The sequence below is a fragment of the Achromobacter xylosoxidans genome (assembly GCF_001457475.1).
GTDB lineage: Bacteria > Pseudomonadota > Gammaproteobacteria > Burkholderiales > Burkholderiaceae_B > Achromobacter > Achromobacter xylosoxidans.
This window is the reverse complement of the sequence record NZ_LN831029.1, coordinates 1535049-1647756: the sequence shown is the minus strand read 5'-3', so window position 1 is coordinate 1647756 and position 112708 is coordinate 1535049. Positions and strand designations below refer to the sequence as shown.

Annotated in this window: 109 protein-coding genes (2 of these 109 only partly in view); 44 read left to right on the top strand and 65 right to left on the bottom strand. The window is 67.3% G+C overall.

Annotation, left to right across the window (positions count from 1 at the left end):
• Nucleotides 1-683, bottom strand: partial view of a CTP synthase gene (locus AT699_RS07475; protein WP_006389343.1) — the 5' portion only. Its footprint begins 970 nt before the window's first position; only the first 683 of its 1653 coding nucleotides appear in the window; its start codon is at nt 681-683; the stop codon falls past the left edge of the window.
• 193 nt (nt 684-876) lie between these two features.
• Between AT699_RS07475 and AT699_RS07470 the strand changes: the two genes are divergently transcribed.
• On the top strand, nt 877-1881 hold the full coding sequence (locus AT699_RS07470) for a hypothetical protein (protein WP_024068132.1): 1005 nt from the start codon (nt 877-879) through the stop codon (nt 1879-1881).
• A gap of 77 nt (nt 1882-1958) precedes the next feature.
• On the opposite strand, the gene AT699_RS07465 is transcribed toward AT699_RS07470, so the two are convergent.
• The 9 genes from AT699_RS07465 to AT699_RS07425 all read right to left on the bottom strand — a co-directional run bounded on the left by AT699_RS07465 (nt 1959) and on the right by AT699_RS07425 (nt 13188).
• Nucleotides 1959-3749 carry an aminopeptidase P family protein gene (locus tag AT699_RS07465; RefSeq protein ID WP_024068131.1) on the bottom strand — a complete coding sequence of 597 codons (1791 nt, stop codon included), beginning with the start codon at nt 3747-3749 and terminating at the stop codon, nt 1959-1961.
• An 8-nt stretch (nt 3750-3757) separates the two neighbouring features.
• A complete protein-coding gene (locus AT699_RS07460; RefSeq protein WP_020924656.1) occupies nt 3758-4576 on the bottom strand; it encodes a M55 family metallopeptidase in 819 nt (272 codons plus the stop codon).
• Nucleotides 4577-4596: 20 nt separating this feature from the next.
• Nucleotides 4597-5691 carry a DmpA family aminopeptidase gene (locus AT699_RS07455; RefSeq protein WP_006389339.1) on the bottom strand — a complete coding sequence of 365 codons (1095 nt, stop codon included), beginning with the start codon at nt 5689-5691 and terminating at the stop codon, nt 4597-4599.
• Between the two features lie 169 nt (nt 5692-5860).
• Nucleotides 5861-6763 carry a glutathione ABC transporter permease GsiD gene (gene gsiD, locus AT699_RS07450; RefSeq protein WP_020924658.1) on the bottom strand — a complete coding sequence of 301 codons (903 nt, stop codon included), beginning with the start codon at nt 6761-6763 and terminating at the stop codon, nt 5861-5863.
• 7 nt (nt 6764-6770) lie between these two features.
• A complete protein-coding gene (gsiC, locus tag AT699_RS07445; RefSeq protein WP_006389337.1) occupies nt 6771-7691 on the bottom strand; it encodes a glutathione ABC transporter permease GsiC in 921 nt (306 codons plus the stop codon).
• A 92-nt stretch (nt 7692-7783) separates the two neighbouring features.
• Complete coding sequence (gsiB, locus tag AT699_RS07440; RefSeq protein WP_006389336.1) at nt 7784-9337, bottom strand: glutathione ABC transporter substrate-binding protein GsiB; 1554 nt, start codon at nt 9335-9337, stop codon at nt 7784-7786.
• A 65-nt stretch (nt 9338-9402) separates the two neighbouring features.
• Nucleotides 9403-11289 (bottom strand): dipeptide ABC transporter ATP-binding protein, encoded by a 1887-nt coding sequence (locus AT699_RS07435; protein WP_024068130.1) that lies wholly within the window; start codon nt 11287-11289, stop codon nt 9403-9405.
• A gap of 46 nt (nt 11290-11335) precedes the next feature.
• A complete protein-coding gene (locus tag AT699_RS07430) occupies nt 11336-12316 on the bottom strand; it encodes an isoaspartyl peptidase/L-asparaginase family protein (protein WP_024068129.1) in 981 nt (326 codons plus the stop codon).
• Complete coding sequence (locus AT699_RS07425; protein WP_006389333.1) at nt 12313-13188, bottom strand: MurR/RpiR family transcriptional regulator; 876 nt, start codon at nt 13186-13188, stop codon at nt 12313-12315. Before AT699_RS07425 ends, AT699_RS07430 begins: the two co-directional genes overlap by 4 nt.
• A gap of 188 nt (nt 13189-13376) precedes the next feature.
• On the opposite strand from AT699_RS07425, the gene AT699_RS07420 reads away from it, so the two are divergent.
• Nucleotides 13377-13835, top strand: a complete 459-nt coding sequence (locus AT699_RS07420) for a GNAT family N-acetyltransferase (RefSeq protein WP_024068128.1) — start codon at nt 13377-13379, stop codon at nt 13833-13835.
• 77 nt (nt 13836-13912) lie between these two features.
• On the opposite strand, the gene AT699_RS07415 is transcribed toward AT699_RS07420, so the two are convergent.
• From AT699_RS07415 to AT699_RS07405, 3 genes are all read right to left on the bottom strand, one after another.
• Nucleotides 13913-14566, bottom strand: a complete 654-nt coding sequence (locus tag AT699_RS07415) for a CoA transferase subunit B (RefSeq protein ID WP_006389331.1) — start codon at nt 14564-14566, stop codon at nt 13913-13915.
• Between the two features lie 12 nt (nt 14567-14578).
• Nucleotides 14579-15277 (bottom strand): CoA transferase subunit A, encoded by a 699-nt coding sequence (locus tag AT699_RS07410; protein WP_006389330.1) that lies wholly within the window; start codon nt 15275-15277, stop codon nt 14579-14581.
• Nucleotides 15278-15574: 297 nt separating this feature from the next.
• Nucleotides 15575-16024, bottom strand: coding sequence for an acyl-CoA thioesterase (locus tag AT699_RS07405; RefSeq protein WP_024068127.1), 450 nt, complete (start codon nt 16022-16024; stop codon nt 15575-15577).
• A 112-nt stretch (nt 16025-16136) separates the two neighbouring features.
• On the opposite strand from AT699_RS07405, the gene AT699_RS07400 reads away from it, so the two are divergent.
• The 6 genes from AT699_RS07400 (at nt 16137) to aptA (ending at nt 22633) form a co-directional block, all read left to right on the top strand.
• The gene (locus AT699_RS07400) at nt 16137-17783 is read left to right on the top strand and encodes an electron transfer flavoprotein-ubiquinone oxidoreductase (RefSeq protein ID WP_006389328.1); all 1647 of its coding nucleotides are present in this window, start codon (nt 16137-16139) and stop codon (nt 17781-17783) included.
• 13 nt (nt 17784-17796) lie between these two features.
• A complete protein-coding gene (locus tag AT699_RS07395) occupies nt 17797-18642 on the top strand; it encodes an NAD-dependent epimerase/dehydratase family protein (RefSeq protein WP_024068126.1) in 846 nt (281 codons plus the stop codon).
• 71 nt (nt 18643-18713) lie between these two features.
• A complete protein-coding gene (locus tag AT699_RS07390; protein WP_024068125.1) occupies nt 18714-19832 on the top strand; it encodes a cytochrome P450 family protein in 1119 nt (372 codons plus the stop codon).
• Complete coding sequence (locus AT699_RS07385; RefSeq protein ID WP_024068124.1) at nt 19829-20173, top strand: antibiotic biosynthesis monooxygenase family protein; 345 nt, start codon at nt 19829-19831, stop codon at nt 20171-20173. The genes AT699_RS07390 and AT699_RS07385 overlap by 4 nt, the downstream gene beginning before the upstream one ends.
• A 50-nt stretch (nt 20174-20223) precedes the next feature.
• Complete coding sequence (locus AT699_RS07380; protein ID WP_024068123.1) at nt 20224-21105, top strand: GntR family transcriptional regulator; 882 nt, start codon at nt 20224-20226, stop codon at nt 21103-21105.
• Between the two features lie 193 nt (nt 21106-21298).
• Nucleotides 21299-22633 carry an omega-aminotransferase AptA gene (gene aptA / locus AT699_RS07375; protein ID WP_024068122.1) on the top strand — a complete coding sequence of 445 codons (1335 nt, stop codon included), beginning with the start codon at nt 21299-21301 and terminating at the stop codon, nt 22631-22633.
• A 38-nt stretch (nt 22634-22671) separates the two neighbouring features.
• On the opposite strand, the gene ltaE is transcribed toward aptA, so the two are convergent.
• The 6 genes from ltaE to AT699_RS07345 form a co-directional block, all read right to left on the bottom strand.
• Nucleotides 22672-23682 (bottom strand): low-specificity L-threonine aldolase, encoded by a 1011-nt coding sequence (gene ltaE / locus AT699_RS07370; protein ID WP_024068121.1) that lies wholly within the window; start codon nt 23680-23682, stop codon nt 22672-22674.
• Nucleotides 23683-23724: 42 nt separating this feature from the next.
• Entirely contained in the window at nt 23725-24612 is an 888-nt protein-coding gene (locus tag AT699_RS07365; RefSeq protein WP_085941828.1) for a DMT family transporter, read from the bottom strand.
• 152 nt (nt 24613-24764) lie between these two features.
• Nucleotides 24765-26744 carry an acetate--CoA ligase gene (gene acs, locus AT699_RS07360; protein WP_006389321.1) on the bottom strand — a complete coding sequence of 660 codons (1980 nt, stop codon included), beginning with the start codon at nt 26742-26744 and terminating at the stop codon, nt 24765-24767.
• Between the two features lie 267 nt (nt 26745-27011).
• The gene (locus AT699_RS07355) at nt 27012-28352 is read right to left on the bottom strand and encodes an MFS transporter (protein ID WP_006389320.1); all 1341 of its coding nucleotides are present in this window, start codon (nt 28350-28352) and stop codon (nt 27012-27014) included.
• Entirely contained in the window at nt 28349-28756 is a 408-nt protein-coding gene (locus tag AT699_RS07350; RefSeq protein WP_024068118.1) for a heme-binding protein, read from the bottom strand. Before AT699_RS07350 ends, AT699_RS07355 begins: the two co-directional genes overlap by 4 nt.
• Entirely contained in the window at nt 28753-30642 is a 1890-nt protein-coding gene (locus AT699_RS07345) for a propionate--CoA ligase (RefSeq protein WP_006389318.1), read from the bottom strand. The genes AT699_RS07350 and AT699_RS07345 overlap by 4 nt, the downstream gene beginning before the upstream one ends.
• Nucleotides 30643-30956: 314 nt before the next feature.
• Here AT699_RS07345 and AT699_RS07340 point away from each other — a divergent pair, with 314 nt between their 5' ends.
• A complete protein-coding gene (locus tag AT699_RS07340; protein ID WP_026382559.1) occupies nt 30957-31616 on the top strand; it encodes a C40 family peptidase in 660 nt (219 codons plus the stop codon).
• 190 nt (nt 31617-31806) lie between these two features.
• Here the strand turns inward: AT699_RS07340 and AT699_RS07335 are convergent, their stop codons facing one another.
• The 4 genes from AT699_RS07335 to AT699_RS07320 form a co-directional block, all read right to left on the bottom strand.
• Nucleotides 31807-32136, bottom strand: coding sequence for a DUF2325 domain-containing protein (locus tag AT699_RS07335; RefSeq protein WP_058207571.1), 330 nt, complete (start codon nt 32134-32136; stop codon nt 31807-31809).
• 238 nt (nt 32137-32374) lie between these two features.
• Nucleotides 32375-33319 carry a CysB family HTH-type transcriptional regulator gene (locus tag AT699_RS07330; RefSeq protein WP_006389315.1) on the bottom strand — a complete coding sequence of 315 codons (945 nt, stop codon included), beginning with the start codon at nt 33317-33319 and terminating at the stop codon, nt 32375-32377.
• A gap of 93 nt (nt 33320-33412) precedes the next feature.
• On the bottom strand, nt 33413-34906 hold the full coding sequence (locus tag AT699_RS07325) for a CoA-acylating methylmalonate-semialdehyde dehydrogenase (protein ID WP_024068116.1): 1494 nt from the start codon (nt 34904-34906) through the stop codon (nt 33413-33415).
• Between the two features lie 96 nt (nt 34907-35002).
• Nucleotides 35003-36220 (bottom strand): ABC transporter substrate-binding protein, encoded by a 1218-nt coding sequence (locus AT699_RS07320; protein ID WP_006389313.1) that lies wholly within the window; start codon nt 36218-36220, stop codon nt 35003-35005.
• Between the two features lie 171 nt (nt 36221-36391).
• Here AT699_RS07320 and AT699_RS07315 point away from each other — a divergent pair, with 171 nt between their 5' ends.
• Nucleotides 36392-37312 (top strand): LysR family transcriptional regulator, encoded by a 921-nt coding sequence (locus tag AT699_RS07315; protein ID WP_006389312.1) that lies wholly within the window; start codon nt 36392-36394, stop codon nt 37310-37312.
• Nucleotides 37313-37412: 100 nt separating this feature from the next.
• On the opposite strand, the gene lptF is transcribed toward AT699_RS07315, so the two are convergent.
• Nucleotides 37413-38513, bottom strand: coding sequence for an LPS export ABC transporter permease LptF (gene lptF / locus AT699_RS07310; RefSeq protein ID WP_026382561.1), 1101 nt, complete (start codon nt 38511-38513; stop codon nt 37413-37415).
• Between the two features lie 55 nt (nt 38514-38568).
• Here lptF and AT699_RS07305 point away from each other — a divergent pair, with 55 nt between their 5' ends.
• From AT699_RS07305 to AT699_RS07265, 9 genes are all read left to right on the top strand, one after another.
• The gene (locus tag AT699_RS07305; RefSeq protein ID WP_020924680.1) at nt 38569-40074 is read left to right on the top strand and encodes a leucyl aminopeptidase; all 1506 of its coding nucleotides are present in this window, start codon (nt 38569-38571) and stop codon (nt 40072-40074) included.
• Between the two features lie 22 nt (nt 40075-40096).
• Nucleotides 40097-40558: a DNA polymerase III subunit chi gene (locus tag AT699_RS07300; protein WP_006389309.1), complete on the top strand. Its 462-nt coding sequence runs from the start codon at nt 40097-40099 to the stop codon at nt 40556-40558.
• A 60-nt stretch (nt 40559-40618) separates the two neighbouring features.
• Nucleotides 40619-41065, top strand: a complete 447-nt coding sequence (locus AT699_RS07295; protein ID WP_024068113.1) for a hypothetical protein — start codon at nt 40619-40621, stop codon at nt 41063-41065.
• A 163-nt stretch (nt 41066-41228) separates the two neighbouring features.
• A complete protein-coding gene (locus tag AT699_RS07290) occupies nt 41229-41939 on the top strand; it encodes a Bax inhibitor-1/YccA family protein (RefSeq protein ID WP_006389307.1) in 711 nt (236 codons plus the stop codon).
• 66 nt (nt 41940-42005) lie between these two features.
• Nucleotides 42006-42923, top strand: coding sequence for an aldo/keto reductase (locus AT699_RS07285; RefSeq protein ID WP_024068112.1), 918 nt, complete (start codon nt 42006-42008; stop codon nt 42921-42923).
• A gap of 4 nt (nt 42924-42927) precedes the next feature.
• A complete protein-coding gene (locus tag AT699_RS07280) occupies nt 42928-44214 on the top strand; it encodes an NTP/NDP exchange transporter (RefSeq protein ID WP_024068111.1) in 1287 nt (428 codons plus the stop codon).
• A 91-nt stretch (nt 44215-44305) separates the two neighbouring features.
• The gene (locus tag AT699_RS07275; RefSeq protein WP_024068110.1) at nt 44306-45268 is read left to right on the top strand and encodes a Bug family tripartite tricarboxylate transporter substrate binding protein; all 963 of its coding nucleotides are present in this window, start codon (nt 44306-44308) and stop codon (nt 45266-45268) included.
• A 31-nt stretch (nt 45269-45299) separates the two neighbouring features.
• Nucleotides 45300-46277 (top strand): M14 family metallopeptidase, encoded by a 978-nt coding sequence (locus AT699_RS07270; protein WP_024068109.1) that lies wholly within the window; start codon nt 45300-45302, stop codon nt 46275-46277.
• Nucleotides 46278-46280: 3 nt separating this feature from the next.
• The gene (locus AT699_RS07265) at nt 46281-47378 is read left to right on the top strand and encodes a pyridoxal-phosphate dependent enzyme (protein WP_024068108.1); all 1098 of its coding nucleotides are present in this window, start codon (nt 46281-46283) and stop codon (nt 47376-47378) included.
• Nucleotides 47379-47448: 70 nt separating this feature from the next.
• On the opposite strand, the gene AT699_RS07260 is transcribed toward AT699_RS07265, so the two are convergent.
• The 19 genes from AT699_RS07260 to AT699_RS07170 all read right to left on the bottom strand — a co-directional run bounded on the left by AT699_RS07260 (nt 47449) and on the right by AT699_RS07170 (nt 64424).
• Nucleotides 47449-48366: a LysR substrate-binding domain-containing protein gene (locus AT699_RS07260; RefSeq protein WP_024068107.1), complete on the bottom strand. Its 918-nt coding sequence runs from the start codon at nt 48364-48366 to the stop codon at nt 47449-47451.
• A gap of 19 nt (nt 48367-48385) precedes the next feature.
• A complete protein-coding gene (recO, locus tag AT699_RS07255) occupies nt 48386-48973 on the bottom strand; it encodes a DNA repair protein RecO (protein ID WP_026382568.1) in 588 nt (195 codons plus the stop codon).
• Nucleotides 48966-49856, bottom strand: coding sequence for a GTPase Era (gene era / locus AT699_RS07250; RefSeq protein WP_006389299.1), 891 nt, complete (start codon nt 49854-49856; stop codon nt 48966-48968). Before era ends, recO begins: the two co-directional genes overlap by 8 nt.
• Entirely contained in the window at nt 49853-50614 is a 762-nt protein-coding gene (rnc, locus tag AT699_RS07245; protein ID WP_006389298.1) for a ribonuclease III, read from the bottom strand. Before rnc ends, era begins: the two co-directional genes overlap by 4 nt.
• Nucleotides 50615-50616: 2 nt before the next feature.
• Entirely contained in the window at nt 50617-51501 is an 885-nt protein-coding gene (gene lepB / locus AT699_RS07240) for a signal peptidase I (protein ID WP_024068105.1), read from the bottom strand.
• 22 nt (nt 51502-51523) lie between these two features.
• The gene (lepA, locus tag AT699_RS07235; protein WP_006389296.1) at nt 51524-53317 is read right to left on the bottom strand and encodes a translation elongation factor 4; all 1794 of its coding nucleotides are present in this window, start codon (nt 53315-53317) and stop codon (nt 51524-51526) included.
• A gap of 224 nt (nt 53318-53541) precedes the next feature.
• A complete protein-coding gene (locus AT699_RS07230; RefSeq protein ID WP_370445592.1) occupies nt 53542-54963 on the bottom strand; it encodes a DegQ family serine endoprotease in 1422 nt (473 codons plus the stop codon).
• Nucleotides 54964-55072: 109 nt separating this feature from the next.
• Nucleotides 55073-56149 carry a MucB/RseB C-terminal domain-containing protein gene (locus tag AT699_RS07225; RefSeq protein ID WP_006389294.1) on the bottom strand — a complete coding sequence of 359 codons (1077 nt, stop codon included), beginning with the start codon at nt 56147-56149 and terminating at the stop codon, nt 55073-55075.
• Nucleotides 56149-56658 (bottom strand): sigma-E factor negative regulatory protein, encoded by a 510-nt coding sequence (locus AT699_RS07220; protein WP_006389293.1) that lies wholly within the window; start codon nt 56656-56658, stop codon nt 56149-56151. Before AT699_RS07220 ends, AT699_RS07225 begins: the two co-directional genes overlap by 1 nt.
• A 12-nt stretch (nt 56659-56670) precedes the next feature.
• On the bottom strand, nt 56671-57270 hold the full coding sequence (gene rpoE, locus AT699_RS07215) for an RNA polymerase sigma factor RpoE (RefSeq protein ID WP_006389292.1): 600 nt from the start codon (nt 57268-57270) through the stop codon (nt 56671-56673).
• A complete protein-coding gene (locus AT699_RS07210; RefSeq protein ID WP_006389291.1) occupies nt 57267-57761 on the bottom strand; it encodes a hypothetical protein in 495 nt (164 codons plus the stop codon). Before AT699_RS07210 ends, rpoE begins: the two co-directional genes overlap by 4 nt.
• 1 nt (nt 57762) lies before the next feature.
• The gene (gene fabF, locus AT699_RS07205; protein ID WP_020924694.1) at nt 57763-58992 is read right to left on the bottom strand and encodes a beta-ketoacyl-ACP synthase II; all 1230 of its coding nucleotides are present in this window, start codon (nt 58990-58992) and stop codon (nt 57763-57765) included.
• 189 nt (nt 58993-59181) lie between these two features.
• Nucleotides 59182-59421 carry an acyl carrier protein gene (gene acpP, locus AT699_RS07200; RefSeq protein ID WP_005012191.1) on the bottom strand — a complete coding sequence of 80 codons (240 nt, stop codon included), beginning with the start codon at nt 59419-59421 and terminating at the stop codon, nt 59182-59184.
• Between the two features lie 216 nt (nt 59422-59637).
• Complete coding sequence (gene fabG, locus AT699_RS07195) at nt 59638-60390, bottom strand: 3-oxoacyl-ACP reductase FabG (protein ID WP_024068104.1); 753 nt, start codon at nt 60388-60390, stop codon at nt 59638-59640.
• Nucleotides 60391-60394: 4 nt separating this feature from the next.
• The gene (gene fabD / locus AT699_RS07190; protein ID WP_026382572.1) at nt 60395-61330 is read right to left on the bottom strand and encodes an ACP S-malonyltransferase; all 936 of its coding nucleotides are present in this window, start codon (nt 61328-61330) and stop codon (nt 60395-60397) included.
• An 89-nt stretch (nt 61331-61419) separates the two neighbouring features.
• A complete protein-coding gene (locus tag AT699_RS07185) occupies nt 61420-62406 on the bottom strand; it encodes a beta-ketoacyl-ACP synthase III (RefSeq protein WP_020924696.1) in 987 nt (328 codons plus the stop codon).
• The gene (gene plsX, locus AT699_RS07180; protein WP_026382573.1) at nt 62406-63473 is read right to left on the bottom strand and encodes a phosphate acyltransferase PlsX; all 1068 of its coding nucleotides are present in this window, start codon (nt 63471-63473) and stop codon (nt 62406-62408) included. Before plsX ends, AT699_RS07185 begins: the two co-directional genes overlap by 1 nt.
• A gap of 59 nt (nt 63474-63532) precedes the next feature.
• Nucleotides 63533-63715 (bottom strand): 50S ribosomal protein L32, encoded by a 183-nt coding sequence (gene rpmF, locus AT699_RS07175; RefSeq protein ID WP_006389284.1) that lies wholly within the window; start codon nt 63713-63715, stop codon nt 63533-63535.
• 52 nt (nt 63716-63767) lie between these two features.
• Nucleotides 63768-64424, bottom strand: a complete 657-nt coding sequence (locus AT699_RS07170) for a YceD family protein (protein ID WP_024068103.1) — start codon at nt 64422-64424, stop codon at nt 63768-63770.
• Between the two features lie 140 nt (nt 64425-64564).
• On the opposite strand from AT699_RS07170, the gene AT699_RS07165 reads away from it, so the two are divergent.
• Genes AT699_RS07165 through AT699_RS07155 form a run of 3 tightly spaced genes read left to right on the top strand, consistent with a single transcriptional unit; the run spans nt 64565 to nt 66662 of the window.
• A complete protein-coding gene (locus AT699_RS07165; RefSeq protein WP_024068102.1) occupies nt 64565-65167 on the top strand; it encodes a Maf-like protein in 603 nt (200 codons plus the stop codon).
• A complete protein-coding gene (locus AT699_RS07160) occupies nt 65164-65874 on the top strand; it encodes an SAM-dependent methyltransferase (protein ID WP_020924700.1) in 711 nt (236 codons plus the stop codon). The genes AT699_RS07165 and AT699_RS07160 overlap by 4 nt, the downstream gene beginning before the upstream one ends.
• Nucleotides 65871-66662 carry an N-acetylmuramoyl-L-alanine amidase gene (locus tag AT699_RS07155; protein WP_370445591.1) on the top strand — a complete coding sequence of 264 codons (792 nt, stop codon included), beginning with the start codon at nt 65871-65873 and terminating at the stop codon, nt 66660-66662. Before AT699_RS07160 ends, AT699_RS07155 begins: the two co-directional genes overlap by 4 nt.
• 54 nt (nt 66663-66716) lie before the next feature.
• On the opposite strand, the gene msrQ is transcribed toward AT699_RS07155, so the two are convergent.
• From msrQ to AT699_RS07135, 4 genes are all read right to left on the bottom strand, one after another.
• Nucleotides 66717-67370, bottom strand: a complete 654-nt coding sequence (msrQ, locus tag AT699_RS07150; RefSeq protein WP_058207261.1) for a protein-methionine-sulfoxide reductase heme-binding subunit MsrQ — start codon at nt 67368-67370, stop codon at nt 66717-66719.
• The gene (gene msrP, locus AT699_RS07145; protein WP_024068100.1) at nt 67367-68335 is read right to left on the bottom strand and encodes a protein-methionine-sulfoxide reductase catalytic subunit MsrP; all 969 of its coding nucleotides are present in this window, start codon (nt 68333-68335) and stop codon (nt 67367-67369) included. Before msrP ends, msrQ begins: the two co-directional genes overlap by 4 nt.
• 164 nt (nt 68336-68499) lie before the next feature.
• Nucleotides 68500-69165 (bottom strand): HAD family hydrolase, encoded by a 666-nt coding sequence (locus AT699_RS07140; RefSeq protein WP_020924704.1) that lies wholly within the window; start codon nt 69163-69165, stop codon nt 68500-68502.
• A gap of 1 nt (nt 69166) precedes the next feature.
• Nucleotides 69167-70132, bottom strand: a complete 966-nt coding sequence (locus AT699_RS07135) for an RluA family pseudouridine synthase (RefSeq protein WP_006389276.1) — start codon at nt 70130-70132, stop codon at nt 69167-69169.
• 508 nt (nt 70133-70640) lie between these two features.
• Here AT699_RS07135 and AT699_RS07130 point away from each other — a divergent pair.
• Nucleotides 70641-73715 carry an Rne/Rng family ribonuclease gene (locus tag AT699_RS07130; protein ID WP_024068099.1) on the top strand — a complete coding sequence of 1025 codons (3075 nt, stop codon included), beginning with the start codon at nt 70641-70643 and terminating at the stop codon, nt 73713-73715.
• A gap of 148 nt (nt 73716-73863) precedes the next feature.
• On the opposite strand, the gene AT699_RS07125 is transcribed toward AT699_RS07130, so the two are convergent.
• From AT699_RS07125 to argE, 5 genes are all read right to left on the bottom strand, one after another.
• Nucleotides 73864-74412, bottom strand: a complete 549-nt coding sequence (locus tag AT699_RS07125; RefSeq protein WP_006389273.1) for an acyloxyacyl hydrolase — start codon at nt 74410-74412, stop codon at nt 73864-73866.
• Between the two features lie 247 nt (nt 74413-74659).
• Nucleotides 74660-75538, bottom strand: a complete 879-nt coding sequence (accD, locus tag AT699_RS07120; protein ID WP_006389272.1) for an acetyl-CoA carboxylase, carboxyltransferase subunit beta — start codon at nt 75536-75538, stop codon at nt 74660-74662.
• Nucleotides 75539-75575: 37 nt separating this feature from the next.
• Nucleotides 75576-76442 carry a tryptophan synthase subunit alpha gene (gene trpA / locus AT699_RS07115; RefSeq protein ID WP_006389271.1) on the bottom strand — a complete coding sequence of 289 codons (867 nt, stop codon included), beginning with the start codon at nt 76440-76442 and terminating at the stop codon, nt 75576-75578.
• A 1-nt stretch (nt 76443) separates the two neighbouring features.
• Nucleotides 76444-77643, bottom strand: a complete 1200-nt coding sequence (trpB, locus tag AT699_RS07110; protein WP_024068098.1) for a tryptophan synthase subunit beta — start codon at nt 77641-77643, stop codon at nt 76444-76446.
• A 151-nt stretch (nt 77644-77794) separates the two neighbouring features.
• On the bottom strand, nt 77795-78946 hold the full coding sequence (gene argE, locus AT699_RS07105) for an acetylornithine deacetylase (protein WP_006389269.1): 1152 nt from the start codon (nt 78944-78946) through the stop codon (nt 77795-77797).
• A 134-nt stretch (nt 78947-79080) separates the two neighbouring features.
• On the opposite strand from argE, the gene AT699_RS07100 reads away from it, so the two are divergent.
• Nucleotides 79081-80394 (top strand): MFS transporter, encoded by a 1314-nt coding sequence (locus tag AT699_RS07100; RefSeq protein WP_006389268.1) that lies wholly within the window; start codon nt 79081-79083, stop codon nt 80392-80394.
• Nucleotides 80395-80514: 120 nt separating this feature from the next.
• On the opposite strand, the gene AT699_RS07095 is transcribed toward AT699_RS07100, so the two are convergent.
• A complete protein-coding gene (locus AT699_RS07095) occupies nt 80515-82806 on the bottom strand; it encodes a RelA/SpoT family protein (RefSeq protein WP_024068097.1) in 2292 nt (763 codons plus the stop codon).
• Between the two features lie 108 nt (nt 82807-82914).
• Between AT699_RS07095 and AT699_RS07090 the strand changes: the two genes are divergently transcribed.
• The gene (locus AT699_RS07090) at nt 82915-83748 is read left to right on the top strand and encodes a M90 family metallopeptidase (RefSeq protein ID WP_020924710.1); all 834 of its coding nucleotides are present in this window, start codon (nt 82915-82917) and stop codon (nt 83746-83748) included.
• Nucleotides 83745-84254: a flavodoxin family protein gene (locus tag AT699_RS07085; RefSeq protein WP_024068096.1), complete on the top strand. Its 510-nt coding sequence runs from the start codon at nt 83745-83747 to the stop codon at nt 84252-84254. The genes AT699_RS07090 and AT699_RS07085 overlap by 4 nt, the downstream gene beginning before the upstream one ends.
• A gap of 166 nt (nt 84255-84420) precedes the next feature.
• On the opposite strand, the gene AT699_RS07080 is transcribed toward AT699_RS07085, so the two are convergent.
• Together AT699_RS07080 and pncB are read right to left on the bottom strand one after the other, a co-directional pair.
• A complete protein-coding gene (locus AT699_RS07080; RefSeq protein WP_006389266.1) occupies nt 84421-84774 on the bottom strand; it encodes a RidA family protein in 354 nt (117 codons plus the stop codon).
• Nucleotides 84775-84844: 70 nt separating this feature from the next.
• The gene (gene pncB / locus AT699_RS07075) at nt 84845-86020 is read right to left on the bottom strand and encodes a nicotinate phosphoribosyltransferase (protein WP_006389265.1); all 1176 of its coding nucleotides are present in this window, start codon (nt 86018-86020) and stop codon (nt 84845-84847) included.
• 156 nt (nt 86021-86176) lie between these two features.
• Here pncB and fdxA point away from each other — a divergent pair, with 156 nt between their 5' ends.
• From fdxA to AT699_RS07005, 14 genes are all read left to right on the top strand, one after another.
• Nucleotides 86177-86500 carry a ferredoxin FdxA gene (fdxA, locus tag AT699_RS07070; RefSeq protein ID WP_006389264.1) on the top strand — a complete coding sequence of 108 codons (324 nt, stop codon included), beginning with the start codon at nt 86177-86179 and terminating at the stop codon, nt 86498-86500.
• Nucleotides 86501-86546: 46 nt separating this feature from the next.
• Nucleotides 86547-87347 carry a ferredoxin--NADP reductase gene (locus AT699_RS07065; protein ID WP_020924712.1) on the top strand — a complete coding sequence of 267 codons (801 nt, stop codon included), beginning with the start codon at nt 86547-86549 and terminating at the stop codon, nt 87345-87347.
• A 236-nt stretch (nt 87348-87583) separates the two neighbouring features.
• Nucleotides 87584-88810 (top strand): polyhydroxyalkanoate depolymerase, encoded by a 1227-nt coding sequence (locus AT699_RS07060; RefSeq protein WP_020924714.1) that lies wholly within the window; start codon nt 87584-87586, stop codon nt 88808-88810.
• Nucleotides 88811-88872: 62 nt separating this feature from the next.
• A complete protein-coding gene (gene rsxB, locus AT699_RS07055; protein WP_024068095.1) occupies nt 88873-89514 on the top strand; it encodes an electron transport complex subunit RsxB in 642 nt (213 codons plus the stop codon).
• A complete protein-coding gene (gene nth, locus AT699_RS07050) occupies nt 89511-90146 on the top strand; it encodes an endonuclease III (protein WP_020924716.1) in 636 nt (211 codons plus the stop codon). Before rsxB ends, nth begins: the two co-directional genes overlap by 4 nt.
• Nucleotides 90147-90514: 368 nt before the next feature.
• Nucleotides 90515-91288: an ABC transporter ATP-binding protein gene (locus tag AT699_RS07045; protein WP_024068094.1), complete on the top strand. Its 774-nt coding sequence runs from the start codon at nt 90515-90517 to the stop codon at nt 91286-91288.
• Nucleotides 91285-91995: an ABC transporter ATP-binding protein gene (locus tag AT699_RS07040; protein ID WP_006389258.1), complete on the top strand. Its 711-nt coding sequence runs from the start codon at nt 91285-91287 to the stop codon at nt 91993-91995. The genes AT699_RS07045 and AT699_RS07040 overlap by 4 nt, the downstream gene beginning before the upstream one ends.
• A gap of 61 nt (nt 91996-92056) precedes the next feature.
• On the top strand, nt 92057-93271 hold the full coding sequence (locus tag AT699_RS07035) for an ABC transporter substrate-binding protein (RefSeq protein ID WP_006389257.1): 1215 nt from the start codon (nt 92057-92059) through the stop codon (nt 93269-93271).
• A 98-nt stretch (nt 93272-93369) separates the two neighbouring features.
• A complete protein-coding gene (locus tag AT699_RS07030) occupies nt 93370-94257 on the top strand; it encodes a branched-chain amino acid ABC transporter permease (protein ID WP_006389256.1) in 888 nt (295 codons plus the stop codon).
• On the top strand, nt 94254-95237 hold the full coding sequence (locus AT699_RS07025) for a branched-chain amino acid ABC transporter permease (RefSeq protein WP_006389255.1): 984 nt from the start codon (nt 94254-94256) through the stop codon (nt 95235-95237). The genes AT699_RS07030 and AT699_RS07025 overlap by 4 nt, the downstream gene beginning before the upstream one ends.
• Nucleotides 95238-95349: 112 nt before the next feature.
• A complete protein-coding gene (locus tag AT699_RS07020) occupies nt 95350-96360 on the top strand; it encodes an ABC transporter substrate-binding protein (RefSeq protein ID WP_024068093.1) in 1011 nt (336 codons plus the stop codon).
• A gap of 72 nt (nt 96361-96432) precedes the next feature.
• Nucleotides 96433-97278, top strand: coding sequence for a branched-chain amino acid aminotransferase (locus AT699_RS07015; RefSeq protein ID WP_006389253.1), 846 nt, complete (start codon nt 96433-96435; stop codon nt 97276-97278).
• Between the two features lie 82 nt (nt 97279-97360).
• Nucleotides 97361-99511, top strand: coding sequence for a phosphocholine-specific phospholipase C (locus AT699_RS07010; protein WP_024068092.1), 2151 nt, complete (start codon nt 97361-97363; stop codon nt 99509-99511).
• On the top strand, nt 99508-99915 hold the full coding sequence (locus AT699_RS07005; RefSeq protein WP_049052445.1) for an ASCH domain-containing protein: 408 nt from the start codon (nt 99508-99510) through the stop codon (nt 99913-99915). The genes AT699_RS07010 and AT699_RS07005 overlap by 4 nt, the downstream gene beginning before the upstream one ends.
• A gap of 22 nt (nt 99916-99937) precedes the next feature.
• Here AT699_RS07005 and AT699_RS07000 read toward each other — a convergent pair whose 3' ends face one another.
• From AT699_RS07000 to AT699_RS06970, 7 genes are all read right to left on the bottom strand, one after another.
• Nucleotides 99938-100702 (bottom strand): ABC transporter ATP-binding protein, encoded by a 765-nt coding sequence (locus tag AT699_RS07000; RefSeq protein ID WP_006389249.1) that lies wholly within the window; start codon nt 100700-100702, stop codon nt 99938-99940.
• Complete coding sequence (locus tag AT699_RS06995; protein WP_020924721.1) at nt 100699-102537, bottom strand: branched-chain amino acid ABC transporter ATP-binding protein/permease; 1839 nt, start codon at nt 102535-102537, stop codon at nt 100699-100701. The genes AT699_RS07000 and AT699_RS06995 overlap by 4 nt, the downstream gene beginning before the upstream one ends.
• A 5-nt stretch (nt 102538-102542) precedes the next feature.
• Complete coding sequence (locus AT699_RS06990) at nt 102543-103580, bottom strand: branched-chain amino acid ABC transporter permease (RefSeq protein ID WP_006389247.1); 1038 nt, start codon at nt 103578-103580, stop codon at nt 102543-102545.
• A gap of 133 nt (nt 103581-103713) precedes the next feature.
• On the bottom strand, nt 103714-104877 hold the full coding sequence (locus AT699_RS06985; protein ID WP_006389246.1) for an ABC transporter substrate-binding protein: 1164 nt from the start codon (nt 104875-104877) through the stop codon (nt 103714-103716).
• Between the two features lie 267 nt (nt 104878-105144).
• Complete coding sequence (locus AT699_RS06980; protein ID WP_020924723.1) at nt 105145-105702, bottom strand: biotin transporter BioY; 558 nt, start codon at nt 105700-105702, stop codon at nt 105145-105147.
• Nucleotides 105703-105755: 53 nt separating this feature from the next.
• A complete protein-coding gene (locus AT699_RS06975) occupies nt 105756-106352 on the bottom strand; it encodes an energy-coupling factor transporter transmembrane component T family protein (protein WP_024068090.1) in 597 nt (198 codons plus the stop codon).
• Nucleotides 106349-107026 (bottom strand): energy-coupling factor ABC transporter ATP-binding protein, encoded by a 678-nt coding sequence (locus AT699_RS06970; protein WP_024068089.1) that lies wholly within the window; start codon nt 107024-107026, stop codon nt 106349-106351. The genes AT699_RS06975 and AT699_RS06970 overlap by 4 nt, the downstream gene beginning before the upstream one ends.
• Before the next feature lie 52 nt (nt 107027-107078).
• Between AT699_RS06970 and msrB the strand changes: the two genes are divergently transcribed.
• From msrB to AT699_RS06950, 4 genes are all read left to right on the top strand, one after another.
• A complete protein-coding gene (gene msrB / locus AT699_RS06965; RefSeq protein WP_006389242.1) occupies nt 107079-107477 on the top strand; it encodes a peptide-methionine (R)-S-oxide reductase MsrB in 399 nt (132 codons plus the stop codon).
• Nucleotides 107474-108040 (top strand): septation protein A, encoded by a 567-nt coding sequence (locus AT699_RS06960; RefSeq protein WP_020924726.1) that lies wholly within the window; start codon nt 107474-107476, stop codon nt 108038-108040. The genes msrB and AT699_RS06960 overlap by 4 nt, the downstream gene beginning before the upstream one ends.
• Before the next feature lie 76 nt (nt 108041-108116).
• Nucleotides 108117-108386, top strand: a complete 270-nt coding sequence (locus AT699_RS06955) for a BolA family protein (protein ID WP_006389240.1) — start codon at nt 108117-108119, stop codon at nt 108384-108386.
• Between the two features lie 17 nt (nt 108387-108403).
• Entirely contained in the window at nt 108404-109180 is a 777-nt protein-coding gene (locus AT699_RS06950; RefSeq protein WP_006389239.1) for a peptidylprolyl isomerase, read from the top strand.
• 197 nt (nt 109181-109377) lie between these two features.
• Here AT699_RS06950 and ligA read toward each other — a convergent pair whose 3' ends face one another.
• The 3 genes in view from ligA to smc are tightly spaced (at most 46 nt apart) and all read right to left on the bottom strand, a layout consistent with a single transcriptional unit that may run on beyond the window.
• Nucleotides 109378-111477, bottom strand: coding sequence for an NAD-dependent DNA ligase LigA (gene ligA, locus AT699_RS06945; protein WP_006389238.1), 2100 nt, complete (start codon nt 111475-111477; stop codon nt 109378-109380).
• On the bottom strand, nt 111477-112541 hold the full coding sequence (locus AT699_RS06940) for a cell division protein ZipA C-terminal FtsZ-binding domain-containing protein (RefSeq protein WP_006389237.1): 1065 nt from the start codon (nt 112539-112541) through the stop codon (nt 111477-111479). The genes ligA and AT699_RS06940 overlap by 1 nt, the downstream gene beginning before the upstream one ends.
• A 46-nt stretch (nt 112542-112587) precedes the next feature.
• A protein-coding gene (smc, locus tag AT699_RS06935) for a chromosome segregation protein SMC (RefSeq protein ID WP_024068087.1) crosses the window boundary here: on the bottom strand, nt 112588-112708 show its final stretch. Its footprint extends 3413 nt past the window's final position; the window shows 121 of its 3534 coding nt (coding positions 3414-3534); its start codon lies beyond the right edge, outside the window; its stop codon occupies nt 112588-112590.

Sequence of the window (112708 nt, the reverse complement as noted above, 5' to 3'; positions counted from 1 at the left end):
ATCTTGGCGCGTTCGTCGTCCGGGATGGGACGGTCGGCGCGGCACAGCAGCGCGTTCGGGTAGATGCCGATTTCGCGCAGCTTCTGCACCGAGTGCTGGGTCGGCTTGGTCTTGAGTTCGCCGGCGGATGCGATGAACGGCACCAGCGTCAGGTGCACGAAGGCGGCGTTGTTGCGGCCCATGCGCAGGCTCATCTGGCGCGCGGCTTCCAGGAAGGGCAGCGATTCGATGTCGCCCACGGTGCCGCCGATCTCGACGATGGCGACGTCGGTGTTGCCATTCCAGGCGGCGTCGGCGCCACGGGCGATGAAGTCCTGGATCTCGTTGGTGATGTGCGGGATGACCTGGACGGTCTTGCCCAGGTAGTCGCCACGGCGCTCTTTGCGCAGCACCGATTCGTAGATCTGCCCGGTGGTGAAGTTGTTCACCTTGTGCATGCGGGCGGACACGAAACGCTCGTAGTGGCCCAGGTCCAGGTCGGTTTCGGCGCCGTCTTCCGTGACGAACACCTCACCATGCTGGAACGGGCTCATGGTGCCCGGATCGACGTTGATGTAGGGATCGAGCTTGAGCATGGTGACCTGCAGACCACGCGACTCGAGGATGGCGGCAAGCGACGCAGCGGCGATGCCCTTGCCCAGGGAAGACACCACTCCGCCGGTGACAAATACGTATTTGGTCATCGTAATAAGCGCCCGGGACGAGCGGGCGCGTGCGGGAAATTTGGATTATAGCCGGGAGGCGGAACTTGTCTGGGTTTTCCCCTAGCGGGCCAGGCGTAACATTTGGCTGCACTCGCGCCGAAGACCGAAATGCCGTGGCGGCGACCTTCATGCTATGGTCGTCCCCGATTTTCTCGTCCCTAGGCCCCCGCCGATGAACCTTCCGACCGCACACCCGAACACGCTGGCCAGGCGCCTGACCACGGCCGCCGTCGGCCTACAGCTGCTGGGCGCCATCCTGGTCCAGCTCTACCTGATAAGCGCCGGACCGCTGGCCGCGCTGACGCGCGAGGCGTTTGCCCGGCCCGACATGGTGGCGAGCACGGTCGTGAACATCGTCGCCGGCTGCATCCTGGTCGGCCTGACCACCTGGGGCGCCACGCAGCGCTGGCTGCGCCGGCACAACGCGGGCGGCGTCGACCGCCCGGGCCGGATGGTGGCCGTGCTGCTGGTGGTCTCGCTGGTGCTGTTCGTGCTGATCTCGACCGGCCTGGCGTTGCTGAATCACGGCTTCTACGCGCTCATCGTCAGGCACAAGGAATGGGTGGACCAGGCCTTCGGCTATTACGGCACCCGCCGCATGCTGCTGATGGCCCTGCCGCCCAAGCTGTGCGCCATCCTGCTCACCATCCTGGGCAGCTGGCTGGCGGTGCGCATCGCGGCCTGGAGCGTCACGCCCGTCGCCGCCACGCAGGCGCCGTTCCTGCAGCGGCGCCACGCCGCGTGGATCGCCGCGCTGACGCTGCTGCTGTGGCAGTTGCACGTCGCGCTGGTGATCGGCCTGTACTTCATGAGCGATGCGGGATCGGCCGGCATGCTGGAACACGCGATCGGCTACTGGATAGTGCCCGCGTTGCTGCTGGCGCTGGCCGCATGGGTCTGCCTGCGCAGCCTGCCGCAAGCGCTCGGCACGGCCGGCATGGGCCGCGCCATCGCCCACGGCACCTTCGCCTTCTGGCTGACCCAGGCGCTGGGAATCGGCCTGGCGCTTTTGATCATCAGGACCATGACCTGGAGCCAGCTGATGCGCGCGGCCGCGTCGTACACGACCTCGGTGGTGTCGGTGCTGATCTACAGCGTGCTGCTGGCGCTGAGCTGCTATCTCGGCGCCCGGCTGTTCTACCGCCGCCGGACGCCGCCGGAGAGCGCCTCGGCCTGAGCGTGAGCGCCGCGCGATGGCGCGCATGCCATGGAAAAAGGCCCCGAGGGGCCTTTTTCCATGGTCGGAAACAGCGATCAGATGGCCGCGGTGCGCCGCTCCAGCCAAGCCAGGGCCTCGCCTTCCACCAGCGGCGACAGGCGCTCGAGCACGGTCTTGTGATAGTCGTTCAGCCACGCGATTTCATCCGCGCGCAGCAGCGACGGTTCGATGCAGCGCGTGTCGATCGGGCACAGCGTCAGCGTCTCGAAACACAGGAACTCGCCCAGTTCGGACGTCAGCCAGGCGCGGTTGGCCACCAGGTTCTCGATGCGCACGCCCCAGCGGCCCGGGCGGTAGATGCCCGGTTCGTTGGACGTGATCATGCCCGGTTCCATCGCCGTGTGCGGGCCGGGGGCCGCGCGGTAGGAGATGACCTGCGGACCTTCGTGCACGTTCAGGAAATAGCCCACGCCGTGGCCGGTGCCGTGGCCATATTCGGCGCCACCTTCCCAGATCGGGGCGCGCGCGATGGCGTCCAGCATCGGCGACGGCGTGCCGCGCGGGAACGAGGCGCGCGACAGCGCGATCATGCCCTTGAGCACCAGCGTGAAGTCGACTTTCTGGTCGGCGCTGGGCGCGCCCACCGCGACCACGCGGGTGATGTCGGTGGTGCCGCCCAGGTACTGGCCGCCCGAGTCGATCAGCAACAGGCCGTCGCCCTCGATGGTGGCGTGCGACTCGGCCGTGGCGCGGTAGTGCGGCATGGCGCCGTTGGCGTTGAAGCCGGCGATGGTGGCGAAGCTGGGGCAGACGTAATCCGGGCGGCGCGCGCGGGCGGCGGTGATCTGCTCGTCGATGGTCAGCTCGGTGATGCGCTGGTTGCCCAGCGCGCCTTCGAACCAGGCGAAGAACTCGCACAGGGCGGCGCCATCCTGCGCCATGGCGTGGCGCACGTTGGCCAACTCGGCGTCGGTCTTGCGCGACTTGAGCAGCGTGGACGGGTTGATCGCCTCGACGCGCGGCACGGCCGGATCCATCGCGTGGAACACGCCGCAGGTGACGCGGGCCGGGTCAATCAGCAGCTTCTGGTCCAGTTCGAGCGAGGCCAGCGCGTCGGCGGCCTGGGCGTAATCGGCCACCTCGACGCCATCGGCGGCCAGCGTGGCGCGCAGCGCGGCGTCGATCTTGCCGTCGGCCACGAACAGCGTGGCGTGGTCCAGGCCGATCAGGGCGTGGCCGACGAACACCGGGTTGTAGTCGACGTCGGCGCCGCGCAGGTTCAGGAGCCAGGCGATGTCATCGAGCGTGCTGATGAAATGCACGTCGGCGCCGTGGGCGCGCATGGCGGCGCGCACCTGGGCCAGCTTGTCGGCGCGCGCGACACAGGCCTGCGGCGCCACGTGTTCGTAGATCGCGGCCGACGGCAGGCCGGCGCGGTCCGTCCAGATGTCGTCCAGCAGGTCGGCGCGGATTTCCAGCGTCGCGCCCGATGCGGCGGCGGCCGCCGACAGCGCGCGGAACGCGGCCAGGCCCAGCACCTGCCCATCGACGCCGATGACGTCGCCGACGCGGGTGTTGGCGGCCAGCCAGTCCACATGGCCCGGCGTGGTGGCGACGGCGATCTTCATCAGCTGCACGCCGGTGCCGGCCAGTTGCGCCTCGGCCTGCACCCAATAGCGGCTGTCGACCCACAACCCGGCGAAATCGGCCGTCACGACCAGCGTGCCCACCGAGCCCGTGAAGCCCGACAGCCAGCGCCGGCCCTGCCAGCGCGCCGGCAGGTACTCGGACAGGTGCGGATCCGAGGACGGCACGATATAGGCGGACAGGCTGCGGCGGCGCATGGCCTGCCGCAGTTGGGCGATACGGGTGTCGGTGCTGGACATGGGTTTCCTTAGCGCAACATGAAGGACATGGCGGCCAGGCTGTTCAGGGTGCGGATGGCGGCCTGCATGCTGTCCGTGGTGAACCGCAGCGTCACGCCGTCCACGCGCTCCAGCGTGGGCCACATGCAGAACAGGTCGGCCAGGGCCGACGACTGCGTCTGCAACCGGCATTCTATAGGGGCGGGGATGCGGAACGGAACCGCCTTCTTCACATTACGCACGGCGGTCTCCGCAGCGGCGGCGATCGCGCGGCGCGAGGCCGCCGGCGACAGCGTCACGCCGCTGCCCTGGCCATGCGCCACCTTGGTCTGCACCCACTGGGCGCCGGGGAACAGGTCGGTGGTCTCGGCGATGAACACGTCGTCGCCGGTGGCCAGGATGACGGGCACGCCCATTTCACCGGCCAGCGCGCCGTACAGGCCGGCCTCGCCCAGTTCCATGCCGTTGATGAAGACGCGCGCGAAGGCGAAGCTGTTGATGGTGTGCGCCAGGATGCCGCGGCCCTGCGAGCGCGAGTGGTAGCCGATCATGAAGACGGCGTCGCAGCCCTCTTCCAGGCCGCCCATCATGCCCAGGTAGCGCGGCTTGCCCAGCACCAGGCGGGCGCGTTCGTCGATGCCGTCCGGCAACAGGTTGCGGAAACCGCCGTGCGAATCGTTGACCAGGATCTCTTCGGCGCCGCCGGCGATGGCGCCCTGCACGGCGGCGTTGGCCTCGGCCGTCATCCAGGCGCGGGCGCGCTCGTATTCGCCGTTGCCGGCGCGCACTTGTTCGGCGTGGAAGACGCCGGCGACGCCTTCGATATCGGTGGAAATCAGGATCTTCATGGAGTGTGCCTTCGTAGGATTCAGAATTCGGTGTCGGCCAGCCATTGGCGCCAGTCGGGCGCGGCCTCGCGGATGGCGGCGCGGTGATGGCCGTCGCGGCCGCGCACGCCCTCGGCCTGCCACAGCGCGGCGATGATGGCCTGCTCGCAGGCCTCGGCCGCCGCCTCGAACAGCGGATCGATGCGGGTCTCGTGCAGCATGGCGATGGCCGGCATCGGCCGCTCGGCCTGTTGCGGCACGGTGTATGCGGTGGAGAACGCCAGCGCGATGTCGCCGCTGCCATGGCCGAACACCGAGCCGGTGCGGGCCAGGCCGGCGCCGGCGCGCAGCGACAGGCGGCGCAGCTGGCGCGCGTCGAGCGGCGCGTCGGTGGCCACCAGCAGGATGATAGATCCCTTCTCCGGCACGATGGCGGCGTTCTCGCCGGCCTGCGCCAGGCCGCGGTCCAACTGGTCCGCCAGCCGCCGGCCAAAGGGCCGGCCCGCCACCGTCAGGTTGGGCAGGCGGCCAAAATTGGCCAGCACCAGCGCGCCCACGGTATGGCGCAGGCCCGGCTGGATCGAGGCCACGCGCGAGGCTGAGCCGATGCCGCCCTTGAAGGAAAAGCACGACATGCCGCGGCCTGCGCCGACCGCGCCCTGCGCCATGCGCTTGTCCGCGGCGGCCAGCGCCTGGGCGTAGTGCGACTCCTGCACCGCCATGGCCTGGATGTCATTCAGGTAGCCGTCGTTGCATTCGAAGACCAGCGGATTGACCGTCGACATGCCGCGGCCGATCTCGGGCGTGGCCGCCACCGCCGCGCGGATCTGGGCGTTGGCCACGGTGCCCACGCCGAAAGTGTTGGTCAGCGCGATCGGCGTTTCCAGCACGCCCAGTTCCTGCACCTGGACCAGGCCGGTGCTCTTGCCGAAGCCGTTCAGCACCGTGGCGGCCGCCGGCACCTTGTCCAGGAACGGGTTGCCGCCGTGCGGACGCAGCACGGTCACGCCGGTCTGCAGCGCGCCATCGTCCAGCGTGCAGTGGCCGACGCTGATGTCGCCCACGTCGCAGATCGAATCGAGCGGGCCGGCGTCCAGCTTGCCGATGCGGGGTTGGTCGAACGCTTGTTTTTCCATGCTTGTCGCTGCGTGTCGCCACGCTCCAGAATGCAAAATGCCGCCGTCCCGCGCGACCGTGGCGCGCGCCGCGAGGCGGGCGCCCGGACGCGGGCGGCGGCAAGGGGATCAATGGGGCGCGCCGCGCCCCGAAGGGCGGCCGGCGCGGCGGCCATCATCCGCTTGGCGGTTACTTGCGGTCGATCTTGGGATCGAGCGCGTCGCGCAGGCCGTCGCCCAGCAGGTTGAACGCCAGCACGGTCAGGAAGATCGCCAGCGCCGGGAAGATCGCCACATGCGGGGCGATCACCATGTCGGCACGCGCCTCGTTCAGCATCGCGCCCCACTCCGGCGTGGGGGGCGAAGCGCCCATGCCCAGGAACGACAGGCTGGCCGCGGTGATGATCGAGGTGCCGATACGCATCGTGCCGTACACCACGATCGGCGAGATCGTGCCGGGCAGGATGTGGCGCATGATGATGGTCCAGTCGGACGCGCCCACGCTCTTGACCGCTTCGACGTAGGTCATCTGCTTGATCGACAGCGTGTTGCCGCGCACCAGGCGGGCGAACGCCGGCACGCTGAACACGGCCACGGCCACGATCACGTTGACCATGCTCGAACCCAGGATCGCGACCACGCCGATGGCCAGCAGCATGCCGGGGAACGCCAGCAGCACGTCGGAGATACGCATCGTGATGCGTTCCCACCAGCCTTCGTAGTAGCCGGCCATCAGGCCCATGAAGGTACCGACGATGGCGCCCATGGCGACCGACAGGAAGCCGGCGGCCAGCGAGATGCGCGCGCCCATGATGATGCGGCTGAAGATGTCGCGGCCGAGCGAGTCCACGCCCAGCCAGTGCGTCCAGGACGGACCGGCGTTGAGCGCGTCGTAGTCGAAGAAGTTCTCCGGGTCGAACGGCACGATCCAGGGGGCGAGGATCGCCACCACGACCAGCAGCAGGACGAAGACGCCGGCGCCCACGGCCAGCTTCTGCTTCTTGAATTTGCGCCAGAACTCGGTGGCGGGCGTGCGCACGTCGTTCTTGGGCACGGCGGCGGCAACGGTTGCGGCGGGTGTCGTATTGCTCATGGCCGCCTCACTTGTAACGGATGCTGGGATTGATGACGCCGTAGAGCACGTCGACAATCAGGTTGATCAGGATGAATTCCAGCGAGAACAGCAGCACCAGGCCCTGGATCACCGGATAGTCGCGCTGGGTCACGGCGTCGACCAGCAGGCGGCCGAGGCCGGGCCAGTTGAACACCGTCTCGACCACGATCGAGCCGCCCAGCAGGAAGCCGAACTGCAGGCCCATCATGGTGACGACAGGAATCAGCGCGTTGCGCAGCGCGTGCTTGATGACCACGCGGCGCTCGCTCAGGCCCTTGGCCCGGGCGGTGCGCACGAAGTCTTCCTGCACCACTTCGACGAAGGACGCGCGGGTGAAGCGCGCCATCACCGCGGCCACGGCCGCGCCCAGCGTGATGGACGGCAGGATGTAGTGTTTCCAGCTGGAGGCGCCCACGGTCGGCAGCCAGCCCAGGTTCACGGAGAAGATCTGCATCAGCATCATGCCCAGCGCGAAGGCGGGGAACGAGATGCCGGACACCGCCAGCGTCATGCCGAGGCGGTCGGGCCAGCGGTTGCGCCACACGGCCGACACGATGCCGATGATCATGCCGAAGGTGACGGACCAGACCATGCTCGCGATGGTCAGCCACAGCGTGGGCATGAAGCGATCGGCGATTTCGGTCGAGACGGGACGCTTGGTACGCAGCGAGGTACCCAGGTCGCCTTGCAGCATGTGACTGAAGTAGCGCACGAATTGCTGCGGCAGGGGCAGATCCAGCCCCAGTTCCTTGCGCACCAGTTCGACGGTCTGCTGGTCGGCCTCCTGGCCCGCGGCCAGTCGCGCCGGGTCGCCCGGAAGCATGTGCACAAACAGGAACACGACCACGGCCACCAGCAGCAGCGTGGGGATCATGCCCAAAAGACGTTTGACGATGTAGGTCAGCATTGAAATTCCTGCAACATCGGCGGGGACACCGCGTCCCCGCCGTATGTGGCCTTGCAAGGGGCCGAACGGCCCCGTGAGTTACCGCCGCGCGATTACTGCTTCAGGTCGATGTCGCCGAACCAGAACGAGGTGTCCGGTTCCACGTACACGCCCGACAGGTTCTTCGACTTGACGTACAGGTTGTTCTGGGTCACCAGGAAGGCCCACGGGGCGTCCTTCCAGATGGTTTCCTGAACGTTCTTGTAGATCTCGGTCTTCTTGGCGCGGTCGGTCGTGGCCAGGGCTTGCTGGATGCCGTCGTCAACCGACTTGTTCGAGTAGTACGACACGTTGTTGAGCACCGGCGGGAAAGCCGCGGTGGTCAGCAGCGGACGCAGGCCCCAGTCGGCTTCGCCGGTCGAGGACGACCAGCCGGCGTAGTACATGCGGACCTTGGCGTCTTCAGGCTTTTGCACCTGTTGCACGCGCTGCACGCGCTGGCCCGATTCCAGCACTTCCACCGACACCTTGATGCCGACTTGCGCCAGTTGCTGCTGCAGGAACTGCACCACCTTCACCGAGGTGCCGTCGTTGTAGGCGGACCAGAGCTGGCTTTCGAAGCCGTTGGGGTAGCCGGCTTCGGCCAGCAGGGCCTTGGCCTTCTTGATGTCGTACGGCCACGGGCCGGTCTTGTGGGCGAAGTCCACGCCTTGCGGCACGACGCCATCGACGATGGTGGCGTAGCCCGAGAAAGCGACCTTGGCCAGGGCTTCCTTGTTGATGGCGTAGTTGATGGCTTCACGCACCTTGACGTTGTCGAACGGCTTTTGCTGCGTGTTCATCGACAGGTAGCGGGCCATGATCGAGTTCTTGTGGTCGACCACATCCAGCTTGTCGTTCTTGGACAGCACGGCGGCCTGCTCGAACGGCACCGGGAAAGCGAATTGCGCTTCGCCCGTCTGCACCACGGCGGCGCGGGTGTTGTTGTCGGTCACGGTGCGGAAGGTCAGGGTGTCGACCTTCGGGTAGCCCTTCTTCCAGTAACCGTCGAACTTCTTGACCTTCAGGTATTCGGCCGGTTTCCATTCGACGAATTCGAACGGGCCGGTGCCGACCGGGTGGAAGCCGATTTCCTTGCCGTACTTGGCCAGGGCGGCCGGCGAGATCATCATGGCGGCCGGGTGGGCCAGCGCGTTGATGAAGGCCGAGAACGGCTTCTTCAGCGTGATCTTGACGGTCAGCGGGTCGACCACTTCGGTCTTCTCGATGACGCTGAACTGGATGTAGCGCGACAGGCGGTTGTCGGGGTTGGCCGGACGGTCGAAGTTGATCTTGACGGCTTCGGCGTTGAACGGCGTGCCGTCATGGAACTTGACGCCATCGCGCAGCTTGAAGGTGTACACCAGGCCGTCTTCGCTGACGGTGTAGTCGGTGGCCAGCACCTTCTGGACCTTCAGGTCCTTGTCGAACTCGAACAGGCCTTCGTAGTAGGCCTTGCCGGCCGCCTGGTTCAGCGTGCTGTTGGTGTTGTACGGATCGAGCGTTTCCAGCGCGATGGAGACGGCAAACGTCACGTCCTTGGCAGCATGCGCCAGCGGCGAGGTGAGCACGCCGAAGGCCACCGCGGCGGCGGCCATCAGCTTGGTGGGGCGCAGAACTTTCATCATTGCAACTCCTGGTTCCGTGAGGAATTAGGGGGTTTGGTGGAAGAAAAACAAGTACGACAACTGACTCAATACGCTCCGCCGACCGCATGGCGGGCGACGAAGTGATCGGTTCCTACCTGTACCAGCGGTTGCACCACCGGCTCGTCGCCGAGCTTGCGGATCGGGCTGGGGATTTCATCGGACAGCAAGGTGCGCTTCATGTGGCGGCGCGCCGGATCGGCGATCGGCACGGCCGCCATCAGCTTCTTGGTGTACGGGTGCTGCGGGTTCTCGAAAATGGCCCGGCGCGGGCCGATCTCGACGATCTGCCCCAGGTACATCACGGCCACGCGATGGCTGACGCGCTCGACCACGGCCATGTCGTGAGAAATGAACAGGAACGAAATGCCCATGTCGCGCTGCAGGTCGATCAGCAGGTTGACGATCTGCGCCTGGATCGACACGTCCAGCGCCGACACCGATTCGTCCGCGATCACGACCTTGGGGTTCAGGGCCAGGGCGCGCGCGATACAGATGCGCTGGCGCTGGCCGCCGGAGAATTCATGCGGATAGCGCTGCGCCATCTCGGGCGGCAGGCCGACGCGCTCGAGCAGTTCGGCCACGCGCCGCTCAGCCTCCTTGCCCTTGGCCACGCCGTGCACCAGCAGCGGTTCCATGATCGAGAAACCGACCGTGACGCGCGGGTCGAGCGAGGCGAACGGATCCTGGAACACGAACTGGATGTCGCGGCGCAGGGATTGCAGTTCGGATGTCTTCAGGCGCACGATGTCGCGCCCGCCGAAGCGGATCTCGCCGCCCTGGCTTTCGACCAGGCGCAGCAGCGAGCGGCCGGTGGTGGACTTGCCGCAACCGGACTCGCCCACCAGCGACAGCGTCTCGCCCGGGTACAGGTCGAAGCTGACCTTCTCGACGGCATGCACGCGGCGCTGCACGCGGCTCATGATGCCGCCGCGCAGATCGAAGCGCGTCACCAGATTGCGCACGCTCAGGATGGGCTCGCGACGCTCGGCCGGCACTTCCTGGGTGCTGGCGGCGCCGGGCTCGGCCACCGGCTGGGCACGGCCGTCCACCTGCAACAGCGGGAAACGCGCCGGCAGGTCGGTGCCCTGCATCGCGCCCAGCTTCGGCACGGCCGACAGCAACGCCTTGGTATAGGCGTGCTGGGGCGTGGCGAACACCGACGCCGACGGGCCTTCCTCGACCTTGTCGCCGCGGTACATGACCAGCACGCGATCGGCCACTTCGGCCACCACGCCCATGTCGTGGGTGATGAACACCACGCCCATGTGCATTTCTTCCTGCAGCTGACGGATCAGTTGCAGGATCTGCGCCTGGATGGTGACGTCCAGCGCGGTGGTGGGCTCGTCGGCGATCAGCAGCGCCGGCTTGCAGGCCAGTGCCATGGCGATCATGACGCGCTGGCGCATGCCGCCCGACAACTGGTGCGGGTAGCGGTCCAGCACCGACTTGGCTTCCGGAATGCGCACCTGTTCCAGCATGCGCAGGGCTTCGGCGCGCGAGGCCGCGGCGTCCATGCCCTGGTGCTCGCGAATCGATTCGGCGATCTGGTCGCCGGCCGTGAACACCGGGTTCAGGGAGGTCATCGGCTCCTGGAAGATCATCGCCATGTCGGCGCCGCGCACGTTGCGCATGGTGCGCTGGTTGGCGCCGACCAGGTCGATCACGGAACCGTTGCGCCGGCGCAGGGCCATGCTGCCCTGGGCGATGCGGCCGCCGCCATGTTCCACCAGGCGCATCAGCGCCAGCGACGTCACCGACTTGCCCGAACCCGATTCGCCCACGATGGCCAGGGTCTCGCCCCGGTCCACATGGAACGACAGGTTGCGCACGGCTTCGACCGTGCGCTCCGAACCCACGAAGCGCACCGTCAGGTCGTCGACCTGGACCACGCGGTTATCCGGCAGCGCCAGGCTGTTTGCGCGATCAACCATATCTCTAGTAATCCCCAAAACTGACAAAAACGAAGCCCGCCGCCGCTCAGCGGTAGATGGCGGTGACCGGCTTCTCGCCGACGCGGGCGTAACCGCGGTACATGCCTTCCGTGTTGAACGGCAAGGCCACATTGCCCTTGGCGTCGACGGCCACCAGGCCGCCCTTGCCGCCGATGGTGGGCAGTTTTTCCATGACGACACGGTTCGCCGCCGTTTCCAGCGACGCGCCGCAATATTCCATCTGGGCCGCCACGTCATAGGCGGCGACCATGCGGATGAACATCTCGCCGGTGCCCGTGGTGGACACGGCGCAGGTCTGGTTGCTGGCGTAGGTGCCGGCGCCGATCAGCGGCGCGTCGCCGACGCGGCCGACCTGCTTGTTGGTGATGCCGCCGGTGGAGGTGGCCGCGGCCAGGTTGCCCTGCGCGTCCACCGCCACGGCGCCCACGGTGCCGAACTTCTTGTCGGAATCCAGCGGATCCGCCGGCGCCGGCTGGCCGCGCGCGACCATGGCCTGGCCGTCGTGGTCCAGCACCGCCGCTTCCGGCGTTTCGCGCTGCACGCGCAGCAACTGCTCGCGGCGCGCCTCGGTGGAGAAGTACGACGGGTCGACGATTTCCAGGCCGGCGTCCTTGGCGAAGGTTTCGGCGCCCTCGCCCACGAACAGCACGTGCTTGCTGGTTTCCATGACCTTGCGCGCGGCGAACACCGGGTTGCGCACGCAGTTGACGTTGGCGATGGCGCCCGAACGCAGCGTGGCGCCGTCCATGATGGCGGCGTCCAGCTCATGGGTGCCGGCGCTGGTGAACACGGCGCCATGGCCGGCGTTGAACAGCGGGCAATCTTCCAGGAGGCGCACGGCTTCGGTGACCGCGTCCAGCGCGCTGCCGCCACGGGCCAGCACGGCCTGGCCGGCGGTCAGGATGGATTCGAGCGCGCTCAGGTATTCCTGCTCTTTCTCGGGCGACATGGCCGCGCGGGACATCGCGCCGGCGCCACCGTGAATCGCGATCACGGGTTGAATCATCGTTTACCTACTCCATGGATGAGCCACGGCATCACGGACTGGGTCACCCCAGCGGCGGCCGCGACGGAATTCTTGGCCCGATAGGCCACCGCCGCCGACAGGGCCTCGATCAGGCCCAGCGCGGCGGTTTCGGAATTGGGGATCAGCTGGCGCGTGGACACGGCGTACAGCACCACCGACGCGGTCGGCGCCAGCGGCGAGGTGGGCTTGTCGGTCAGCACCAGCACCGGCACGCCGGCCTGCTTGGCGGCGCCCGCCAGGGTCACGGTGTCGGCCAGGTAGCGCGGAAAGCCGATCGCGATGACCAGATCCTTGCTGGTCATGCGCGACATCTGGCGCGCCGCATGCGATACGCCGCCCGGACCGGCCAGCGACTCGACCGAATGCAGGTGCATGCACAGGCCGCGCTGCAGCATGCCGGCCAGGAAACCACTGGCGCCGAAGCCGATGATGAAGACGCGGTCGGCGGCCAGGATGGCCTGGACCGCCTGTTCACAGGCGGCGGCGTCCAGGCTCTGCAGGTTGCGCTGGGCGTTGCGGATGTCTTCTTCGAGCGTGGCGGCGAAGATCTGCACCGCGCTGGCCGAATGCGCCAGCTCGGTGCGCAGCTTCTCGACCGGCTCCAGCGCGGCTTCGAAGCCACGCGCCAGTTCGGCGCGGAATTGCGGATAGCCTGGCAGGTCCAGGGCGCGCGCGAACCGGTTGGCGGTCGCCACCGACACCCCCGCCGCCGCCGCGAATTCGTCGATGGTCATCGTGGCCACGCGGAACTGGTGCGCCAGGACGTACTCGGCCATCTTGTGCTGCTTGCGGCTCAGCGCGGGCTGGGCCCGGGCGATCCGATCAGCAATCGTGAGTGCGGCCTTGTTCATCGAAAGTGGGAGGGGGAGCGTAGCGGGGGTTTATGTAAATCTGTTTACACGCAAATTTTAGATAAGAAAATTCATTTTCATACTAAGGGTATACCCGTGAATTTATGTAACAGTGCATCAAAAGAAACGGGGTCGGTTTGAGGTACGCTAACCGCCCTGCCCCACCCACCCTTTTCGGACTATCTCGAATGCCCGCCTGGACCTGCAAACCCCACGCCGAACTGACCCTGGCCGAGCTGTACGCCGTGCTGCGCCTGCGCTCGGAAGTCTTCGTGGTGGAACAGAATTGCGTCTTCCTCGACCTGGACGGCAAGGACCTGCTGGGGCAGACGGAACACCTGATGGCATGGGAAAACGGCGAGCTGCTGGCCTATTGCCGCCTGCTGGAACCGGCGCTCAATGACGGCCAGGCGGTCATAGGCCGCGTCATCACGGCGCCTGCGACACGCGGCACGGGCCTGGGCCACGAGCTGATGCGCCGCGCCAAGGACGAAGTGGCGCGGCTGTGGCCCGGCGCGCCGGTCTACCTGGGCGCGCAGGCCCGGCTCAAGGGCTACTACGGCGGCCACGGCTTCGTGCCGGTGACCGACGAATACATCGAGGACGGCATCCCGCACGTCGGCATGCTGCTGCGGGAATCGGCCTGAACGACCATCCCGGCCGCCACCGTCCCAAATGAAAAACGCCCTTTGCGGGGCGTTATTCATGATGCCTTGGCGGCGGATTACTTGACCGCCGACACGTCCAGCTTGGCGAGCGTCTTGGACTGGATCTCGTCCACGGTGACGCCCGGCGCCGTTTCCAGCAACTTCAGGCCCTTGTCGGTGACTTCCATCACGCCCAGGTCGGTGATGATCAGGTCGACCACGCCCACGCCGGTCAGCGGCAGGTTGCATTCGGGCAGCAGCTTGATGTCCTCGGTGCCGTCCTTCTTCTTGGCCACGTGTTCCATCAGCACGACCACGCGGCCGACACCGGCCACCAGGTCCATCGCGCCGCCCATGCCCTTGACCATCTTGCCCGGGATCATCCAGTTGGCCAGGTCGCCCTTTTCGGACACCTGCATCGCGCCCAGGATGGCCAGGTTGATCTTGCCGCCGCGGATCATCGCGAACGAGTCGGCCGACGAGAAGATCGACGAGCCGGGCAGCGTCGTGACCGTCTGCTTGCCGGCGTTGATCAGGTCGGCGTCGACCTCGGCGTCGGTCGGGAACGGGCCGATGCCCAGCAGGCCGTTTTCGGACTGCAGCCAGACTTCGACGCCCTTGGGCACGTGGTTGGCCACCAGGGTCGGCAGGCCGATACCCAGGTTCACGTAAAAACCGTCTTGCAGCTCGCGCGCGGCGCGCGCCGCCATTTCATCGCGGGACCATGCCATGTCGTCTTCTCCTTAGGCCGGGCGAGTGGTGCGTTGTTCGATGCGCTTTTCCGGATTGGCGTTCAGCACGATCCGGTGCACATAGATGCCGGGCAGGTGGATCTGGTCGGGGTCCAGGCTGCCGGTGTCGACGATCTGCTCGACCTCGACCACGGTGAACTTGCCGGCCATCGCCACGTTCGGGTTGAAGTTGCGCGCCGTCTTGCGGAACACCAGGTTGCCGCTGCGGTCGGCGATGTGCGCCTTGACCAGCGACACGTCCGGCACCAGCGAGCGTTCCATCACGTATTGCTGGCCGTCGAATTCGCGGATTTCCTTGCCGTCGGCGACGATGGTGCCCACGCCGGTGCGGGTGAAGAAGGCCGGGATGCCGGCGCCGCCAGCGCGCAGCTTCTCGGCCAGCGTGCCCTGCGGCGTGAATTCGAGCTCGAGTTCGCCCGACAGGTACTGGCGTTCGAATTCCTTGTTCTCGCCCACGTACGACGCGATCATCTTGCGGACCTGGCGTGTATTGAGCAGCTGGCCCAGGCCGAAGCCGTCGACGCCCGCGTTGTTGCTGACGCACGTAAGATCCTTCACGCCCGAATCGCGCAGCGCGGCGATCAGGGCCTCGGGAATGCCGCAGAGGCCGAAACCGCCGACGGCGATCATCTGGCCGTCCTTGACGATGCCTGCCAGCGCCTCCTGGGCGCTTGCAAAAACCTTGTCCATCGCTCCAACTCCTAGTTAAGGTCGAACTGAAGAGAGTCCGCCCGCCTGCCGGAACGCATGCCTCGCGAAGGAGGCGGGCGATCCAGGGTGGACCCTGTTTTACTTGGGGCGCGGCTGCCGGTTTCGCGGCCCGGCGGCATCGCGGCGTGGCCCGATGCCTGCTGGTTCGCGGCGCCGAGGGTGGCGCGCCCTGTCATTCGTATTGTGGTTCTGTCGTGGATTTTAACGGCATGGCCGGCAAATGCGGGCGCCGTTTCAAACGCCGCATTGAAGTCGGACTGCCGCCGCTCCCTTGCACTAGGCGGCCGGCCGGAACTGCGTGGCCATTTTCGCCAGCACTTCGGGCGGCCACGGGGCGGACGTATTGGCCACGTAATCCATCCACACCAGTACGTTGCGGCCGCGGGCGTATGGGCCGCCATCATCGCCGACCTTCTCGAGCAGCAGCTCGAATTCGGCGCTGGAACGGCCGATACGCGTCACCTTGTGCGTCACGCGCACGGTCGCCGGATAGGTCAACGGGCGCAGGAAATCGCAGGATGCGTGGGCCAGAATGGCGCCGTCGTCGGCCGGCAATTCGAAGCCCGCGTCATACAGGATCTGCATGCGCGCCTCTTCCATGAGGCGGAAATACAGCGTGTTGTTGAGATGGTTCAAGGCGTCGGAATCGCCCCAACGCAAAGGCAAATCCACCTGGTGGGTATCGCCCACCGTCAGAATCCGCGCAGACAGTGTGTCCGGGTTCACCAAATACTCCTGATGGCTGAAAGAAATGCGAAGACGTGCAAGGTCTCCGCCTGCAATACAATCGCCGATAATACTTCCAGCCATATATGGAATACATACGGGGAGCTTTGCAATGTCTGAACGCGAGTCGATGGAATATGACGTGGTCGTGGTTGGCGGGGGTCCCGCCGGTCTGGCCACCGCTATCCGTCTGAAGCAGCTGGCCGCTGAAAAGAACCAGGAAATCGGCGTCTGCGTCCTGGAAAAAGGCGCCGAGCTGGGCGCCCACATCCTGTCCGGCGCCGTGATGGACCCGCTGGCGCTGACCGAACTGATCCCCGACTGGAAGGACAAGGGCGCGCCGCTGAACGTACCCGTGACGCAGGACAAGTTCCTGTTCCTGTCCGAGAACGGCGCGCGCGCCACGCCCAACTGGCTGCTGCCGCCCTGTTTCCACAATGAAGGCAACTACATCGTCCGCCTGGGCGACGTGGTCAAGTGGCTGGGCGAACAGGCCGAGGCGCTGGGCGTCGAGATCTTCCCGGGCTTTGCCGCGGTCGAGGTGCTGTACGACGAGAACGGCGCCGTGCGCGGCGTGGCTACCGGCGACATGGGCGTGGCCCGCGACGGCAGCCACACCGCCCACTACCAGCCCGGCATGGAACTGCACGCGCGCTACACGGTGTTCGCCGAAGGCGCGCGCGGCCAGCTCGGCCGCCAGTTGATCGAACGCTACAAGCTCGACGACGGCCGCGACCCGCAGGCCTACGGCATCGGCATCAAGGAAATGTGGGAGGTCGACCCGGCCCAGTCCAAGCCCGGCCTGGTGATCCACACCGCCGGCTGGCCGCTGGACGCCGACACCTACGGCGGCTCGTTCCTCTATCACCTGGACAACAATCTGGTCGCGGTCGGCATGATCGTCGGCCTGGACTACGCCAACCCCTGGCTGTCGCCGTTCGACGAATTCCAGCGCTACAAGACCCACCCCGCCATCCGCGGCACGTTCGAAGGCGGCAAGCGCATTGCCTACGGCGCGCGCGCCATCACCGCCGGCGGCCTGCTGTCGCTGCCCAAGCTGACGTTCCCCGGCGGCGTGCTGGTCGGCTGTGAGGCCGGCTTCCTGAACGCCTCGCGCATCAAGGGCAGCCACGCCGCCATCAAGTCCGGCAAGCTGGCAGCCGAAGCCGCGTTCGACGCGCTGGTGGCCGACCGCCGCCACGACGAACTGGCGGCCTATCCGGAAGCCTTCAAGAATTCCTGGCTGCACGCCGAACTGAACAAGGCGCGCAACTTCAAGCAGTGGTTCAAGAAGGGCCGCACCGTGGCCACGCTGATGACCGGCATCGAGCAACTGGTGTTCAAGGGCAAGATGCCCTGGACGCTGCGCCACAGCAAGCCGGATCACGCCTGCCTGCAGCCGGCCTCGCAGTGCGCCCGCATCGACTATCCCAAGCCCGACGGCAAGCTGACCTTCGACAAGCTCAGCTCGGTGTTCATCTCCAACACCAACCATGACGAGAACGAACCCGTCCACCTGACGCTGAAGGATCCCTCGGTGCCGGTGCAGGTCAACCTGGCCAAGTACGGCGGCCCGGAATCGCGCTACTGTCCGGCCGGCGTCTACGAGTTCGTCAAGGACGATCACGGCGACGATCGCCTGCAGATCAACGCGCAGAACTGCGTGCACTGCAAGACCTGCGACATCAAGGACCCGACCCAGAACATCGTCTGGGTGGCGCCGCAAGGCGGCGAAGGGCCGGTCTACAGCGGCATGTAGCAGGCGCCCGGCCATGGCGGAACGCGTGCTGTTCATCGGTTGCGGCGATCTCGGCCAACGCGCCGCGCGCCGCCTGCTGGCGCGCGGCGACGCGGTCTACGCGCTGCGCCGCCATCCACCGGCGCACGACAGCAGCGGCATCCACTGGCTGCAAGGCGACATCACCCGCCCCGACGGCCTGCCGGCCTTGCCGGCGGGCATCACCCGCGTGATCCATGTGGCCACCGCCGGCGCGCGCGATCCGGCCGCCTATCGCGGCGTGTTCGTCGACGGACTGAACCACGTGCTGGATGCGCTCGACACGAACCGGGTCGAGCGCATCGTGTTCGTGTCATCCAGCGCGGTGTACGGCGAACATCACGGCGACTGGGTCGACGAAGACACCCCGACGGCGCCCCAGGGCTTCAACGGCCGCATCCTGCTCGAGGCCGAAGCGACGCTTGCCGCGCGCGCGATCCCGCACACTACCTTGCGGTTTGCGGGCCTCTACGGTCCCGGCCGCTTCCAGTTGCTCGAGCGGTTGCGCGCGGGCAAGGCCAGCGCGCCGGTCGAGCCGCCGCACTGGGCCAATCGCATCCACATCGACGACGCCGCGGCCGCCATCGCGCACGTGGCGTTGCTGCCGGAGGCATCGCCGGTCTACATCGGCTGCGACGACACCCCCCTGCCGCTGCATGAACTCTATGCCGAACTGGCGCGGATGATCGGCGCGCCTTTGCCAGCCGACGGCCCGGCGCCCGCGGGCGTGGGCAGCAAGAAGCTCAGCAACGCCCGCCTGCGCGCCAGCGGGCTGGCGCTGCAATGGCCGGACTCGCGCGCCGGCTACGCCGCGCTGCTGGCCGACAGCATGCAGGCATAGTTCGGCCGCGGCCGAATTGTCGAGGGCGCGACGCGGCGATACTGGCCTGCCCTCCACCCGCCGCGCCGCCCATGTCCACGCCTTTCCCGACCGATCCGCTGCAGGCGGTCACGCACGCCGATCCCTATCCCTATTACGCCGCCCTGGCCCGCGACCGGCCGCTGTACCGGGACGCCCGGCTGGGCCTGTGGGTGGCCAGCGCCCCGGGGACGATCCGCGACATCATGCGTCATCCCGCCGCCCGCGTGCGGCCCATGGCCGAGCCGGTGCCCAGGGGCATCGCCGCGGGACCGGCGGGCCTGCTGTTCGGCCGCTTCCTGCGGATGAACGATGGTCCGCGCCAGGCCCGTCTCAAGGCGTTGTTCCGCGCGTTCCTGGCGCGGCAGGCGCCGCTGGCGCCCGCGCCCGACTGGCCGCGGCTGGAGATGGACACCGGATCGGCCGGCGCCATCGACCGCTACCTGCATGCCGCGCCCGTTTTTGCGCAAGCCTGTGCCCTCGGACTGCCCGGCGCCGTGGCCGCCGACTGCGCGCGCGAGGTCGGCGCGTTCCTCGCGGCCCTGCCGCCGGCCGCGCCTGAAGACCGGGTCGCCGCAGGGCACACGGCCGCCGAGCGCCTCCTGGCACGGTTGGGCGCCCACCTGGACGATCGCGCCGCCAGCCCGGCCTTGCGCGAGCTGCGCGGCCAGGGCGCCGATGCCGGCCTGGAGCCGGCGCTGCTGCCCGCCAATCTGGCGGGCCTGCTGTTCCAGTCCTGTGAAGCCGGCGCCGGCCTGCTGGGCAATGCGCTGCTACGGGCGGGCCGCCAGCGCGCCGGCGCCGCCCTGACGCTGGCGCAGGCATGGGAACTGGTCGACGCGACGCTGCGGCACGATCCTCCCATTCACAACACCCGCCGCTTCCTGGCCGGCCCCATCGAACTGGAAGGCCAGCTCATGCAGGCCGGCGAGACCGTGCTGCTGGTGCTGGCCGCGGCGGCCATGGCGCAGCCCGAGGCGCACTGGACCTTCGGCGCCCAGGGCCATGCATGCCCCGGGCGCGACGCGGCGCGCCGCGATGCGGCCGGCGCGCTGGTCCATCTGCTGCGGGCCGGCGTCGACGACGCCGCCCTGGTGGCGCGCTTTCGCTACCGCCCCCTGCCCAATGCCCGCATTCCCCAATTTGATTTCACCGAGGAGCCCACCCCATGATCGCCGTGATATTCGAAGTCGAACCCGCCGCCGGCGACCCCGCGCCCTATCTGAACATCGCCGCGGGCCTGATCGACGAACTGAAGACGATCGACGGTTTCATCTCGGTCGAACGCTTCCAGAGCCTGGCCACGCCGGGCAAGCTGCTGTCGCTGTCGTTCTGGCGCGACGAAGATGCGGTCAAGCGCTGGCGCACGCTGGAATCCCACCGCCGCGCCCAGGAGGCAGGACGGGGCGGCGTGTTCGCCAACTATCGCCTGCGCGTCGCCCAGGTGCTGCGCGACTACGGCATGCAGGAACGCGACCAGGCGCCGGGCGACAGCCGCACCCGCCATGGCTGACGGCGCGCCGGTCCGTTACCATTGCTGCTCCGTCGCTGCCACGCCCGTCCATGCCGCCTGCCGCTTCCGCCCGCCCCACTGCGCTTCAAGTCGATCTGGCGCGCCTGATCGCGCAGGACATCGTGGCGCGGCGCCACGCCCCCGGCGCCCACCTGTCCGAGGAAGCGTTGGCGGCAGGCTACGAGGTCTCGCGCACGCCGGTGCGCGGCGCGCTCAGGCTGCTGGCCGCGCAGGGATTGATCACGCACCGCCCCAACAGCGGCTACACCGTGGCCGAAAACGCCGCCTTGGCCTCGCCCGCGATCACCGGTGCGGGTCCGACCCAGGATGAACTCTACCGCCGCCTGATCGCCGACCGCGCCACGCGCGCATTGCCCGAGCAGTTCACGGAACGCGAGCTGCTGCAGCGCTATCCCGCGCCCCGCAGTGTGCTGGCCAAGGCCCTGCTGCAATTGTCGGCCGACGGCCTGCTTGAAAAACGCAAGGGCCACGGCTGGCAGTTCGCGCCATCGCTGGAAAACCGCGAAGCGCTCGACGAAAGCTACCGCTACCGCATGATCATCGAATGCGCCGGCCTGCTGGAGCCGACCTTCAAGCTCGACCGCGACGCCCTGGCGCGCATGCGCGCGGCCCACGAAGCGCTGGTCCAGCGCGGCGATGGCGAGATCTCGGCCACCGAATTCTTCGGCCTGAATGCCTCGTTCCACGAAATGCTGGCGCGCTGCTCCGGCAACCGCTACATCCTGCAGGCGGTGCAGCAGCAGAACCAGCTGCGCCGGCTGGAGGAACACGCCGCGTTCCACCGCGATGCGCGCTTTCTCGATTCCAGCAACGAGCACCTGCGCATCATCGCCGCGCTGGAGGCCGGCGACCAGGAAGGCGCCTCGCAACTCATGCGCGAACACCTGAAGACCTCGCTGCGGCAATCCTGATCCCCCTCGCGGGCCATCGCTCCGTCTTTTTCCGTTCCACCTTCTTCGTCTACGCATTTGCCAGCGGGCGCCCCTCCGCGGGGAATCCGGTGACGACGGTCGCGCCAGATTCGGCCTCGCACGCCACAAATTGTATTTTTATTTTTATTAATACAAAATAGGCACACCTGAACTCCCTTGAAGCAGGAAGCCCATGTCCTCGTCCGCGCCTCTTTCGTCGTCTCCCCTCAATACCGACGCCTATTGGATGCCCTTCACCGCCAACCGGCGCTACAAGCGCGATCCGGTGCTGTTCAGCGCGGCCGAGGGCATGCACTACATCCGCCCCGACGGCCGCCGCGTGCTGGACGGCATCGCCGGCCTGTGGTGCGTCAACGCTGGCCATCGGCGCCCGGAGATCATCGAGGCCATCGCGCGCACCGCCCACGACCTGGACTATGCGCCGTCGTTCCAGATGAGCCATCCACAGGCGTTCGAGCTGGCCGAAAGGCTGTGCCAGCAAGCGCCGGCCGGCTACTCGCAGGTGTTCTTTTCGAACTCCGGTTCCGAAGCGGTCGACACCGCCCTCAAGATCGCGCTGGGCTATCACCGCGCGCGCGGCGAAGGCCAGCGCGTGCGCCTGATCGGCCGCGAACGTTCGTATCACGGGGTGGGCTTCGGCGGCCTGTCGGTGTCGGGCATCGGCGGGCATCGCAAGCCCTTCGGCAACCTGCTGCCCTATGTCGACCACCTGCCGCATACCTATGACCGCGAACAGATGGCCTACAGCCGCGGCCAACCGGACTGGGGCGCGCACCTGGCCGATGCGCTCGAACGCATCGTCGCGCTGCATGACGCCTCGACCATCGCCGCCGTCATCGTCGAACCGGTGGCGGGTTCCACCGGCGTGCTGGTGCCGCCGCGCGGCTACCTGCAGAAGCTGCGCGAGATCTGCGACCGGCACGGCATCCTGCTGATCTTCGACGAAGTCATCAGCGCCTTCGGCCGCGTCGACGGCGCCTTCGCCTCGGCCCATTTCGGCGTCACGCCGGACCTCATCACCAGCGCCAAGGGCCTGACCAACGGCGCCATCCCGATGGGCGCCACGCTGGTGCGCCAGCACGTCCACGACGCCTTCATGCAAGGCCCAGACAACGCCATCGAACTGGCCCATGGCTACACCTACTCGGGCCATCCGGTGGCGTGCGCGGCCGCCCTGGCCACGCTCGACATCTGCCATCGCGAAGGCTTGTTCCAGCGCAGCCGCGAACTCGGACGCTATTGGGAAGACGCGGCCCACAGCCTCAAGGGCCTGCCCCACGTGGTGGATATCCGCAACATCGGCCTGCTGGCCGCGATCGAACTGGCGCCCGAGGCCGGCAAGCCCGGTCAGCGCGGCTATGCGGCGCACCAGGCCTGCCTGGAACGCGGCTGCCTGATCCGCGCCGCCGGCGACACCATGCTGCTGTCGCCCCCGCTCATCATCGAGCGCGCGCAGATCGACGAGTTGTTCTCGGTATTGGCCGACGTGCTGCGCGCGGGCGCCTGACGCCAGCCCTCGTGGCCGCGCGGCCGGCCACGGCGGCATCAAGCCAGGTGGCGCGCCACGGCCTCGATCACCCGGCGCACGTCGTCGCTGGACAGGTCCAGGTGCGTCACCATGCGCGTCGGGCCGCCATAGACGGCGCGCATCAGGATGCCGTCGGCCGCCAGCGCGGCGGTCAAGGCATCGCACCGCGCCGGCTCGAACTCCGCGAACACCATGTTGGTGTCCTGGCTCAGCACCCGCACGCCGGCGATGCCGCGCAGTCCTTCGGCCAGCAGGCGCGCGTTGGCGTGGTCTTCGGCCAGGCGCTCGACATTGTGTTCCAGCGCATACAGGCAGGCTGCCGCCAGCACCCCCGATTGGCGCAGGCCGCCGCCCAGCACCTTGCGCCAGCGGCGGGCGCGGGCGATCAGTTCGGCGCTGCCCGCCAGCACGGAGCCGACCGGCGCGCCCAGCCCCTTGGAAAAGCAGATCGACACCGAATCGAACGGCGCGCACATCTCGGCCAGCGGCTTGCCGCTGGCCACCGCCGCGTTGAACACGCGCGCGCCGTCCAGGTGCGTGGCCAGGCCATGGGCGCGGGCCCAGTCGGTGGCGGCACGCACGTAGTCGGCGGGAATCAGCTTGCCGTGGAACGTGTTTTCCAGCGCCAGCAGGCGGGTGCGGGCAAAGTGGGGATCGCCTTCGGGCTTGAGAGCGGCCGCCAGCTTTTCCAACGGTAGCGTACCGTCCTCGGCGTGTTCGATGGGTTGGGGCTGGATGCTGCCCAGCACCGCCGCGCCGCCGCCTTCGTACTTGTAGGTATGCGCCTGCTGGCCCACAAGATACTCATCGCCCCGCTCGCAATGCGCCATCAGCGCCGCCAGATTGCTCTGCGTGCCCGACGGGAAGAACAGCCCGGCGGCCTTGCCCGCGCGTTCGGCCACGGCTTGCTGCAGCTGGATGACGGTGGGGTCATCGCCCATCACGTCATCGCCCAGCGGCGCGCTGACCATGGCCTGCAACATGGCCGGGGACGGCCGGGTGACGGTATCACTGCGCAAATCGATCATGAAGCTTCCTTGAGGGAAAACGGAATCCGGTAAACGGGCCGGTCAGCCCGCGCGCGCGGCGGGCGCCGCGCGGCTCACGACAAAAATACCGGCAAGGATCAGGGCCATGCCGCCCAGCTCGACGGGCGACGGACGCTCGGAAAGCACCGCCCACGCCATCAGCATCGCCACCACCGGCACGCCCAGGCTGGACAGGCCGGCGATCGAAGCCGGCACGCGCCGCACCACCTGCAGCCACAGCAGCCAGCCGGCCGCCGTGGCGATCAGCACGATATAGACCATGCCGGCCCACAACTGCCAGCCCCACTGCGCCGGGATCTGCGGCACCAGCCACGCCACCGGCGTCATCACCAGCCCGCCGAACAGCATCTGCCAGGCGGTGAAGGTCATCACGTCGGGCGCATGGCGATCGAACATGCGCTTGGACAGCACCGTGCCCACGCCCCAGCACAGGCCGCTGCCCAGTCCCAGCAGCACCGGCCGCAACTCGCCCACGCCGTGCCACGGTTCGATGAACAGCACCAGGCCGATCGCGGCCAGGCCGATGCCGACGCCGTGGCGGGCCGTCGGCCGCTCGCCCAGCAGACCCCACGCGAACAGCACCACCCAGAACGGCATGGTATAGGCCATCAACGACACCTTGCCGACGCCGCCGGACACCAGCGCGGTCTGCACGAAGCCCTGGAAGCCGGCGGTCTGGGTCAGGCCGATCAGCAAGGTCAGCTTCCAGGAGGGCAAGCCGAGCGGCCGCCGAGTGGCGGCGGCCAGCGCGAACAGCACCAGCGCGCCGGTCACGTAGCGCAGCGCCACGAAATCGAAGGGGCCGATGTAGGGCACGATCAGCTTCATCGCGATCCAGCTACCCGCCCACACGAGGATGGTGCTGAACATCAGGGCAAGCCCTGCGCGATCGAAACTGCTGCGGCTCACGGCGGCGTCTCCGGTGGAAGATTGAACGGGAAAACTTGAATGGAAAAAACGACGATGCCCATGCCGGCAAACCGGCATGGGCACCTCACATTATGCTCCCGTCGAGGCGGGAACCGTCCACGCCGTCCGCATGACGGACGGCGCGCCCCGCATTACAGCGGCTTGGACAGCTGTTCCAGGATGGCGGGATTTTCCAGCGTCGACACGTCCTGCGTCACTTCCTCGCCCTTGGCCACCACGCGCAGCAGACGGCGCATGATCTTGCCGGAGCGGGTCTTGGGCAGGTTGTCGCCGAAGCGGATGTCCTTGGGCTTGGCGATCGGGCCGATTTCCTTGGCCACCCAGTCGCGCAGCGTCTTGGCGATGGCCTGGGCGTCGGCGCCTTCGGGACGAGCGCTCTTGAGCACCACGAAGGCCACCACGGCCTCGCCGGTGGTGTCGTCGGGACGGCCGACCACGGCGGCCTCGGCCACCAGTTCGTGCGCGACCAGCGCCGACTCCACCTCCATCGTGCCCAGGCGGTGGCCCGACACGTTCAGCACATCGTCGATGCGGCCCATGATCCAGAAGTAGCCGTCCGCGTCGCGCTGCGCGCCGTCGCCGGCCAGGTAATAACCGCGCAGTTCCGACGGGAAGTAGCTCTTCTTGAAGCGCTCCGGGTCGCCCCAGATGTTGCGGATCATCGCCGGCCACGGGCGCTTGATCACCAGGAAACCGCCATTGCCCTGGTCGACGTCGCCGCCGGTCTCATCGACGATGGCGGCGGCGATGCCCGGCAGCGGCAGCGTGCACGAGCCCGGCTTGGTCGGGGTGGCGCCCGGCAGCGGCGTGATCATGTGGCCGCCGGTCTCGGTCTGCCACCAGGTGTCGACGATGGGGCAGCGCTCGCGGCCGACGTTCTTGTGATACCAGATCCAGGCCTCGGGGTTGATGGGTTCGCCCACCGTGCCGATGATGCGCAGGCTGTCCAGGTCGTACTTGGACGGATGGGTGTCGGGCGCCGCTTCGGCGGCCTTGATCAGCGAGCGGATCGCGGTGGGCGCGGTGTAGAAGGTGGTGACCTTGTGGCGCGCGATCATGTCCCAGAAGCGGCCGGCGTTGGGGAACGTCGGCACGCCTTCGAACACCACCTGCGTCAGGCCCGCGGCCAGCGGGCCGTAGGTGATGTAGGTGTGGCCGGTGACCCAGCCCACGTCGGCCGTGCACCAGTAGACGTCGTCCTTGCGGGCGTCGAAGGTCCACTTGACGGTCAGCAGCGCCCACAGCAGGTAGCCGGCGGACGAATGCTGCACGCCCTTGGGCTTGCCGGTGGAGCCGGACGTGTACAGGATGAACAGCGGATGCTCGGCGTTGACCGGCACCGGTTCGCAGGTGTCGGACTGGCCGGCCTCGACGTCGTGCATCCACAGGTCGCGGCTTTCGTTCCAGGCGATCTTGCCGCCGGTGCGGCGGTAGACGATGACGCGCGTGACGGCGTCGCAGCCGCCCATGGCGATGGCTTCCTCCACCGCCGGCTTGAGCGGGATGGTCTTGCCGCCGCGCACCTGTTCGTCGGCGGTGATGACCAGCGAGGCGCCGACGTCGACGATACGCTCCTGCAGGCTCTTGGCCGAGAAGCCGCCGAACACCACCGAATGCGTCACGCCCAGGCGGGCGCAGGCCTGCATGGCCACCACGGCCTCGATCGACATGGGCATGTAGATGATGGCGCGGTCGCCCTTCTTGTAGCCCAGCTTGGCGATGCCGTTGGCGAAGCGGCACACGCGCGCCAGCAGTTCGCGGTAGCTGACCTTGGTGACCTTGCCGTCATCGGTCTCGAAGATGATGGCGGTCTTGTCGGCGTTGCCGTTGGTCAGGTGCACGTCCAGGCAGTTGGCCGAGACGTTCAGTTCGCCGTCGCCGAACCAGCGGTAGAACGGCGCGTTGGACTCGTCCAGCACCTCGGTGAACGGCTTGGTCCATTGCAGGTTGTCGCGGGCCTGGCCGGCCCAGAAACCGTCGAAATCCTTCTCGACCTGCGCGCACAGCGCGTTGTACGCGTCCATGCTGGGAATCGCGGCGCCCTGCGCCGCGCGCTCGGGCGGCGGGAACACCCGGGTTTCCACCAGTACGGACTCAATAGCATTCGACATGATCTTGTCTCCAATCTGTGATTCTGTTGTTGATGCCGCTTTTATCTGACTGCCACTCGCAACCGTATCGCCGCGCTCTTACGGGCACCTTACGCAAAATACGGGCCATAAGCCCGTATTCCGCAGGAACGCGCGCCAATCGTGACGGCAACGGCATCGACAACCGACAACGCAATACGCAACCCGCCGGATGCCGCCGCGCCGCGAGGCGCCGCGGCGGCATCCGGGACTTCATAAGAATATCAGTTGCGGCGACCGCACGCGCCCTTACGCGGCGCGGCGCGCCAGGCCGCGCGCCATGTCCACGCGCGACAGCAGGACCAGGCCGCCGACGAAGAACAGTCCGGTCACCAGGATCGCCAGGCGGTGGTTGCCATGCGTGCCCCAGGTCACCAGACCGTAGGTCAGCGGTCCGATGACCGCGGCCAGTTGCACCGCGAACGTCCACAGCGAGAAGAACTCCGCCAGGCGCCCCGCCGGCGCCAGCGCGCCGGTCATGGCGCGGCCCGCGCTCTGGGTCGTGCCCATGCACAAGCCAGCCAGCGTCGCGGCCACCCAGAACACAGGCGCCGTCACCGCGGCGTAGGCCACCAGCACCATCAGGATCCAGCCGCACAGCGTGATCGCCAGCGCCGGCTTGTGGCCGATGCGATCCTGCACATAGCCGAACGAGAACGCGCCGGCCGCCGCGCCGATGTTCACGGTGAACACCAGCAGCATGATCTGCGGCGTGGTGAACCCCATGACCTCGGAGGCATACACCGCCGCCAGCGTGATCACGACCGAGATGCCGGCCTGATAACAGGCGATGCACATCAGCAGCCGGCGGAACTCGGGAAAATGCTGGCCTGTCTCGCGCCAGGCGTAGGCCAGCCGCTTGAGCATGGCCAGCGCCGCCTGCGGCTCGCCGGATGGCCGCGCGCGTTCGCGCAGCAGGAAGAACGAGGGCAGCGCCGCCAGCGCGAACACCGCGCAGGTCACCAGGATGACGCGCGGCACGAAGTGCTCGGCGTCGAGCCCGTCGGCCTCGGCCAGTTTCACCACCACCAGCGACAGGCCCAGGGTCAGCATGCCGCCGCAGTAGCCGAAGCTCCAGCCCCAGCCCGACACCCGCCCCAGCGCCGACGGCTTGGCCAGTTCGGGCAGGAACGCCGCCACCACGGACTCGCCGACGCAGTAGCAATAGTTGGAGACAACGATGGCGGCCAGCGCCAGCCAGACGTCGCCCGGCCCGGCCTGGGTCAGCACCAGCGTGGCCGCCACGCAACCGATGGTGCTGCTGTAGAGCAGCCGCCGCTTGCCGGCGCGGGCGTCGGCGCGCGCGCCCAGCGTGGGCATCGTCAACATGATGAGCAGGTAGGACAGCGACAGCGCCGCGGTCCAGGCCAGCGTGGCCCACGGCGCGCGGCCGCCGACCACACCGACGAAATACGTGCTGAACACCGCCGTGAGGATCACGGTGGTGTAGCCGGAATTGGCGAAGTCGTACATGGCCCAGGCCCAGACCTCGCGCTTGGCCACGCCGGGGTTCAGCGGACTGCCGTCCGCCTCCCCGCCGGCGGACGCGGCGGCGCCGGCGGGCGCCTGCCGCGGCGTTTCCTGGCTCACAGGCCCAGCGCGGCGATGCCAGCCTGGGCGATCTGGGCGTCTTCGGTCGACTTCACGCCCGACACGCCGACCGCGCCCACCACCTGGCCATTGGCCACGATCGGCACACCGCCTTCCAGCATGCCTTCGATCAGCGGGGCCGACAGGAAGGAATAGCGGCCGTTGTTGATGATCTCTTCGTAGACGCGCGATTCACGGCGGCCCAGGGCCGCGGTCTTGGCCTTGGCCGGGGCGATGTGCGAGGAAATGGGCGCGGCGTCGTCCAGTCGCAGCATGCCCAGCAGGTGGCCGCCGTCGTCCGACACGGCGATGGTGACAGCCCACTTGTTCTGCAGGGCGTGTGCCTCGGCCGCGGCCAGGATCTTCTTGACGTCTTCGGCGGTCAGCACGGGTTTGGTGTTCATTGCAGCGACTCCTTGATCTGTTCTAGGGCGGTGGGATCTTCGATCGTGGTCAGGTCGCCGGGATCACGGCCTTCGCATACCGCGACGATCGCGCGGCGCAGCACCTTGCCCGAGCGGGTCTTGGGCAACGCGCCCACGAACCGGATGCGGGCGGGCCGCGCCACGGCTCCCAGCTGATCTTCCACCAGCCGCATGATATCCGCTTCCAGCTGCTTTGCGCCCTCCGGCGTTTCGGCCGCGGCGGGATTCTTCAGCACCGCGAACGCCATCGCCGCCTGCCCCTTGAGCGCGTCGGCCACGCCCACCACCGCGCATTCGGCAATACCGCTGTGGCTGTTGACGGATTCCTCGATCTCGCGCGTGCCGAGCCGATGGCCGGCCACATTGATCACGTCGTCGGTGCGGCCCAGGATGAACCAGTAGCCATCCGCGTCGACCAGGCCCCAGTCGAAGGTGGAATACACCTGGCGCCCCGGGATCGACGTGAAATAGGTCTGGACGAAACGCTCGTCGTCGCCCCAGATGGTCGACATGGCGCCCGGCGGCAACGGCGGCACAATGGCGACCACGCCCTTCTGGTCAGGTCCCAGGTCCTCGCCGCTGGATTCGCTGACGATGCGCGCATCGAAGCCATAGACCGGGAACGACGGGCTGCCGAAGCGCGTCGGCACCTTTTCCACGCCCGGCTGCGCCGACAGGATCGGCCAGCCGGACTCGGTCTGCCAATAGTTGTCGATGATGGGCTTGCCCAGGCCTTCGGAAATCCACTGCGCGGTGGGTTCATCGAGCGGTTCGCCGGCCAGGTACACCGCCCGCAGCGAAGACAGGTCGTGCTTGCGCAGCAAGGCCGGGTCCTGGCGCTTGAGCACCCGCACCGCCGTCGGCGCCGAGAACAGCGTGTTGACGCCGAACTGCTCCACCAGCTTCCACAGGATGGCGCCGTCCGGGCGCACCGGCGTGCCTTCGTACAGCACCGTCGCCTGTCCGCCGATCAGCGGGCCATACACAATATAGGAATGCCCCACCACCCAGCCGATGTCGCTGGTGCAGAAGAACGTGTCGCCCGCCTTGCCGTTGAACAGGTACTCCATCGACGACGCCAGCGCCACGGCGTAGCCGCCGGTGTCGCGCTGAACGCCCTTGGGCTTGCCGGTGGTGCCGGACGTGTACAGGATGTAGCTGGGTTCGGACGACTCCAGCCATGCCACCGGCACGCGGGCGCCGCGCTGGGCGGCGCGCAGGGTGGCATAGTCCAGATCGCGGCCGGCCACCGGTTCGAACGGCGCCAGGCCGCGGTCGAACACCACCACCGAAGCCGGCGGCGTCTTGCACAGGGCCAGCGCCCGGTCCAGCAGCGGCTTGTAGGGCACCACCTTGCCGCCGCGCGAGCCGCCGTCCGTGCACACCACCACCTTGGGCGCGGCATCGTCGATGCGCTGCGCCAGGTTGACCGAGGCAAATCCGCCGAACACCACCGAGTGCACCGCGCCGATGCGGGCGCAGGCCAGCATGGTAAAGACCGCCTCGGGCACCATCGGCATGTAGAGCAGCACCCGATCGCCGCGCCCCACGCCCAGGTCCTGCAGCATGGCGGCTGCCGCGTTCACCTCTTCATAGACGTCCTGGCGGGTGTAGACCCGTTCGCGCTCGACCTCGGTGGAGACCCAGATCAACGCCGGCTTGTCGGCCTGGGTCGGCAACCAGCGGTCGACGGCGTTGTAACAGAGGTTGGTCGTGCCGCCCACGAACCACTTGGCGAATGGGGGCCGCGAAAAATCCAGGACGGATTCGAACGGCGTTTCCCAGTGCACCCGATCGGCCTGCTCGCGCCAGAAGGCATCGCGGTCGTGCACCGAGCGGTAATGGAAATCCCTGGTTTTTTGCATTTTTGTCTCCTGTTATTGTGCATACGCCTTATGGCTGATTGCTTTCTTTTTGAATCCTTCGGTCATTTTGGTCGGCAAACCTTGCACCAGGCTTGCCGCAGGTCAAAAAATTCTGCCACGCGTCTACGCCGCACGGGCGCCGGGCTGGTTACAGTAACGAACCAGTCTTAAAAGTTTGGTAGAATCCCCGCGAAGTTGTACACAACATATCTGTTGGTTGGCTGCTTGATTTCAGCTATTCAGGTGTTTTTTAGCGTTTTTGACGCTTTATTACCCCGAAAAATGCGAAACAGGCGGCAACCTTCCCCAGGCGAATGCATCGACACTCCAAAAGCGCGCGACTGAATTCATCCTCTGGCCAGGCGAACCGCGGTCTGCGTTTGCTGGCGCTGGTGGCGTGCGTCGCGGGTCTGGCGGGTTGTGCAAGCACCAATCAAAAGTCCACCGCCTATACGTCCGAGATCGATCCCTACGAGACGGAATGGGTTGCCACCGCCGATGATCCCATCGGCATGCTGGTGGTGCAGAAATTCAAGCGCGAGCGCCAACGCAGCCACAGCGGTGTCAGCAGCGACAACGCCATGGTCAGCGAAGCCCTGAACTACCTGGGCATCCGCTACCGCTTCGGCGGCAGCTCCCCCGATACCGGCTTCGATTGCAGCGGCCTGGTGGCCTACACCGCCGAGCGCTCGCTGGGCCTGAAACTGCCCCGCAACGCCGCCGAGATCGCGCAGCAAGGCGTTTCCATTGCCAAGAACGAGCTCAAGGCCGGTGACCTGGTCTTCTTCAACACCATGGGCCGCCGCTATTCCCACGTCGGCATCTACCTGGGCGACGACCGCTTCGTGCATTCGCCCAGCTCCGGCGGCGTGGTGCGCGTCGAGAACATGACCATGGCGTATTGGTCCAAGCGTTACAACGGCGCCCGCCGCATCGACAACAGCCTGCTCGCCACGGCTCGCGCCGCCAACTGAACCCAAGCCCGCGCAAGCATTCTCGCGCCCTCGCGCGCTGCCCGCAATCCTCCATACGGCAAAACGCCGCCGGACCATTCCAGTCCGGCGGCGTTTTACATTCCTCTTCGCGACCTTTGGGGCCGCAGGCCGTTTCGGCCTCCCCAGTAATCGGTGTGTACGGCGGTCCGTACGACGGTCAGGCGCGGTATCAGTGAACCGCGGCTCCCGCAGCTCCTGCGCACAGGCCGCATTGCTGCAGGGCCTGCTGCATGCTGCACACCGAACGGCGACAAGCCACGACACGGATGCCACCGCGCTGCGCCGCGTTGCGGAAGGTCTTCATGACGTTGTGGCCCAGGAAGTCGGTCAGCAGGATGGCCAGCTGGGTGCCCGAGGGCAATTGCAACGTCTTCTTCTGATGCGAAGGATCACGGCCACTGATGTGGTGGGTGATCGAAATATTGTGTCCTTTGAGCAGATCCGGGATGTTGCCGAGCCTGTCGGCGCCCACTACCACTGCACTCAATCCTGCCGTCATGTTGAACCTCACTGGGTCGTTGAGACTGGATGTAATGATAATGATTCCTATTTTTTAGTCAACTCAAATGAGATCAGTTCTTATTTAATAATTTTTATGAGCTCGTGGAAAGGGATAGCGAGCCCCCCCCTCTCCGGCCACCCGCCACGCCCCTGCCACGGGCGCGCGGGCAAAAAAAACGGCTCCCCGGAAGGGGCGCCGCCTTTCGTCCGACTGCTCCGGCGCGCGGCGGGCAGCCCTATTTCGGCGTGCCCTGCACCGCTTCCGTGACGACGGCGCGGGTCAGCGACGGCGCCAGCATTTCCAGGAACGTATAGACATAGTCCCGCAGGAACACCCCGGCCTTCACGCCGACGCGGGTGGTGTGCGTGCCGAACAGGTGCCCCACCGGCAAGCCCACCAGGCTGGAATCCCGACGCGGGTCATAGGCCACGCCCGCGATGATGCCGATGCCCAGGCCCACGTCGACGTAAGTCTTGATCACGTCCGCGTCGATCGCTTCCAGGACGATGTCCGGGTGGATGCCCTGGTTGGCAAAGACCTCGTCGATCGTGCTGCGGCCGGTGAAGGCGCGGTCGTAGGTCACGATGGGGTATTCGGCCAATTGCGCCAGCGACAGGCGCTTGGCGGCGCTGGAGGTCAGCTCGGCCAGCGGATGGTCGGGCCGCACCACCACGGTGTGCTCCCAGGCGTAGACCGGCAGGGTGGCCAGGCCGGGCGTCAGCGCCAGCGATTCGGTCGCCAGCGCCAGGTCGGCCTGCTCGTGCAGCACCATTTCGGCCAGTTGCGCCGGGCTGCCTTCGGCCAGCGACAGATGCACCTTGGGAAATTGCTTGCGGAATGCCGGGATCACGCGCGGCAGCAGATAACGCGCCTGGGTGTGGGTGCAGGCGATCACCAGGCCACCCTCGTCGCGGCGCGCGAACTCGTCGCTGACCTTCTTGAGGTTGTCGACCTCGCGCATGATGCGGTCGATGACCTGCGAAACCGCCAGGCCGGGCTTGGTCAGCCCTTTGATGCGCTTGCCGTGGCGCTCGAAGATCTTGATACCGAGCTCGTCCTCGAACTCGATGATGGCCTTGGACACCCCCGGCTGGGAGGTATAGAGCATCCGGGCGGCTTCGGTCAGGTTGAAGTCGCGCCGGATGGTCTCGCGCACGAAACGAAATTGCTGCAGGTTCATGAATTGGCCCCTGATAGACGGGCCAATTATAAGTAATAAGGACGCCTTGTTATATGACTTATTTATATAAGCTTAGGACAAGGCGTCCCTGTTTCAGCGCATCGAGATCGTGGTGTTCACGGTCTTGGCATGGGCGGACCAGCGCGCCGTGACGGTCTTGGTCTGGGTCCAGAACTGCACCGCTTGCTTGCCGTTGGGACCCAGGTCGCCCAGCTTGGAACCGCGCGAACCGGTGAAGCTGAACCATGCCACCGGCACCGGGATCGGCACGTTGATGCCGACCTGGCCGACGTCGATGTTGTTCTGGAAGTAACGCGCCGCGCCGCCATCCTGCGTGAACAGGGCCACGCCGTTGCCGTTGGGGTTGCGGTTGATGAATTCCACCGCTTCTTCCAGCGTTTCCGCGCCGACAACGCACAGCACCGGGCCGAAGATTTCCTCGGTGTAGATGGTCATGTTCTCGGTGACGCCCTCGAACACGGTCGGGCCCACGAAGTTGCCCTGCTCGAAACCGGCGACTTTCAGGTTGCGGCCGTCCAGCAGCAGTTTGGCGCCTTCGTCCACGCCCTTCTGGATCAGGCTTTCGACGCGCTTCTTGGCGTTCGGCGACACCAGCGGGCCCAGGTCGGCGGCGCGGTCCATGCCGGAATTGACCTTGAGCTTCTTGGCGCGCTCGACGAAATCAGGCAGCCAGTTGCGGGCCTCGCCCACCAGCACGGCCACCGACGAGGCCATGCAGCGCTGGCCTGCGGCGCCGAACGCGGCGCCCAGCAATTGGTTCAGCGCGACTTCCGGATCGGCGTCCGGCAGGATCACGCAGTGGTTCTTGGCGCCCATCATCGACTGGCAGCGCTTGCCGGCGGCCGAGGCGCGGTTGTAGATCTCGGTGCCGACGCGGGTCGAACCGATGAACGACACCGCCTTGATGTCGGGATGCTCGCACAGGCCGTTGGCCGTTTCCGGACCGCCATGCACCACGTTCAGCACGCCCGGCGGCAGGCCGGCTTCCAGCGCCAGCTGGGCCAGGAACAGCGACGAGGTCGGATCCTGCTCGGACGGCTTGAGCACGAAGGTATTGCCGCAGGCCACCGCGATGGGAAACATGAAGCACGGCAGCATCACCGGGAAGTTGAACGCGGTGATGCCCGCGCACACGCCCAGCGGCTGGATCAGGGTGTAGACGTCGATGCCGGAGGCGGCGTTCTCGGCGTACTCGCCCAGCTGCAGGTTGGCGATCGAGCAGGCGTGCTCGACCACTTCCAGGCCGCGTCCGACTTCGCCCTCGGCGTCCGGCAGGGTCTTGCCGTGCTCGCGGGTGATCATCTCGGCCAGCTTGGCGGTATTGGCGCGCAGCAGTTCCTGGAACTTCAGCATGACGCGCATGCGCAGGCCCTGGCCGCTGTTGCGCCAGGTCTTGAAGGCTTCCTTGGAATTGGCGATGGCCTCGTCCAGTTCGGCGCGCGTGGCGAACGGCACCTTGGCCACGACTTCCTGGGTGGCGGGGTTGATCACGTCGCGCCATTCGGTGGTCTTGGACTGCACGAGCTTGCCGCCGATCAATAGCGGAACGCGGGGGACTTCACTCATTTGATGCTCCTCACAACTGCATAGTCGATGCGGATGGAATCCGCGTTCTTGGATCTCGCGCGGGCGCCGCCGGGTCTGCCGGCGGCGCGCCGCGCCTTACTTCTGCACCAGCGGGCAGGCCGAATCGGCCAGCGGCTGGAAGGCCTCGGCCGCCGGGATGGTGGCCACCAGCTTGGAATAATCCCAACCGCCCTTGGATTCGGACGGCTTTTTCACCTCATACAGGTACATGTCGTGGATCACGCGGCCGTCGGGCCGGATCGAAGCATTGCGCATGATCGGATCCTTGATCGGCAGCTCGCGCATCTTGTCGGCCACCACCTTGCCGTCGGTGCTGCCCGAGGCCGCCACCGAACGCAGGTAGTGCAGCACGCTGGAATACACGCCGGCCTGCGTCATGGTCGGCTTCAGGCCGCGGAAGGCCTTCTCGAAGCGCGTCGACCACTGGCGCGTGGCGTCGTCGTAATCCCAGTAGAAGCCGTCCACGTACGACAGCCCCTGGGCGCTTTCCAGCCCCAGCGCGCGCAGGTCGGACAGGAAGATCAGCAGCGACACCAGGCGCTGGCCCCCGGCCACGATGCCGAATTCGCGCGCCTGCTTGACCGCGTTGACGGTGTCCTGGCCGCCGTTGGCCAGCGCCACCACCTGCGCCTTGGAGCTTTGCGCCTGCAGCAGGTACGAAGCGAAGTCCGGCGCGTTCAACGGATGCCGCACGCTGCCGGCGACGGTACCGCCCAGCGCCTTGACGGCCTTGGCCGTATCGGCCTCCAGCGAATGGCCGAAGGCGTAGTCGACGGTGATGAAGTACCAGGACTTGCCGCCCGCCCTGACCGTGGCCTTGGCGCCGCCGGCGGACTGCGAATAGGTGTCGAACATCCAGTGGAACCCGACCGGCGAGCATTCCTTGTTGGTCAGCGCCGTGGTGGCCGGGCCGGAGAACATCACGACCTTGTTCTTTTCGCGCGCGATGCCCTGCACCGCCAGCGCCACGGCCGAGTTGGTCAGGTCGGCGATGGCGGTGACGCCGTCGCGGTCGAACCACTCGCGCGCCTTGGCCGCGCCCACGTCGGCCTTGTTCTGGTTGTCAGCCGACACCAGCTCGATCTTCATGCCCTTGCATTCCGCGGCCAGGCAATCGTCGATGGCCAACTGCGCCGCCGCCACCGAACCCGGCCCGCCCATGCCGGCGTAGGTGCCCGACATGTCGGTCAGGATGCCGATCTTCACGGGCGGTTTATCCGCCGCGTACGCCTGACTCAACAGGGCAGCGCCCAGACACAAGCCTGCGGCCAGCCCGCGTGCGTGCAATTCCATGGATTTGTCTCCTGAGTTTTATGCGTTATGGCGCCGTCTTTGCGGCCTGCGGCTCCTGGCGGTTGTCCCCCAGGGCTGCCGACCCAGTGTAGATGTGTGAAAATCAACAAGCAACACTAGAAATGCACATTCCTTGTGCATCAATGCACAAGCTTGTCAGGAGCGAAAAACGTGCTGGATTGGGACAGTCTGCGGTATTTCCTGGAGGTCGCCCGAACCCAGCGCGTCAGCGCCGCGGCGCGCAGGCTCGGGGTCGAGCACACCACGGTATCGCGCCGCATCCGCGCGCTGGAAACCGAGCTGGACACGCTGCTGTTCGAGAAGTCGCGCAGCGCCGGCTTCGTGCTGACCGAGGACGGCCAGCGCCTGTTCGTGCACGCCGAGCAGATGGAAAGCACGGTGCACAGCGCCCGCGAAACCCTGTCGGGGATCGGGCAGGCGCTGTCCGGCCACCTGCGCATCGGCGCCACCGAGGGCTTCGGCAGCTACGTGCTGACGCCGCTCGCCGCCGACTTCCAGCGGCGCTATCCGCACATCACGCTGGACATCCTGCCGGTGCCGCGCTTTGTCAGCCTGTCCAAGCGCGAGGCCGACCTGGCCATCACCATCGAGCGCCCCCAGCGCGGCCCGTACGTCTGCAGCAAGCTGTGCGATTACACCTTGCGCCTGTACGGCACGCCCGAGTACCTGGCCCGTCATCCACCGATCCGGGGCCGCGCCGACCTGGCCGGGCACAGCTTCATCGGCTACGTCGACGAACTGCTGTTCAGCGAACGCCTGCGCTACCTGGAAGATCTGCTACCCGCCAGCCGCGTGGTGTTGCGCAGCACCAGCGTGGTGGCGCAATACCACGCGGCGCTGCAGGGCCAGTCGCTGGCCATCCTGCCCTGCTTCATCGCGGCGCAGGATCCGCGGCTCAAGCCGGTGCTGGAAAAGGAAGTGGAGATCACGCGATCGTTCTGGATGTACTGCCACGAGGACCTGCGCAAGCTCAAGCGCGTGACGGTGCTGTGGGAATTCATCCGCAAGTCGGTGCTACGGAACGCCGACCTGCTGGCCGGCAAGCGCGGCACCATGAAATACCTGCCCTGAGCAGGCCTGGCAATCCGGGACCGGGGCAGCCGCGCCGCAAGCGCGGCGGCCACTCTCGGCCGGCCGCCATGATTGCGTGGCGGGGCCGCGCTTTCCGCCCCTAGCTGTTCTTGGGCGCCTTGACCCGCAGGCGGCGCATCAGCAGGAATGCCGTGAACATGGCCACGACGACGTGGATCGCCACCGTGCCCACGCCGAAGCTGAGCTTGCCATTGGAAATCCAGGCGCGCGACAGGTTGATCAGGTTCATGTAGAGCAGGCCCACCAGGCCGGCGATGAGCAGGTCGCCGGAACGGCCCAGGCGCGGATTCACCGCCCCCAGCGGGATCGCCAGCAGCGCCAGGTTGAGCGCGGCCAGCGGCAGCGAAATGCGCCACATCACCTGCGACCAGCTGCTGCTGGTGTTGTCGGCCATCAGCTGCGGCGTGGTGCGGGCCTTGGACGAACGTTCGGCGGCCGCGCGGGCCTCGGCGACCGGGTCATCGCCGCCCTTGCTCTCCAGGCGCAGGCCGTATTTCTCGAAGTGCACCAGGCGGATCTCGGGCGTGCCCGGCTTGAGGTCATAGCGGTGCCCTTCACCCAGCACCAGGAAGCGGTCGCCATTGGGCAGGGTTTCGCTATGGGCGCTGCTGGCGGTCAGGACGCTCAGCCATTCGGGGCCGGTTTCGCGCGCGAACACATTGCCCAGTTCGTCGGTAGGCTTGGCCGGGTCCTCGGCGAAGAACACGCGATTGCCGCCAGCCGACTCCGCGAACTGGCCCGCGGTCACCTTGGACAGGTCGGAGCGTTGCTCGAAGCGTTCATGGTATTCGCCGATCTGGCGATAAGCCCACGGCGCGGCCACCAGCGTCAGGCCCGCGACCGCGATGGCCACGGGAACGGCGACGCGCAGCACCGGCTTGAGCCAGTCAGCCAGCGACAGGCCGCTGGCGAACCACACCACCATCTCGGATTCCCGATAGTTGCGCGTGACCGTGGTGAGCACCGCGATGAAGACCGACACCGCCAGGATGGTCGGCAAGGCCGTGATGGTGGACAGCGCGGCCAGCACGAGCACGACGTCCGCCCCGATGTTGCCGCCCGCCGCCTCACCGAGCAGGCGCACCAGCAGCACGCTGAGCCATACGATGAGCAACGTGGAAAAGACAACGCCAGCGTGACTGGTGATCTCGCTGACGACAGAGCGTTTGAATAGAGACATGGGAGAATATGCGGGATAATCGACCGCATCATACAGACGCACACGGGAAACCCTCATGGAATTTAGCACACAGACCACCGCTTCCCTGCACCAGATCAAAACCGCCGCGCTGGCGGTCGGGATCTACGCCGACGGCGTGTTGAGCCCCGCCGCCGACCTGATCGACCGCGCCTCCAACGGCGCCGTGCGCGCCGTCGCCAAGAGCGAGTTCCGCGGCCGTGCCGGCTCGACCCTGGTGCTGCGTTCCCTGCCGGGCGTGTCGGCCCAGCGCGTGGTCCTGGTCGGCCTGGGCAAGCAGGACGAATACTCGGCCCGCGCCCACGCCTCCGCCGAACAGGCCTTCGCCGCCGCCTGCGTCGCCGCGCAACTGACCGAAGGCGTGTCGACCCTGGCCGCCAACCCCATCGCCGACGTGGCCCTCATCGCCCGCGCCCGCAGCGCGGCCATCGCCGCCGGCAGCGCTACCTATCACTACGACGCCAGCTTCGGCAAGCCCGACCGCGACGCCCGTCCCAAGCTCAAGAAGATCGTGCAGATCGTCGAGCGCGCCGACGCCAGCCAGGCGCAGAAGGGCCTGCGCGAAGGCGCCGCCATCGCCAACGGCATGGAACTGACCCGCACCCTGGGCAACCTGCCGGGCAATATCTGCACCCCCACCTACCTGGGCGACACCGCCAAGCGCCTGGCGCGCGAATTCAAGTCGCTCAAGGTCGAGGTCATGGACCGCAAGCAGGTCGAGGCCCTGGGCATGGGCTCGTTCCTGTCGGTGGCGCGCGGCTCCGAGGAAGCGCTGCGCTTCATCGTCCTGCGCCACGCCGGCAAACCCGCCAAGAAGGGCGCCAAGGCGTCCGACGGCCCCATCGTGCTGGTCGGCAAGGGCATCACCTTCGACGCCGGCGGCATCTCGCTCAAGCCCGCCGCCACCATGGACGAAATGAAGTACGACATGTGCGGCGCCGCCAGCGTGCTCGGCTCGTTCCGCGCGCTGGCCGAACTGGAACTGCCGCTGGACGTGATCGGCCTGATCCCGGCCTGCGAAAACCTGCCCAGCGGCAAGGCCAACAAGCCAGGCGACGTGGTCACCAGCATGGCCGGCCTGACCATCGAGATCCTCAATACCGACGCCGAGGGCCGCCTGGTGCTGTGCGACGCGCTGACCTACGCCGAGCGCTTCAAGCCGTCCACCGTCATCGACATCGCCACCCTGACCGGCGCCTGCGTCGTGGCCCTGGGTCATGTCAACACCGGCCTGTTCACCAAGGACGACGCGCTGGCCGAGGCCCTGTCCGCCGCCGGCCGCCAGTCCCTTGACACCGCCTGGCGCATGCCGATGGACGACGCCTACCAGGATCAGCTCAAGTCCAACTTCGCCGACCTGGCCAACATCGGCGGCCCCCCGGCCGGCGCGGTCACGGCCGCCTGCTTCCTGTCGCGCTTCACCAAGTCGTACCGCTGGGCCCACCTGGACATCGCCGGCACCGCCTGGAAGAGCGGCAAGGACAAGGGCGCCACGGGCCGTCCCGTGCCGCTGCTGATGCAGTTCCTGCTGGACCAGGCTTGAACCGCCGCGCACGGAAACCGGCATGACGCGCATCGATTTCGCCTTCGGCGCGCCCGACCGCCTGCGCATGGCCTGCCAGGTGGTGCGCAAGCGCTACCTGGCGGGTCAGCGGCTGGTGGTGTACTGTAAGGAAGGCTCGCGCCTGGCGGCCTTCGATCGCATGCTCTGGGCCTTCGACGACACCTCGTTCGTGCCGCACGTCCTGGCCAACGATCCGCTGGCGGCCGAAACGCCCGTCGTCCTGACCGCGGGAGATCCCTGGCAGGCGGCCCAGGCCGCCGTCGCGGACGGCCAGCCCCAGCCCTGGCTGCTCAATCTCGACGATGCCTGCCCCCCGGGCTTCGACGCCTTCGAGCGCCTGCTCGAAATCGTCTCCGACGATCCCGACGACAAGCAGGCCGCGCGCCAGCGCTGGCGCGCCTACCAGGGCGCCGGCCATACGCCGCAGAGCCACGACCTGAGCCAGCGCCAGTCGGGCGCCTGAGCGCCCTTTACGCCCCTCGCGCCGCCCCGGGCGGCGCCATCTCGATCCTCGGGAGCCCCCATGCCCCACCACCCTTCCGATCCCGGCATCCCCACCTTGACCCAGCGGGCCGAACCGACGCTGTCGCCATCCGCGCCGCCGGTCGGCGCGGCGCGCGGCGCCACCGATGCGTACCCCGATGACGCCTTTCCCCTGCTGACGGAAGTGGCCGACGCGGATGTCCCCGTGCTGACGGATCCGGCCGGCGGCGACGATTTCCCGCTGCTCACCGACCCCGTCGACGACCACGGCGTGCCGCTACTCACGGACGCCCCGGATGACGGCGCCGGCACGGCCATGCCGTCCGACACGCCCCCGCCCGCGATCCTGGCCGCCCGCCTGCAGGCGGAAGTCGAGCAGGCCATGCGCGCCGCCCTGGCCGACGCCATCACCCGGATCCAGGCGCACATGGACGAAGAACTGCCCCGCATCGTCGCCCGGGTGCTGCGGGACGTCAGGCCAGGTTGAAACCGGCGCAAGCGTCCCCATAATGGGGTCATACCGCAGGATCATGCGGGTCCGCCCGATGCGTTAATTCCTTCGAAAACTGGATTCTTCAGGGAACTGTAAGGTATCCTTGGCATCTAAGCCTTCTAGGCAAATCAATTTCTGCCGTACACAGGAGTCCTCCATGAACGAATATCGTCCGTCCCCCTTCAACCGTTCCGGCGCCCTCGCCGGCGCGCCGGGCGAGGTCGTGCGCAACAAAGTGCTGCGCAACACCTATTGGCTCCTGGCGCTCTCGCTGATCCCGACCGTGCTGGGCGCGGCCGTCGGCCTGTACACCGGCATCAACCGGGTCATGGGCGCCAGCCCGGGCCTGTCCGCCATCGTGTTCCTGGTGGGCGCCTTCGGCATGATGTTCGCCATCGAGAAGAACAAGAACAACTCGCTGGGCGTGGTGCTGCTGCTCGCCTTCACGTTCTTCATGGGCGTGATGCTGTCGCGCCTGCTCGGTTTCGTGATGGGCTTCAGCAACGGCTCGCAGCTGGTCATGACGGCCTTCGGCGGCACCGCGATCGTGTTCGGCACGATGGCCACGCTGGCCACCACCATCAAGCGCGACCTGTCCGGCCTGCAGAAATTCCTGTTCATCGGCGCCGTCGTGATCCTGGTGGCGGCCCTGGCCAACATCTTCCTGCAGCTGCCCGCGCTGATGCTGACCATCTCGGTGCTGGCCATCGTGATCTTCTCGGCGTTCATGCTGGTCGACCTGCAGCGCGTCGTGAACGGCGGTGAAACCAACTACGTGTCCGCCACGCTGGCCATCTACCTGGACGTCTACAACGTCTTCTCGAACCTGCTGATGCTGCTGGGCATCTTCGGCGGCAACCGCGAATAAGCGCGCCGCGCTACAGTCGCAAGGGCCTGCATGCAACATGCAGGCCCTTTTTCATTGGAGCGAGCCATGCCCGACCGCCGCCGATTCCTGCAAGCCGCCGCCTGCGCTTCCCTGCTGGCCCAGCCGTGGGCGGCACGGGCGCTGACCACGCGACAGCCGATGCTGGCCCGCCCCATCTGGTCGACCGGCGAGATGCTGCCTGTGGTCGGACTCGGCACGGCCGACACCTTCAACGTATCGCCGTCGGATGCGGCCGCGATGGCGCCGCTGGCCCAGGTGGTGGACGCGCTGCTGGACGGGCGCGGTTCGCTGATCGACACCGCCCCCAGCTATGGCCTGGCAGAGACCGTCACCGGCGCGCTGCTGGCGCGCGAGCCGGACCGGCGTCCGCAGGTATTCCTGGCCACCAAGATCAGCGTCCAGGGCCACGATGCGGCCAGGCGCCAGATCGAACAGTCGCGGCGCGCGCTGCGCACCGACAAGCTCGACCTGATCCAGGTGCACAACCTCATCGACACCCGCAACCAACTGGCGTTGTTGCGCGACCTGAAGCGGCAAGGCCTGACGCGCTACATCGGCATCACCCACTACACCGACCACGCCCACGACGAACTCACCGAACTGGTCGAACGCGAGAAGCCCGACTTCCTGCAGATCAACCTGTCGGTCGGCGCCCGCAACGCCGAAAAGCGCCTGCTGCCGGCCTGCCAGGCCAATGGCGTCGCGGTGCTCATCAACCGGCCCTTCCAGGACGGCGCGCTGTTCCGCCAGGTCAAGGGCCGGCCGCTGCCAGAGCTGGCCGCCGAAATCGGCTGCACCTCGTGGGCCCAGTTGTTCCTGAAATTCATCATCGGCCACCCGGCCGTCACCGCAGTCATCCCCGCCACCTCCAAGCCGGCCAACATGGCGGACAACGCGCGGGCCGGTTTCGGGCCGCAACCGGACGCGGCGCTGCGCGAACGCATCGCCGCCCTGCTGGGCTGAAGCCATGCGCGCCGCCGGATCCTGGCGCCAGCGGGCGGCGCAAGCGCTGGGGATTCAACCCGACGAACTGCCTGCGGGCGCCTGCGGCTTCGCGTTTTTCTTTTGCCTGTTCTGCGGCTATTTCATGCTGCGCCCCATCCGCGAGACGCTGGGCATCCAGACCGGCGTCGACCAGTTGCAGTGGCTCTTCACCGCCACCTTCCTTGCCATGCTGGCGGTGGTGCCGTTGTTCGGCTGGCTGTCGGCCCGGGTGGCGCGCGCCACGCTGGTGACGTGGGCCTACGCCGCCTTCGCCGTCACCATGGCCGGCTACGCTGCACTGTTCCACTGGCGGCCGGACAGCGTCTGGGCCGCGCGCAGCTTCTACGTCTGGCTGTCGGTCTTCAACCTGTTCGTGGTCTCGCTTGGCTGGAGCCTGATGGCCGACGTGTTCCGCATGGACTCGGCCAAGCGCCTGTTCGCCTTCATCGCCGCCGGCGCCAGCGCCGGCGGGCTGTGCGGCCCCTTGCTCGGCGGCCTGTTGGCCGGCGCGCTGGGTCCGGCGGGCCTGTTGCTGCTGTCGGCCCTGCTGCTGACGGCCACGCTGCCGCTCAAGCGTTGGCTGCTGCGCTGGCGCGCCGCCGTTCGCCCCGAGGCCGACACCGCCGAACTGGCGACGCCGATTGCGGGCGCGACGCTGGCCGGCCTGGCTCGGGTGTTCCAATCGCCCTTCCTGCTGGGCGTCGCCGTGCTGGTGCTGCTGCTGGCCACCCTCAACACCTTTCTCTACATGGAACAGGCGCGGCTGGTGGCCGGCGCCTTCACCGACACGGCGCAGCGCATCCGGGTCTTCGCCGCGCTGGACTTCACGGTCCAGGCGCTGTCGCTGTTGTCGCAACTGTTCCTCACCAGCCGCCTCGCCGCCCGGCTAGGGGTGCGCTTCCTGATGGCGGCGGTGCCACTGGCCATGGCGCTGGCCTTCCTGGTACTGGCGATCCATCCGGTGTTCGCCGTGCTGGCGGGCGCGATGATCCTGCGTCGCGTGGGGGAATACGCCCTGGTCAAGCCGGGGCGCGAGATGCTGTTCACCGCGGTGCCGCCCGAAGACAAGTACAAGACCAAGAACGTCATCGACACCGTCGTCTACCGCGCCGGCGACGCGGCCAGCGGCTGGGTCAAGGCCGGCATCGACGCGCTCGGCCATGGCGTGGCGCTGATCGCCTTGCTGGGTGCGCTGTGCGCGCTGGCGGCCGCGGCGCTCGGCTATGGATTGGGCCGCCAGGCGGACCGGCGGGCGCCAGACAGTCATTAGATTTCTCCAAACATCCATCTGAGCAAGGCGAACGGATTTCCCTCGCGGCCGCCGCACAATAGCGCAGCCCATCCACGTTACGGGAATCGCCATGACACGCATTGCCAGCCTTGCCGCCCTGTTGCTCAGCCTGACCGCCGCGCCCGCGCTGGCCGATTACCCCGAACGTCCGATCACCTTGATCGTGCCCGCCGCCGCCGGCGGCAATGCCGACATCACCGCGCGCCTCATCGGCCAGGAGATGGCGCGCGTGCTGGGCCAGGCCGTGGTGGTGGAAAACCGCGTCGGCACCGGGGGCCGCATCGGCACGCAGGCGCTGGTGCGCGCCCCGGCCGATGGATACACCATCGGCTACGCCCACGTCGGCACGCTGGTGCTGCATCGCTACCTCTTCAAGCAACAGCTGTACGACCTGGACCGCGATATCGCGCCGGTCGGATTGGTGGCAGAAACCCCCAACGTCATCGTCGTCAACGCAGCCTCGCCGTACCGCGATCTCAAGAGCTTCATCGACGCCAGCCGCGCCCAGCCCGACCGGCTGACCATGACCTCGGCCGACCCCGGCACCACCAGCGAGGTCGGCGTCAAGCTGTTCATCGCGCAGACGGGCGCCGCCGTGCGCCAGATTCCGTACAAGGCCACCGCCGCCCAGTTGGCCGACCTGCTGGGCGGCCACGTGGACTCGATGATGGAGAACCTGCCCCCCCTCATCGGCAACCTGAAGGATGGCCGCCTGCGCGCCCTGGCCGTAACCACCAAGCGCCGCGCCGCCTCCAATCCGGACGTGCCGACCGTGGCCGAGCAGGGCTACCCGGACTACGAGCAATCGGCCTGGAGCGCGCTGGTGGCGCCGGCCGGCACCCCGCCCGCCGTCATCGCGCGGTTGAACGCCGCCATGAACACGGCGCTGCATTCGGAAGCCGTCGCCCGCGAACTGCGCAGCCGCTCGCAGGAACCGCTGGGCGGCACGCCCGCCGACGTCAAGACCCAGATTCAAAAGGAACTGCCCAAATGGGAAAACATCATCAAGGCAGCCGGCACCACGCTGGACTGATGACGGCCCGCCCCCACGCCGGAGACGCGCCATGGCCAAGGTAAGCCGAGAGGATTTCACCTGCGCCGCGGCCACCAATGCCTCGGCCTACCGGCGCATCACGGTGCCGGTGCTGAAGATCGAGGCCGGGCCCGGCCCCGCCGTGGCGCTGATGGCCGGTGTGCATGGCGACGAATGGGAAGGCCAGGCAGCCATCCTGCAGCTGTGGCAACTGCTGCCCGGCGTCCTGCAACGCGGCACGGTCTATCTGCTGCCCGCCGCCAACGCCGAGGCGTCGCTGGCCGGCACCCGCCTGTCGCCGTCGGATGACGGCAACCTCAATCGCGCCTTCCTGGGCGCCCCGGCGCGCGGCTATACCGAAAGCGTGGCGGCCGCGCTGGAAGCACGGCTGCTGCCGCGCATCCAGGCGCTGGTGGACGTGCACAGCGGCGGCGCCTCGCTGCGTTACCTGCCGTCGTCGGTGATCACCCGCTACGGCGACGATGCGCTCGATGAGCGCGTGCCTGCGCTGGCACGCGCCTTCGGCCTGCCGCATTGCGTGTTCTTTCGCGGCACCGAGAGCGGCTCCCTGCCGGCCGCCGCCAGTCGCCTGGGCGTGCTGCGGCTGAGCGCGGAGATCGGCGGCGGCCGCGAAACCACCCGCGCACTGGTCGAACGCTGCCGCGACGGCCTGCTCGGCTGCCTGGCCGAACTCGGCCTGCTGGCCGGCGCTTCCTCGCGCCAGGCCAGCCCCACACTGCACAACCTGGAGCCCCCCGCCGCCACCCTGCGTGCGCGCGAGAGTGGCGTCTTCATCCCCGCGGTCGACCTGGGCCAGACCGTGACGGCGGGCCAGACCATCGGCCAGTTGATCGAACCGGCGCGGCCCGACCTGCCCGCGCGCAACCTGGCCAGCCCGCAGGCCGGCACCGTCGTCTGCCTGCGCGCCATCGCCCGCAGCGACGACGGCGACTGCCTGCTGCAGGTGGCCCCCGCCCTTTCCCTGGACTCCCTAGCCTCGTTGTACTGACCCATGCAGATGAATCCCCGCTTGTCCGGCCTGCGCTGCCTGCGCTGCGAAGCCCTGCTGCCTCCCGCCGACTACCCAGAAGGCTGCCCCCACTGCCTTGAAGCCGGCCATCCCGCGTCGCTGGAATGCCGCTACGATGCGGCGCCCGGCGATGCCATGGACCTGCCGGTCTGGTCTCCGGCCACCCTTGGCGAGGGCGCCACGCCCTGCCTGGATGCCGGGTCCCTGGCGCAGGCCGAAGGCGTCGGGCGGTTGTGGCTCAAGTGCGAAAGCGCCAATCCCACCGGCAGCCACAAGGACCGCATGGCGGCCCAGCTGGTGTCGCGCGCGCGCCTGGCCGGCGCCACACGCGTGGCGGCGGCCTCCAGCGGCAATGCCGGCGTGTCGCTGGCGGCCTACTGTGCCGCAGCCGGGCTGCAGGCCGACATTGCCATCACCCGCAATTGCCCGCCCCTGCAACGGGAGGCCATGCAGCGCTTCGGCGCCCGCCTCACGGCCTTCGACGACAGCCTGGCGCGCTGGCCGCACGTGGCGGACCTGTGCCGCAACCAAGGCGCCTTCGCCGGCACCAATTACCTGAATCCGCCGGTGGGCACGCATCCGTACGGGGTTGAGGGCTACAAACCCATTGCCCAGGAAATCCTCGATGCCTGCGGCCTGCCCACCGATATCGTGGTGCCGACCGCGCGCGGCGACCTGCTGTGGGGCATCCTGCTGGGTTGGCAGCACTTGCTGCGCGCCGGCCGCATCCCGCGGCTGCCGCGGCTGCACGCGGTCGAGCCCTATGCCCGCCTGTCGCGGGCGCGCAGCACCGGCGACGCGCGCGGCCTGTGGGAAGGCGCGACCGACCAGTACTCGATCGCCGGCGGCACCGTCACGCTGCAATCGCTGGAAGCGCTGAAGCGCTCGGGCGGCTCGCCGGTCGAAGTCTCCGACGCCGCCGCCGCCCAGGCGCAGCAGCGGTTGGAACGCATGGGGGTGGCCACCGAACTGTCGTCGGCGGCGGCGCTGGCGGCGGTCACGCGCTTGCGGCGCGCCGGCCAGTTGGACGCCGAATCGTCGGTGGTGCTGATCCTGACGTCCGACGGCCGCCGCGGCTGACCGCCAAGGCCGGCGCGAGGCCCGCCGCGCCGGATCGGCCGCCTACCGGGCCTGCGATCGACCTTCGGCCTCAGCCGCGCTTGAGGCCGTAGCGTTCCACCAAAGGCGCCAGGGCCGCGCGCAGGCAGGTCGCCCAGAACTTGCCGGCTTCCGACAATGGCCGGCTGCCATGCACGATCATGTGGCATTCGAAATGCACCGGCGCCGTCAGCGGCCGGTGGCACAGCCCCGCGGCCTCCAGGCCCACGGCCGTGGCGGGGTTGGCGATGCCGACGCCGTGTCCCGCCAGCGCCAGGTGGCACACGGTGCTCGAATACGGCGTCTCGATCGCGATCTTCAGCCCCAGGCCGGCCTGCAGCAACAGCGCGTCCAGGCGCTGGCGCGAGGCGTCCTCCGCATTGAGCGCAATCACATCGGCTTCGGCCAGTTGGGCCAGGCCGACCTGCTGCAGACGCGCCAGGGGATGCCCATCAGGAAATACCGCCACCGCCCGCAGGCTTGCCAGGCGATGGCCGCGCAGGCCTTCGAGTTCGGACTCATCGGCGACCGCGGCCAGGTCCAGCTCGCCCGATACCACCATGTCGCGCAAGGTATTCGAATCGCGGATCTGCAGGTACAGCGGCGTATCGGGATAGCGCTGGCGAAAACGCGTGATCGCGTCGCTGACGATCGCGCCGCTGTAGGCATGGATACAGCCGATGCGCAGGCGCGGCTGGGCCGCGCCGCGGATGGCGCGGATCTTGCGGCCCAGGGTTTCCAGGCCCACGTTCAGGCGGCGGATTTCCTCGTACAGCAGCGTGGCCTCGGGGGTGCGCTGCATGCGCTGGCGCACGCGTTCGAACAGGCGCAGTTCAATCGCGGCTTCGAGCGCGGCCAGGGTGGCGCTGACGGTGGCCGGCGACACATCCAGGCGCCGGGCCGCGGCGGTGACGCTCTCCGTTTCGTAGACGGTGCGGAAAGTCTCGACCTGTTTGAGCGTGAAGGTCATGGCCGGGCGCGCCGCGGGTTCAGATGCGTTGCAGATCCATCAGCACCCGGCGCGTGGCCAGGGGCCGGCCCGCCAGGTTCTCGGCCAGCCGCTCGCGCAGATCGCGGCGCAGCGCCGGCTCGATGACGGGGTCGTCGAAGTCGGGCTCGGCCTCGTCCACGCCATAGCCGGTTTCGCGCAGCAGCGTCCATTCGAAGCGGCGCAAGGCGCCGGCCGCGCGCGTGCCGCCCGACAACTGCTGCAAGGCCATGTCGTAGGCGTCGAACAGCAGGGGATGGGCGTCTTCGCGCGGCAACAGCCGCAGCAACAGTTCATTCATGTACCAAGCCGACATCAGGGCGGTGCCGTTCAGGGCGCGCACGCCCATGATCTCGGCGCGGGTCAGGGTCTTGACCTCGCCGTTGCCGGTCCAGGACAGCAGCAGCGGTTGGAACGCCGACAACACCGGGCGCAGCACGGAATACGGGCGCTTGGCGCCCTTGGCGACCATGGCCACACAGCCGTGGTCGCGCGAGAAAGTCTGAACGATGAGGGACGTCTCGCGCCACGCCGTGGCGTGGAGCATGTATCCCGGGCGGTCCTGGACGCGAGGCGCCCGTCTACTCATAGCCCAGGTCGCGCAGCGCACTCTCGCGGTCGGACCAGCCCTTGCGCACCTTGATGTAGATCTCCAGGTGCACCGGCTTGTCCAGCAGCTTGGCGATGTCCTGCCGCGCCTCGGAGGCGATGCGTTTCATGTGCATGCCGCCGGTGCCCAGCAGGATGGGCTTGTGGCTGTCGCGCTCCACCACGACGCAGGCGGCGATGCGCGCGCCCTTGTCGGTCTCTTCCCATTGCTCGATCACGACCGTACAGCCGTAGGGCAGTTCGTCGCCCACCAGGCGGAAGATCTTCTCGCGCACCAGTTCGGCCGCGATGAAGCGCATCGGCCGGTCGGTCAGGGTGTCTTCCTCGAACATCGGCTCGCCTTCCGGCAGGCGCGCGGCGATTTCCTGCAGCAGCTGGTCGAGCTGCTGGTTCTTGGTGGCGCTGACCGGCACCACGGCGCCGAACGGATGCAGCGCCATGATCTTCGAGACGAAGGCGAACAATTCATCGCGGTTCTTGAGCGCGTCGATCTTGCTGACGGCCAGGATGGTGCGCTCCGGCGCCGGCAGCAACGGCAGCAGCTTGGCGTCGCCCTCCGACCACTTGCCAGCCTCGACCACGTGCACCACCACGTCGACGTCGGCCAGCGCCTGCGTCACCACGCGGTTCATCATGCGGTTCATGGCGCCGCCATGACGCGTCTGGAAGCCCGGCGTATCGACGAACACGAACTGCTCGTGGTCGCGCGTCAGCACCCCGTGGATGCGGTGGCGCGTGGTCTGCGCCTTGCGCGACACGATGGAAATCTTGGAACCGATCAACGCGTTCGTCAGCGTGGACTTGCCCACGTTGGGGCGGCCCACGATGGCCACGAAACCGGTACGGAAAGGGGTATCGCTCATTTAGTCTCTTGGGACACTGCCACGGGCAGCGACAACTGCGCGGTCTTGCGCGCCTTGCCCGACTTGCGGGCGGCCTTGGACGCCGGGCTGATGGCCTGCGCCGCCTCCAGCGCCAGCTTGGCGGCCGACTGCTCGGCCGCGCGGCGGCTGGCGCCGGGCGCGTTCACCTTGATCTCGAGCGCCGGAATGGCGCATTCGACCTCGAACTGCTGGCTGTGGGCCGCGCCATGCGTGGCCACCACGGTATACACGGGCAAGGCCAGCTTGCGGCCTTGCAGGAATTCCTGCAGCAAGGTCTTGGCGTCCTTGCCCAGGGTCTTGGGATCGACCGAGGCCAGCACCGGCTGGTACTGGCGCACGATCACGCGGCGGGCGGCATCGAAACCGGCGTCCAGGAACACGGCGCCGAACAGGGCCTCGACCGTGTCGGCCAGGATCGACGGACGACGGAAACCGCCGCTCTTCAATTCACCTTCGCCCAGGCGCAGGTATTGGGACAGTTCCAGGCGCTGGGCGATATCCGCCAACGAGGCCTGCTTGACCAGATTGGCGCGCAGGCGCGACAGGTCTCCCTCGTCGATTTTCGAATAACGCTCGAACAGCATCGCCGCGACGACGAAGTTGAGCACGGAATCCCCGAGGAACTCCAGGCGCTCGTTGTGGCGCGCACCGTGGCTGCGGTGGGTCAGCGCCTGTTCAAGCAGTGCTGGGTCACCGAAGTGGTGATCCAGCCGGTTTTCTAGCGTGGCTAGCGACATAATCAGTTGAACCGGCCGATGCGGCTGAGATCGCTGAAATTCATCCAGATGAAGAACGCCTTTCCGACGATATTGGATTCCGGCACGAAACCCCAGTATCGGCTGTCGGCGCTGTTGTCCCGATTATCGCCCATGGCGAAGTATTGCCCCTCCGGTACTTTGCAGCGTACCCCATCGCGGGAATATTGGCAGTTCCCGAGGTTGGGAAATTGGAATTGCGGGCGATATTCCTGCGGCCTGCCTTCATCAAGCAGGATATTGTGGCTAACTTCGCCTAATTTTTCTTTATATTGTGCGATATAAGAGACACGGTCGGGTTCGAAATAATCGCCATCCCGCACATGCGTCACCAATTGGCCGTTCACGTACAGCTTTTTGTCGATGTACGCCACTTCGTCGCCCGGCAGGCCCACCACGCGCTTGATGTAGTCGACGTCCGGGTCCACCGGGTAGCGGAACACGAACACGTCGCCGCGCTGCGGCTTGCCGATATCGACCACCTTCTTGTCGATGACCGGAAGGCGCAGGCCGTAGCTGAACTTGTTCACCAGGATCAGATCGCCGGATTGCAGCGTCGGCAGCATCGAACCCGACGGAATGCGGAACGGTTCCACCACGAACGATCGCAGCACGAACACGAACAGGATCACGGGGAAGAAGCTGACCGCGTATTCGATCCACCACGGCACGCGACGGGCCTTGTCGCCGGCCTCGCGCCGCAGGCGCTCGGCTTCTTGCGAATCGCCGATCAGCGCCGCATCGTACTGCGCCATCGCCTCTTGCGCCCGGCGCTCGCGGCCACGCCGCAATACGGCCAGATCGAGCGCCCAGATAATGCCGGTCAGCACCAGCAGAACAAACAGGATCAGGGCAAAGTTCCAACTCATCAGCTAACCGCCTTCTCGGGTTCTATTTGTCTTCCACCTGCAGGATGGCCAGGAAGGCCTCTTGCGGAATTTCCACGGTACCGACCTGCTTCATGCGCTTCTTGCCCGCCTTCTGCTTTTCCAGCAGCTTCTTCTTGCGCGAGATGTCGCCGCCATAGCACTTGGCCAGCACGTTCTTGCGCAGCGCCTTGACGTTCTCGCGGGCGATGATTTCGGCGCCGATGGCGGCCTGGATCACCACGTCGAACATCTGCCGCGGAATCAGGCCGCGCATGCGCGTCACCACGTCGCGCGCGCGGTGGCGGGCGTTGCTGCGGTGGACGATCACGGCCAGCGCGTCGACGCGGTCGTTGTTGATCAGCAGGTCCACCCGCACCACGTCGGCCGAGCGGTATTCGAGGAACTCATAGTCCATCGAGGCATAGCCGCGCGACACCGACTTGAGCTTGTCGAAGAAGTCCAGCACGATCTCGGCCAGCGGGATCTCGTACACCAGGTGCACCTGGCGGCCGTGATAGCTCATGTTGATCTGCACGCCGCGCTTGTTGTTGCACAGCGTCATCACGGGGCCGACGTAGTCCTGCGGCATGAACAGCGTGACCTTCACGATCGGCTCGCGAATGTCGGCGATCTTGCCGATTTCCGGCATGCGCGACGGGCTTTCGACGGTGATCACCGAACCATCGCGCTGCTCGACCTCGTACACCACCGACGGCGCGGTGGTGATGATGTCCATGTCGAACTCGCGCTCCAGGCGCTCCTGCACGATCTCCATGTGCAGCAGGCCGAGGAAGCCGCAGCGAAAGCCAAAGCCCAACGCCTGCGACACTTCGGGCTCGAACATCAGCGCGGCGTCGTTCAGCTTGAGCTTCTCGAGCGAATCGCGCAGTTGGTCGTATTCGGAGCTTTCGACCGGGTAGAGGCCGGCGAACACCTGCGGCTTGACTTCCTTGAAGCCGGGCAGCGGCGCGGCCGCAGGCTTGCTCGCGAGCGTCACGGTGTCGCCCACCTTGGCGTCCTCGAGTTGCTTGATGCCGGCGATGATGAAGCCCACCTCGCCCGCCGACAGGTGCGGACGCTGCTGCGACTTGGGCGTGAACACCCCGGTCTGCTCGCACAGGTGGGTGGCGCCGGAAGCCATCAGCAGGATCTTGTCCTTGGGCTTGAGCATGCCGTTGACGATGCGCACCAGCATCACCACGCCCACGTAGTTGTCGAACCACGAATCGATGATCAGCGCCTGCAGCGGCGCCTCGGGATCGCCCTGGGGAGCCGGCACGCGCGCCACGATGGCCTCGAGGATCTCGTCGATGCCCATGCCGGTCTTGGCGCTGGCCAGCACCGCCTGCGAGGCGTCAATGCCGATGACGTCCTCGACCTCCTGGCGCGCGCCGTCCGGATCGGCCTGCGGCAGGTCCATCTTGTTCAGCACCGGCAGCACTTCCACGCCCAGCTCGATGGCGGTGTAGCAGTTGGCCACGGTCTGCGCTTCGACGCCCTGCGAGGCGTCAACCACCAGCAGCGCGCCCTCGCAGGCAGAGAGCGAGCGGCTGACTTCGTACGAGAAGTCGACGTGCCCCGGGGTGTCGATCAGGTTCAGGTTGTAGATCTTGCCGTCCTGCGCCTTGTAGTGCAGGGCGGCCGTCTGGGCCTTGATGGTAATGCCGCGCTCACGCTCGATCTCCATGGAGTCGAGCACCTGGGCCGACATTTCGCGATCCGCCAATCCGCCGCAGCGCTGGATCAGGCGATCGGCCAGGGTCGATTTGCCGTGATCGATGTGGGCAATGATGGAGAAGTTGCGAATATGCTGCATGCTTGAGTTTAAAAGGGACGGAACATTCGGCAAACTGCCGGAAGACGCCGCCACCAGGGTAGGCACGGCTGACAGGGTTGCGGCTGGCGCGTCAAGGGCGGATGCCCGCGGTCGCGCCGCCCGGCCGCCCTGCCCGCCCGCGATCGACGGCGGCACGGGCAAAAACGAGGGGGCGCCAGGCGCCCCCTCTTGCGGCAACCAGCCATTTTAGCCGGTCTTGGGCCTTATTTGCTTGCGGGCACCGCCACCCACTGGGTCTGCTCGCCGCGGCGTACCAGCAGACCGACCGCGCGGCCCTTGTCCAGCTTGCCGACCAGCTCCGCGAACTGTTTGGCGCCGGTGACGTCGGTGTCGTTCAGAGCCAACACAATATCGCCTTCCTGCAGCCCGGCCTTGGCGGCCGCGCCTTCGGCGACCTTGACCTGCACGCCGCCCTTGATACGCAGCTTCTTCTGCACGTCGGCGGGCACGTCCACCACGCCAAGACCCAGCGCATTGGTGACTTCCGGCGCGGGCGTCGCGCCCTTCTTGCCCGGCACCGCCTTGTCCACGGGAATCTCGCCCACCTTGACCGACAGGGTCATCTTCTTGCCCTTGCGCCACACTTCCATGTCGGCGCGCGTGCCCGGCTTGGTTTCACCGACGATGCGGGGCAGATCGGTCCAGCGCTTGATCGGTTCCTTGTTGAAGGTCAGGATCACGTCGCCCGGCTGCACGCCGGCCTGTTCGGCCGGACCATCGACCTCGACACTGCTCACCAGGGCGCCTTCGGCCTTGGGCAGCCCGATGGCCTCGGCCACGTCCTTGCCCACTTCGCCGATCTGGACGCCCACGCGGCCGCGCGTGACCTTGCCGGTGGCGCGCAGCTGGTCCACCACCCGCATCGCCTCGTCGATCGGGATGGCCAGCGAAATACCCATGAAGCCGCCGCTGCGCGAGATGATCTGGGAGTTGATGCCCACCACCTCGCCCGCCAGGTTGATCAGCGGACCGCCCGAATTGCCCGGGTTGACCGCCACGTCCGTCTGGATGAACGGCAGGTATTCGCCCGTATCGCGGCCGATGGCGCTGACGATACCCGACGTGACGGTGGAATCCAGGCCGAACGGCGAGCCGATCGCCAGCACCCACTGGCCCTTCTTGAGCTTCTTGGGATCGCCGATCACCAGCGGCGTCATGTCCTTGGCTTCGATCTTGATCAGCGCCACGTCGGTGCGCTCGTCGGTGCCGATGACCTTGGCCTTGAACTCGCGGCCGTCGGTGAGGGTGACGTAGATGTCGGTTGCGTCGCTGACCACGTGGTTGTTGGTCATGATGTAGCCGTCATCCGAGATGAAGAAACCCGAGCCCACGCCACGCGGCACGGTACGCTCCTCGGGTTGCTGCGGCTGCGGACGCTGGCGCGGACCGGGCGCCTGGCCCGGCGGCTGGAAATCGGGGCCGAAGAACCAGCGGAACAGCTCGGCGGGATCGTTGCCGCCCGGGCCCACTCCGCGGATCGGCACCGTCGCCGTGGTGCGGATGTTCACGACCGCCGGATCGGCCTTCTCGATGATGCTGGTGAAGTCAGGCAGCGCCACCGTCGGAGTCGGCGTGTCGGCCGCCGGGGCCTGCGCCAGGGAGACGGGCGCGAACGCGGCCGACATCAGGAGCCCCGCCGTCGCGGCCGCCAGGAAGCGGCGCAGACCGGGGTTCGACACCATCAATGCTTTCATATGTTGCTCCGAAATCACTTCTTGCCGCGGCGGCCGCGCTTCACTTGGAATCGGCCGCCGGAGCGTTCGTCACGGGTACGTATTCGGTCGCTTCCGCCAATTGTTCCAGCGTCGCCACGGGCACTTCGCCCACGGCCGTCAGCCAGTAGTCGGCGATGCGCGTGCCATACACGGTAATGGAACCGCGCTGCGCCGCGCCAGGCGGAGGATGATGGCCGCGCTGGCTGTCGTAAGGCTCGATGAACACCGAAATGGCCGCCAGTCCATCCGACAGCACCATCTGGTTGACCGTCGCGCCGCGCCCCATCGAGCGCGCCACCTGCATGACCACCACAAAGCCCTTGGGCGCCGGGATGCGCCAACCCTGGGCGCTCAGGTCCACGGACTTCATCGAAGGCTCGAGCACGCGCCAGTCGCGCGTGTTCCAGCGCGACGACAGCGATTGCGGGTCGACGTCGGCTCCCAGGCGCAGGGACGTGAACGACACCTGCTCGACCACGCCGCGGGCGGCATTGAGGGTCTGGGCCTTCAGCAGCAGATTGGTTTCGACATCGGCACAGAGGCGATAGCCATAGCGCAACTTGTCCAGCGGTTCGATAGTGATCAACCGGCATTCGCGCCCGGCGACGCGGTGCAGCGCCGACTCGGTGCGGATCTTGTAGTGTTCGGTCAGGTTGGCGGGATCGCCCAGCAGCAGCCCAGGGAAGCGATCGCCGCGGCGGCGTTCGAGCAACACCGTTTTGCGCTCGGGAATCAGGCACTGCACGTCTTCGTTGTGGCGCAGGTATTCGCGCGGCTGGCCATCGAGGATCTCGAGGCGCTCGCGCTCGCCGGTGCCGTCGACGACGTGCACCAGGCGCGACGACTGGATCGTCTCGCCCTGCTGATACATGAATACGCCGGCGTAGTCCTGCTTGCGCGCAGCCTGCTGGATGCGCGAGAGCAATTGGACCACGTCATCGCCCTGCTGGGCGGGAGCGGCGTCGGCGGCGCGCGCGGGGTCATGCGCGGCCAGAAAAGCGGTCAGAAGCGTAGCGGCGAACCAGCCGGCGCGGTGGGCCTGCCACGAGGCAGCCCTTCCCAGCACCGGCCAACGGGTCGGAAGCACAAGGGCCATCAGCGCCCCGCTCCGACATCGAACGACACCTGGCGCACCGCGCTGGGGCCGGCCATCTGGCGATGGGCCTCCAGGTAGTCGCTCAGGCCCGAAGTGTCGGTGGAGCTGCCCAGGCTGGCGTCGGCCAGCACGCGGGTTTCAGCGCCCGGATTGCCGCCCGCCAGGTAGGGCTGGGCCACCCAGGCCACCGTGGCGACCGCGGCCGCCACCGCCAGGCCGGACAGGCCCAGGCGCAGCGGCGAGCGGCGCCGCGGCGCGGCCACGATCGGCAGCTCGGCATCCAGCGCGCGCGACAGGCGGGCATGGAAACTGGCGCTGGGCGTCAGCGCCAGATCACTGTTGCGCAGGGCATCACCAATGAGGTGATAGGTATCCCAGGTCTGCCGCCCCTCGCGGGTCAACAGGCCGGGAAGAATATCGTCGGTTTCTTCTCCGTCCATCCAGGCGGAAACGGATTCCTCCCAGGAGGACTCCGAGGAAACGACGGACTTGGCTGCTGTAGTCTGCATGACTGCCACTCCTTACCAGCGACGCTCGGCATCGGTGCCTAGCAATGGGCGCAACTTGGTCGCGATGGCCTCTCGCGCACGGAAAATGCGGGAGCGCACCGTACCAATGGGGCAGTCCATGCTCTGGGCGATGTCTTCGTAACTCATACCTTCGATTTCACGCAGGACGATTGCGGTGCGCAGTTCCTCGGGCAATTCCTCGATGGCCGCGTTCACCGTCTCGGCGATCTCGCGGCTGGCAACCATCGACTCCGGCGTGCTTATATCGGTTAGGTTGTCGGTTTCGTTAAAAGTTTCACCGTCTTCCGTTTCTATCGCGTTGGGCGCGCTCGGCCGCCGCCCCTGCGAGGCGAGCCAATTTCGGGCCGTATTGATGGCGATACGATACAACCAGGTATAGAACGCGCTCTCGCCCCGGAACTGGGGCAGGGCCCGATAGGCCTTGATGAACGCTTCCTGGGCCACGTCCTCGATCTCGGCCGGATCGCGGATCATGCGAGCCAGCAGGCGCAGGATCTTGCGCTGGTATTTGAGCACCAGCAGATCGAACGCTTTCTTGTCGCCGCGCTGGACACGGGCGACAAGCTCGGCGTCGACTTCGCGCTCGCTCATGGAGCCTCCCGCAAGCGCACCGCCGCAGGCTCGCGCCGCGCCGCGCCAGCCAATAGGCACAGGCGCCGCCAGCCGTCGGCCGGCAAGGCCGTCTGCCAGACGGTAAAAGTTACTTGTTGGTCGTTAAAGGCCATACTCCCGGAGGGCAAGGGCTGCAGGGTGAGCGTGAGCCATGCCGGTCCGCGTCGCTGATCCACCAGCGACGCTTCCCGCCAGCCGCCCGGCAGGCGTACCTGCCAGCGGCCAGCCCCGGCTGCCGTGCGCAAAGCCGATACCGGGGACGGGCTGAAACGGATCGAGTGTAACAGCCCCGCCGCCAACAGCAATGCGGCCAGTGCGGCGCCGGCCAGCCAGGCCGTGCCGTGCCAGAAAGCCGCGGTCACGATGCTGGCCACCGCGGCGGCCAGCCCCAGGACTGGCAACGCCGCGACGCCGCGCGGCCGCAGGACAGGCACGCCAAACGTCCAGCGCCCCTTGCCCGGGCCTTCCAAATCAGATCCGGCGAACGGCCATGGAGCCGTTGGTGCCGCCGAAGCCGAAGGAGTTGGACAGGCCGACATCGATCTTCATCTGCCGCGCCTCGTTGGCGCAGTAGTCCAGGTCGCATTCCGGATCCTGGTTGAAGATGTTGATGGTCGGAGGCGAGACCTGGTTGTAGACGGCCAGCGTCGTGAACACGGCCTCGATGCCGCCGGCGGCGCCGAGCAGGTGGCCGGTCATGGACTTGGTCGAGTTCACCACCAGCTTCTTGGCGTGGTCGCCGAAAGCCAGCTTCAGCGCATCGGTTTCGTTCTTGTCGCCCAGGGGCGTCGAGGTGCCGTGCGCGTTGACGTACTGGACGTCTTCCAGGTTCAGGCCGCCGTTGCGCAGCGCGTTGAGCACGCCGCGGCGCGGGCCGTCCTTGTCGGGAGCCGTGATGTGATGCGCATCGGAGCTCATGCCGTAGCCCGCGAACTCGCCATAGATGCGCGCGCCACGCTTCTTGGCGTGTTCGTATTCTTCCAGCACCAGCACGCCCGCGCCCTCGCCCAGCACGAAGCCGTCGCGGTCGCGGTCCCAGGGACGCGAGGCCGTCTGAGGATCATCGTTGCGCGTCGACAGCGCGCGCATCGCGGCGAAACCGCCGATGCCCAGCGGCGACACGGTCGATTCGGCGCCACCAGCCACCATGACGTCGGCATCGCCGTACTCGATCAGGCGGGCCGCGTCGCCGATGCAGTGCAGGCCCGTGGTGCAGGCCGATACGACGGCGTAGCTGGGGCCCTTCATGCCGTAGGCGATGGACAGATGGCCGGAGATCAGGTTGATCAGCGAACCCGGCACGAAGAACGGCGAGATGCGGCGCGGACCCTTGGCCATGTATTCGACCTGGGTTTCCTCGATGCGCGGCAGGCCGCCGATGCCCGAGCCGACGATCACGCCGATGCGTTCGGCGTTGGCTTCGGTGACTTCCAGGCCGCTGTCGCGCCAGGCCTGCATCCCGGCAGCCAGGCCGTAATGGATGAAGGTATCCATCTGGCGGGCTTCCTTGGCCGAGATATAGGCGCTGATGTCGAAGTCCTTGACTTCGCCGGCGATGTGGGTGGTGATGGCCGAGGGATCGAAACGGGTGATGCGGCTGATGCCAGAACGTCCGTTGACGATATTGTCCCAAGCGGTGGTCAGGTCGTTGCCGACAGGCGACACGATACCAAGGCCAGTGATGACGACTCGTCGCTTCACGGATGACTCCTCAAACAGACAAAAGAAAGGCGGTTTTCGGGATGCACTGCGCGTGCGGCACACGCAACAGCGGGTCGGGCGTCAATGCCCTTCCCGCGCGTGGACCACACGGCAAATTCCTGAAACCGCCCCGGTTCCCGGTTGGCGCCGAAATCGAATTCGGGGCAACCGGAAGGATATAGGCTGAGCTTACTGCTTACCGTTCGAATTGATGTAATCAATCGCTTGTTGCACGGTCGTGATCTTTTCGGCCTCTTCGTCGGGGATCTCGGTCTCGAATTCGTCTTCGAGCGCCATGACCAGTTCGACCATGTCGAGCGAATCGGCACCGAGGTCGTCAAGGAAGGAGGATTCGTTCTTGATCTCGGCTTCGTTCACGCCAAGTTGTTCAGCGACGATCTTCTTGACGCGCTGTTCGATGCTTTCCATGCAGATCTCCAAATGGGAAAAATCCCGCGAATTATAGCCAAGCGCAGAGTACTGCAAACGCCAGGCCGTGACAAAAATAACACCGCACACTTTGATCTGTCGCCCACGGGGCGCAGGAGTGCCGATATGCGGCGTTTCCGGATGAAGCGCGCGTTGCCCCGCGCCGGAAAGCCCGGCTGCGGCGCGGCGGCCTGGGCCGCCCACGCGCTTCGTGACTTATTGCATGTACATCCCGCCGTTGACGTGCAGGGTGGTGCCGGTAATGTAACCCGCCTGCGGCCCGGACAAAAAGGCCACCGCATGGGCGATATCCGTCGGCGAACCCAGGCGGCCCAGCGGAATCTGCTGCAGTAGCGCCGCCGTCTGGCTCTCGCCCAGGGCGCGCGTCATGTCGGTATCGATGAAGCCGGGCGCCACGCAATTGACGGTGATGTTGCGGCTGCCCAGCTCACGCGCCAGCGCGCGCGACATGCCCGCCACGCCGGCCTTGGCCGCGGCGTAGTTGGCCTGGCCGGGATTGCCGCTCGAGCCTACCACGGAGGTGACGTTGATGATGCGTCCCCAGCGGGCCTTCATCATGTTGCGCAGCACCGCGCGCGAGAGGCGGAAAACCGACGCCAGGTTGGTGTCGATGACGGCGGACCAATCGTCGTCTTTCATGCGCATTGCCAGCGTATCGCGGGTGATGCCTGCATTATTGACGAGGATATGGGGGCCACCGCCTTCTTTGCCGAGCGCGTCGATCAAGGCGTCGCAGGCTTCGGCATTGGTCACGTCCAGCACCACGCCACGGCCGCCGAACGGGGCCAGCGCCTCGGTGATGGCGGCAGCGCCGGATTCCGACGTGGCGGTGCCGATGACAACCGCGCCGCGCGCGGCCAGTTCCTGCGCAATGGCGCGGCCAATGCCGCGCGTGGCGCCCGTGACCAGGGCGATCTTGCCCTGCAGTTCGATCGAGGTGTTTTCCATGGTCTTAGTTTCCGTTGACCGCGGCCAGCGCGGCTTCGAGCGAGGCCGGATCCGTGATGGCCAGGCCGGTGAGCTCGGGGTCGATACGCTTGGTCAGGCCGGTCAGGACCTTGCCCGGACCGCACTCGATGACGTGGGTCACTCCCTGGGCCTTCATGGCGCGCAGCGTTTCGACCCAACGCACAGGATGCCACGCCTGGCGCACCAGCGCATCCCGGATTGCCCCGGGTTCGGTCGGGGCGGCGACATCGACGTTGTTGATGACGGGCATCTGCGGCGCCGCCACCGTCACCGCGGCCAGCGCGCCGGCCAGCACGTCGGCGGCGGGCTTGAGCAGGCTGGAATGGAACGGCGCCGACACCGGCAGCAGCAGCGCGCGCTTGGCGCCGGCGGCCTTGGCCAGCTCGCAGGCGCGCTCGACGGCGGCCTTGTGGCCGGCGATCACGACTTGCGCCGGCGCATTGAAGTTGACCGCTTCGACCACTTCACCCTGGGCCGCCGAGGCGCAGGCAGCGCGCACGGCGTCATCGTCCAGGCCGAGGATGGCGGCCATGGCGCCAGTGCCGACCGGCACGGCGGCCTGCATGGCGTCGGCGCGCACGCGCACCAGGCGCACGGCATCTTCGAGCGCCAGCGAGCCGGCGGCCGTCAGCGCGGCGTACTCGCCCAGACTGTGGCCGGCGACGACATCGGGATTACGGCCGCCCGCCGCGCGCCAGGCCGCGAAGAACGCGGCGCCGGCCGTCAGCATGGCGGGCTGGGTGTTGGTGGTCAGGTTGAGCTGTTCGGTGGGGCCCTGCGCGATCAGCGCACCCAGGTCCTGGCCCAGCGCCTGCGAGGCGCGCGCCACGGTGTCGGTCACGGCAGCGACGTCGGCCCAGGCATCGAGCATGCCGACTGCTTGCGAACCCTGGCCGGGGAAGACAAAAGCGATTTTCATGATTGACCGTGTGGATTGATTCTGAGTCTGTGGAATGTCGAGCGTGCCATCCGGCAGGCGCGGCACTCCGCGCCATGCCGGACTCGCCCTTACATGCGGGCCAGTACCGAACCCCAGGTGAATCCGCCGCCCACGCCCTGCATCAGGACCAATTGGCCGGCCTTGACGCGGCCATCACGGCGCGCGGCGTCCAGCGCCAGCGGCACGCTGGCCGCGGAGGTGTTGGCGTGGCTGTCGACGGTGATGACAACCTTCTCGACCGGCACGGCAAGCTTGCGCGCCAGGAAATTCAGGATGCGGACGTTGGCCTGGTGCGGGATCAACCAATCGACATCGGCGATCTCGATCCCGGCTTCCGCGCAAGTATCACGGGCCGAGCGGTCCAGCACCGTGACGGCCTGCTTGAACACCGCCTGGCCGTCCATGCGCAGGAACGGATCGCCGGTGACGTCACCATAGGCCACGTTGCCCGCGGCGCTGAGGATCTTCATCTGGCTGCCATCGGCATGCAGCTGCGCGGCCATGATGCCGGGCTTGTCGGAAGCCTTGAGCACCACCGCGCCGGCGCCGTCGCCGAACAGCACGCAGGTGCTGCGGTCGTTCCAGTCGAGGATGCGCGAAAACACTTCGGCGCCGATCACCAGCGCGCAACGCGCGCGGCCGGCGCGGATGAAGCTGTCGGCGGTGGTCAGGGCGTAGACGAAACCGCTGCACACGGCCTGCACGTCGAAGGCCGCGGAGCCCTTGGCGCCCAGGTTGGCCTGCACCAGGCAGGCGGTGCTGGGGAACACGAAATCGGGCGTGGAGGTGGCCAGCACGATCAGATCGACCTCGGACGCGTCGACACCGGCATCGGCCAACGCGCGGCGCGCGGCCTCGGTGGCCAACTGGCTGGTGGTCACGCCGCGCTCGGCCAGGTGGCGCTGGCGGATGCCGGTGCGTTCGACGATCCACTCGTCGGACGTGGCGATATCGCGCGTCGCCAGTTCGGCCGCCAGGGCGTCATTCGAAACCACGCGTTCCGGCAGGAAGCTGCCGGTGCCCGCGATCGCGGAATATTTCATTGCGGTATCCATCAAGCGGTGTCCCCAGCCGCGCCCGGTTCGAGCGCCGAAACACCCGAAGCCGACTGGACGCGCTGGTTGATCTGCGCCACCGTCTGAGCGGTGCGCTCCAGCAGTTTACTCACCACGGCCTCGCGGGCCCGTTGCAAGGCGAAGCCGAAAGCGTAGGCATCGGCCGAACCGTGGCTCTTGATGACCACGCCACGCAAGCCCAGCAGCGCCGCGCCGTTGTAGCGACGGTTATCGACGCGATTGCGCAGGCGGTTGAGCACCGGCTTGGCCAGGGCGCCGACCAGCAGCGTGATCAGGTTGCGTTTGAACTCTTCGCGGATGACGCTGGACAACATCTTGGCCAGTCCTTCCACGGACTTGAGCACGACGTTGCCGACGAAACCGTCGCAGACGACGACGTCGACCGTGCCCTTGAAAATGTCATTGCCTTCCACGTTGCCGTAGAAGTTCAGCGGGCTGGCGCGCAGGAGCTCGGCGGCTTCCTTGACGACCTCGTTGCCCTTGATGACTTCTTCGCCGATGTTGAGCAGCCCCACAGTGGGGCTGTCGCGATGGTCCACCGCCTGCGACAGCGCGGCGCCCATGATGGCGAATTGCAGCAGGTGCTCGGCCGTGCAGTCCACGTTCGCGCCCAGGTCCAGCACCGTGGTGGCGCGGCCCGTCTGGTTCGGAATGGACGTGGCGATCGCGGGGCGGTCTATGCCGTCCAGCGTCTTGAGCACATAGCGGGAAATGGCCATCCATGCGCCGGTGTTGCCGGCGGAAACGCAGGCGTCGGCGCGCCCGTCCTTGACGGACTGGGCGGCCAGGCGCATGGAGGAGTCTTTTTTGCGGCGCAGGGCGACCTCGACCGGGTCGTCCATGGTGACGACTTCGGAAGCCGCCACGATCTCGAAGCGATCACGCTCGACGCCGCGATGCTCGGAGAGCGCCGCTTCGATAGCGTCCGGAAGCCCGACCAGCAACAGCCGGGTGTCCGGAAATTGCCGGGCGAACTCGATCGCAGCCGGAATCGTGACGGGCAGACCGAAGTCTCCGCCCATACAGTCTATGGCGATGCGTATCACGGGTGCCAGGTATCAGCGCTCAGCCGAAATGGTCCGAGTACGAGTTCGGCCCGGGGGCCTTATTCGTCGGCCTTGGTCTTCAGGACCTTGCGGCCACGGTAGAAGCCGTTGGGGCTGATGTGGTGACGCAGGTGCGTTTCGCCCGTGGTGGGTTCGATCGCGGTCGACGGATTCACCAGAAAATCGTGCGAGCGGTGCATACCGCGCTTGGACGGGGACTTCTTGTTTTGTTGAACGGCCATGATGACTCCTAGAAACGGGGCGCATTGTACGCGATGCGGCCCGATGTTGATCTCAATCTTTGTGCTTCAGTTGTTCCAGCACCGCAAACGGCGACGGACGCTTGACAACGGGCTCTTGGGAAGCCTCGCTGTCCTTGGCCTGCGCGCCCGGGCATACATCATGCTTGGGCACATACGGAACGCTCAGAATGAGCTCATCCTCGATCTGGGCCAACAGATCGAAGTGATGCGAACCCACCACCTTTTCAGGCTGGTTGGACACAAAACCATTTCCTGCGTTTCCTGCCTCGCCGTCCTCGTCCTCGTCGTCGAAACCCGCGGCGTGATCGCCGGAGGCAAAGCCGTCGTCGAGGTCGGCTTCGGACTTGACCAGTTGCAGCAGGACCTCGCTGTCCACCGGATAGGCGAACGGCTCATTGCACCGCTGACACACCACGACCGGATTCGCCCGCACATGTATGCGCAGGAGCGGCTGACCTTGCAGCAGCCCGGCCTTGCCCATCTCGCCGCGCACGGACCACGTCACAAGGCCGGCCTCACCCGCCGGTTGCTCGGGAAGTCCGTCAACCGCGCGCGTCAACCGCACAAGAGGTATGGTGCCTTGCGCTTCCTTGCCCGAATGGGCGAATGCGAATGCGTCGATGGGCTTGATGTTCTGTCCTTTCGCACGAGGCCGCCGGAAATGCGCATTCGCGCACAACCCGCACATCCCGTGCATTCGCGGCCATCCCAGGGCGCCAAACCGATGACTGACGCGGGGTGCGCCCCGCCCAAAAGTCATGCTGCCCTGCAAAAATGCCGCAAAACGTTAGATAATACTGTGACTTACGTCCCAGCGTCAAATATCGAATGCCCTCACAACCCAGCCTGATCCTCGCCTCCAGCTCGCGCTACCGCAAAGAACTGCTCACCCGCCTGCGCCTGCCCTTCACCGCCATTTCGCCCGATGTGGACGAAACGCCACAGCAAGGCGAATCACCCGAAGCGCTGGCGCTGCGCCTGTCGGTGGCCAAGGCCATGGCGGTGGCCGGCGGGCATCCCGGCAGCGTCGTCATCGGGTCGGATCAGGTTGCCACGGTGGACGGCCAACCCATTGGCAAGCCTGGCGATTTTACGCGCGCCCAGGCGCAATTGCGCGCACTTTCCGGGCAGATCGTGGAATTTCACAGCGCGTTGGCGGTGACTGACGGCCTCCGAGTGGAAAAAGCCGATATCGTGACGCGGTGCAGATTCCGGCGCCTGAGCGACCAGGCCATCGACGCCTACCTACGCGCCGAGGAACCCTACGATACCGCAGGCAGCGCCAAGGCGGAAAGCCTGGGCATCGCCCTGATGGAGAGCATCCAGAGCGATGACCCCACCGCCATCATCGGCCTGCCGCTGATCGCCCTGACCCGGATGCTGGCCGGCTTCGGCCTGGACCCCCTGACGGCGCCCGGAGCGGCCGCATGAGTGGCTCGCTGCACCTGATTCCCGTGGGGCTGGGCGACGCCGCCCCCGAAAGCTGGCTGCCCGCCGACGCGCGCGAGCGGGCCGGCAGCCTGGACACCTACATCGCCGAAAACGCCAAGACGGCGCGGGCCTTCCTCAAGCAGGTCGGCACCACCCGGCCGCTGCAGGAAATCACCATCCATACTCTGAGCGACAAGACCGACGCCGCCCAGATCGGCGCCTGGCTCGAGCCGGTGCGCCGCGGCGCCGACATCGGCCTGGTATCCGAGGCCGGCTGCCCGGCGGTCGCCGACCCTGGCGCCAAGGTGGTGGACGCCGCCCACCGGCTCGGCATCACCGTCAAACCCTGGGTCGGCCCCTCCTCCATCCTGCTGGGCCTGATGGCCAGCGGGCTGGACGGCCAGCGCTTCGCCTTCCACGGCTACGCGCCGGTGGACGCCGGCGAGCGCGCCAGGCAGCTCAAGGCGTGGGAACAGCACTCCGCGCGGCACAACCAGACGCAACTGCTGATCGAGACCCCCTACCGCAACGCCGCCATGTTCGCCACATTGCTGGCCAGCCTGAAGGGCGACACCAAGCTGTGCGTGGCGCGCGCGCTGACCACCGCCGACGAATGGATCGTCACCCGCACCATCGCCGACTGGAAGAAGCAGCCCGCCCCGCAGCTGGACAAGATGCCCACCCTGTTCCTGTACCTGGCGCGCTGACGATGATCCGATCTGCAGCGGTATTGCTGGCCCTGGCGGCCCTGGCCGGTTGCGCCCAGCGCGGCCCCGCGGGCCTGGACCTGGACACCTCCATCACCGCGGCCAGCCAGAGCAGCCGGGTGCGCTTCGTGGTCCTGCACTACACCTCGACCGACGACGCGCTGTCGATGAAGCTGCTGTCGCAGGGCAAGGTCAGCGCCCATTACCTGATCGATACGCCCGGCCGCGCCTACCGGCTGGTCGATGAGTCCCGCGCCGCCTGGCACGCCGGCGAAAGCGCCTGGTACGGCCTGAACGCCATGAACAGCACGTCGGTCGGCATCGAGATCGTCAACCCCGGCTGGACCGACGGCGATGACGGCAAACCGCAATGGCATGCCTACGGCGACCGCCAGATCCGGGCGCTGACCATCCTGCTGCGCGACATCATCCAGCGCCACGGCATCGCGCCCCGGAACGTGGTCGGCCACAGCGATATCGCGCCCCAGCGCAAGGTCGATCCCGGCCCGCTGTTCCCCTGGAAGCAACTGGCCGCGGCGGGCATCGGCCGCTGGTACGACGAAGCCGGCGCCGCCGCGCACCTGGCACGGCTGCAGGCCCAGGGCACGCCCGACGTGGCCTGGTTCCAGCAGCAACTGCAACGCCTGGGCTACACCAGCCCGCAAACCGGCACCCTGGACCGCGCCACCATCAATGTGCTGGCGGCCTTCCAGATGCACTATCGGCCCGCCCTGCACGACGGCCAGCCCGACGCGGAGACCGCGGCGATCATGCTTGCCATGCTGTAGCCCGACGCCCCGGGCGGTGACCGCGAAAGACACGGCACGCCCGACGAGATGGGTTCACCCCGGGCGGCGGCGCCACCAGGCGACCAGCCGCCACCCCAGCAGCAGCGCCAGCACCGAGGCATAGAGGATCGGCTGCGACAGGTCGTTCTTGCCGGCCTTGTGCCACCAGTAATGCAACACCGCCAGCAGGCCGATGAGATAGATGGCGCGATGCAATTGCTGCCAGCGCCTGCCCAGCTTGCGCATGGCCCACTGGGTGGAGGTGGCCGCCAGCGCCGCCATCAGCACGAAAGCGGCGAAGCCCACCGTGATGAAGGGCCGCTCGCCAATATCCTGCAGCATGGCGACGGGATCGAGACCACGGTCCCACCAGACCCAGGCCATGAAGTGCATGGCGCCATAGAAGAAGGCGAACAGGCCGCACATGCGGCGCACGCGCACCAGCGCCGGCTGCCCGGTCAAGCGCCGCAAGGGCGTGATCGCCAGCGTCACGAGCAGGCACACCAGCGTCCAGGTGCCCGACGAACGGGTCAGGAATTCAACCGGGTTGGCGGTCAGGCCGTTGGAAAAACCCAGCCAGATCCAGCGCGCGAACGGCGCCAGGCCCAACAGGAACAGCCAGGGCTTGGCGCGCCCCACGGCCCGCGCCGACCATTGCGGCTTGCACGCCGCGGCCGCGGCCGCGCCATCGGCCACCGGCGGCTTCAATAGTTGGCCTTCAGGTCCATGCCCTGGTAGAGCGACGCGACCTGCTCGGCATAACCGTTGAACATCAAGGTCTTGCGCTTGGGCGAGAACAGGCCGTCCTCGCCGATGCGGCGCTCGGTGGCCTGGCTCCAGCGCGGATGCGGCACGGTCGGGTTGACGTTGGCATAGAAGCCGTATTCCTGCGGCGCGGCCTTGATCCACGACGATACCGGCTGCTTTTCCACCAAACGGATCTTGACCAGCGACTTGCCCGACTTGAAGCCGTATTTCCAGGGCACGGCCAGCCGCAGCGGCGCGCCGTTCTGGTTGGGCAGCATCTTGCCGTAGACGCCGAACACCAGCATGGCCAGCGGATGCATGGCCTCGTCGATGCGCAGCCCTTCGACGTAGGGCCAGTCGAGGATGGCGGCGCGCACGCCCGGCATGTTCTCGCGCTGCACGGCGGTCACGAATTCCACGTACTTGGCATTGCCGGTGGGCTCGACCTGCTTGAGCAGCGCCGACAGCGAATAGCCGACCCAGGGAATCACCATGGACCACCCCTCGACGCAGCGCAGCCGGTAGACGCGCTCTTCCATCGGCGCGAGCTTGAGCAGTTCGTCGATATCGAAGGTGCGCGGCTTGCCGACCTCGCCCTCGACGCTGACCGTCCAGGGCCGGGTCTGCAGCTTGCCGGCGTTGGCCGCGGGCTCGCCCTTGTCGACCCCGAATTCATAGTAGTTGTTGTATGACGTGATATCAGCGAAGGACGTCTGTTTGTCCATGACGCTGAACGCCGCATTGGCCTGGCCCGCCAGGACGCCGGCACCGGCGCCCTGGGCGAAGGCGCTGCGCGTCGCCCACCCCGGCAACCCCAGCCCCGCCGCCGTCACGCCGGCGCGCAGGATCAGGTCGCGGCGCGACCGCCAGACCGCTTCGGTCGTGATCTCGGACGGAACGATGTCATCGGGCTTGCGTATCAACATGGGAATCTCCTGGGGGCCGGCGCGGCGAGTCGCGTCGCTGCCGCCCCGCTCAAACCGTGGACGTTTCGCGACCCCATGATATTCCGCCGGCGTAGCCGGCGGCGATCGGTAATAGACCGCCCCGCTCTCCCGGCGTTCCCGCCGGGACGGGACGCCCGCGGCCGTCAGGCAGCGGCCGTCAGGGTCCGGCTGAGCAGCCAGTCGCGCACCAGCGGCACGCTCTCCAGCACCGCTTGCGGGCCACAACCCTCGAGTTCCTTCAGGGTGTGTGCGCCGTAGGTCACGCCCAGGCCGTGCACGCCGGCATTGGTGGCCATCTGCATGTCGTGGGAGGTGTCGCCCACCATCACCACGCGGGCCGGATCGACGTCCAGCTCGCTCATCAACTCGTGCAGCATGGCCGGATGCGGCTTGCTGAAGGTTTCGTCAGCCGTGCGGGTGGCGTCGAACATGGGACCCAGGCCGGTCGCGGCCAGGGCGCGCGTCAGGCCCACGCGGCTCTTGCCGGTGGCCACGGCCAGGCGCACGTCGCGCTCGGCCAGCGCGTTCAACAGCTCGGGAATGCCGTCGAAAAGGCGCAATTCAGGATCGCGCAGCAGGTAGTGGGTGCGGTAGCGCTCGAGAAAGCGCGGCAGCATCGCCTGCGTCAGCTGCGGCACGGCACGGCGCAGCGCGCTTTCCAGCGACAGCCCGATCACCCAGCTGGCGTCGGAGGCCGACGGCACCGGCAGCTCCAGGTCGCGGCATGCGCCCTGGATGGCGGCCACGATGCTGTGCGTGGAATCCATCAGGGTTCCGTCCCAGTCAAAAACGACCAGCGAATACGACATATCAGACCGACTCCAGTTGTTTCAGTATTTTCCGGCAGGCGGGCGGCAGTTCGGCCGTCAGCGTCATCGGCTCGCCCGTCAGCGGATGGTTCAGGGTCAATTGGTGGGCATGCAGGAACATGCGGCCAAAGCCCATGCGCGAGAATTCGGCGCGAACCTCGTCGTGGCCGTACTTGTCGTCGCCCACGATGGGAAAGCCGCTGGCCGCCAGATGCACACGGATCTGGTGGGTACGCCCGGTGCGCAGTTCCGCGTCCACCAGGCTGTAGCGGCCGAAGCGCTGCTTGAGCGTGATGATGGTGTGGGCGGTCTGGCCGTCGGGATCGACCTTGACGCGGCGCTCGCCCGACTGGGTGGTCCACTTGGACAGCGACAGCTTGATGTGCTGGCGGTCGTTGACCCAGTCGCCCTCGACCAGCGCGTAATAGTGCTTGTCGCTGCGCCCCTCGCGCAGCATGGCGTGCAGGGCCAGCAGCGCGCTGCGCTTCTTGGCGACCATCAGCAGGCCGGAGGTTTCGCGGTCGAGCCGGTGCACCAGTTCCAGGAACTTGGCCTCGGGGCGGGCGGCGCGCAGCTGCTCGATGACGCCAAAGGACACGCCGCTGCCGCCATGGACCGCCACGCCGGCGGGCTTGTCCACCACCAGCATCGCGTCGTCCTCGAACACCACCGGGAATTCGGCCGCCGGCACCGGCCTGGGCTTGCCAGGGTCGGGCAGGCGCAGCGGCGGAATACGGACCATATCGCCTTCCGCGACCCGATAGTCCACCGAGATGCGTCCCTTGTTTACCCGGACCTCGCCGCCGCGGATGGCCTTGTAGATGTGGGTTTTGGGGACGCCCTTGCACAGGCGCATCAGGTAATTATCCAGGCGCTGGCCGGCATGCTCGGCGCCCACTTCCACCATGCGGACGGAGGGGGTGGCCATAGGGGAGGAAGTTTCTTTGCGCATTGCGGAAAGCGACATATAATCGGGACAGCCTTAAGGGGCTGAATCAGCCGCTGGCGTAGAGATGCAACTCAAGTACGCAACTCCGTCGAGCGCGTGGGCCGCCATTGTACTGCCTGCTCATTCAACCCCTGGGTCATTTGGTCGCCGGCGCAACCGCGCCCTGCCGGATAGTGGTGTGGCATTCATTTTGCCCGCTGTCCCAGCAGGTCCGTTGCCTGCCGCAAGCGGCTTGAAGCACTGCAAGAATCGTCGCATATTTAAAGCACCAGCTGCGCGTCGGCAACCAATCCGGCCGCAACTGCCGTTCACAGCACATTTCCGTCAAACCACATTCAGTGAAGCTGACCCTCCTGCTGAAAGAACCCCGTGCCCCACGGCACGACGTGCCCGCCTGACCCGCGGCGGATACGCCTGGGCGCCGCCCAGGTACGGTCCGCATCTTCTTGCCCGCTTCAGCCGCAGCCCGAGTGGCCCGAGGTCACGCGCCGATATCGGCGCGTCATGACAACGGAGAAACCCTCTCATGAAGCGCATGCTGTTCAATGCGACGCACCAGGAAGAATTACGCGTCGCTATCGTCGATGGGCAAAAACTCATCGACCTCGACATCGAGACTGCCGGCCGCGAACAACGCAAAGGCAACATCTACAAAGGTGTCATCACCCGGATCGAACCCGGCCTTGAAGCTTGCTTCGTCAACTACGGCGAAGACCGCCATGGCTTTCTTCCCTTCAAGGAAGTGGCCCGCAGCTTCTTCAAGGAAGGCGTCGACGTCCGCACCGCCCGCATCCAGGACGCCCTGCGTGAAGGTCAGGAACTGATCGTCCAGGTCGAAAAGGAAGAGCGCGGCAACAAGGGCGCCGCCCTGACCACGTTCATCTCGCTGGCCGGCCGCTACCTGGTCCTGATGCCCAACAACCCCCGTGGCGGTGGCGTTTCGCGCCGCGTCGAGGGCGAGGACCGCCAGGAACTGCGCGACACGATGGAGCAGCTCGAGCTGCCCCAGGGCATGAGCATCATCGCCCGCACCGCCGGCATCGGCCGCAACGTCGAAGAACTGCAATGGGACTTGTCGTACCTGTTGCAGCTCTGGACCGCCATCGACGGCGCCGCGCGCGACAACTCCGCGCCCATCCTGATCTACCTGGAATCCAGCCTGGTCATCCGCGCCATCCGCGATTACTTCTCGCCCGAGATCGGCGAGATCCTGATCGACACGGACGAGATCGCCGACCAGGCCACCGCGTTCATGAGCGTGGTGATGCCGGACAACGTCCAGCGCGTGAAGCGCTACCGCGACGACATCCCGCTGTTCTCGCGCTTCCAGATCGAACACCAGATCGAAACGGCCTACTCGCGCACGGTGCAGCTGCCCTCGGGCGGCGCCATCGTCATCGACCACACCGAAGCGCTGGTGTCCGTGGACGTCAACTCGGCCCGCTCGACCCGCGGCGCCGACATCGAGGAAACCGCCCTGCGGACCAACTCGGAAGCCGCCGACGAAGTGGCCCGCCAGCTGCGCTTGCGCGACCTGGGCGGCCTGATCGTCATCGACTTCATCGACATGGAAGACAGCAAGAACCAGCGCGCCGTCGAACAGCGCCTGCGTGACGCCCTCCATTTCGACCGCGCCCGCGTCCAGATGGGCAAGATCTCGCGCTTCGGCCTGATGGAACTGTCGCGCCAGCGCCTGCGTCCGGCCCTGAACGAAGGCTCGCACATCACCTGCCCGCGCTGCAACGGCACCGGCGTGATCCGCGACGCCGAATCCAGCGCCCTGCACGTCCTGCGCCTGCTGCAGGAAGAAGCCATGAAGGAAAACACCGCGGCGGTCCACGCCCAGGTGCCGGTCGACGTGGCGACCTACCTGCTGAACGAAAAGCGCGCCGACATCACCAAGATGGAAGCCCGCCTGAAGGTCAACCTGGTGCTGATCCCCAACAAGCACCTGGAAACGCCGCATCACCACATCGAGCGCCTGCGCCACGACGATCCGCGCCTGGAAGAAGTGAAGACCAGCTTCGAACTGGTCGAGGCGCCGGCCACGGACGCTCCGTGGCAGCCGCGCGAAAGCGAGATCAAGGCCCGCCCCGAAGCGCTGGTCAAGGGCATCACGCCCTCGCAGCCGGCGCCCGTGTCGACCCCCGCCCCGGCGCCCGCTCCCGCGGCCGCCCCGGCGCAATCGGGCGGCGGCCTGCTCAAGCGCCTGTTCGGCTGGCTGACCGGCAATTCCGAGCCCGCCAAGACCGCGCCCGCCGCTGCCCAGGAAGAGACCGGCGCCAAGCGCGCCGCCTCGCCGGCACGTGGCAAGGGCCGTGGCGCCCATGACGGCCAGGAACGCCGCGGCGAACGCCATGGTTCCGACCGCAATCGCAACCGTCGCGGTGAATCGCGCACGGAAGGCGCCGAGGGCGGCGAAGGCGGCCGTCATCACATCCGTGGCAACCGCCGGCCCGAAGGCGAGCGCGGCGAACGCCAGGAACGCGGCGAGCGCAACAATCGCAACGAGCGTGGCGAACGCGACCAGGCAGTGCAGGCCGCACAGGCCTCGAACCGTCCCGATGTCGCGCCGGAAGCCGCTGGCGACGACGCCGGCGCCGGCCGCAACCGCCGCCGTGGCCGTGGCCGCAATCGCCGCGAGGAAGGCCAGGCCGATACGCCGATGAGCGAACAGGAAAGCATGGTCGCCGCGCTGGCCCAGTCGGTCGCGACCGCCCTGCCTGAAGCCAAGCAGCCTGCCGATGCCCAGGCCGAACCGGCGGAAGCCGTCGAACTGGCCGCCGAGGGCGTGCCCGCCACCGAAGGCGCCGAAGCCGGCGCCGATCCGGAACGCAAGCGTCGCCGCCGCCGCAGCCGTCGTGGCCGCCGCAGCGCGGACGAGGCCGGCGTGGCTGGCAGCGACGAGCAGCTGGAAGACGGCGCCGAAGACGACGCCGGCGAACAGGCCGAGAACCTGACCGCCTCCGCGCCGGCAGCAGCCGCCCCGGTGGCAGCGGCAGCCCCTGCGGCCGACGTCCCCGCGACGCCGGTTCAGGCTCCCGCGCAACAAGCCGAAGCCGTCCAGGCTGAAGCCGCGCCGGCGCCGGTCCAGGCCGAACAGGCGCCCGCCGCCGCGATCGAGCCGCAGGCCGCGCAGCCCACCCAGACTGCCGCGCCCGAGGCGACCGCTCCGGTGGCCGTCGACCCCGCCAGCCAGGTTTCCGAGCCGGCCGCGCCCGTCGCGACGCCGGTGCAAGCCGCTGTGGTGGAACCGGTGGTCGAACCCGTCGTGACGACGGCGCCCGCCGCCCCGGCCGAACCCGAAGCCGCTGCGGCCCCGGTGGTCACGCCCGCCCCGGCCGCCGCGCCGGCGCAGGCCGCGCCCACCAGCGCCCAGCCCATCGTGGTGCCGGCGACGGCTCCCTCGGCCAAGGCCCAGACCCTGCATGAAGTGGTCAACGCCGCCGGCCTGCAGTGGGTGGAGACCGATCCCGAACGCCACGCGCAGACGCAACTGCGCATCGCCGCGGCGCACACGCCGGTCCGCCTGGGCCGCGAGCGCAAGCCGGTGGCGCCGGTCTCGAACGAACCCCTGGTTCAGGTCGAAACCCGCCACTGAGGCAAGCCGCAAGCAAAAGCCCCCATCGAATGATGGGGGCTTTTTTTATTGCCTGTCGCTTGCCGCGCAAGCGTCTGGCACGGCCTGGCGAGGCCGAAAAAAAACCCTCGTCACCGAGGGCTTTTCATCAGGCCGGATCGCGCAGCGATCAGAACTGGTACGTGTAGGTCAGCTGCACCGTATCCAGGCCCGGGTTCGGGCGCTTGATGCTGGCGTTGGAAAAGTGCGAATAGCGCAGGCCGATGCGGTTGTTCGGCGTCAGCAGGAAGCCCAGGCCGACGTGGTCGCCGAACTGGAAGGCGGTGCTGATGTTCTCGTTGGCGAAGCGGGTGCGCGAGAACACGGTGGCGCCGATACCGGCTTCGAGGTAGAAGCGCTCGCCAGTCCACCAGCGGAACATCGGGATGGCGTTCAGCTGCCACACGCTGCTGGGCGAACGGTCGCCATCGGCCCACCAATACGACACGCCCAGTTCAGGCGTGAGATCCAGGCGCCCCCAATTGCCGCCAAACTGGTGGGTCCAGACCGACGGGGTTTCGTAGTTCAGCGTGAAGCGCTGGTAGTGGTCTCCCACGCCGTAGTGCAGGCTTACCCCGCCTTGGGTACCTTCGGACGACTGCGCACTGGCGATGGTAGCGGCGCCAGCCAAGGCCAAACCGATGAGGCGGACAAGCATTTTCTTCTTCGTCGACTGCATTGGGAGCAACTCCGTATTTTTGTTGGGGCAAAAATCCCGGCATGATTCACGAGATTTTTCATCACTACGCAACATAGCAAAAACCAGACCAGAAGGCTTGCCCTGTGTCGCAATCTGGCAACACAAATCATGGAAAACACTGTTCCGCCCGGAGAACGAAAAATTCCATTTCCGGATCGGCTCGCATGTGGATGAAAAACGCCGCCGGCACGGTCGTGGCGGCGGCGTCTGGGTGCGGGCAGAAGGATCAGGCAGCCGTGACGACGTCGGCCGGCTGGTTGGTCAGCAGCGCGAGCAGGCGCGCGATTTCCTCGCGCAACTGGCGGCGGTCGACCACCATGTCGATGGCGCCCTTCTGCAGCAGAAACTCGGCGCGCTGGAAGCCTTCCGGCAGCTTCTCGCGCACGGTCTGCTCGATCACGCGCGGGCCGGCGAAGCCGATCAGGGCTTTAGGTTCGGCGATGACCACGTCGCCCATGAAGGCGAAGCTGGCGGACACGCCGCCCATGGTGGGGTCGGTCAGCACGCTGATGAACGGCAGGCCCGCGGCCGACAGGCGCGTGAGCATGGCGTTGGTCTTGGCCATCTGCATCAGCGACAGCAGGCTTTCCTGCATGCGCGCGCCACCGGAAGCGGCGACACAGATGAAGGGCGTCTTGTTGTCCAGGGCAGCCTGGGCGCCACGCGCGAAGCGCTCGCCGACCACCGAACCCATGGAGCCCCCCATGAACTCGAACTCGAAGCACGCCAGCGTCGCCGGCACGCCGCGGATGGAGCCGCTGACCACCACCAGCGCGTCGGTTTCACCGGTCTGCTTGACGGCTTCGGCCAGGCGCTCGGGGTACTTGCGCGTGTCCTTGAATTTCAGCGTGTCCACCGACCGCGTCGACTGGCCGATCTCGACCCGGCCTTCGAGGTCGAGCAGCGAATCGATACGGGCGCGGGCGCCGATGCGCATGTGATGATCGCACTTGGGGCAGACGTGCAGGTTGGCCGCCAGGTCTTCGCTGTACAGCACCGTTTCACACGACGGGCATTTCACCCACAGGCCTTCGGGCACGCGGCGGGCGCCGCTGTCGCTGGTTTTGTTGATGCGAGGCGGCAGGAGTTTTTCGATCCAGCTCATTGTTTGTTCATCCCGTAAGGAGGTCGCGCCGGGCCGTTCAGGCCGACACGCTCGGTCGTTTCACTTGATCCAGCGCCTGCCGGATGGTGCGCAGCCAGCCGCTGGCGGCGGCGACTGCGGCGTCGGTTTGCTGGGCCGCGGGGACGTTCGCCACCGCCTGCTCCATGGTTTCAATCAGTTTGCTGCCGATGACGACCGCGTCGGCCACGCGCGCCACGCGCTGCGCGCTGTCGGCATCGCGGATGCCGAAGCCCACGCCGACCGGGATATCGCGCACGTGGCGGCGGATCACCGCCACGCGTTCGGCCACGTCGTCGGTGTTGAGCGAGCCGGCGCCCGTCACGCCCTTGAGCGAGACATAGTAGACGTAGCCGCGGGCCACCCTGGCCACGGCCTGGATGCGTTCCTCGGTGGAGGTGGGCGCCAGCAGGAAGATCGGGGCGATGCCGTGGCGCCCGAGGGTGCCGGCGAACTCGACGACTTCTTCGGGCGGGTAGTCGACCACCAGGACGCCATCCACGCCGGCGGCTTCGGCACGGCGGGCGAATTCGGCCTGGCCCATGCGTTCGATCGGGTTGGCATAGCCCATCAGCACGACCGGGGTGGCCGTGTCGCGCTGGCGGAACTCGGCCACCAGGTCGAGCACGCGGCCCAGGCCCATGCCCTGGGCGATGGCGCGCTCGGCGGCGCGCTGGATCACCGGGCCGTCGGCCATGGGATCGGAGAACGGCACGCCCAGTTCGATGACGTCGGCGCCGGCCTCGACCAAGGCGTGCATCAGCGGGACGGTGGTGGCGGGCGACGGATCACCGGCGGCGATGTAGGGAATGAGCGCCGCGGCGCGGCCGGATTCGGCGGTGCGCGCGAAGGCGGCGGCAATACGATCGGAGCGGGAAGTCGTCATGTTAGAGCTCGATACCGGCACGTTCGGCGACGGTATGCATGTCCTTGTCGCCACGGCCCGACAGATTGACCAGGATGACGGCGTCGCGCGGCAGCGTGGGGGCCATCTTCACGGCCTGGGCGATGGCGTGGGACGACTCCAGCGCCGGCATGATGCCTTCGATGCGGCAGCAATCGTGGAAGGCCTTGAGGGCTTCGTCGTCGGTGATGCCGGCGTACTCGGCGCGGCCGGAGTCCTTGAGCCAGGCGTGCTCGGGGCCGACGCCGGGGTAGTCCAGCCCGGCCGAGACCGAATGGGTTTCCTGGACCTGGCCGTCGGCGTCCTGCATGACGTAGGTGCGGTTGCCGTGCAGCACGCCGACCTGACCGGCGGCCAGCGACGCGGCATGCTTGCCGCTGTCCATGCCTTCGCCGGCGGCCTCGACGCCGATCAGGCGCACGTTTTCGTAGGGAATGTAGGGGTGGAAGATGCCCATGGCGTTGGAGCCGCCGCCGACCGCGGCCACGACGTAGTCGGGCTGGCGGCCGATGGCCTCGGGCATCTGCGTCAGGCATTCATTGCCGATGACGGTCTGGAAATCGCGCACCATGCGGGGATAGGGATCGGGGCCCGCCACCGTGCCGATGATGTAGAAGGTGTTCTCGATGTTGGTGACCCAGTCGCGCATGGCTTCGTTGAGCGCGTCCTTCAGGGTGCGCGAACCGGACGTGACGGGCACCACCGTGGCCCCCAGCAGCTTCATGCGGTAGACGTTGGAGGCCTGGCGGCGCACGTCTTCGCTGCCCATGTAGACCACGCATTCCATGCCGTAGCGGGCGGCCACCGTGGCCGTGGCGACGCCGTGCTGGCCGGCGCCGGTCTCGGCGATGACGCGCGGCTTGCCCATGCGCTTGGCCAGCAGGGCCTGGCCGATGCAGTTGTTGACCTTGTGCGCGCCGGTGTGGTTGAGGTCTTCGCGCTTGAACCAGATCTGGGCGCCGCCCAGTTGTTCGGACCAGCGGCGGGCGTGATAGACGGGGCTGGGACGGCCGACGAAATGCTTGAGTTCGTAGTTGAACTCTTCCAGGAAGGCGGGATCGACACGGTAACGGTCATAGGCGGCACGCAGCTCGTCGAGCGCGTGCATCAGCGTTTCCGCCACGAAAACACCGCCATAAGGGCCGAAATGGCCCTGGGCATCCGGAAAATCGTAAGGTTTCACCAAGCATCTCCCCCGGCATCACGGCCAGCCTCTGCGGCCCGTGAATCCGGTTTGCAACCCGTCATTTTACCTGACGCCGGTCGCGGGCGGGGGCCGCGCCCCCTGCCCCCTCACCGGGCGTCCCGGGGCCGGGCCTGCCCGGCCAGGCGCTTCAGAGCGATTGCCCCATGCGGCGCAGGAAGGTCTCGCAGGCGGCGAGCTGGTCGAGCGCGACGAACTCGTCGGGCTTGTGCGCCTGCTCGATGTGGCCGGGGCCGCAGACCACGGTGGGGATGCCGATGCCCTGGAACAGGCCGGCCTCGGTGCCGTAGGCCACCTTGCGGGTGGCGCGGTCTTCGGTCAGGGCGCGCACCAGCTGGGTGATGGCGGCTTCCTCGGAAGCTTCCAGGGCCGGCGCGGCGGCGCCGGTCTCGATCTCGATGCTGGCGCCGTCGAATTCGGCCTTCATGCGCGGCAGGAGCTCATCACGCACGTATTTTTCGACTTCGGCCTGGATCTGGTCGGGTTGCATGCCCGGCAGGTTGCGGAATTCGTAGGTGAATTCGCACAGTTCGGGAATGGTGTTGACCGCGATGCCGCCACGGATCTGGTTGGTGGTCATGGTCGAGAACGGCACATCGTAGAACTGGTCGTACGGGCCGTTGGCCTTGAAGCTGTCGGCCAGGTCGCGGATGCGACAGATCAGGCGGGCGGCGTATTCGATGGCGTTGCAGCCGCGCGGCGTCAGCGACGAGTGCGCCGCCTTGCCGTGCACCTTGCAGCGGAACAGGTTGATGCCCTTGTGCGCCACCACCACCTGCATGCCGGTGGGTTCGCCCACCACGCAGCCTTCGGGACGAATGCCGCGCTCGTGCAGGTCGGCCAGCATGTACGGCGCGCCGGCGCAGCCGACCTCTTCGTCGTACGAGAACGCCAGGTGGATCGGTTTCTTGCGCGGCATGGCCAGGAATTCCGGCACCAGCGCCAGCGAGCCGGCAATGAAACCCTTCATGTCGCAGCTGCCGCGGCCGTACAGGAGGCCGTCTTTCTCGACCAGCTTGAACGGGTCCGTGCTCCAGTCCTGGCCGTCCACCGGCACCACGTCGGTGTGGCCCGACAGGACGATGCCGCCCTGCTGGTTGCCGTCCTGGGCCGGCAGGGTGGCGAAGAGGTTGGCCTTGGTGCGCTCGGGGTTGTGCGCCAGCCACGCATCGACGCCCTGGCCCTTGAGCCAGTCACGGACGGTTTCGATGAGGGCAAGATTGGAATTGCGGCTGGTGGTGTCGAAACCGACCAGCGTCTCCAGCCAGGTGCGCGCGTTCATGTAGCAACTCTCTTGGGGAAAAGGGAGAGTGTAAAGCCAGGACGCGTCCGCGTCGCGCGCCCGGGAACGGACCCGGGCCGCGCCTGGGCCTAGAATGACGCCCTTGAAACAGCACAAGCCCCCAAGGAGAAACCGTGCAGCACAAAGCAGTTCCCACGCGCAACATCGTGGCGGCAGTCATCGGCAACGCCCTCGAATGGTATGACTTCCTGGTGTTCGCGTTCATGACGCCGATCATCTCGAAGCTGTTCTTTCCGACCGACCCCAGCGTTCCCGGCAGCGAACTGAACGCCATCCTGATGACCACGGCGATCTTCGGCGTCGGCTTCTTCATGCGGCCGGTGGGCGGCATCATCCTGGGGCTGTATGGCGACAAGAAGGGCCGCAAGGCGGCCATGGTGCTGGTGACCTCGCTGATGGCGGTGTCCATCGCCCTCATCACCGTGGCGCCCACCTATCACGCGGCCGGCATCCTGGCCCCCATCTTCATCCTGATCGCGCGGCTGCTGCAGGGCTTCTCGGCCGGCGGCGAGTTCGGCACCTCGACCGCCCTGCTGATCGAGATGGCGCCCAACGGCAAGCGCGGCTTCTACGGTTCGTGGCAGATGGCCGGGCAGATGCTGGCGCTGCTGATCGGCGCGGCCTGCGGCACGCTGATCACCGAATTCTTCACGCAGGAGCAGATCGCGGCCTGGGCCTGGCGCCTGCCGTTCGCCTTCGGCCTGGTGATTGTGCCGATCGCCATCTATATCCGCCGCAACATCGACGAAACCGACGCCTTCAAGCAGATGAAGGAAGACGAGCGCCAGGCCGCCGCGCGCGGCGAAGTACAGCGCCTGAGCCTGGGCGAGATGGTCCGCACGCACACCCGCGAGACGCTGATCGGCGTGGGCCTGGTGGTGACGGCGACGGTGTCGATCTACATCACCTTCACCTACCTGGTGACCTACTCGACCCAGATCCTCAAGCTGCCGCTGAACCAGACCTTCCTGGTGCAGATGGCGGGCGCCGCGCTGATGGTGCTGCTGACGCCGTTCATGGGCGCCTGGTCCGACCGCGCCGGCCGCCGCCCCATCGTGATCGGCTCGCTGATCGGCTACCTGGTGGTCCTGTATCCGCTGTACTACTGGCTGTCGGACGCGCCGTCGATCGGCCGGCTGCTGACCGTGCAGATCGTGGTGTGCTTCTTCGTGTCGGCTTTCTTCGGCGTGTTCAGCACCGTCATGGCGGAACTGTTCCCGGCGCGGGTACGCTCGGTGGGCCTGTCGCTGGCCTATAACGTGGCGGTGATGATCTTTGGCGGTTTTGCCCAGTTCATCGTGACCTGGCTGATCAAGACCACGGGTTCTCCCATGGCGCCGGCCTACTACGTAATGTTCGGCGTGGCGCTGGGGCTGGTGGCGTCGTTCTTCATGCGCGAACGCGCCCACGAGAACCTGGATCACTGATATTCCCGGGCCGCGATGGCCCGGGCGATGGTCCATTACGGGGCGCCCCTGGCAACGGCCTTGCATGGGCGCCCTCTTCCGAGCCGCCCGTCCCCGGGGCGGCCCGTCTTGCGTCGCAGGCTAGCGGCGCACCGCCGACGACACGCCCGGCACTTCCGCCAGGGCATCCAGCGCGCGCGCCAGCGATTCGCCGCCGCGCACTTCCACCGTGAACACCATATGGGCCAGCGACTGCCGGCTCTGGGTGTTCACGCCCACCACGTTCAGGCGCAGCCGCGCGAACACTTCGGACAGGTCGCGCAGCAGGCCGGAGCGGTCGTGCGCGCGCACGCTGATGTCGACCGGATAGAACGTGTCCGCAGGGGTCTCGCCCCAGGCCACCTCGATCACGCGCTCGGGCTCGCGCGCGGCCAGCGCCAGATAGCTGTGGCAGTCGCTGCGGTGGATCGACACCCCGCGCCCGCGCGTCACGAAACCGGCGATGGCGTCGGGCGGCGCCGGGCGGCAGCAGCGCGCCAGCTGCGTCAGCAGCGAGCCCACGCCCACCACCAGCACCCCGCTCTTGCCGCTTTTCTCGGCGCTGCCGGCGCTGGCGTGGCGCAGGGCGGCCGGCTGCGGCTCGGCGGCGGGCGCCGGCTGCTGGAACACGGCGTCGATCTGGCGCAGGCTGAATTCTTCCTTGGCGGCGGCCACGTACAGGTCGTCGGCGCGGGCGAACCCGAGGTTCTGCGCCAGTTGTTCGAGATTGACCGCGGTCTTGCCCAGCCGTTGCAGTTCCTTTTCGACCAGCGCCTGGCCTTGCGTGATGCGCTGCTGCAGTTCGATGGCGTTGAACCACATGCGCACCTTGGCGCGGGCGCGCGGGCTGGCCAGGAACCCGAGCTGTGGATTGAGCCAGTCGCGCGACGGGCCGCCGGACTTGGCCGAGATGATCTCGACCGTCTGGCCGGTGGCCAGGCGTGTCTGCAGCGGCACCATCTGGCCGTCGACCCGCGCGCCGCGGCAGCGGTGGCCCAGGTCGGTATGCAGGTGATAGGCGAAGTCGACCGGCGTGGCGCCGGCCGGCAGCTCGATCACCCGCGCCTGCGGCGTCAGCACGTAGATGCGCTCGTCCGTGGGAGCCGGCGTGACGGCGGCGTGGCGGCTCTTGCCCGGGCCGGACTTGGCGGCGGCGGGCTTGGCCGCATCGGACTTGTCGGCCGCGGCGCCATCGCCCGCCTCGACGTCCGTGTTCCAGGCCAGCAGTTGGCGCATCCAGGCCAGTTGCCGGTCGTACTCGCTGGAGGCCGCCACCTGCCCGCCCTTGGCGCCGGCTTCCTTGTAGCGCCAGTGCGCGGCCATGCCGTACTCGGCGAACTGGTGCATCTCGCGCGTGCGGATCTGCACCTCGAACGGCCGGCCGTCGTCGTCGGCCACCACGGTATGCAGCGAACGGTAACCGTTGGGCTTGGGCCGCGAGATGTAGTCGTCGAACTCGTCGGACAGCGGTGTCCACATCTCGTGCACCATGCCCAGCGCCGTGTAGCAGGCGCGCACGTCGTCGACGATGATGCGCAGCGCGCGCAGGTCGTACATCTGCGAGAAATCCAGGCGCTTGACCCGCATCTTGTTCCAGATGCTGTAGATGTGCTTGGGCCGGCCGCTGACCTCGGCTTCGATGCCATGTTTGGCCAGCGCCGTCTGCAGGCGTTCGATGGCGCCGGCGATGAAGGCTTCGCGCTCGACCCGCTTTTCCTCGAGCAGGCGGGCGATCTGCTTGTAGCGGTCGGGCTCCAGGAAGCGGAACGCCAGGTCTTCCATTTCCCACTTGATCTGCCAGATGCCCAGGCGGTTGGCCAGCGGCGCGTACAGGTCCAGGGTTTCGCGGGCGAAGGCGGTCGAACAGGGCGTCTTGCTTTCGGCGTGCCAGCGCAGGGTGCGCAGGCGCGAGGCCAGGCGCATCAGCACGATGCGCAGATCGGCCGCCATGGCCAGCAGCATCTTGCGCTGCATTTCCTTCTGCGAGCCGGTTTCCGCTTCGGCGTCGCTGGCCTGGCGCGCGACCACGCCCAGCCGCAACAGGGCCCGGGTGCCCTGCACCAGGCGGGCGACCTCGGCGCCGAAGGTGGTGGCGACGGGGTCGTTGCGCAGCGCGGGAGCCGGCGCGGTCAGGTCGGTCGGCAAGGCGGCCAGCAGGGCCGCGGCGCGCGTGGCGGCGTCGGTGTGCAGGCCGGCCAGGATCCGCACCACGCCGGCGCCGTGCGAGGCCAGCGGTTCGCCGGTCAGGGCCTGCTGGCCCTCGAAACGGGGAACCGACCAGGCCACCGCCTGGTCGATAAGCGCAAGGCCGTCGGCGTCGAGGCCCGCCCCCGCCTCCTGTCGCCAGGAAGCGTCGAAAGGCGAAGGCGCATCAGGAACGGGCGGGGCGGACATCGCGGGCGTATTGCGGTTACGGTAATCGAGGATTCCGACACTCTACACTAGGAATCAACGCTGAAAACCCTGGCGAACGCCAGGCACATATACAAGGAACCCAAGCTTATGTTGCGCTGGCTCAAGGGCCGGGGAGCGCGCGCCGCCGAGGTGGCGCAGATGCAGGCCCGGATCGCGCCCGACCTCTGGCGGCAGGTGCTGCAGGCCCACCCCTTCCTGGCGGCGCTGGACGCCGACGAATCCGCGCAGTTGCTGGCGCGCTCGGCCTGGCTGCTGGCCAGCAAGACCATCAATGGCGCCCGCGGCCTGGAGGTCACCGACTTCATGCGGCTGTCGATCGCCGCCCAGGCCAGCCTGCCTATCCTGAACCTGACGCCCACGCTGTACGAAGGCTGGGACGAAATCATCGTGTACCCCGCGGGCTTTCGCATCCCGCGCAAGCAGATGGACGAGGACGGCGTGATGCACGAATACCTGGAGGACGCCGCCGGCGAGGCCTGGGAAGGCGGCCCGCTGGTGCTGTCCTGGGAGGACACGCAACTGTCCGAGGGCGGCTTCAACGTGGTGATCCACGAGTTCGCGCACAAGCTCGACCTGCAAGCGGGCTTTGCCGACGGCATGCCGTCGCTGGCGGCGCACGGCGATATCAAGCCGCGCGAATGGCGCCGCGTCCTGGACGACAGCCTGGACCGTTTCATCGCCGCGGTGGACGCGGTGGAGGCCGCGATTCCGCATGACGTGGACCCGGAAAGCGCCGAGGCCGACGCCTGGTACGGCCAGTTGCCGCTGGATCCCTACGCCGCCACCGACGAGGCCGAGTTCTTCGCCGTCAGTTCCGAGCACTTCTTCGTCGATCCCCACCCCATGGCCGAGGCCCTGCCCGAATGGTTCGGCCTGCTGCGGGCCTACTACCGCCAGGACACCCTGGCGCGCTACCCATGAAACGGCTGCTGATCGTGTGGCATTCCCGCACCGGCGCGGCCCGCCAGATGGCCGAGGCCGCCGCCCGCGGCGCGGCCGCGGCGGCGGCGCAGCTGGAACAGGCGGACGACCTGGCGGTGACGCTGCGCCGCGCCGCGGACGCCGGGGTCGACGAGGTGCTGGCCAGCGACGGCTTCCTGTTCTGCGCGCCGGAAAACCTGGCCAGCCTGAGCGGCGAAATGAAGGAGTTCTTCGACCGCTGCTACTACGGCGTGCTCGATCGCATATCCGGCCGGCCCTACGCCTGCCTGGTCAGCGCCGGCAGCGACGGCGCCGGCGCGGCGCGCCAGGTGGAGCGCATCTGCACCGGCTGGCGGCTGCGGGCCTTGGCGCCGGCCCTGATCGTCAACCTGGGCGCCCAGACGCCGGAACAGATCGCCGCCCCCAAGACGGTGGCCCCGGCCGAGCTGGCGCGCTGCGAGCAAACCGGCGGCCTGCTCGCGGGCCTGCTGCTGACGGCGGGTTGACGCGGGCCAGCCGCCGGTCAGCGCGGGCCGGCCGACCCGGCGCGCGTCGCCAGAGTCGGCAATTCTTCCCGGCGGTCACGGCGCCGTGACGCCACGCGACGGCCTGCGCAAAACAAAAAAAGCCCTCCGGCCTGCCGGAGGGCTTTTCATCGCGCGGACGCGCCGATCAGGCGACGGCCGCGGTGACGACGATCTCGACCTTGAAGTCGGGATTGGCCAGGCGGGCCTCGACGGTGGCGCGCGGGGGCGAGTTGCCGTCGGCGACCCAGGCGTCCCAGGCCTTGTTCATGCCGTCGAATTCCTTCATGTTGGCCACGTAGATCTGGGCCATCAGGATCTTGGTCTTGTCCGTGCCGGCTTCAGCCAGCAGGCGGTCGATGGTGGCGAGCACTTGCTCGGTCTGGCCGGTGATGTCCAGCGTGGAATCGTCCGGCACCTGGCCCGCCAGGTACGCGACGCCGTTGTACACGGCCATGTCCGACAGGCGCTTGGCGACGTGGAAGCGCTTGATGCTGCTCATGAATATTCCCCTAATGACGAGTTGCGGGTTGAACAATGCGAAGAATGGCGAACTTTACCCTGACCGGGTTTCAGGCGGGCGGCAGCTGGAACACCTGGCGCAGATAGGCCAGGTAGGCCGGATCGTCGCACATGGTCTTCTCGGGCGCGTCGGACACCTTGGCCACCGGCTGGCCATTGCAACGCACCATCTTCATGACGATCTGCAGCGGTTCGTGGCCGAGGTCGTTGGTCAGGTTGGTGCCGATGCCGAATGACACCTTGCAGCGGCCGGCGAACTGGCGCGCCAGCTCGATGGCGCGCGGGAAGGTCAGCGAATCCGAGAACACCAGCGTCTTGGCGCGCGGGTCGACGCGGTTCTTGCGGTAGTGCTCGAGCAAGCGTTCGCCCCAGACGAAGGGATCGCCCGAATCGTGCCGCGCGCCGTCGAACAGCTTGCAGAAATACATGTCGAAGTCGCGCAGGAAGGCGTCCATGCCATAGACGTCCGACAGCGCGATGCCCAGGTCGCCGCGGTATTCCTTGGCCCACACTTCCAGCGCGAACACCTGCGAATCACGCAGCCGCGGACCGAGCGCCTGGCAGGCCTGCAGGTATTCGTGGCCCATGGTGCCCAGCGGCAGGACTTCGTGCTGCTTGGCCAGCAGCACGTTGCTGGTGCCGGCGAAGTGCGGCCCCATCTGGGCCTTCATGGTCGACACGATCTCTTCATGCCAGACCTTGGAGAAGCGGCGGCGGGTGCCGTATTCGGCCACGCGGAAATCGGCCAGCGCCGGATCGTCCAGCACCAGGTGCATCTTGGACTGCAGGCGCTTGCGGCCCTCGGCCCAGTCCGGGTTCTTGCGCGTGTTGCGGAAGTAGACCTCGTTGACGATGGCCAGCACCGGGATCTCGAACAGGATGGTGTGCAGCCAGGGGCCCTTGACCTCGATGCTGATCTCGCCCGGCCCCTCGCCCTCCTCGATGCTGATGCAGCGCTCGGGCAGGTGGAACAATTCGAGGAAATCGACGAAGTCGCTTTTGATGAAACGCAAGCCACCCAGATATTTAAGTTCGTCCTCGGTGAAGCGCAACTGGCACAGCTGGTGCACTTCTTCGCGAATTTCGTCCAGGTAGGGGCGCAGGTTGACCCCCGGAGTCCGGCATTTGTAACGGTACTCGACCTGGGCAGCGGGAAACTGATGCAGCACCACCTGCATCATGCTGAATTTATACAGGTCGGTGTCGAGCAGCGAGGTGATTATCATGATTGCGCGTATCGTTTCGCGACACCATAGCATAGCGGGCCCGGCCGACCCCCCATTGCGCCACGATGTCAACAGGGTATTGGCGGCGTATCGGCCCCGCATTGGGTAAAATTGGCGCAACAAGACACAAATGCCGCCAGCCCGGAGCTCCTGAGAATGACCCACGTAGTCACCGAAAACTGTATCAAGTGCAAGTACACCGATTGCGTCGACGTATGCCCGGTGGACTGTTTTCGTGAGGGTCCGAACTTCCTGGTGATCGACCCCGACGAATGCATCGACTGCGCCGTGTGCATCCCCGAATGCCCGGCCAACGCCATCTACGCCGAGGAAGACGTGCCGCAGGACCAGCTCAACTTCATCGCCCTGAACGCCGAACTCTCGCCCGAGTTCGCCAGCATCAGCCGAGCCAAGAAGCCGCTGCCCGACGCCGACGAATGGAACGGCAAGCAGGACAAGCTGCAATACCTGGAAAAATGATCCGCGAGCGCGCGGCCGCCAGCGGCCCGCGCCGCGCGATGCGCCGATGACCGACGATTCCAAATACACGCGCCAGACCGTCACCCACGTCCATACCTGGGTGCCCGACAAACTGTTCTCGGTGCGCGTCACGCGCGACGACGCGTATGCCTTCCAGCCGGGCCAGTTCGCCCGCGTCGGTCTGCCGGGCGCGGACGACCCCGATGGCCTGCCGACGCTGTGGCGCGCCTATTCGATGGTCTCGGCGCCACACCAGCCCTGGCTGGAGTTCTATTCCATCGTGGTGCCCGAGGGCCTGTTCAGCCCGCGCATGGCGCGGCTGCAGCCCGGCGACGCGCTGTATGTCGAGAAAGCGCCCTACGGCTTCCTGACGCTGGAACGCTTCGCCCCCGGCGGCGACCTCTGGCTGCTGGCCTCCGGCACCGGCCTGTCGGCCTACCTGTCGATCCTGCGCGACCCGGCCGTGTGGCGTGCCTACCGCCGCATCGTCCTGGTGCACGGCGTGCGCACCGCGGCGGAGCTGGCCTACCGCGAGGAAATCGAAGGCTGGCGCAATGACCCGTCCCTGGCGGAGCTGTTCGCGGCCGAGCCGGACAAGCTGACCTACCTGCCGATCGCCACTCGCGAGACGCTGCCCGGCATGCCGCAGGCGCGCCTGACCGCCCTGATCGCCGACGGCGGACTGGAACGCCTGGCCGGCCTGCCGCTGGACCCGGAGCAAGCGAAGATCATGCTCTGCGGCAATCCGGACATGCTGGCCGACGCCCGCAAGCTGCTGGGCGAACGCGGCTTCAAGCCGGGCCGCCGCGGCATCCCCGGCAACCTCGCGGTGGAAAACTACTGGTGAGTCTTCGCCCGGTCCGGATCGGCCCCTCCTGGCCCGTCCGGCCTAGGGCGAAAATCCGCCGTTTTACCCTCCAATGCAACACGATTGCGCCCTAAACTGGTGCGCAAGGGATGACGGGTCGCATTTTTGCAACACAAAATCCGGTTTTCGGGCGCTTTCGTCAGACAAATTGGAAATACCGTTACTCCCCGGCGCAATAATCGGGGCACACGCACGACCCAGAAGGACTTCCCCAAATGCTGTACCAATTGCACGAAATGCAGCGCGCCTTCCTGACTCCGTTCGCTGCATTCACGGATGCCGGTTCCCAGCTGTTCTCCAGCCCTTACAGTCCCCTCGCCTACACCCCGATCTCGCGCCAGATGGCCGCGGGATACGAGCTGATGACGCGCATCGGCAAGGAATACCAGAAACCCGCCTGGAACCTGCCCGCCACGGAAATTGCCGGCAAGCCGGTCCGGGTGACGGAATCGGTCGTGCTGGACAAGCCCTTCTGCCGCCTGGTGCATTTCCATCGCGACGTGCGCCAGACCCCGCAGGACGATCCCAAGGTGCTGCTGGTGGCGCCGCTGTCGGGCCATCACGCCACGCTGCTGCGCGATACCGTGCGCGCCTTGCTGCCCGGCCATGACGTCTACGTCACCGACTGGATCGACGCGCGCATGGTGCCGCTGTCGGCCGGCCCGTTCCACCTGAACGATTACGTGCGCTACGTGCAGGACTTCATCCGCCACCTGGGGCCGGACGTGCACGTGATTTCCGTCTGCCAGCCCACCGTGCCGGTGCTGGCCGCCGTGTCGCTGATGGCCTCGGCCAACGATCCCTGCCAACCGCGCAGCATGGTCATGATGGGCGGCCCGATCGATCCGCGCCAGTCGCCCACGCAGGTGAACCGCCTGGCCACCACCAAGCCCTATTCGTGGTTCGAGAACCAGGTCATCCACCCGGTGCCGCCGCGCTACCCGGGGTCGGGCCGCAAGGTCTACCCGGGCTTCCTGCAGCATGCCGGGTTCATGGCCATGAATCCCGACCGCCACATGAAGTCGCACTACGACTTCTACCTGGATCTGCTGCGCGGCGACGACAGCGACGCCGAGGCCCACCGCCGCTTCTACGACGAATACAACGCCGTGCTGGACATGCCGGCCGAGTTCTACCTGGACACCATCCGCATGGTGTTCCAGGAATTCGCGCTGCCCAACGGCACCTGGGAAGTCGACGGCCAGCTGGTGCGCCCGGCCGACATCAAGAAGGTGGCGCTGTTCACCATCGAGGGCGAGCTGGACGACATCTCCGGCCAGGGCCAGACGCGCGCCGCCATCAAGCTGTGCAAGAACATCCCGGCCGACCGCAAGATGCACTACACCGCCCCCAACTGCGGCCACTACGGGATTTTCTCCGGCCGCCGCTGGCGCGAAATGATCTGTCCTAAAATCGCGGAATTCATCCGGCAATCGGCCTGAGGCCTTTCACCGTCCGTCCACGGGGGCCCTCGCGGGCCCCTTTGCTTTTCCCGTTGTCCGCCATGTCCTGTCGCTCACTCGCCGATCGCATCGACGCCCTGCTGCCCCAGACGCAATGCACCAAGTGCGGCTACGACGGCTGCCTGCCGTATGCCGAGGCCATCGCCGCCGGGGCCGCTCCGATCAACCGCTGCCCGCCGGGCGGCGACGAAGGCATCGCCGCCCTGGCGGCGCTGCTGGAGACCCCCGCCCTGCCGCTGGACGCCAGCCGCGGCGAGCCCGGTCCGCTGCTGGTGGCCCGCATCGACGAGGCGCACTGCATCGGCTGTACGCTGTGCATCCAGGCCTGTCCGGTCGACGCCATCGTCGGCGCCAACAAGCACATGCACACCGTGCTGCCCGACTGGTGCACCGGATGCGACCTGTGCGTGGCGCCGTGTCCGGTGGATTGCATCGAGATGGTCCCCGCCGGCCGCGCCTGGAGCGCCGCTGACGCCGCCGCCGGCCGCCAGCGCCATCGCCACCACCAGGCGCGCATGGAGCGGCTGGCGGCCGACAACGCCCGCCTGATGGCGCCCGAGCCCGCCGCCGCGCCGGCGCCCGCCGCCCCTTCCGATGACGCGCAAGGCGAAGACCGCAAGCGCGCCGCCATTGAATCCGCGCTGGCCCGTGCCCGCGCCCGCCGCAACGCCCCGCGCCCATGAACGCCGCCAAACGCCGAGAGATCTTCGCCCGCCTGCAAGCCGCCAATCCGCAGCCCACCACCGAACTCGAATACGACACGCCCTTCCAGCTGCTGATCGCGGTGCTGCTGTCGGCGCAGGCCACCGATAAGTCGGTGAACATCGCCACGCGCAAGTTCTTCCCGCGTTACGGCACCCCGCAGGCGCTGCTGGCGCTGGGCGAGGAAGGCCTGTCCGATTACATCAAGACCATCGGCCTGTACCGCACCAAGGCCAAGAACGCCATCGCCACCTGCCGCATCCTGATCGAACAGCATGGCGGCGAAGTGCCGCAGACCCGTGAAGCGCTGGAAGCGCTGCCCGGCGTCGGTCGCAAGACCGCCAACGTGGTGCTGAACACGGCCTTCGGCCAGCCCACCATGGCGGTCGACACGCACATTTTCCGGGTCTCGAACCGCACCGGCCTGGCGCCCGGCAAGAACGTGCTGGAAGTCGAACTGAAGCTGGAGAAATTCGTGCCGCGCGAGTATCTGCAGGACGCGCATCACTGGCTGATCCTGCACGGCCGCTATGTGTGCGTGGCGCGCAAGCCGAAATGCCCGCAATGCGGCATTTCGGATCTCTGTGAATTCAAAGCCAAAACTCCCGCCTGAGATCCGCGCCGCCCGCGCGGCGGATTCGCGCGGAAAGTTCGTTCGCGCATGGGCAAATCCGGGTTTTTCCCGATGATTGCAACGATGACGGATTGATGACGGTCAATACGGATTTGCTGCAACGCATTGCATGAGGATATAGGGTTTTCGCCCAGTAGCCATGCGAATTGTCCGCTATCCGACAATTCACCTTTCCGCACCGCAAAACCTATGACAAACCCTCATGGAATTTTGATTCGGAGGTGCGCATACTCGCCGGCAACTCTTATAGAAAACCGTGGCATCGCCATGATTTTCCTTACCCCGCGGGGGGCCCTGCGAATAACGCCGGGCAGGGTCCAAATAAATACAACGCCGGTGCAGCGGACATGGACGACACGATCCTGGAGACAAAAGGCCTCACCAAGGAATTCCGCGGTTTTGTCGCGGTCAATGGGGTCGATTTGCGTATCAAGCGAGGCGAGATTCATGCCTTGATCGGGCCGAACGGCGCGGGCAAGACCACATGCTTCAACCTGCTGACCAAGTTTCTCTCTCCCACCTCGGGAACCATCAAGTTCAATGGCATCGACATCACCGGTGAGCGCCCGGCGCAGATCGCGCGGCGCGGGGTGATCCGCTCGTTCCAGATTTCGGCGGTGTTCCCGCACCTGACCGTGCTCGAGAACGTGCGCATCGGCCTGCAGCGCAAGACCGGGCTGTCGTTCCATTTCTGGCAGAGCACCAAGCGCCTGGCCGCGCTGGACGAGCCGGCCCGCGCCCTGCTCGACCAGGTCGACCTCGGCGCCTTCGCCAACGAGACCACGGTGAACCTGCCGTACGGCCGCAAGCGCGCGCTCGAGATCGCCACCACGCTGGCGATGGAACCGGAGCTGATGCTGCTGGACGAACCCACGCAGGGCATGGGCCACGAAGACGTGGACCGCGTCACGCAGCTGATCAAGCGCGTCAGCGCCGGCCGCACCATCCTGATGGTGGAACACAACATGAACGTGGTGTCCTCGATCGCCAACACCATCACCGTGCTGGCGCGCGGCGCGGTGCTGGCCGAGGGCAACTACGCCGAAGTGTCCCGCCATCCCGCCGTGATGCAGGCCTACATGGGCACCACCGACGGCGAACTCCAAGGAGCGCACGCATGAGTACCCCGGCACTGGAAATCTCGGGCCTGCAGGCCTGGTACGGGGAATCGCATATCCTGCACGGCGTGGATATGCGCGTGGGGCAAGGCGAGGTCGTCACGCTGCTGGGCCGCAACGGCGCCGGCCGTACCACCACGCTGCGGGCCATCCTGGGCCTGACCGGTTCCCGCAAGGGTTCCGTGCGCATCCACGGCACCGAGGCCATCGACCTGCCGACCTACAAGATCGCCCATCTGGGCGTGGGCTATTGCCCCGAGGAACGCGGCATCTTCGCCAGCCTGTCGTGCGAGGAGAACCTGCTGCTGCCGCCCGTGGTGGGCTCGCTCGGCGGCGGCATGTCGCTGGCCGAAATCTACGACATGTTCCCCAACCTGCAGGAACGCCGGCATTCGCCCGGCACGCGCCTGTCGGGCGGTGAACAACAGATGCTGGCGGTGGCGCGCATCCTGCGCACCGGCGCCAACCTGCTGCTGCTGGACGAGATCTCCGAAGGCCTGGCGCCGGTCATCGTGCAGGCGCTGGCCCGCATGATCACGGCCCTCAAGCAGCGTGGCTACACCATCGTCATGGTGGAACAGAATTTCCGCTTCGCGGCGCCGCTGGCCGATCGCTTCTACGTCATGGAGCACGGCCAGATCGTCGAGCATTTCGAAGCCGCCGAACTTTCAGAAAAACAGGACACGCTCAACGAATTGCTGGGCGTCTGAATAACCTGTCATCCGCCGGGTTCCCGGCATCCCATACACCAAAGGGAAGAGGAGTCATCCCATGAAGCTGCACACCATCACTGCTGCACTGGCCATGGCGGGCCTGGGATTCGCCGGGGCGACCGCCCAGGCACAAGGCATCTCCGACGATGTCATCCGCATCGGCTTCATCACCGACATGTCCGGCGTGTATTCCGACATCGATGGCAAGGCGGGCCTGGAAGCGGTCCGCATGGCGATCGAGGACTTCGGCGGCAACGTCAACGGCAAGAAGATCGAGGTGCTGTCGGCGGACCACCAGAACAAGGCCGACGTGGCCTCGGCCCGCGCGCGCGAATGGTTCGACCAGCAGAAGGTCGACGTCATCATCGCCGGCACCAACTCGGCCACCAGCCTGGCCATGGCGGCCGTGGCCGCCGAGAAGAAGAAGCCCTTCATCGCCATCGGCGCGGGCGCTTCGGACCTGACCAATGCCCAATGTTCGCCGTACACCGTGCACTACGCCTATGACACGGTCGCGCTGGCGCGCGGCACCGGTTCGGCGGTGGTGAAGGATGGCGGCAAGAGCTGGTTCTTCCTGACCGCCGACTACGCCTTCGGCCACGCGCTCGAACGCGACACCATGGCCGTGGTCAAGGCCGCCGGCGGCGAGATCAAGGGCCAGGTGCGCGCCCCGCTGGGCGCCTCCGACTTCTCGTCGTTCCTGCTGCAGGCGCAGTCGTCCAAGGCGCAGATCCTGGGCATGGCCAACGCCGGTGGCGACACCATCAACACCATCAAGGCCGCCAACGAATTCGGCGTCACCAAGACCATGAAGATGGCCGGCCTGCTGGTGTTCATCAACGACGTGCACTCGCTGGGCCTGGAAGCCACCAAGGGCATGTACCTGACCGACGGCTGGTACTGGGATCAATCCGACGCCTCGCGCGCCTGGTCCAAGAAGTTCGAGGCCAAGGTCGGCCGCAAGCCGTCCATGCTGCAGGCGGGCGATTACTCGTCCGTCACGTTCTACCTGAACGGCGTGAAGGCCACCGGCACCGACGATGCCGACACCCTCATGAAGTGGATGAAGTCGAACAAGATCAACGACTTCTTCACCCAGGGCGGCTATGTGCGCGAAGACGGCCGCATGATCCACGACATGTACCTGATGCAGGTGAAGACGCCGGCCGAATCCAAGGGCCCGTGGGACTACTACAAGGTCGTGGCCACGCTGCCGGGTGACGAGGTCTACACCAAGCTGTCCGAGTCGACCTGCAAGCTGGTCAAGAAGTAATTCCCGTCGATGCGACCCATTGATGCGACCTGGCCCGCGCGGCCGGGTCGCATCCTGAATTTGCCCGCTTCCCTTCGTACGCGCAGGATTTTTACAAGATGACTGATATTTTCGGCATCCCCATACAGGCCTTGTTCGGCCAGTTGCTGCTGGGACTGGTCAACGGTTCGTTCTACGCCATGCTGTCGCTCGGCCTGGCGGTTATCTTCGGACTGCTGAACGTCATCAACTTCGCGCACGGCGCGCTCTACATGCTGGGCGCCTTCCTGGCCTGGATGGGGCTGTCGTACCTGGGGTTGAATTACTGGGTCATGCTGATCCTGGCGCCGCTGGTGGTCGGATTGTTCGGCATCATCATCGAAAAGCTGTTGCTCAAGCACCTGTACAAGCTCGACCACCTCTACGGGCTGCTGCTGACCTTCGGTTTGACGCTGCTGATCGAAGGCCTGTTCCGCAGCTTCTACGGCGTGTCGGGGCAGCCCTACCCCACGCCCGACGCCCTGCGCGGCGCCACCAACCTGGGCTTCATGGTGCTGCCCAACTACCGCGGCTGGGTGGTGGCGGCATCGGTGGTGGTGTGCCTGGCGACCTGGTTCGTGATCGAACGCACGCGGCTTGGCGCCCTGCTGCGCGCCGGCACCGAGAACCCGCGCCTGGTCGAGGCCTTCGGCGTCAACGTGCCGCGCATGATCACGCTGACCTACGGCTTCGGCGTGGCGCTGGCCGGCTTCGCCGGCGTGCTGGCGGCGCCGGTGCTGCAGATCTCCCCGCTGATGGGGTCCAACCTCATCATCGTGGTGTTCGCGGTGGTCGTGATCGGCGGCATGGGGTCCATCATGGGCGCCATCGTCACCGGCCTGGGCCTGGGCGTGATCGAAGGCCTGACCAAGGTGTTCTGGCCCGAGGCGTCCAGCACGGTCGTCTTCATCATCATGGCCATTGTCCTGTTGCTCCGCCCGGCCGGGCTGTTCGGAAAAGAGAAATGAATCGTCAATTCCTGGGCTATGCGGTCCTGGCCGTCGTGGTGGCCATACTTCCTTTCGTCGGGGTGTATCCGATCTTCGCCATGAAGATCATGTGCTATGCCCTGTTCGCCTGCGCCTTCAACCTGCTGCTGGGCTTTACCGGCCTGCTGTCGTTCGGCCACGCCGCCTTCCTGGGCAGCGCCGCCTACGCGGCCGGCCACGCGCTCAAGGTATGGGGCGTGCCGACCGAGATCGGCCTGCTGTTCGGCGTCGCGGTGGCCGCGCTGCTGGGCCTGGCGATGGGCGCGCTGGCGATCCGCCGCAGCGGCATCTACTTCGCCATGATCACGCTGGCGCTGGCGCAGATGGTGTTCTTCTTCTTCCTGCAGGCCAAGTTCACCGGCGGCGAGGACGGCCTGCAGAGCGTGCCGCGCGGCACGCTGCTGGGCATCATCGACCTGTCCAAGGACCTGAACCTGTACTACCTGGTGATGGGCGTGTTCATCATCGGCTACTTCATCATCTGGCGCACGGTGCATTCGCCGTTCGGCCAGGTGCTGCAGGCGCTGCGCGAGAACGAGCCGCGCGCGATCTCGCTGGGCTACGACGTCGATCGCTTCAAGCTGCTGGCCTTCGTGCTGTCGGCCGCCATCGCCGGCCTGGCGGGCGCCACCAAGACGCTGGTGTTCGTGTCCGCGACCCTGTCGGACGCGACCTGGCAGATGTCGGGCCTGGTGATCCTGATGACGCTGATCGGCGGGCTCGGCACGCTGACCGGGCCTATCCTCGGCGCGTTCATCGTGGTGCTGCTGGAAAACAAGGTCGGCGACTTCGGCCAGATGATGGCCAGCCTGACCGGCGTGGACTGGTTCCTGCGCCTGGGCGAATCGGTGACCATCGTGATCGGCCTGATCTTCGTGATCTGCGTGCTGGCGTTCCGCCGCGGCATCGTCGGCGAGATCGGGGCGCTGATCGAGAAGCGGCGCGCGGCGCGCGCCTGATCCGCGCGGCCGCCGGCCGCATCGCCTGCCTGACCTTCGGGGCCGCTGCACGCGGCCCCGATTGCATGGCGCCTTTACAATGACCGGCACGCAATCAGAAAGGTGCTCCATCATGCGCATGAAGCCTTTGCTCGCCGGCGTCCTGGCCCTGTCCGCCGCCCTGCTCGCGCCCGCCGCGGCCCACGCCGCCAAGCCGGTCTGCGAAGTCGACCGCCCGGTCCGCTTCAGCGGCCTGAACTGGGAATCCAACCTGGTGCTGGCCGGCATCGAACGCTACGTGATGGAACACGGCTACGGCTGCAAGACCAGCGTCGAGATCGGCGAGACGCTGCCCATGCTGGCTGCCCTGCAGCGCGGCGACGTCGACGTCACGCCCGAGGTGTGGCCGGGGCAGATCGAGGTGGCCTGGAAAAAGGCGCTGGCCAGCGGCCGGGTGCAGGGCCTGGGGCATGTCTACGACGCCGGCGAAGGCTGGTACGTGCCGCGTTACACCGTGCAGCGCCATCCCGAGCTGAAATCGGCGGCGGACCTGGCGCGCTTCAAGGACGTCTTCGCCGACCCCGAGGATCCCGGCCGCGGCCGCATCTACGGCTGCCCGGCCGGCTGGGCCTGCGGCACGCTGAACGACAACCTGTTGCGCGCCCTGGGCCTGGAGCGCGACTACAGCCTGTTCGCGCCCGGTTCCGGCGCCGCGCAGAAGGCCGCCATCCTGTCGGCCTACAAGCGCAAGCGCGACATCGTCTTCTACTACTGGACGCCCACCGCGCTGGTCGGCGCGCTCGATCTGGTCAAGCTGGAACTGCCGGCCTTCGACCAGACCGCCTATACCTGCCTGACCGATCCCAAGTGCGCCAAGCCCGTGGCCACCGAATTCAAGCCCAACCCCGTGGTCACCGGTGTCAACAGCGCCTTCGCCAAGGAGGCGCCGCAGTTGGCCGCGTTCCTGGCCAAGCTGACCATTCCCAGCGACGCCATCGACGCCACGCTGGGCTGGCTGGAGAACGAAGGCAAGGAACCCGAAGAGGCGGCGCGCTATTTCCTCAAGCGGTACGGCCCGGTCTGGCGGCAGTGGATGCCGGCCGATGCGGCCGAACGGGTGCAGGCGGCGCTCGACAAGGAGTGAGGCGGTCCGCGCCTCATGTATCCTGACGTTTCGGCGCCGAGATGCGCCAACCTGACACCGAAGGAAACCACCATGGACGCCTTGTTCTGGCACAACGGTCACTGGACCACCGAAAACCCCAAACTGCTCGGCCCCGCCGACCACGCCTTCTGGATGGCCAGCATGGTCTTCGACGGCGCGCGCGCGTTCCGCGGCCTGACGCCCGACCTGGACCTGCACTGCCAACGCGTGGTGCGCTCGGCCGAAAAAATGCTGATGAAGCCGCAGATCAGCTGGCAGGAAATCCAGGCGCTGTGCCTGCAGGCGGTGGCCAAGTTCCCCGAGGGCAGCGAGCTCTACATCAAGCCGATGTTCTTCTGCGCCGACGGCTTCCTGCTGCCAGATGCCGACAAGACCCTGTTCGTGCTGCACGTGTTCAAGGTGCCGATGCCGGGCGACCAGGGCTTTGCCGCCTGCTTCTCCAGCTTCGCGCGTTCCTGGCCCAACATGGCGCCGACCGACGCCAAGGCCTCGTGCCTTTACCCCAACGGCCAGCGCGCCATCCGTGAGGCGATGGACAAGGGCTTCGACAACGCCATCATGCTGGACGGCGCCGGCAACGTCGCCGAGTTCGCTTCCAGCAACCTGTGGATCGCCAAGGACGGCGTGGTTTCGACCCCGGTGGACAACGGCACCTTCCTGAACGGCATCACGCGTCGCCGCGTGCTGGCGCTGCTCAAGGCCGACGGCGTGGAAGTCCAGGAACGCAGCCTGACGCGCGCCGACATCGAAGCCGCCGACGAAGTGTTCTCGTCCGGCAACTACGGCAAGGTGGTGCACGTGAACCGCGTCGAAGACCGCAAGCTGGAATACGGCCCGCTGGCGCGCCGCGCCCACAAGCTGTACATGGACTACGCCGAAAGCACCCGCAAGCAGTAGGCGCCCCGCGGCGCCACGGAACGCGCCGCCCCGTCCGGGACGGCGCCGCATGACAAGGACACCCCGCAAGGACACCCCCCGCATGCAATCCCGACGCGAATTCCTGCGCGGCGGCGCCGCGATCGCCGGCGCCGGCAGCGCCCTGGCGCTGCTGCCCGCCTCCATCCGCCGCGCGCTGGCGATTCCCGCCAACCGCCGCAAGGGCACCATCGAGGACGTCGAGCACATCGTCATCTTCATGCAGGAAAACCGTTCGTTCGACCATTACTTCGGCGGCCTCGCCGGGGTGCGCGGCTTCGGCGACCGCTTTCCCATCCCGGTGCCCGCCAGTCCCGACTTCGAACGCCGCACGGTCTGGGGGCAGTACAACGGCCGTCCCGATGCCGGCGCGCCGCGCAGCGTGCTGCCGTTCCGGCTCGACACCGGCGCGGCCTACGAAGCCATGCGCGTGGCCAGCACGCCGCACACCTGGTCCAACGCCCAGGACGCCTGGGACGCCGGCCGCATGGGCCAATGGCCGGCCGCCAAGAAGAACCATTCGATGGCGTACTACACCGAGGCCGACATGCCGTTCCAGTACGCCATGGCGCGCGCCTTCACCGTGTGCGACGCCTACCACTGCTCGTTCACCGGCGGCACCAATACGAATCGGCTGTTCCTCTGGAGCGGCACCAACGACGGCCTGGGGCGCGGCCACGGGCCGGCGCTGGGCAACACCTACAACAAGCTGGGCGGCGGCGATCCGGCCGGCGCCTACACCTGGACCACCTATCCCGAACGCCTGGAGCGCGCCGGCATCCGCTGGCGCATCTACCAGGACATGGCGGACAACTACTCGCTCAACCCGACCGCGGGCTTCAAGGCCTACCGCGACGCTTACCACGGCGTGCCGGGCTCGCTGGCCGCGCTCAAGGACAAGGCGTTGACCACCCGCGGCCTGGACCTGCTGCGCCAGGACGTGCTCGATGGCACCTTGCCGCAGGTGTCGTGGATCTGCGCCACCAAGGCCGGCTCCGAGCATCCCAGCCCCTCCAGCCCGGCGCAGGGCGCGGACTACACGGCAAGGGTGCTGGACGCGCTGACCGCCAATCCCGAGGTCTGGAGCAAGACCGTCCTCTTGCTGATGTTCGACGAGAACGACGGCTTCTTCGACCACATGCCGCCGCCCGCCCCGCCCTCGCGCGGCCCGGACGGCCGGCTGGCGGGCGCGTCCACCGTGGACACCGCCGGCGAATACCACGAGATCGTCACCGGCGCCGAAAAGGACGATACGGCCGCCCACCTGCACGGCGTCTACGGCCTGGGGCCGCGCGTGCCGATGTACGTGCTGTCGCCCTGGACCAAGGGCGGCTGGGTCAACTCCGAAGTGTTCGACCACACCTCGGTGCTGCGCTTCGTCGAGCGCCGCTTCGGCGTCGCCGAACCCAACATCTCGCCGTGGCGCCGCGCGGTCTGCGGCGACCTGACGTCGATCTTCGATTTCGCCACGCCCGATGGCGCCAACCTGACGCGCGGCCTGCCGGCCACCGCCACGCGCGCGGCGCGGGCCGCCGCGCTGCCGGGCACCATCACCCCGCCCGCGCCCGAACGGCCGGCCCTGGCGCGGCAGGCGGCCGGCACGCGGCCGTCGCGGCCGCTGCCGTATGCCTTGTCGGCGCGGGACCGCGTGGCGGATGAACGCATCATGCTGCGTTTCGACAATACCGGCAGTGCCGGCGCCGTGCTGCACGTCTACGACCGCCAGCGGCTGGAAGACGGCCCGCGCCGCTACACGGTCGAAGCCGGCAAGCACCTGGAGGATGGCTGGCAGGTGACGGGCGACGACGGCCGCTACGATCTGTGGATACTGGGCCCGAACGGCTTTCACCGCCACCTTGCCGGCCGGCTGCGCGCCGATCCCGCGCCCCTGGCGGTCGAAGCCGCCTGCGATGCCGCCGGCCCGACGCTGCGGCTGAAGATCCACAACCCCGGCGGGCTGGCGCGCGGCTTCCAGGTCGAGGCCAACGCCTATGGCCATGCCGGCCACCACGAGCCGGCGCTGGCGCCCGGCCTGGGCGCCACCCTGGCCTGGGACCTGGCCGCCAGCGGCGGCTGGTACGACTTCAGCGTGCGCGCCGACGACGCGCCCGGCTTCATCCGCCGCTTCGCCGGACGCGTCGAGACCGGCGCGCCTTCCATCTCCGACCCCGCGATGGGCGAAGAATTGATCCTGCAATGGACGCCACCCGCATGAAACCGCCCGCCCCCTACCAGGACGCCGTGACCTTCCAATTCGGCGACTCGCCCGAACTGGCCGACGAACTGCTGGCGTTGGTGCTGTCGGGCGCCAAGACCGCCACCTGCGGCGCGCTGCGCGATTTCAACGAGAAGGAGCCGGTGCCCGAGCCGGGCCGGCGCGACGTGGTGCTGGACGGCCGCGGCCGTCCGGCCTGCGCCATCGAGACGATCAGCATCGTGATCCAGCGTTTCGACGAGGTGGACGAGGCCTTCGCCCTGGCCGAGGGCGAAGGGCCCTACGACGCCTGGCGATCCGGACACATCGATTACTTCGACCGCAATGGCGGCTACGCGCCGGACATGCTGCTGGTGTGCGAGCGCTTCCGCGTGGTCGAAGTGTTCAAGCGCGAGGCGGACTGAAGCGCCCGCCTCGCGGCGTGGATCAGGCTTCGGCCTGCTCCGCGCCCTTGCCCAGGCCGAGATAGCTCTCGATCACCTTGGGATCGCCAGCCAGCTCGCGCGCCGGACCGTGCAGGATGACTTCGCCGGTCTCGAGCACGTAGCCGTAGTCGGCCACCTGCAGCGCCGCGCGCGCATTCTGTTCCACCAGCAGGATCGCCACGCCGGTCTCGCGCAGGCGCGCGATGATGTGGAAGATCTCGCGCACGATGCGCGGCGCCAGGCCCAGGCTGGGTTCGTCCAGCATCAGCAGCGCCGGCTTGGCCATCAGCGCGCGGCCGACCGCCAGCATCTGGCGCTCGCCGCCCGAGAGCGTGCCGGCCTGCTGGGCGCGGCGTTCGCGCAGGCGCGGGAACAGGTCGAAGACTTCGTTGAGCGTGTCGCGCCAGCCGCTTTCGCGGGCGCGGTAGCGGCGGAAACCGCCCAGCAGCAGGTTGTCTTCGACCGACATGCTGCCGAACAGCTCGCGCCGCTCGGGCACCAGCGACATGCCGGCGGCGACGCGGCGCTCGACCGGCCAGCTCGACACATCGGTGCCCGCGTACTGCACGGAGCCGGCCGCGTGGCCGGTCTGCGGCAGCGATCCCATCATGGCGTTCAGCATGGTCGACTTGCCGGCGCCGTTGGCGCCGATCACCGTGACGATGCTGCCGGCCGGAACCGTCAGCGTGGCGCCGGCCAGCGCGCCGACCTTGCCATAGCGGGCCGACAAGTTGCTGACTTCGAGAACAGGCTTGGACGTCGTCATTGCACGCCTCCCGCGGACACCGGCTTGGCCTGGTCGGCTTCCGGCAGGTCATCGTCGATGCCGCCCAGGTAGGCTTCCAGCACCGCCGGGTTCTGTTGCACCTCGGCCGGCACGCCTTCGGCCAGCTTGGTGCCGAAATCCATCACCACCAGGTGGTTGGTCAGGCGCATCACAAAATCCATGTCGTGTTCAACCAGCAGAATGCTCATGCCCTCGGCGCGCAGCTGTTCCAGCACGCGAGCCAGGTCCTGCTTTTCCTTGTAGCGCAGGCCGGCGGCCGGCTCGTCCAGCAACAGCAGCACCGGATCGCTGGCCAGGGCCCGCGCGATTTCCAGGATGCGTTGCTGGCCCAGCGCCAGGTTGCCCGCTTGTTCGTACAGGTATTCGCCCAGGCCGACGCGCTTGATCTGCTCGGCGGCCTCATGCAGCAGTTGCGCCTCGCGCGCGCGGTCGGTGTGCAGGGCGCCCGCCCACACGCCCACGTCGGAACGCAGGTGCGCGCCCAGCGCGACGTTTTCCAGCACCGTCATGCCCGGCAGCAACTGCACGTGCTGGAAGGTGCGGCCCACGCCCAGCTTGGCGATCTCGCGCGCCGAACGGCTGTCGATGCGCTCGCCCATGAAGGTGACCTTGCCGCGCGTCACCGGCAGTACACCGCTGATCAGGTTGAAGGTGGTGCTCTTGCCGGCGCCGTTGGGGCCGATCAGGCCCATGATCTCGCCGGAGCGGACCTTGAAGCTGATGTCGTTGACGGCGACCAGGCCGCCGAATTCCTTGCGGATGGCGTCCACTTCCAGCACCACCTGCCCGGCCTGCGGCCGGGCGCGCAGCGGCAACGCCGGCGCCGGCTTGGGCGGAGCCAGGTTGCGGCGCGAGCCGTCGGCGCCGGTGAGGCTGCCCCACCAGCCCGCCAGGATCGGCCAGAGGCCGTTGCGGGCGTATTGCAGCATCAGGATCAGCAGCACGCCGAAGACGATCATCTCGAAGTTGGCGTTGGTGTCCAGCAGCTTGGGCAGCAGGTTCTGCAGCTGGTCCTTGAGCACCAGGATGACGCTGGAGCCGAGCAGCGCGCCCCAGACGTAGCCGGCGCCGCCGACCACGGCCATGAACAGGTACTCGATGCCGTAGTTGATGCCGAACGGGCTGGGGCTGACGGCGCGTTGCATGTGCGCGTAGAGCCAGCCCGAGACGCAGGCCAGCAGCGCCGCCCAGACGAAGATCACGACCTTGTAGGCGGCCGTGTTCACGCCCATCGACTCGGCCATGCCGGCGCCGCTCTTGAGCGCGCGGATGGCGCGGCCCGGACGCGAGTTCAGCAGGTTGCGGGTGGCCCACAGCGCCAGCAGCACGAACACCCAGATCAGGTAGTAGATGTGGCGGCCGCTGGCCAGCGACATGCCGAAGATGCTGATGGGCTCGATGCCGGCGATGCCGTCATGCTTGCCCAGCCAGTCCAGGTTGCCGAACAGGAAGTACAGCGACAGGCCCCAGGCGATGGTGCCCAGCGGCAGGTAGTGGCCCGACAGGCGCAGCGTGATCGCGCCCAGCAGGTACGCCACCACGGCGGTCAGGATCAGGCCGGCGGGCAGCGCCAACCACGGCGACACATCGTATTGCGTGGTCAGATAGGCGGTGGTGTACGCGCCCAGGCCGACGAACGCGGCCTGGCCGAACGAGGTCAGGCCGCCGACGCCGGTCAGCAGCACCAGCCCCAGCACCACCAGGCTGGCCAGCCCGATGTAGTTCAATTGCGTCACCCAGAACTCGGGCGTGACCGGCAGCAGCGGCAGCCCCGCCAGGACGACGATGAAGACGACAAGCAGAATGCGGTTCATGGCGTTTACTCCTCTTCGTCCACGTGATGGGTGCTGAACGAACGCCAGACCAGAACCGGGATAATCAAGGTGAAGACGATCACTTCCTTGTAGGCGCTGGCCCAGAAGGACGAGAACGATTCCAGCACGCCCACCAGCAGCGAGCCGGCGGCCGCCACGGGGTAGCTGGCCAGGCCGCCGATGATGGCGCCGACGAAGCCCTTCAGGCCGATCAGGAAGCCCGTGTCGTAGTAGACCGTGGTGATGGGCGCGATCAGCATGCCGGACATGGCGCCGATGGCGGTGGCCAGCGTGAAGGTCAGGCTGCCCGACATGGTGGTGCTGATGCCCACCAGACGCGCTCCGCGGCGGTTGACGGCGGTGGCGCGCAGCGCGCGGCCGTACAGCGTCTTGCCGAAGAACAGCCACAGCGCGATGATCAGCAGCGCGCAGGTCGCGACCACGAACAGGCTCTGCGCCGACCAGGTGGTGAAGCCCAGGTCGACCTGGCCGCTCACGAACGCGGGCGTGCGCCAGCCTTCGGCGCCGAAGAACACCAGGGCCAGGCCGGTCAACGCGAAGTGCACCGCGACCGACACGATCAGCAGCACCAGCACGGTGGCCTCGGCCAGCGGCTGGTAGACGATGCGATAGACCATCGGGCCCATCGGGATCACCAGCAGCAGCGTCAACAGCATGTTGAGCCACAGGGAATTGCCGGCGGCGGTATACGTGGTCGTCAGCCACAGCAACGCGAGCGGCAGGACGAGACAGGTCAACACGGCCTTGGGCAGGCCAGCCGCGCTGCGGGTCCGCAGCGCGCGCAGCAGTTCAAGCGCCAGGCACACGACGCCCAGCAGCGGAAGGAGATAGGCGGTGCCGGGCACCTTGCCGTCCACCAGCATCGCGAGCGTCAGGGCGCCGAACGCCACGAACTCGCCCTGGGGAATGAAAATGACGCGCGTAACGGCGAACACCAGCACCAGCGCCATGCCCAGCAGGGCATAGATGGCGCCGTTGACGATACCGTCTTGCAGCAGAATCAGCGCAATTGAGGAATCCATCTAACAACCTTATTGATTCTTGGTGTTCCGACCCCGCCCGGAACACTGATACGACACACCGGCCGGAGAGGCCGGTGCGAAGCATTGCTCGGGCACCCTTGCAGGCGCCCGTGGATCGGGCAATCCGGGGGAATTACAGGCCGGGCTGGTAGACCCACTTGCCGCCTTCGACCTTGACGATGACGCGCGAACGCTCATCGAAACCGGCGTGGTCGGTCGGCGACATGTTGAACACGCCTTGCGACGCGGCCAGGTCCTTGACGTTTTCCAGGGCGTCGCGCATGGCGGCGCGGAATTCCGGCGTGCCGGGCTTGGCGCCGGTCTTCAGGGCCGCGGGCAGCGCGGCAACGACCAGTTGGCCGGCATCCCACATGTGGCCGCCGAAGGTGTTGGTGGAACCGGCGCCATTGGCCTTCTCGTAGGTCTCGACGTAGGCCAGGGCCGACTTCTTGACCGGGTTGCTGTCGGGCAGCTGGGCCGCGACCAGCAGCGGGCCGGCGGGCAGGTACATGCCGTCGCAGTCCTTGCCGCAGACGCGCAGCACGTCGTTGTTGGCGGCGCCGTGGGTCTGGTAGATGGTGCCGCCGTAGTTGCGGGCCTTCAGTTCCTTTTGCGGCAGCGCGGACGGGGTGCCGGCGCCGGCGATCAGGATGGCGTCGGGCTTGGCGCCGATCAGCTTGAGCACCTGGCCCGTCACGCTGGTGTCGGTGCGGCTGTATTTTTCGATGGAGACGATCTCGATGCCCTTGGCCTTGGCGGCCTTCTGCATCACGTCCAGCCAGCCGTCGCCATAGGCGTCGGCAAAGCCGATGAAGCCCAGCGTCTTGACCTTGGACTTGGACATGGCGTCGGCCAGCGCGCCGGCCATCAGGGCGTCGTTCTGCGGGGTCTTGAAGACCCAGCGGCGCTTGTCGTCCACGGGTTCGACGATCTTGGCGCTGGCGGCCACGCTGATCATCGGCACCTTGGCTTCGGCGGCCACGTCCACCATGGCCAGCGAGCCCGGCGTGACCGACGTGCCGATCAGCACGTCGACCTTGTCGTCGGACGCCAGCTTGCGCGAGTTCTTGACGGCTTGCGTCGTGTCGGTGGCATCGTCCAGGACGATCCATTCGATCTTCTGGCCGGCCACTTCCTTGGGCAGCAGCGCAACCGTATTGCGCTCGGGGATGCCGAGCGACGCGGCGGGACCGGTGCTGGACACCGTGACGCCCACCTTGACCTGGGCGCTGGCCAGCAGCGGCAGGGTCAGGGCAACGGCGGCGGCGGCCGCGGACAAGCCGAAGTGCTTGCGCATGTTTTGTCTCCTGTGGTGGCTCTGTTATGCCCCGGTCGAGGCGGAAGCGAGCCTAGTTAAAGTTATACAGAAAAAAATATTATAGGGTTAAAACAGTAATTATAGGGTTAAAACAGTATCAAATGACTTCGCGCAACTACGGTAAATCCCTGATGTGCTACGGAAACCATGTTTCAGCAAACGCATTCGTTAATGGCGAACTTGTACTTGAAAGCCAAACGGGCGTCAGTTGGGGGATTCCCTGGGGCCATGATCGCTGCGTCGCGCTCACCGGCCACGCATCGGCCAGACCCGCTCGACCCGCGTCGCCACCCACGCCGCCAGCGCGGCCTTGATCAGGTCGCCGGGCACGAACACCACCACCGCCGTCGCCGCCTTGGCCAGCCCCATCTTGGTGACCGTGGCCAGCCACGGCACGCCGAAGGCATAGACCACCGCGATGCCGCCGACCACGCAGGCGATGGCGCAGCCGGCCAGTTGGCCGCCGAACCCCGCCGCCCGCCCCGCCAGGCGCCGCGCCAGCCAGCCGGTGACGAAAGCGCCGGCCACCAGTCCCACCAGGAAACCACCCGTCGGCCCGAAGAACGCGCCCAGCCCCCCGCGCCCGCCCGGCAGCACCGGCAGGCCGATGGCCGCCAGCGCCAGGTACAACAGGCAGGCCAGCGCGCCGCGGCCCGGCCCCAGCATGGCGCCGGCCAGCATGGCGCCCAGCGTCTGCAGCGTGATCGGCACCGGTATGCCCGGCAGCGGGATCGGCGGAATCAGGCTCAGCACCACGATCAGCGCGGCGAACAGCGCCACCAGCACAGTGTTGTTGGATTTCATGGCAATGCCCTTTCTATCTAGTGGGACAGGGAATCAGGGATGGAGTTGGAATGTCACAGGCTGCGCGCGTCGATGGCCTCGGCCACTTCCTGCGCCCGCTTCAGCGTGAGCACCACCAGCGGCACGATCAGCGCCACCGGGTTGGCGCCGAGTCCGCGCGCCGCCTGGGCTTCGCGGATCTCGTGGAAATTGCGCCAGATCTCGGGCACGAAGCGCAGGGCCAGCGCCAGCGCCAGCGACACCTTGCCCGCGTCCAGCAGGCCGATGCGCTGCAACGGCATCAACACCCGCTCGCACACGGCGATCAGGTCTGAACTGCGGGTCGACAGCGTCACCGCCAGCGCCAGCCCGACCATCGCGGCGATCCGCAAGAGTACCGCCAACGCCTCGCGCCAGCCCTGGAACCAGGCCGTGAAGACGCCGACGGCCAGCAGCACCCAGACCAGGCCGCGCACCTGGCGCCAGACGCCGGCTGGCGTGGCGCCAGCGCACCACAGCAGCAAGCCGGCGAGCACGCAGGCTCCCGCAAGGATGGCGGGATCGCGCAGCAGGAACAATCCGGCGCCGGCCGCGGCCAGCGCCAGCAGCTTCAGGCCGGCGGGCAGCCGGTGCAGCGGCGAGTCGCCGGGAATATATAGGGGCTCGATCACGCGCAGCGGTCCCGGTACCAGCGCAGCGCGGCGGCCGGCGTGTCATCGGCGGCGATGACGCCATCCTGGATCACCAGCACCCGCTCGAAATCTTCCAGCAGCGCCAGGTCGTGGCTGACCACGATGGCGTCCTGCGGCATGGCGGCGATGGCGTCGCGCACGCGGTTGCGGTTGCGCAGGTCCAGCTGGGTGGTGGGTTCGTCGAACACCACCAGCCCGGGCCGCATCACCAGCACCGCGGCCAGCGCCACCAGCTGGCGTTCGCCACCGGACAGGGTGTGGCTGGTGCGATCCGCCAGATGCGCCACGCCCAGGGCCGCCAGCTCCGCCTCGATGCGGGCCTCGCGTTGCGCCCGATCGGGTTCCAGTTGTTTGAGGCCGAACGCCAGGTCTTCGCGCACGATCGGGAAGACGATCTGGTTCTCGGGGTTCTGGAACACGAAGCCGACCTGGCGCCGCACCGCCTTCAATTCATGCCGGGTATCCAGGCCGCCGACCCGCACGCTGCCCGAGGATGGCAGCACCAGCCCGTTGACCAGACGCGCCAGGGTGCTCTTGCCGGCGCCGTTCGGGCCGACGATGCCGATCCGGCGCCCGTCCAGCGCCGCGCTCACCCCGCGCAACACTTCCGCCTGGGGCGTCGATACAATCGCCTGGTCAAACTCGATTAACATGGGGCGGGATTATGCCCGAACCATTTCGGGCATCGGGACTCCAAGAGCTGATATGGACAAAGTACGCAAAACCGACGCCGAATGGCGGGCCCAGCTGTCCCCGGAAGAATACGTCGTCACCCGTGAAAAGGGTACCGAACGCGCATTCACCGGGCGTTACTGGAACACCTTCACCCCGGGCATCTACCGCTGCGTGGGCTGTGGCACCGCGCTGTTCGCGTCGGACACCAAGTTCGACGCCGGCTGTGGCTGGCCCAGCTATTTCCAGGCGCTCGACCCGGAACTGGTGCGCGAGGAACGCGACACCTCCCACGGCATGGTGCGCACCGAGGTCCTGTGCAACGTCTGTGACGCGCACCTGGGCCACGTCTTCCCCGACGGCCCCGAGCCCACCGGCCTGCGCTACTGCATCAACTCCCTGTCGATGACGTTCGAACCCATAGAAGAATGAAGAAGTTCCTGTTCGACCTCTTTCCGCTGTTCCTGTTCTTCCTGGCCTACCGGTTCACCGACATCTTCGTGGCGACCGGCGTGGCCATGGCGGCGGCGGTGCTGCAGATCGTCTGGCTCAAGGCCACCGGCCGCGCCACCGAAGCCATGCACTGGATCAACCTGACCGTGATCCTGGTGTTCGGCGGCGCCACCATCTGGCTGCACAGCGACGTCTTCATCAAATGGAAACCGACGGTGCTGTACTGGCTGTTCGGCGGCGCCCTGGTGTTCGCCCGCCTGCTGTTCGGTCGCAACCTGATCCGGCGCCTGATGGAAAAGCAGATCCAGCTGCCGGACGCCGCCTGGGACAAGCTCAACCTGATCTGGGCCGGCTTCTTCCTGTTCGCCGGCGCCATCAACCTCTACGTGGCGTTCTCGGGGCATTTCACCGAATCCCAGTGGGTCAGCTTCAAAGCCTTCGGCCTGATGGGCCTGATGATCGTCTTCGTCATCGGCCAGTCCATCTGGCTGGGCAAGCACATCCAGGCCGACGACGGCGCCAACACCCCGCCCAAGGCCTGACGTATCCCGACCGGGCCTGGCGCCCGCTTCCCTCCCAGGGCGCGCCCCGCGCGCCGGAACTTTTACGATCGACGCCATGTCAGAGACCACCGACCGCATCACCCTGATCCGGGAGCGCCTGGCCGTCCTGGAACCGGTTTCCCTGGACATCCAGGACGACTCCCATTTACATGCCGGTCACGAAGGCAGTAAAAACGGCGCCGGCCATTATCGCGTCCACATCGTGGCGTCTTGCTTTGCGGGACTCTCCGCCGTGGCGCGACATAGGCTGGTGTATCATCATCTGCAAGATTTGATCCCCTATCCGATTCATGCGCTTGCGCTCGACGCCCAGGCTCCCAAATAGAAAGTAAAAGGATATTCATGAAACGCATCGTCATGCTGGCCGCCGCCTGCGTCATCGCCGTGCCCGCTTTCGCCCAGAACGTCGCCACCGTGAATGGCAAGGCCATTCCGCAGAAGAGCCTGGATCAATTCGTCAAGCTGCTGGTCAGCCAGGGCGCCACCGATTCGCCCCAGCTGCGCGAACAGGTCAAGCAGGAAATGATCAACCGCCAGGTCTTCGTGCAGGCCGCCGAAGCCGGCGGCATCGCCAAGCAGGCCGACGTCCAGACCGAAATCGAACTGGCCCGCCAAGGCATCCTGGTCCGCGCCCTGATGGCCGACTACCTCGCCAAGCACCCGGTGTCGGACGCCAAGGTCACGGCTGAATACGAGAAGATCAAGAAAGAACAGGCCGGCAAGATGGAATACAAGGTCCGTCACATCCTGGTCGAAGACGAAAAGACCGCCAACGACCTGCTGGCCCAGTTGAAGAGCAACAAGGGCAAGTTCGACGACCTGGCCAAGAAGAACTCGAAGGACCCCGGCAGCGCCGAAAAGGGTGGCGACCTGGGTTGGGCGCCCCCCACCAACTACGTCCAGCCGTTCGCGCAGGCCGTGACCCAGCTCAAGAAGGGCCAACTGGTCGACAAGCCGGTCCAGACCCAGTTCGGCTGGCACATCATCATGGTCGACGACACCCGTCCGGTTGAATTCCCGCCGCTGGACCAGGTCCGCACCCAACTGGAAGAAATGCTGCGCCAGCAAACCCTGGCCGACTACCAGAAGGAACTGCGCGAGAAGGCCAAGATCCAGTAAACCTGGCGTCTTTCCGCAGAAACTGCCCGCCTTGCGCGGGCAGTTTTTTTTGTCCGCGCAGAACGTCTCGCGGGGCGGCCGCAAAAGCCCGATGGAACGGCCCCGAGCGTGGCGAAAATGGAAACAGGCCGCGCGCCAAGGGCGGGCGGCCTGTTCGACAGGGCCAGGCGCCGGGCCGGCAACGCGGCCCGGATTAATCAAGAGGAACCCAGCAATTCCTTGAGCCCGTCCTCGTCCAGCACCGTGACGCCCAGTTCCTGGGCCTTGGTGAGCTTGCTGCCGGCGTCTTCGCCGGCCACGAGATAGGCGGTCTTCTTGGACACCGAGCCGCTGACCTTGCCGCCCGCGGCCTGGATGCGCATGGAGGCTTCCTCGCGCGTCCAGTTGGGCAGCGTGCCAGTCAGCACGAAGGTCTTGCCCGCCAGCGTGGTGTCCTGCGGCACGGCCTCGGCCACCGCATGCACGCCCTGGGCCTTGAGCTGCCCGATCACGTCGCGATTGTGCTGTTCGGCGAAGAAGCGGCGGATCGACCCCGCCACCACCGGCCCCACGTCCGGCACGGAGGACAGCGCGTCCTCGTCGGCGTCCATGATGGCCTCGATGCTGCCAAAGTGCCGGGCCACGTCGCGCGCCGTGGTCTCGCCCACGTGGCGGATGCCCAGCGCGAACAGCAGGCGTCCCAACGCCGGCGCGCGCGCCTTGTCGATGGCCTCGACCAGGTTGTCGGCCGACTTCTGGCCCATGCGGTCCAGCCCGACCAGTTCGAGCGGGCGCAGGCTGAACAGGTCGGCCAGCGATTTGACGCGGCCGCTGTCCACCAATTGCTCCACCAGCTTCTCGCCCAGGCCCTCGATATCGAGCGCCTTGCGGCTGGCCGCGTGCCACAGCGTCTGTTTGCGCTGCGCGGCGCAGAACAGCCCGCCGGTGCAGCGGGCGATGGTTTCGTCTTCCAGGCGCTCGATCGCCGAGCCACAGACCGGGCAGGCCTTGGGCATGACGAACTCGCGCGCGTCGGCGGGACGCTTCTCGAGCACCGCGCCCACCACCTCCGGAATCACGTCGCCGGCGCGACGCACGATGACGGTGTCACCGATGCGCACGTCCTTGCGGCGGATCTCGTCTTCGTTGTGCAGCGTGGCGTTGGTGACGGTCACGCCGCCCACGAACACCGGCTTGAGCCGGGCGACCGGGGTGATGGCGCCGGTACGGCCGACCTGCACTTCGATGTCCAGCAGCGTGGTGGTGGCTTCCTCGGCCGGGAATTTGTGCGCCAGCGCAAAGCGCGGCGCGCGCGCCACGAAGCCCAGCAGTTTCTGCGCCGGCAGCGAATCCACCTTGTAGACCACGCCGTCGATGTCGTAGGGCAGCTCGGGCCGCAGGGCGCCGACCTTGGCGTAGAACGCCATCAGGCCCTCGGCGCCGGTGGCGCGGTGGTTGTGCTTCACATTGACCGGCAGGCCCAGCGACGCCAGCCAGTCGAGCATGGCGCCATGCGATTTCTCGGGCAGGGTCGAGGCATCCGCCGCGCCGGCCGACGCTTCGTCGAACAGGCCGCTCTGCGTGCCCGGCAGGCCCCGCACCTCGCCCCAGCCGTAGGCGAAAAAGCGCAGCGGCCGCTTGGCGGTGATGCGCGGGTCGAGCTGGCGCAGGCTGCCGGCGGCGGCGTTGCGCGGGTTGACGAAGACCTTCTCGTCGCGCTTGGCCTGGGCCGCGTTGAGTTTCTCGAAATCGGCGCGGTTCATCAGCACTTCGCCGCGCACCTCCAGCACCTTGGGCGCCGGGCCGCTCAGCTGCAGCGGGATCGCCTTGATCGTGCGGATATTGGAGGTGACGTCCTCGCCCGTCTGGCCGTCGCCACGGGTGGCGGCCTGCACCAGCCGGCCGTCCTCGTAGCGCAGGCTGATCGCCAGGCCATCGAGCTTGAGTTCACAGAAGTATTCGGCCTGCTGCGCCGGGCCCAGCAGGCCGGCGCCGCGCAGCGTATCGGTGACGCGGCGGTCGAACGCCACGACGTCTTCTTCGTCGAAGGCGTTGCCCAGCGACAGCATCGGCACCGCGTGGCGCACGCTGCCGAAGGCCGAGACCGGCGCCGCGCCGACCCGCTGCGTGGGCGATTCGGGCGTGACCAGTTCGGGATGCGCGGCTTCCAGGTCCTGCAGCTCGCGCATCAAGCGGTCGTATTCGGCATCCGAGATCGACGGGTCGTCGTAGACGTAATAGCGGACGTTGTGCTGCTCGATTTCCGCGCGCAGGCGCGCCGCGGTTTCCGCCGCGGGGGTCCCTCCGGCCTTGCTCATTATGCAAACACCCGCTGGGCGCGCTCGCTGCCGGCCGGCAGGCCGGCCTGCTCGAGCTGGCCGAACAACACTTGCAGGCGTTCGTCGATGACGCTTTCCGAACCGTCGGCCAGCGGCTTGCCCTGGTCGTCGACCAGGTCGGCGCGCAGGCGGGCGGCCAGTTCACGGCCCACGTCCACCATGCGGCCGAAGGCGCGGCTGTCGGCCGGGCTGCAGGGCACGTCCAGCAGCAGGTACAGGCGTTCGATGCCCCCCATGCCGGCGTCGAAGGCGGCGCCATCGGCGCGCGCCAGCGTGAAACGGGCCACGCCGTTCTCGGCAGGCCAGGCCAGGCGGTTGCCATCGGCGACGAAGCCGGCGTCGCGGGCCACGTTGAGCACCTCGGCGGCCGGCTGGGCGGTGCCCAGCAACAGGGTCAGGCCGACCTGGGTATCCAGCGCGGCGCAAGTGTCGTCCAGGCGCGCGGCCTGCTCCAGCACGGCCTGCTGGTCGGGGCCCTCGATGGTGGCATCGAAGCGTTCGGCCATGTCCTGGGCGCGGGCCCAGGCCTGCGACCATTCGATGGCGGTCAGCGGGCCGCTGCGGTTGGCCAGCAGCACCGCCAGTTGCATCGAGGCATACGACTCGCCGGCATGGACACGGGCGCGATGGCGGCGCTGGTCGGTTTCGGCGAACACGCGCATGGGCTTGCGACCCACCTGGCGCAGGCTCTGCATGTAGGGCAGCAGGTCGGCGCCGCGCACCGGCTCGGCGAAGTTGATCTCGATGACCACTTCGCAGGCGGGATCGGGTTCCTCGGCATCGTCGGCATCGCTGCCCGGATCGACCGGCTTGGGCTGTTCCGGGTGCGCCTTGGGCGCGTCGCCCATGCCGGGCTCGCGACGCACGGCCGCGGCGCCCGCGGCGGCGTTGGCGCCCGCCCCCAGCAGCGGATCCTGCTCGGAGGTGGGGAAATGGCTTTGCATCTTGCGGCGGACGCGACGGTCCTGCCACCAGTTGAAGCCCAGCACCAGCAGTATCAGCAAGACGCCCAGGGCAATCAGCCCGATCTGCAAATCACTCATGTGTAAATCCCGCGCCAGGAAGCCGGCGCCATTCTGAATATTGGGTTTATGCCGCTTCGGAGGCCATCATCTGGACGGCCGAATCTATGTCTACCGCAACGATACGCGAAACCCCCTGCTCTTGCATGGTGACGCCGATCAGCTGCTTGGCCATCTGCATCGCGATC

Excerpts from the sequence above, each read along its gene's own strand:
- AT699_RS07125 (WP_006389273.1), bottom strand. The coding sequence starts at position 74,412 with ATGCAGTCGACGAAGAAGAAAATGCTTGTCCGCCTCATCGGTTTGGCC.
- gsiD (WP_020924658.1), bottom strand. The coding sequence starts at position 6,763 with ATGAGCAATACGACACCCGCCGCAACCGTTGCCGCCGCCGTGCCCAAG.
- AT699_RS07305 (WP_020924680.1), top strand. The coding sequence starts at position 38,569 with ATGGAATTTAGCACACAGACCACCGCTTCCCTGCACCAGATCAAAACC.
- lepB (WP_024068105.1), bottom strand. The coding sequence starts at position 51,501 with ATGAGTTGGAACTTTGCCCTGATCCTGTTTGTTCTGCTGGTGCTGACC.
- fdxA (WP_006389264.1), top strand. The coding sequence starts at position 86,177 with ATGACCCACGTAGTCACCGAAAACTGTATCAAGTGCAAGTACACCGAT.
- AT699_RS07135 (WP_006389276.1), bottom strand. The coding sequence starts at position 70,132 with ATGTCGCTTTCCGCAATGCGCAAAGAAACTTCCTCCCCTATGGCCACC.
- AT699_RS07130 (WP_024068099.1), top strand. The coding sequence starts at position 70,641 with ATGAAGCGCATGCTGTTCAATGCGACGCACCAGGAAGAATTACGCGTC.
- gsiC (WP_006389337.1), bottom strand. The coding sequence starts at position 7,691 with ATGCTGACCTACATCGTCAAACGTCTTTTGGGCATGATCCCCACGCTG.
- AT699_RS06985 (WP_006389246.1), bottom strand. The coding sequence starts at position 104,877 with ATGCGCAAGCACTTCGGCTTGTCCGCGGCCGCCGCCGCCGTTGCCCTG.
- AT699_RS07425 (WP_006389333.1), bottom strand. The coding sequence starts at position 13,188 with ATGAACAAGGCCGCACTCACGATTGCTGATCGGATCGCCCGGGCCCAG.
- AT699_RS07165 (WP_024068102.1), top strand. The coding sequence starts at position 64,565 with ATGCCCTCACAACCCAGCCTGATCCTCGCCTCCAGCTCGCGCTACCGC.
- lptF (WP_026382561.1), bottom strand. The coding sequence starts at position 38,513 with ATGTCTCTATTCAAACGCTCTGTCGTCAGCGAGATCACCAGTCACGCT.
- AT699_RS07300 (WP_006389309.1), top strand. The coding sequence starts at position 40,097 with ATGACGCGCATCGATTTCGCCTTCGGCGCGCCCGACCGCCTGCGCATG.
- AT699_RS07035 (WP_006389257.1), top strand. The coding sequence starts at position 92,057 with ATGAAGCTGCACACCATCACTGCTGCACTGGCCATGGCGGGCCTGGGA.
- AT699_RS07420 (WP_024068128.1), top strand. The coding sequence starts at position 13,377 with ATGCCCGCCTGGACCTGCAAACCCCACGCCGAACTGACCCTGGCCGAG.
- AT699_RS07265 (WP_024068108.1), top strand. The coding sequence starts at position 46,281 with ATGCAGATGAATCCCCGCTTGTCCGGCCTGCGCTGCCTGCGCTGCGAA.
- aptA (WP_024068122.1), top strand. The coding sequence starts at position 21,299 with ATGTCCTCGTCCGCGCCTCTTTCGTCGTCTCCCCTCAATACCGACGCC.
- AT699_RS07395 (WP_024068126.1), top strand. The coding sequence starts at position 17,797 with ATGGCGGAACGCGTGCTGTTCATCGGTTGCGGCGATCTCGGCCAACGC.
- AT699_RS07090 (WP_020924710.1), top strand. The coding sequence starts at position 82,915 with ATGTTGCGCTGGCTCAAGGGCCGGGGAGCGCGCGCCGCCGAGGTGGCG.
- AT699_RS07025 (WP_006389255.1), top strand. The coding sequence starts at position 94,254 with ATGAATCGTCAATTCCTGGGCTATGCGGTCCTGGCCGTCGTGGTGGCC.
- AT699_RS07015 (WP_006389253.1), top strand. The coding sequence starts at position 96,433 with ATGGACGCCTTGTTCTGGCACAACGGTCACTGGACCACCGAAAACCCC.
- AT699_RS07010 (WP_024068092.1), top strand. The coding sequence starts at position 97,361 with ATGCAATCCCGACGCGAATTCCTGCGCGGCGGCGCCGCGATCGCCGGC.
- pncB (WP_006389265.1), bottom strand. The coding sequence starts at position 86,020 with ATGATAATCACCTCGCTGCTCGACACCGACCTGTATAAATTCAGCATG.
- AT699_RS07435 (WP_024068130.1), bottom strand. The coding sequence starts at position 11,289 with ATGGTTGATCGCGCAAACAGCCTGGCGCTGCCGGATAACCGCGTGGTC.
- AT699_RS07020 (WP_024068093.1), top strand. The coding sequence starts at position 95,350 with ATGCGCATGAAGCCTTTGCTCGCCGGCGTCCTGGCCCTGTCCGCCGCC.
- AT699_RS06980 (WP_020924723.1), bottom strand. The coding sequence starts at position 105,702 with ATGAAATCCAACAACACTGTGCTGGTGGCGCTGTTCGCCGCGCTGATC.
- AT699_RS07460 (WP_020924656.1), bottom strand. The coding sequence starts at position 4,576 with ATGAAGATCCTGATTTCCACCGATATCGAAGGCGTCGCCGGCGTCTTC.
- fabG (WP_024068104.1), bottom strand. The coding sequence starts at position 60,390 with ATGGAAAACACCTCGATCGAACTGCAGGGCAAGATCGCCCTGGTCACG.
- AT699_RS07290 (WP_006389307.1), top strand. The coding sequence starts at position 41,229 with ATGAACGAATATCGTCCGTCCCCCTTCAACCGTTCCGGCGCCCTCGCC.
- AT699_RS07295 (WP_024068113.1), top strand. The coding sequence starts at position 40,619 with ATGCCCCACCACCCTTCCGATCCCGGCATCCCCACCTTGACCCAGCGG.
- AT699_RS07325 (WP_024068116.1), bottom strand. The coding sequence starts at position 34,906 with ATGAGTGAAGTCCCCCGCGTTCCGCTATTGATCGGCGGCAAGCTCGTG.
- AT699_RS07095 (WP_024068097.1), bottom strand. The coding sequence starts at position 82,806 with ATGTCCGCCCCGCCCGTTCCTGATGCGCCTTCGCCTTTCGACGCTTCC.
- rpmF (WP_006389284.1), bottom strand. The coding sequence starts at position 63,715 with ATGGCCGTTCAACAAAACAAGAAGTCCCCGTCCAAGCGCGGTATGCAC.
- nth (WP_020924716.1), top strand. The coding sequence starts at position 89,511 with ATGAACGCCGCCAAACGCCGAGAGATCTTCGCCCGCCTGCAAGCCGCC.
- AT699_RS07065 (WP_020924712.1), top strand. The coding sequence starts at position 86,547 with ATGACCGACGATTCCAAATACACGCGCCAGACCGTCACCCACGTCCAT.
- AT699_RS07345 (WP_006389318.1), bottom strand. The coding sequence starts at position 30,642 with ATGCAAAAAACCAGGGATTTCCATTACCGCTCGGTGCACGACCGCGAT.
- era (WP_006389299.1), bottom strand. The coding sequence starts at position 49,856 with ATGAGCGATACCCCTTTCCGTACCGGTTTCGTGGCCATCGTGGGCCGC.
- AT699_RS07160 (WP_020924700.1), top strand. The coding sequence starts at position 65,164 with ATGAGTGGCTCGCTGCACCTGATTCCCGTGGGGCTGGGCGACGCCGCC.
- AT699_RS07385 (WP_024068124.1), top strand. The coding sequence starts at position 19,829 with ATGATCGCCGTGATATTCGAAGTCGAACCCGCCGCCGGCGACCCCGCG.
- lepA (WP_006389296.1), bottom strand. The coding sequence starts at position 53,317 with ATGCAGCATATTCGCAACTTCTCCATCATTGCCCACATCGATCACGGC.
- AT699_RS07185 (WP_020924696.1), bottom strand. The coding sequence starts at position 62,406 with ATGGATACCGCAATGAAATATTCCGCGATCGCGGGCACCGGCAGCTTC.
- AT699_RS07470 (WP_024068132.1), top strand. The coding sequence starts at position 877 with ATGAACCTTCCGACCGCACACCCGAACACGCTGGCCAGGCGCCTGACC.
- accD (WP_006389272.1), bottom strand. The coding sequence starts at position 75,538 with ATGAGCTGGATCGAAAAACTCCTGCCGCCTCGCATCAACAAAACCAGC.
- rpoE (WP_006389292.1), bottom strand. The coding sequence starts at position 57,270 with ATGAGCGAGCGCGAAGTCGACGCCGAGCTTGTCGCCCGTGTCCAGCGC.
- rsxB (WP_024068095.1), top strand. The coding sequence starts at position 88,873 with ATGTCCTGTCGCTCACTCGCCGATCGCATCGACGCCCTGCTGCCCCAG.
- AT699_RS06990 (WP_006389247.1), bottom strand. The coding sequence starts at position 103,580 with ATGGATTCCTCAATTGCGCTGATTCTGCTGCAAGACGGTATCGTCAAC.
- AT699_RS07380 (WP_024068123.1), top strand. The coding sequence starts at position 20,224 with ATGCCGCCTGCCGCTTCCGCCCGCCCCACTGCGCTTCAAGTCGATCTG.
- AT699_RS06950 (WP_006389239.1), top strand. The coding sequence starts at position 108,404 with ATGAAACGCATCGTCATGCTGGCCGCCGCCTGCGTCATCGCCGTGCCC.
- AT699_RS07430 (WP_024068129.1), bottom strand. The coding sequence starts at position 12,316 with ATGATTCAACCCGTGATCGCGATTCACGGTGGCGCCGGCGCGATGTCC.
- AT699_RS07465 (WP_024068131.1), bottom strand. The coding sequence starts at position 3,749 with ATGTCCAGCACCGACACCCGTATCGCCCAACTGCGGCAGGCCATGCGC.
- AT699_RS07040 (WP_006389258.1), top strand. The coding sequence starts at position 91,285 with ATGAGTACCCCGGCACTGGAAATCTCGGGCCTGCAGGCCTGGTACGGG.
- AT699_RS07400 (WP_006389328.1), top strand. The coding sequence starts at position 16,137 with ATGTCTGAACGCGAGTCGATGGAATATGACGTGGTCGTGGTTGGCGGG.
- AT699_RS07060 (WP_020924714.1), top strand. The coding sequence starts at position 87,584 with ATGCTGTACCAATTGCACGAAATGCAGCGCGCCTTCCTGACTCCGTTC.
- AT699_RS07140 (WP_020924704.1), bottom strand. The coding sequence starts at position 69,165 with ATGTCGTATTCGCTGGTCGTTTTTGACTGGGACGGAACCCTGATGGAT.
- AT699_RS07390 (WP_024068125.1), top strand. The coding sequence starts at position 18,714 with ATGTCCACGCCTTTCCCGACCGATCCGCTGCAGGCGGTCACGCACGCC.
- AT699_RS06995 (WP_020924721.1), bottom strand. The coding sequence starts at position 102,537 with ATGAACCGCATTCTGCTTGTCGTCTTCATCGTCGTCCTGGCGGGGCTG.
- AT699_RS07260 (WP_024068107.1), bottom strand. The coding sequence starts at position 48,366 with ATGACCTTCACGCTCAAACAGGTCGAGACTTTCCGCACCGTCTACGAA.
- AT699_RS07350 (WP_024068118.1), bottom strand. The coding sequence starts at position 28,756 with ATGAACACCAAACCCGTGCTGACCGCCGAAGACGTCAAGAAGATCCTG.
- AT699_RS07275 (WP_024068110.1), top strand. The coding sequence starts at position 44,306 with ATGACACGCATTGCCAGCCTTGCCGCCCTGTTGCTCAGCCTGACCGCC.
- acs (WP_006389321.1), bottom strand. The coding sequence starts at position 26,744 with ATGTCGAATGCTATTGAGTCCGTACTGGTGGAAACCCGGGTGTTCCCG.
- AT699_RS06940 (WP_006389237.1), bottom strand. The coding sequence starts at position 112,541 with ATGAGTGATTTGCAGATCGGGCTGATTGCCCTGGGCGTCTTGCTGATA.
- AT699_RS07285 (WP_024068112.1), top strand. The coding sequence starts at position 42,006 with ATGCCCGACCGCCGCCGATTCCTGCAAGCCGCCGCCTGCGCTTCCCTG.
- AT699_RS07170 (WP_024068103.1), bottom strand. The coding sequence starts at position 64,424 with ATGTGCGGGTTGTGCGCGAATGCGCATTTCCGGCGGCCTCGTGCGAAA.
- recO (WP_026382568.1), bottom strand. The coding sequence starts at position 48,973 with ATGAGTAGACGGGCGCCTCGCGTCCAGGACCGCCCGGGATACATGCTC.
- AT699_RS07280 (WP_024068111.1), top strand. The coding sequence starts at position 42,928 with ATGCGCGCCGCCGGATCCTGGCGCCAGCGGGCGGCGCAAGCGCTGGGG.
- AT699_RS06955 (WP_006389240.1), top strand. The coding sequence starts at position 108,117 with ATGTCAGAGACCACCGACCGCATCACCCTGATCCGGGAGCGCCTGGCC.
- trpA (WP_006389271.1), bottom strand. The coding sequence starts at position 76,442 with ATGACGACTTCCCGCTCCGATCGTATTGCCGCCGCCTTCGCGCGCACC.
- AT699_RS07080 (WP_006389266.1), bottom strand. The coding sequence starts at position 84,774 with ATGAGCAGCATCAAGCGCTTCCACGTCGCCAAGCGCCTGTCGGACATG.
- AT699_RS07320 (WP_006389313.1), bottom strand. The coding sequence starts at position 36,220 with ATGGAATTGCACGCACGCGGGCTGGCCGCAGGCTTGTGTCTGGGCGCT.
- AT699_RS07335 (WP_058207571.1), bottom strand. The coding sequence starts at position 32,136 with ATGACGGCAGGATTGAGTGCAGTGGTAGTGGGCGCCGACAGGCTCGGC.
- AT699_RS07045 (WP_024068094.1), top strand. The coding sequence starts at position 90,515 with ATGGACGACACGATCCTGGAGACAAAAGGCCTCACCAAGGAATTCCGC.
- AT699_RS07230 (WP_370445592.1), bottom strand. The coding sequence starts at position 54,963 with ATGTCGGCCGCGTTCGCGCCCGTCTCCCTGGCGCAGGCCCCGGCGGCC.
- AT699_RS07085 (WP_024068096.1), top strand. The coding sequence starts at position 83,745 with ATGAAACGGCTGCTGATCGTGTGGCATTCCCGCACCGGCGCGGCCCGC.
- AT699_RS07030 (WP_006389256.1), top strand. The coding sequence starts at position 93,370 with ATGACTGATATTTTCGGCATCCCCATACAGGCCTTGTTCGGCCAGTTG.
- AT699_RS07410 (WP_006389330.1), bottom strand. The coding sequence starts at position 15,277 with ATGGACAAGGTTTTTGCAAGCGCCCAGGAGGCGCTGGCAGGCATCGTC.
- ligA (WP_006389238.1), bottom strand. The coding sequence starts at position 111,477 with ATGAGCAAGGCCGGAGGGACCCCCGCGGCGGAAACCGCGGCGCGCCTG.
- AT699_RS07455 (WP_006389339.1), bottom strand. The coding sequence starts at position 5,691 with ATGGAAAAACAAGCGTTCGACCAACCCCGCATCGGCAAGCTGGACGCC.
- AT699_RS07000 (WP_006389249.1), bottom strand. The coding sequence starts at position 100,702 with ATGACGACGTCCAAGCCTGTTCTCGAAGTCAGCAACTTGTCGGCCCGC.
- rnc (WP_006389298.1), bottom strand. The coding sequence starts at position 50,614 with ATGTCGCTAGCCACGCTAGAAAACCGGCTGGATCACCACTTCGGTGAC.
- acpP (WP_005012191.1), bottom strand. The coding sequence starts at position 59,421 with ATGGAAAGCATCGAACAGCGCGTCAAGAAGATCGTCGCTGAACAACTT.
- gsiB (WP_006389336.1), bottom strand. The coding sequence starts at position 9,337 with ATGATGAAAGTTCTGCGCCCCACCAAGCTGATGGCCGCCGCCGCGGTG.
- AT699_RS07220 (WP_006389293.1), bottom strand. The coding sequence starts at position 56,658 with ATGCAGACTACAGCAGCCAAGTCCGTCGTTTCCTCGGAGTCCTCCTGG.
- AT699_RS07340 (WP_026382559.1), top strand. The coding sequence starts at position 30,957 with ATGCATCGACACTCCAAAAGCGCGCGACTGAATTCATCCTCTGGCCAG.
- AT699_RS06960 (WP_020924726.1), top strand. The coding sequence starts at position 107,474 with ATGAAGAAGTTCCTGTTCGACCTCTTTCCGCTGTTCCTGTTCTTCCTG.
- AT699_RS06970 (WP_024068089.1), bottom strand. The coding sequence starts at position 107,026 with ATGTTAATCGAGTTTGACCAGGCGATTGTATCGACGCCCCAGGCGGAA.
- AT699_RS07270 (WP_024068109.1), top strand. The coding sequence starts at position 45,300 with ATGGCCAAGGTAAGCCGAGAGGATTTCACCTGCGCCGCGGCCACCAAT.
- msrP (WP_024068100.1), bottom strand. The coding sequence starts at position 68,335 with ATGTTGATACGCAAGCCCGATGACATCGTTCCGTCCGAGATCACGACC.
- fabD (WP_026382572.1), bottom strand. The coding sequence starts at position 61,330 with ATGAAAATCGCTTTTGTCTTCCCCGGCCAGGGTTCGCAAGCAGTCGGC.
- AT699_RS07225 (WP_006389294.1), bottom strand. The coding sequence starts at position 56,149 with ATGGCCCTTGTGCTTCCGACCCGTTGGCCGGTGCTGGGAAGGGCTGCC.
- AT699_RS07330 (WP_006389315.1), bottom strand. The coding sequence starts at position 33,319 with ATGAACCTGCAGCAATTTCGTTTCGTGCGCGAGACCATCCGGCGCGAC.
- AT699_RS07005 (WP_049052445.1), top strand. The coding sequence starts at position 99,508 with ATGAAACCGCCCGCCCCCTACCAGGACGCCGTGACCTTCCAATTCGGC.
- AT699_RS07415 (WP_006389331.1), bottom strand. The coding sequence starts at position 14,566 with ATGGCATGGTCCCGCGATGAAATGGCGGCGCGCGCCGCGCGCGAGCTG.
- msrB (WP_006389242.1), top strand. The coding sequence starts at position 107,079 with ATGGACAAAGTACGCAAAACCGACGCCGAATGGCGGGCCCAGCTGTCC.
- ltaE (WP_024068121.1), bottom strand. The coding sequence starts at position 23,682 with ATGATCGATTTGCGCAGTGATACCGTCACCCGGCCGTCCCCGGCCATG.
- argE (WP_006389269.1), bottom strand. The coding sequence starts at position 78,946 with ATGAACGCGCGCACCTGGCTGGAGACGCTGGTCGGTTTCGACACCACC.